This is a genomic window from Streptomyces sp. NPDC006798, from assembly GCF_040635975.1.
In the GTDB taxonomy this organism is placed as follows: Bacteria; Actinomycetota; Actinomycetes; order Streptomycetales; family Streptomycetaceae; genus Streptomyces.
In genome coordinates this window covers 1-88,974 of sequence record NZ_JBEYIS010000033.1, presented here as the reverse complement: position 1 = coordinate 88,974, position 88,974 = coordinate 1, and the positions used below count along the sequence as shown (strand labels likewise).

Sequence of the window (88,974 nt, the reverse complement as noted above, 5' to 3'; positions counted from 1 at the left end):
GCCGCCCGCGACATCATCGACGCGCCGGGCCCGCCCACCGGACGGCGGTGTCCGAATGGGCACCCCGGGCCGTCGCGGCGTCCGATGCCGGGCGCCGCGTTCGGCGGAGAGTCGGGACGGAGCGTATCGCCGGGGTCGCGTTCCGGAGTCGAAACAGGCCCGCCGCGCTATTGCGGCATCAGGCGTACGACATTCCCATTCGCTCGGCCAGCGGCGCCGGGCGGCGTACGATACCCGCCTCGTAAGCGAAGATGACGGCCTGTACGCGATCCCGGAGTCCCAGCTTTCCCAGGATGTTCTGGACATGGGACTTGACGGTGGATTCGGCGACTCCGAGACCCACCGCTATTTCCGGATTCGACAGCCCCTGGATCATGAGTTCGAAGACCCGGCGTTCGCGTTTGGTCAGCGACCGGACCTGATCCGGGGTCTCCTGGGACGCCCCTTTGAGGGAGACCGACGCGGTGGCCAGATTGCGCGCCAGGTCGGTCCTGATCGGCATGTACCCGGCAGCCGTCAGCCGGACCGCGGCGATCAGGTCGCCGGGGCTCACGCTCCGCCCCAGCAGGGTGCACCGGCCGATCCGCAGCAGGCCGATGGCCTGCTCGTCGGGGGACGGCACCAGCACGATCAGATGGACCGGACGGGCGTCGCTGGACTGGGCGGCCAGCCGCTCGGCGAGTACCACGGTCTCCCGGGAGAGCGTCCGCTCACTGCACAGGATGACATCGGGCTTGACCGATACGGCTAACTGCTGGGCCTCTCCGGGAGATTCGGCATCGCCGACGACGGTAATTCCCGGATCCTTCCCCAGAACCGCATGCAGACCAGCCCGATCGAGCTGGTCCTCGGATATCAGAAGAACTCCGATCTCCCTTCGACTCACTATCCAGAACCCTTTCGCACGCCCGTCACCAGCACACTTAAACTGCTCCCCCCGGGCTTTGATGAACCGTCACATTTCAGCCATATGGCGGAACACACCGAATCTTCACAGGGTGTAGGCGTATAACAAATCGAATCATTACGGGCTTTGCCCCCACCCCGGCCCCGCGGACGCGCCGATCCCGTCTTTCTCCGGGCCGGGGCAATTTCAGGGCGTTCCGTGCGCTCCGGCCCATGGGCGGTACGCCTCATTCCGGCACCGGGGCGCCGATCGCCGCCGGGCCGCTCGGCGGGAGCGGGTTCAGCGGGCGCCCGCCGCCAGCAGAGCCGCGGCGGCCGTCTCGACCTCGGCCTCGGTGGTCCAGCGCCCCAGCGACAGCCGGACCGATTCCAGCGCCCGCCCGCCGGGCAGCCCCATGGCGGTGAGCACCGGCGACGGGGCCCGGACCCCGCTGTGGCAGGCCGACCCCGTGGCGGCCGCGATCCCGGGCGCGCCCGCCAGCAGGACATCGCCGCCGATGCCCTCGATCCCGATGTTCAGGGTGTTCGGCAGGCGGCGCGCATCGGCCGGGCCGTGCAGCCGGACCCGGCCCGGCAGCCCCTCGTCCAGCCGTCGGCGCAGCCGGTCGCGCAGGGCCGCGAGCCGGGCCGGGGCGCCGTCGGCCGCCTCCCGGACGCAGAGGTCGGCCGCGGCCCCGAGGGCCACCGCGAGGGCGACGCTCTCGGTGCCCGCCCGCAGCCCGTGCTCCTGACCGCCGCCCCGGACGACGGGCTCCAGCGCCACGCCCTCCCGGACGACGAGCGCGGCCACGCCCTTGGGCGCGTACATCTTGTGTCCGACCACGGTGAGCAGATCCACCCCCAGGGCCCGGACGTCGAGCGGGATCCGGCCCGCGGCCTGGGCGGCGTCGCAGTGGAACAGCGCGCCCCGCGCGCGGGCGGCGGCCGCCAGCTCGGGGACCGGCTGGAGCGCGCCGGTCTCGTTGTTGGCCGCCATCACCGAGACCAGCACCGTCTCGTCGGTGAGCGCGGCGGCCAGGGCCGCCGGGTCGACGAGGCCGTCCCCGTCCACCGGCAGTACGGTGATCCGCGCCCCGTACCACCGGCGCAGGTCTTCGCAGCTCTCCCGGACCGAGGGATGTTCGGTGGCCTGGGTGATCACATGCGGGCGGGGGCGGCCCGAGGCGAGTACGGCGCCGCGCAGGGCGAGCAGATTGGCCTCCGAGCCCGAGCCGGTGAAGACGATCTCGCCGGGCCGGGCGCCGACCAGGGCCGCCACCCGGGCCCGGGCGCCGTCGAGGGCGCCCCGGGCCCGGGTGCCGTAGCCGTGACCGCTGGACGGATTGCCGAAGTGGGCGGTCAGATGGGGCACCATCGCGGCGACGACCCGGGGGTCGACGGGCGTGGTCGCGTTGTAGTCCAGATAGACCGGACCGCCGGCGAGCGCCGGATGGGGCGGGGTGGTCACGCGGTGGCTCCTGCGGTGGCGGGTGGCGGGCCGGGCCGTACGGGTGGCACGGCGGCCCCGGTTCCGTACGGTGGCGCCCCGTCCGTCAGCGCCGTCCCGGCGGTGGAAGGCGCCGCGAAGGGGTTCGACCGGCGCCGGGCGCTACCGGGTGAGCCTCGCGGCCAGCAGATGGGCGTCCAGCAGGGCCGTGTCGGAGGTGCGATGGGCCCGCGCGTACCCCGCGAACATGCTCTTGGTAAGCGCCAGCGCCTCGGCGGAGCGGCGGGCGAGCGGACCCGTCCAGTCGTCCACGGCGTCGTCGAGACCGTCCCGCGGCACCACCTTGTGCAGCAGGCCGATCCGCTGGGCCGTCCACGCGTCGAAGTTCTCGCAGGTCAGCATCAGTTCGCGGATCCGGGACGCGCCGGCTTCCGCGATCAGCCGACCCAGGGCACCGCCCCACGCGGGCGCCAGACCCACCGCGACCTCCGGCATCCGGAAGCGGCAGTCGTCCGCGCCGACCCGCAGATCGCAGAAGGAGGCGACGGCGAGCCCGGCGCCGACGACACCGCCGTGGAGACGGGCGACGGTGACCACATGGGTGCTCTCCAGCGCCTGGCAGAGGCGGCGGGCGGTGTCGACGGCACGCCGCAGGGACGCTCCCGTGGGATCGGCCTCCAGGATCGTCCGGTACTCGTCCCGGTCCGCCCCCAGGCAGAAGTCGCGGCCCGACGAGGAGAGTACGAGGGCCCGCACCTCCGGGCGGTCGTGGAGATGGTCGATCAGCGTACTCAGCTCGCCGATCGCGGCGATCCCGAGGCTGTTGCCGCCGTTGGGGTTCAGATCGACCCGCAGGACCGGGCCGTCCTCCCGGATCCCCAGCGGTCCGGGCACGGCGTCCCCGGGCGGCACGGACGAGGGCCGGAGCGAGCCGGCCGCGAATATATGACGGGTGGTCATGCGAGAGCGACATCCAGGTTCAACAGGCGGCGGAACGCCACCCGGGGCGCCCACGACGGGCGGCGCACCAGGGTGAGGCGGGGCAGCCGCGCGGTCAGGTGACGGAGCAGGGTCTGGGCTTCGAGACGGGCCAGCGGCGCTCCCATGCAGTAGTGGATGCCCCCGCTGAAGGCGAGATGACCGGGCTTGCGCAGCGGGTCGAAACGCTCGGGATCGTCGTGGCGGGCGGGGTCCCGGTGCGCGGCGGCGACCATGAGGTGCACCATCTCGTCCTCGCGTACCTCGATCCCGTCGATCATCTGGTCCCGCGCGGCGACCCGGCTGATGACCTGGGTCGGCGGGTCGTAGCGCAGCGACTCCTCCACGAAACCGGCGACCAGGTCGGGGGCGGCGGCGAGCCGCGACCACCACTCGGGGCGCTCCAGGAGCAGCAGGACGGTGGTGGCGAGCATGGTGGAGGTCGTCTCCAGAGCCGCCAGCAGGACGAACAGGACGAGGAAGTAGACCGCTTCGTCGGCTTTGTCGCGGTCCGCCTCAAGGGTGTCCCAGGTAGCTATCCAGCGGGACACGGGGTCGTCGCCGGGGCACCGCCGGCGCTCGCGCACCAGTTCGGTGAAGTAGGCGCGGAGTTCGGCGGTGGCCGCGTCGGAGAGGGCCAGCTGGCTCGCGGACGGCAGCAGCTCCTGGGTGAAGACCTGATCGTGGGTCAGCTCCCGCAGCCGGGGAAGATCGCCGGACGGGAGGCCGAGCCAGCCGCCGATGGTGGCCACCGGAAGCTCCTCGCAGACCAGGTCCGCGAAGTCGGCCTCGCCGTACCGCACCCGTTCGGCGACACCGTCGAGGAGCCGGTCGGTCAATGGTCCGACCATCCGGCCGATCCGCTCGATGGCGTTACGGTCGAACGAACCGGCCGCCCGGCGGACCCGGGTGTGATCGGGCGGGTTGAGGGCGGGCAGGGTCTTGCTCATCTCCGTCGAGGAGGGCGAGCCCCAGCGGGTCCCGCCCCCTCGGCGGCCACGCCATTTCCGGTCCGGTTCGAGCCAGTCGCGGTCACGGAGTATCCGGTCGCACAGGTCGTAGCCGGTGACCACATGACCACCCCACGGCGCCGGGAGAACCGGCCCCATCGACCGTAGCTCCTCGTAGATCGGGAAAGGGGCGCTCTGCCCCTTCGCAGTTCGGAGCCGGGAGAAGAGCGGTGCGGCGGTACGGCTGTCTACCGGGGCAGGGGTCGCGACCCTCACAGTGGCGGATCCTTTCTTCAGCTTCAGCCGCCATGTGTACCCCAGAAACAATTAAGCTATCCGCGACCGCCGGATCACCCGAAGTAACCTACGTCACTCCGTTCACTCACGTCACTCCCCCCTCGTCCATGCCAGGAATCGACTGAAGAGTCCCCCCTTGGCCTGGGACCGGGCCGCGGGCGCCGGGGTCCCGGGGTGGGACGGGGCGACGGCCCGCTGGGCCGAGGGCCGGGTGTATTCGGCCGGCTTCGGGGCGACGCTCTGGGGGGTGAAGCGGATCGGCAGATTCACCAGGGTGCGGCTCCACGGGGTGGGCGCCCAGTTCAGGTCCTTGAACGGAACGCGCACCTCGACGTCGGGAAGCCGGTTCAGCAGCGTCTCCACCGCCGCGACCGCGATCATGAACGCCGGGTCCTTCGCGGGGCAGGCGTGCGGCCCGGCGCCGAAGGCCAGATGGGCCTTGCCGCTGAGCTGCTCCCGGTGCGCGGTCAGCCGGGGGTCGGTGTTGGCCGCGGCGAAGGAGATCACGATCGGGTCGTTGGCCCGGATCGTGCGGTCCCCGAGTTCCACGTCGTGGGTCGGGTAGTGGGCCGCGTAGTTGGCGATCGGGGCGTAGTTCCAGAGCGCCTGGGAGACCGCGTCCTCCACCGGGAGCCCGGTCTGCCACTCCTCCGCCAGGTAGAGGGCGGTACTGGTGCCGATGGCGGCCGTCAGGGGGGCCGTACCGCCGGACAGCAGGGTCACCAGCTGGTGCAGCACCTCCTCGTCGGTCAGCCGGGCGGAGTGCTCCATCAGCCGGGTCGTCAGGTCGCTGCCGGGGTTGCGCCGCTTGAGGGCGATCAGCTCGCCGAGCGCCCCGCCGAGCACCTGGTCGGCGTTGGGGGTGCCGTCGAAGATCCCGGAGATCCCGGCGATGACCCGGTCGCCGATCTCCGGCGGGCAGCCGAACAGGTCGCTGAAGACCAGCAGGGGCAGCGGCTGGGCGTAGTCCGCCATCAGCTCGGCCTGCCCCTGGGGCACACCGCTGAACTGGCCGATCAGATAGTCCGCGGACTGCTGCGTCTGCCGGACCAGCTGCAGTTCGTTGACGGTGGCCAGACTGTCCGTCACGGCCTGGCGCAACCGGGCGTGGGCGGCCCCGTCGCTGAACAGGGCGTTGGGCCGGTAGCCCATCATGGGCAGGGCGGGGCTGTCCTCGGGCACCCGTCCCTCGTTGAGCGCGTTCCAGCGGCGGGAGTCGCGGACGAAGGACGCCGGGTTCTGCAGGATGTAGAGCGCCGCGTCGTAGCTGGTGACCAGTTCGACCTCGACACCGGGGGCGATGTCGACGGGGGCGCTCGGGCCGCGGGAGCGCAGGGTCGCGTAGGTGCCCTCGGGGTCGGAGCCGAACGCCGGCCCGTAGAGCGGCGTATTGCCGTGTGCGGGGCAGCCCGCGGGTATCCCGCTGCCGTCGGGGAGCTGCTGCATGGGGGAGTCTCCTAGCCGAGAAGCGATAGAAGGTGGTTCACCAGGGTGATGAGCGCCTGGGCGGACGAGCGCTCATCCCGTACGTCGCAGGCCACGACGGGGGTGTCGGCGCTGAGGTTCAGCGCCTCCCGGACCTCGTCGAGCGGATAGACCGGCGACGTCTGGAAGTGGTTGACGCCGATGGCGTAGGTCAGTCCGAAGCTCTCGACGAGGTCGAGGATGGGGAAGGACTCGGAGAGGCGCTCGGGGTCGACGAGGACGAGGGCGCCCAGGGCTCCGCGGGACAGCTCCTCCCACATCTCCTTGAAGCGCTCCTGGCCGGGGGTGCCGAAGAGGTACAGCACCACCTGGTCGCTGAGGGTGAGCCGGCCGAAGTCCATGGCGACGGTGGTCGTCGTCTTGTCCGGAGTGCCGGAGAGATCGTCGAAGCCCTCGCTCGCCTCGGTGATCTCCTCCTCGGTCTGCAGGGGCTCGATCTCGGAGATGCTGCCGATACAGGTGGTCTTGCCGACTCCGAAGTGGCCCACCACGAGAATCTTCACCGCGGTGGAGACGCCTGGGTCCAGGTACACGAGTCACGCTCCGAATCGGGTTTTCAGGCCATCGAGCACGGCGCTGAGCAGTTCTCTGTCGACACGTTCGGCACGCGGGACGGGCTTTCGCACCACGATCAGGGCGTTCTCCTCCAGCTGCGCCAGCAGGATCCGGACGACGCCCAGCGGGAGGTGGGTGTGGCCCGCCACCTCGGCGACGGAGAGAAAGCCGTCGGCCACCAGGTCGAGGACGACGCGCGCCTCGGGGGAAAGGGTCCGGGCGGCGGCCGTGTCGGTCTGGGCGCAGACCAGGGTGGTCCGTTCGTACTCGTGGTCCGGTGGCAGCACCCATCCGTTGGTGATCACGAAGAGGGGTACGAGATCGGACGTCAGTTCCAGCTCGTGCTCAGGTTCCTCATGCATCGGCGCTCCCCGCCCGTGCCGGACCTTGTGTCAGCCTCGGTACCACGCCGTGCAGACGGGTACTGAACTCCTCGATATCGGCGTCGCGCTCCGCCGCGGCCGCCAGAAACGTTCCGTCGCCCGCGGCGATCAGGAAGATCCAGCCGTGCTCGAACTCGATCACCGTCTGGCGCCACCGGGTGTCGCCGGGTCCGCCGGTGAACGGCGAGGTGGCCCGGCTGTAGGCGTGGATGCCGGTCATGGCGGCGGAGATGGTGTCGGCCAGATCGCGGCTGAGCCCGGAGGTCGCGCCGCGCGGCAGTCCGTCGCCGCCCAGCAGGACCGCGTGCCGGGCACCGGCCACCTCGGCGACGACCTGGTCGAGCTCGGGCAGGACGAAGCCCGGTGCCCCGGCCGACGCCGGGCGGCTGCGGGGGTCGTCCGCGGTCTTGGCGCGGCCCGCGTCCACCCTCGGCGGCGAGGTGAGGTTGTCCCCCAGCCGGGCCACCAGACGGTGCATCCGGAAGGAGATCTGCTGCATATCCACCTCGGGTGCGGCGGCGGCGGCCAGATAGGCCCCCTGTCCGGCCCCGATGAGGAAGATCCAGCCATGGGAGAACTCGATGATCGTCTGGCTCCACCGCCGGTCCGCCTCGTCCCCGGCGAAGTGGGCGATGGCCCGGCTGAGCGACTGCATCCCCGCCATGGCGGCGGAGATGGTGCGGACGTCCTTGGCGGAGAGGTCCTCGGTGGCGCCGCGCGGAAGTCCGTCGGCCGAGAGCAGGACCGCGTGCCGTGCCTTGGGCACATTGCGCACGATGTCCTCGAGCATCCACGACAGATCTGCGGTCATGTGTCTTCTGCCCCTTCGAACGGCGGGGAGTCGAGGTTGCGGCCGGATATGCTGCCGCGCTGGAAGGCGCCGAGGCCGCGGCCGGTGGCGCGGGCGTCGTCGTCGGCGTTCCTGGACGCAGGCCGGACGCCCTCACGAGCGGCGCCGAGGCCGTTGCGCGGGGCCTGCCGGGCGCCGCGCTTGGGCAGTCCGTGGACGGTGCGCCCGGAGTGCTGGCCCCGGCCCTCCGCCTCGCGGATGTCCCGTACGGGGGCCTCGTTCACCGGCTGCTGCGGTACTTCCTCCATGGTCCACAGCTCCTCGGGCAGCAGGACGACGGCGCGGACGCCGCCGTACCGGGAGACGCCCGTGACGTCCACATGGAATCCGTGCTGGCGGGAGAGCAGGCCGATCACGGGGAAACCGAACTTGGGCTGGTTGCCCAGCTGGGAGAGGCGGGGCCGGACGTCGCCGGCGAGCAGGGCGGTGGCCTTCTGCCGCTCCTCGTCGTTCATGCTCACACCGGCGTCGTCGATGACGATGCACAGGTTGTTCTGGACGTGCTGGAAGGTGACCTCGATCGGGGCGTCGCTCTGCGAGAAGCTGGCAGCGTTGTCGAGGAGCTCGGCGACGGCGAGCGCGACCGGGGAGACCGCCGAGGACTTCAGGGCGAAGCCGGTCTGCTGCATGATCTCGACCCGGCTGAAGTTGCGGATCTGGCCCTGGGCGCTGCGCACGACGTCGTAGACGCTCGCGGGGCGGCTGCGGCGGCCGATCGGCGCACCGCACATCACCGCGATGCCCTGGGCCTTCCGGGCCATCTGGGCATTGGCGTGGTTGACCTCCAGGAGGTCCGACAGAACGGAGTGGCCACCGTATTTCCGCTGAATCTCCTCGAGGAGCGCCATCTGTTCCGCGGCCAGGCTCTGGAGGAAGCGGGCGGCGCCCTTCAATACGGCCTTGGTACTGTCTTCGGAGGACTCCTCCGCTTCCTTGACCGTGGCCTCCTGCTCGTCCCGCATTCGCCGCAACTCGGCCTGGGTCACGGTGAGCTGACTTTCCGTCAACCGCAGTCGGTGCCCCAGTTCGGCCTCGACCTCGCGTCTTTTCGCCCCCAGGGCCCTATTGCGGCCGACCAGCAATACGACCGCGGCGACGGCTGTCGCCGCCACGGCAACCAGGCACCATATGAGTGCGTCTTGATTCACGGCATACCTTTCCCGGCGCATGACCTGAACACATCGACGGATACACCTCGAGAGGGTCCGCAACCCGGCCGCTTTCCCCCACGCCAACTATGTGGCGACGTGCCTGAGTTGTGAGATTCATGATCGCGGATTCGGGAATGCTATCACCGCGGCTTCACCGCTGGGACCTGCACTTTTACCACCTGATGGTGATCAATGCGGATCACACCGAAGTCTTGCCCATAGCAGGCAAGTCGCTACGGCCGGACGGAAGCCGGTGGTGCGCCACCCGGCGGGCGGACCGGAGCGGCCGAGACCCGCGTGGCGCCGGTGGCGGGGTGATACCCGTGATACCCGGTGAGGCTGCCGGAAGCCCGTGCTCCGCCCGGCCCTGCGGGCCGCCGCGCCCGCCCTCTTATGGCGCGTTCGACTGCCTCTGTACCCCTACCCCCTTGGGTATGGTGGCGGGACGTCAGCTGTCGCGGCGCACCCCCTCATCCCGCGGAAGACGCACGGTCCCCGCGCGCCGCGCCCGTTCGCCGGACCGGAGCGGCACCGTCCGGCGGTTCCCGGTCGCCCCCTGCCGCCGTCGCGGACGAGGAGAACCCCGTGAACCTCAGCCCACGTCAGGCACAAATCCTCTCGCTCATCGCGGAGGGCTGTTGTGACAAGGAGATCGCCAAACGGCTCGGCGTATCCGCCCGGACCGTCGATTCCCATCTCCAGCGCCTCTATTTACGGTACGAGGTCCACACCCGGGCCTCGATGGTGGCGAAGTGGCTGCTGGAGGGCGGCAGCCCCGTCGCGGTGATGGAGCGTTGACCCCGCAGGACCGCCCCGTGCCCGCCGCCCCGCCGATCACCGCCGCCGATGTCGCCTCCGCCCGGCTGCACTTCGGCTTCCCCGCCGTCGTCGCCGACGGCCCGGGCCGGGGTGTGTGGTGGCAGGAGCGCCGCCCCCGTGAGAAGGGCCGTACGGCGCTCGTCCGCCGGGCCCCCGACACCGGTCCGGGAGACCACTCCCCGGCCGTCGAGCCCCTCGCCCCGCACTGGGACGCCGCCACCCGGGTCCACGAGTACGGCGGACGCTCGTACTCCGTACTGCCCGACGGCTCCGTACTCTTCGTCCACCGCTCCGATCAGCGGATCCACCGAGCGGACCCGGACGGCACCGTCCGCCCGCTGACCCCCGCCCCCTCCCCCGGCGGCCCCGGGGTCCGCTACGCCGATCTCACCCCCGGCCCCGGCGCCGAGGTGTGGTGCGTCCGCGAGGTCGAGGGCGAGGACGTCTCGGTCCGCTCCCTGGCCGCCGTCCCCCTGGACGGCACCGCCGCCGACGACCCGGCGGCCGTCCGCACCCTGGCCTCCGGCGCGGACTTCTACGCCTGCCCCGCCGTCTCCCCCGACGGCGGCACCCTGGCCTATCTCGCCTGGGACCACCCCGGGATGCCCTGGGACGGCACCGAACTGCGGCTGGCCCGGATCGGCCCGGACGGCGCCCTCACCGGTACGAGGGTCCTGCGCGGCGGCCCCGCCGAGTCCGTACTGGCGCCGGTCTGGCGGGACGACGGCTCGCTCTACGCGATCTCCGACGCCTCCGGCTGGTGGAATCTCTGGCTGCTGGCCGCCGACGGCTCCGCCGCGCGGTCCCTGTTCCCCGCCGACGAGGAGTTCGCCGAGCCGCCGTGGCAGCTGGGCGACCGCCCGTACGGCGTCCTCGCCGACGGCCGGCTGGCGGTACTGCACGGCCGCGGACCACTGCGGCTCGGGGTGCTCGACCCGGACGCGGGCACCCTCCGGGACGTCGAGCTGCCGTACGACTGCTGGTCCGGCGGGATCGCGGTGGCCGGGACGACGGTCGCCGGGATCGCGGACGGTCCCCGGCTCCCCCGCTCGGTGCTCGCCGTCGACATCGCCTCCGGCGCCTACCGGGTGCTGGCCCGGCAGGCCGAGCGGCTGCCGCCCGCGGCGCTGCTCCCCGAGCCGTCCGAGCTGGTGGTGCGCGGCGCGTCGGGGGCACCGGTATCGGCCTATGTCTACGCCCCGACCGGGCCCCTGCCGCCGCCCCCGGACGGAGCGCCGCCGGCCGCGGCCGCCAGGCCGCCCTGGGTGCTGTGGGTACACGGCGGGCCCACCGGCTTCGCCGGGCCGGGACTCGATCTCGGCAAGGCGTACTTCACCAGCCGGGGCATCGGTGTGGTGGACGTCAACTACACGGGGTCCAGCGGATTCGGCCGCCGCCATCGCGACCGGCTGCGGGGCCGCTGGGGCGCGGCCGATGTGGAGGACGTGGTCGCGGTCGCCCGCGAGCTGGTCGGCGCCGGACTCGCGGACCCGGGCCGGATCGCGGTCCGGGGCGGCAGTGCGGGCGGCTGGACGGTGCTGGCCGCGATCACCGCGTACGACGTCTTCGGGGCGGGTGTCTCCTACTTCGGGGTGTCGTCGCTGCGGACCCTCGGCGCGGAGACCCATGCCTTCGAGTCCCGGTACGCCTATGAGCTCGTCGGCTCCTACGACCCCGCCGAGTACGCGGACCGGGAGCCGCTGGGGCGGGCGGACCGGATCCGGTGCCCGGTGCTGCTGATCCAGGGTCTCGAGGATCCGGTGGTGCCGCCCGCCCAGTCGCTGCGGTTCGCCGAGGCCCTGGCGGGCCGCGGGCTGCCGTACGCCTATCTCCCCTTCCCCGGGGAGTCGCACGGCTTCCGCGACCGGGCGAACATCGCGGCCTGCTACGAGGCGGAACTCTCCTTCTACGGGCAGGTCTTCGGCTTCGTCCCGGCCGATGTGCCCCGGCTGCCGCTGGTGAACGGGGACTGAGCGGGCCGGTCGTCGGCGCGGGGTCAGTGGACGAGGACCGCCGCGCCGACGACATCGGCCGCCGGGGGGCGCCCGGCGCCCAGGGCGTCGAGCGGCCTGCCGAAGAGCCCGCGCGGGGAGATCGGCGCCAGGGACGGCCCGGAGACCTCCCGGTCGCCGAGGCCGTCGAGTACGGCCCCGACCGCCCGGGCCCGCTCGCCGGGGGTGCCGGCGCTCCGCACGGCGGCCAGGGCCCGGGCCGCCGCGTCGTCGGGTCCGGTGCCCCGCTGGACGCGTACGGTGACCTGGGCCGGGTCGCCGGGGGCGGTGACGAAGTGGTGGATCTCGTACGTCTCCCCGGCCCGGAGGAAGAGCAGCCGGTGCTCGCGGCCGACGATCTCCCGGGGCAGTCCGTACAGGGCGCCCGCGACGGCGCGGCGCAGGCCCGTCACGGTGAAGAGTTCCCAGCCGGGTTCGCGGGCCGGGCCCCGGCCGAAGCCCGCCGGGACATAGCGTTCCCCGTCCCGCCGGGCGGCGAGCACATAGGCGTCGAGCCGGCCGTCCTCCGGGTAGTGGCGCAGCGGATGGCCGAAAGCGCCCCGGGCCGTGGGGGGCGCCGGGGTGGTGCCCAGCTCGGTGAAACCGTCGATCGCGGTGAGGGCGGCCACGGTCTCCTCGGCCGGGGCGCCGTCGAGGACCAGCCGGGCGAGGCGTCCGGGCAGTTCCTCCGGTACGGCTCCGGTCCTGGCGAGGGTACGGGCCCGGGGGCCGCCGGGCGCGTCCCGCTCCAGGACCACGACATCGCCCCGGTGGGGTCCGGCGAGCAGCAGGGCGCAGCAGGGGGCGGCGACCAGGTCGGCGGGGACCGCGAAGAGGCGGCGTGCGACCTCCTCCCACCGGCCCGACCAGCCGTGGAAGGCGAGGTGCTGATGGGTCGTCGGGTCCGGGGCGGGCCCGGTGGCCGGCGGTTCAGGAGCCGGCATGTTCGGCGCCCTTTCCCGACGGCAGGTCTCCGGTGGCGGCCGGCCGCGCGGGCCGGGGCCGTTCGACGAGGGCGACGACGGCCGCGAGGGCGGCGACCGCGCCGACGATCGCGCCGGATCCGGTGGCGGTGTGCTCGACGACATAGCCGGTGAGGGCGGATCCGGCGGCGAAGCCGATCCAGTTGGCCGAGACCAGCAGGCCGAAGGCGCGGGCCCGGGTCTCGGGGGTGGCCCGGTCCGAGACGAGGGCGGCCTCGATGCCGTCGGCGGGCCCGTTGGCGAAGCCGATGACGAACAGCAGGACGAGGCTGAGGGCGAGTCCGGGTTCGGGGCCGAGAGTGGCGATGGCGAGCCCGTATCCGGCCAGGGCGATGACCAGATGGGTGGTCTGGGAGCCGGGCAGCCGGAGTCCGCCGTAGAGCAGGCTGCCGAGGACGCCGCCGCAGGCGGTGACGGCGAGCAGCAGTCCGGCGCTGGTGCCGATGCCGTCGGCGTGGGCGACGGAGGTGACCTGGACGGCGCCGATCGCGACCGCGCCGAGGGCGATGGCCGTCAGGATCCTCAGCTGGCCCGGTGGCCAGACGAACCGGTCGCGGTCGGGGTGGCTCGGCCGCTCGGCCCGCTCGCGGTCGGCGGCGGCCACCGCGGCGGCCCCGGCCAGCCAGAGCGCCCCGGCCGTGGAGATCACGGCGGTCGCCAGTACGGCGGCGAGCGGGGAGAAGAGGAGAACCGCACCGGCCACGATCAGCGGCCCGAGGATGAAGACGCTCTCGGTGAGCAGTCCGGAGAGCGCCAGCAGGGTCTTGCGTTCCTGTTCTCCGGTCACATAGCCGGTGAAGACGGAGTTGGAGACGGCGCCGGACGGCGGGGTGCAGGCGCCGACGACGAAAGCGGCGGCGGCCAGCAGGGCGGGGTGCGGTTCACCGGCGGCGACCAGCAGGAAGACGGTGAAGGCCAGCGCCTGGAGGACGGTGGCGACCACCAGGGATCTCCGCAGCCCCCGGGCGTCGGTGACATGGCCCCAGACGGGGGCGGTGAAGGTGAGGGCGACGGCGTAGGCGCCCGACACCAGTCCGGCGCCCGCGAAGCCGCCGATCACGTCCTCGGCCGCGAGCAGCAGCGCCAGGCTCACCATTCCGGCGAGCAGCCGGCAGGCGAAGAGGGCGATCACCACCCGGGGGATGCCGGGGACGCGGAGCGCGGCTCCGTACAGACTGAGTGCTCCCATACGCGGTCTCCTCGCGTCCACGCGCGGTCGAGTGCCTCATCGTGGTGGGCCGCCGGGCCGTGGTCAACACGGCCGAACCGGCCGTTCGGGTGAGAGCGGCGGGGGGCCCTCGGGAGGGGTGTGTTCACCGGTGAGGTGTTCCCCGTAGGGGGTTTTCCGGAGATCGACGGGGCCGGTGAGGCGTGTCTACCGTGGCCGTATCCGCCCGCCGCCACCATGGCGCGCAGCAGGTCCGGGCGTACCCCTCCGGAAGGAGCCGAGTCTCTTGTCCGAAAAGCTGCTCACTCAGCCCGAGTCCACCACCGAGGTCAGGGCCGCCGCCTGTACGCCGGCCGCGTGGGACTGTCAGACCCACGCGTTCTACGGCGCGCCGGAGAAGGTGGCCGAGAATCTGGCGAGCCTGCCCGACTCCCTGGTCCAGCGCCGTGTGTACATCCTGATGATCCAGGGCGAGGGGCGCGCCGAGGCCCGTGTCTTCGAGCGCTTCAGCTTCGAGGACCCGGAGGGCACGGTCGCCAGCTGGCAGGACGACAACCTGGGCGACCTGGTCACCCAGCTGACGGATGTCGTCGTCGCCAACAAGGGTGTGCACTGCCCCGGCGAGCAGGTCCGGGCGACGCTCGACCAGTCCCATGACTTCGCGGTCGGCAGCCCGGAGCCCGCCCCGAAGACGGCGGCCGAGGCGTTCCGTCCGGTGGTCGAGGGCTTCAAGGACCACACGTTCATCCAGGCCACGCTGCTGGTGCTCTGCTGATCCGACCGCCGGGTCGATCGGAATACGGTACGCCCGCGCCGTCCGGCGCGGGCGTACCGCCGTTCCGGGCCGGGGAGGAGTCCCGGCCGGGAACGAGCCGGGTCAATCGCCGGTGCCGGTACCGGGGTCGAGGGTCCAGAGCCGGCTGTCCCAGCCGATGTCGCGGCAGCTCCGTACGGTGAGTCCGGCGCGGCGGACCAGTTCGGTGACCGCGTCGGCGTCCCGTACGCCCGAGCCGAAGGCGCACTTGAGCCGCAGATGGTGGACGACGGCGCCGATGTCGTCCGGGTCGGGCGCCGGGACCCGCTCCACCAGGAGGAGAGGGCCGCCGGAGGCGGCCGCGCGGCCCGCCTCGATCAGGGTCTGGACCGCGTCGTCGTCCGGCAGTTGTTCGAGCCTGCGGGAGAGCAGCAGGGGCCCGGAGGCGGCGGGCGGGCCCTGGGTCGTCGGAATCAGTTCGACGGCCGGGAGGACATCGGTGTCGAGGATCCGCTCCTGGAGGACCCGGAGTTCGGACGGCGGGGCCGCGATCCTGGCCCGCAGCCCGGGGAACGCCTTCACCAGGGCGTTGACGACGGTGGCCGAGCCGGGTCCGGCGGCGGTGAGCCGGGTACCGGCGGACCAGCCGAAGGCGGTGACGACACCGGGGGCGATCCAGCGGGCCTCGTCCTCGACGACCTCACGGGTGCCCGCCGCCAGCCGGGGTTCCCGGGCCAGGGCCTCGGTGAGGGTCGCGCCGTCCCGGGTGCGGTAGCCCGCGGTACCGGTGCGCAGGGTGTGCAGCAGTCCGCTGACCGAGGTGTCGAGGGCGGCCTGGGCGCCCTCGAGGTGGTACTCGTCGGCGGAGTGGTCGTCCTCGACGAGTTGGCGGCCGATCGTGGTGAGCCGGTAGCCGTCGGGGCCGCCGGTGAGGAGGTCGATCGAGACGAGGTAGGCCAGGAGCGCGGCGAGGGTGGAGCGGTCGGCCCCGGTGCGCTCCGTCAGACCGTCGAGGTCGTGTACGCCGCGGTCGACCAGGTCGAAGAGGCCGAGGGTGACGGCGGCCCGGATGGTGTAGCCGGGGGTGAGGTCGGTGAGGGCGTGCAGCCGCTCGTGGGCGTCGTCCTCTTCTTCCTCGGTGATGGTGTCGGCTGCGGTGTCGGCGCCGAGGGCGGCGGGGAGTTCGACGGGGGCGGCCGTGGCGGGCCGCCGCCAGTAGCCGGTGATGTGGGTGTGTTCGCGCGGTACGCCGCGTTCGGTCAGCAGATGGCGGCGGATCCCCTTGAGAGTGACGGCCTCGCCCGCGACCCAGGCGAAGACGGTGCCGGGCAGCCAGTCGGCGTTCCGGACGGCGCTTTCCAGCAGGTCGGTGGTTCCGGCGGGGGCGCCGTCGCGGGAGAGCCAGACGATCTCGGCGTCGGCCCGGGTCGGCAGCTCCTGGCGGTGGGAGTCGTCGCCGATCTCCACGAAGACCCGGGCGACCGCGGACTCGGGCATCTCGGCGAGCCAGCGCCCGATGGCGGGCAACGCGGTCTCGTCGCCCACGACCAGCAGCCAGTCGGCGCCCTCGGGGGCGCCCTGGGACATCTTGGGCCCGGCGATATGGGCGAGGTCACCGGGTTTCACGGTCTCGGCCCAGGCCGAGGCGATTCCGCCGGGGTGGCGGACGAAGTCGAAGTCGATCTCCCCGGCCTCGGGGTCGAACCGGACCGGGGTGTAGTCCTTGGAGACCGGCCGCTCGTCCTCGGGCCAGTCGAGGCTGCTGGTCTTCTGGCCGGGCAGTACCAGCCGCCCGTCCTGCCCGGGGAAGAAGAACTTCACATGGTCGTCGAAGCCCTCGGTGCGCATCGCGGGCAGGTCGAGCCCGTCGCGGTGGAAGGCCGCGAGCTGGGCGCCGCCGAGGGTGACGCGTCGCATCCCCGGGGTGATGTTCTCGGCGCGCAGGACCGTCAGCTCCCGCAGGACGATGGGGAAGACGGCGGCCGAACGGGGATCGCGGACAGACATAGGGCTCCTCGGGTGGTACGGGTCCGGGGGCGCGGGCCGGGCCCGCGCCCCCTGGTGACGGCCCGCCCGCCGGTGGCCGGCGGGCGGGCGCGGGGTCAGCGGCCGGCGACGGCCCCGGCCAGGATGGGGGTCAGCTTCTCGACGACCCAGGGCGCGCTCAGCGCGTCGGGGTAGGCCATGGTCACGGAGAGGGAGTTCTTGGCGGGGATGACCGCGAAGTTCTTCCGCTTCACCACGTCGAGGGAGCGGAAGAGCTTGTTGCCCTCCAGTTCGGCGGCGGAGAGCAGACCCTCGTCACCGAAGGGGTACGTCAGCAGCAGGACATCGGCCTCCAGTTCGTCGAGGTTCTCCAGGCTGACCGCGTTCTTCTTGGCCGTGTACGCCTTCGCCTTCCCGGTCTTGCGCAGTCCGAGCCGTTCCAGGACCCCGGGGTCCTGCTCGGCGTGGGACATGAAGGTGATCTGCTCGGGGTGGACGACGGCGTAGGTGTACGTCTTGCCCTTGAACTGCGGGTTGGCCGCGGCGGCGTCGGTGACGGCCTTCTCGTTGGCGGTGATGATCTCCTCGGCCTTCTCCTTCACCCCGAGCGCCTCGGCGGCCGTACGCAGCCGCTCCTGCCAGGTGAGACTGTCGGCGTGCGCCTTGTCGGTGTAGGTGACGACGGGGGCGATCGGGGAGAGCTTGGCGTAGTCGGTCGCCATCGACCAGGTGTTCATGCCGAGGATGACGTCCGGCTCCTCGGCCATGACGGCCTCGTAGTCGGTGCCGTCGGCGTCGTCGTACGTCTTGAGCTTCCCGGCGCCCAGCTTGTCGATGCCGCGCTGCTTGTACTCGGGGACGGGATTGCCGTCCTCCGTGTCCGGGGTGATCACCGGGACGATGCCGAGGGCGAGCGCGATGCTGGTGTCGCCGTCGGAGACGGTGGCCACCCGGACCGGCTTCTTGGTGACCTTCGTCGTTCCCCAGGCGTTCTTCTGGGTGACCGGGAACGCGCCGGCGGCGGCACCGGTGGGCTTGTCGCCGGACGATCCGGAGTCGTCCGAGTCGGCGGAGCCGCCGCAGCCGGTGACGAGGGCGAGGCCGACGGCCGCGGCCAGCAGCGCCCGGACCGTGCCACGGCGTCCGGTGGTTCGTGCGAGGCGGTTCATGGTCTTTTCTCCTGCGTGGGACGGTGCCGGCCGAGCGGGAAGATCTGCGGCCGGTCGGCTTGGGGATGGGTGACGACGACACAGTCGAGGCCGAAGACCTCGGAGACGGTCCGTTCGTCGAGTACCTCGGACGGCGAGCCCCGGCGTACGACCCGGCCGTCGCGGAGGGCGACGATCGTGGAGGCGTACAGGGCAGCCTGGTTGAGGTCGTGGGAGACGAGCACAATGGTCTTGCCGGTCTCCTCGTTGAGCTCGGCCAGCAGGTCCATCACCTCGATCTGGTGCGCGATGTCCAGATAGGTGGTGGGCTCGTCGAGAAGGAGGGTCGAGGTGTCCTGGGCGAGCGCGAGGGCGATCCAGACGCGCTGGCGCTGGCCGCCGGAGAGCTGGTCGACGGGCCGGTCGAGCAGTTCGGCGGTGCCCGTCGCGTGCAGGGCCTCGGCGACGATCCGGTCGTCCTCGGCGGTGCCGCGCCGGCCGAATCCGCGGTGCGGGTGGCGGCCCCGCCGGACCAGGTCGCCGACGGTGATGCTCTCCGGCGCGATCGGGGACTGCGGCAGCACACCGAGCCTGCGGGCCACCTCGCGGGTGGGCAGGGCATGGATGTCGGCGCCTTCCAGGAGTACGGATCCGGCCGCGATCGGCAGCAGCCGGGCGATCGACTTCAGCAGGGTCGACTTGCCGCAGGCGTTGGGGCCGACGAGGGCGGTGATCTTCCCCTTCTCGATCCGCAGCGACAGTCCGTCGATGACCCGGGCGTCGCCGTATCCGGCGCTGATGTCGAGGGCCTCGACGGCGTGCGCCGGCGCGGAGGTGGTGGCGGTCTGTGGGTTCACTGGGTGGCTCCCGGTCCGCGCCGAAGAATCAGCCAGACGAAGTAGGGCGCTCCGAGCAGCGCGGTGAGGACCCCGGTGGGTACCGGGCTGATGACGGGGGCGTGCCGGGCGAGGACGTCGGCGGCGAGGACGACGACGGCGCCGATGGGCGGGGCGAGCGCGATGGCCCGCTCCTCGCCGACCAGCCGCTGGGCGATCGGTCCGCTGATCAGGGAGACGAAGCCGATGGGGCCCACGACGCTGGTGGCGAGGGCCGCCGCGGCGGCGCCGACCAGCAGGACGCCGACCCGGGTCCTGGCGACCTTGGCGCCCAGGCCGGTGGCGAGCTGGTCCCCGAGGGTCAGTCCGCCCAGCGGCCGGTGCAGCAGGACGGCGGCACCGGCGCAGACGGCGAGCCCGACGGCGAGAGTGCTGACGCCCTCCCAGTCGGCGGCGGCGACGCTGCCGATCATCCACCGGGCGGCGATAGCCATGCTCTGCTCGTCGGCGAGGGTGAACAGGTAGTTGGTGTACGCGGTGCAGACCCCGCTCAGTCCGATGCCGACGAGGACCAGTCGATAGGTGTCGACACCGCCGCGATAGCTCAGGAGATAGACCGCGGCGAGCAGGACGACGGATCCGGTGACGGCGGCGACCGGCGCGCCCAGCGCGAAGGCGCCGGGGGCGTACAGCAGAACGGTGGTGGCTCCCGCCGCGGCGCCCGCCGAGATACCGACGATGTCCGGCGTGGCCAGGGGGTTGCGGATGAGTCGCTGGTAGATCGCTCCGGCGAGGCCGAAGAGCGCTCCGGCGAGCAGGGCGGCCAGGGCGCGCGGCACCCGCAGCTGGAAGATCATGTAGTCGGCGAGTCCGGTCCGAAGGCCGAAGGCCGCGGGCAGGACGTCGGCGGGGTCGACCCGGCCGATGCCGCCGAGCAGCACGGACGCGGTGAGCAGGGCGCCCAGCAGGACCGCGAGTACGGTCGCGACGACGGCGGCCCGGCGGTTGCGCCGTCTGCGCCCGGCCCGCAGCAGGGCGGCGGTCCGGTCGGCGGTGAGGGCCGGTTCGGGCCGCTTGGTGAGTACGGTCGCCATCACATTCGCACCAGGTTCCGGCGGCGGGCCAGCCAGACGAAGAAGGGGGTGCCGACGGCTGCCGTCATCACACCGACCTGGATCTCGCCGTGGTCGATGACGAGCCGTCCCGCGATGTCGGCGCCGGTGAGGAGTACCGCGCCGACAGCCATGGAGAGCGGCAGCGACCAGCGGTGGTCGGGTCCGATCAGCATCCGGGCGCAGTGGGCCGCGACCAGTCCGACGAAGGCGACGGGGCCGACGGCGGCGGTGGCGGCGGCGCAGAGCAGGACCGCCACGGCGGCGGAGGCGAGCCTGGCCCGTTCGACCCGGACGCCGAGTCCGCGGGCGGTGTCGTCGCCCAGGCTCAGGATGTTGAGGGTCCGGCCGAGGAAGAGGGCCAGGACCAGGGCGACGCCGACGAAGGGCAGTACGTCGTCGAGGATCTTGCCCCGCCCGGTGAGCTGGCCGATGGACCAGAACCGCAGATGGGCGTAGACGGCGGGGTCGCGAATGACCATCAGGGTGATCAGGGACGACATCACGGCACCGAGGGCGACTCCGGCGAGGACGAGTCCGATCGTCGAACTGCCCGCGTTGGTACGGGTGCCGATGAGATACACCAGGACGGCGACGACTCCGGAGCCGACGAGGGCCAGCCAGAAGTAGCCCTGGACCCCGGTGACACCGAGGAACATGATGCCGAGGACGACGAACATGGCCGCGCCCTGCTCGATCCCGAGGATCCCGGGGTCGGCGAGCGGATTCATGGTCAGGGCCTGCATCACCAGCCCGGAGGCGCCGAGCGCGGCGCCGACCAGCAGCCCCAGCAGGGTCCTGGGGATGCGTTCGGTCCACAGGACCTGGGCGTTGTAGGACTGGTCGCCGTGGTCGAACAGGATCCGGACGATCTCGGTCGCGGAGATGTCCCGGGCTCCGAGTCCGATCCCGGCGATCAGGGTGGCCGCGACCGCGGCTACGGCGAGTGCGGTGACGGCGGCGCCTCGGGAGAGGCGGGTCCTTGCCGGTGGCGGATGCGCTGTCACCGGCGGGGACGGGGATCTCATGGGTGGCTCGGCTCCTCGTTCTGCGAATCGAAGGTTAGGCTACCCTTACTTCGCGCACGGCGATCCAAGCCGGAGGCGGATGACTCACACTCAGGGGTCGGTCGAAGGGCCCCGCGATCTGGGGGGCCGGAATGACGCAGGGCATCACCGCACGGGCGGTACGGGGGCCACGGACCGGGCAGCGGTCACCCGCCGCGCGGCGGCGGGACCCCGGGCCGGTGGACGACGAGTTCATCACCGTGGGCGGGCACCCCACCCATGTCCACGACTATCACCAGTTCCTCCATGTCCCGGTGGGGCGAATCGTCGTCACGGTCACGGTCACGGCGCTCGGTACGGAGTACGAGGTGACGCCGTCGACGGGGTTGTGGCTGCCCGCGGGCCTTCCGCACAGCGCCCGGTTCGACCCGGACGCGCTGGTGGTGAGCGAGACCTTCGACAGCGGCCGGTACCGGCTGCCCTACCGGGGCGCGACGGCGGTGGCCGTGAGCACGGCCCGGCGGCGGGCGCTGCTGGCCCGGATGCGGGAGCACGGCTCGGCACCCGATGACGACGCGCTCTTCGCCGAGCTGACGACGGGCCCCGCGGACCGGCTGCCGCTGCCGTGCCCCACCAGCGACCCGGCGCGGGCGGTGGCGGACGGGCTGCTGCGGCGCCCCGACGATCCGCGGACGGCCGACGAGTGGGCCCGGGCGCTCTACACCAGTTCGACGACGCTGCGGAGGGCGTTCCGTTCGGAGACCGGGATCGCGTTCTCGGAGTGGCGTACCCGGCTCCGGCTGAACCGGTCGCTGGAGCTGCTGGCGGAGGGGCAGTTGGTGGGTACGGTCGCGTCCCGGGTCGGTTTCGTCAGCACCAACGGCTACATCCTGGCGTTCCGCAAGCACTTCGGCCGCACGCCCGGCGCGTACGCCCGCACATCGGGCGAGCGGACGGCTGCGTAGCCGGGGGGGTACGACCCGAATCCGCGTCCGCCTCGGGTGAAGTCCCCCGGCCCGGGGCGGCTTCCGGCCAGGCACCGGTGTCCGGCGGGCGGATGAACCGGCCTTCGGCGTACGGACCACCGCGCCCCGCCTTCGGCGGCCCGGCCCCTCAGCCGTCGGGGCGACCGCCGTCCCGGTGGCGGACGGCGGTCCGGCCGGGCCCGTACCGCCATCCGCCACCGGGACGGTGCCGCCCGCCGCGCCGTTGGACACCGCGCCCGCGCGGCGGCCGGGCCGGCCGGGTCGGGAGCCGGTCGCCCCCGTGGTCACCGAAGGGTGCCCAGGTAACGGAAAAGTGCGTTCTTCCGCCGCATCCGGCGCTCTCCTATGGTGACCAGGTATCCATCAGTGACCAGAAGGCGGCACACCCCGCCTCCAGGGATGTGTCATGCCTATTTCAAGGAGCGCCATGGCTGTCACCCTCGTCAACCCGGACGGGCTGCCCACCGTCGACGTCTACCGGCAGGTGGCGATCACCTCCGGTACCCGGCTGGTCCTCGTCGCCGGACAGGTCGCCCATGACGCCGACGGGAAGACGGTCGGCCGGGACGATCTGACCGCCCAGGTCGAGCGGGCCTATCTCAATGTCGGGATCGCCCTCGCGGCGGCGGGCGGCTCCTTCGCGGACGTCGCCCGGCTCACCTTCTACGTCGTCGGCTGGAGCGTCGACCGGATGCCCGAACTCCTGGCCGGGATCGACCGGGCGGCCGAGGCTCTGGGCGAGCGCCCGTACCCGCCCGCCTCCCTGATCGGCGTCCAGGCGCTCGCGACCCCCGAACTGCTGGTCGAGATCGAGGCGACCGCCGTTCTCGACTGACCGGCACCCGACGCCCCGGCCGGTCCCGGCGCCCCCCGGGCCCGGCCGGGGCGTACCGTCAGCGCCCCGGACGCGGAGCGCGGCCGGAGCCCTGGGAGAACACCGCCCGGAACGCGCCCGGGACCCGATGGCGGCGGCGGAAGGCCGCGCGTGCCCGGGCCGGGTCAGCCGGTTACGGGTCGGCGAACCGGGACCGCCACCGGCTACCCCGTGTTACCGTTGGGCCCGCGACGGCGTTCCGGCCGACCGCGCGGGACCGAGAGGGAGGTGAGTCGATGACTGTCATCGAGGCCGCTGTCATGAACAGCGCCCGGACCAGCATCCTCATCCCCCGGGCCGCGGTCTGATCCCACGCCTCCCCGCTCCCCCGTGCTCCGGTACGGGTCCGCGGCGCGGTGACGTCGTGTGCGGACTCACCCGGCCCCTTTCCCAAGGGTCTTCACGTTGTCTGATTCCTCTGCCGCCTCGTCGGCTTCCTCGTCGTCGCCGTCCGGCGACGCCGATCCCGTGACCGAGGCGTTCTTCGCCCTGCACCACGAACTGCCCCGGCAGGGGCCCGGCTCCGACGCCACCACCCGGCGGCTGCTGGAGCTGGCCGGGCCGCTGCCCGGCCGTCCCCGGATCCTCGACGCGGGCTGCGGCCCCGGCCGTTCGGCGCTGCTCCTGGCCGAGGCCACCGGCGGCCGGGTCGTCGCGGTCGATCTGCACCGTCCCTTCCTGCGCGAGCTGGCGGGGGAGGCCGCCCGGCGCGGCATGGCCGACCGGATCACCACCGTCCACCGGTCGATGGTGGAACTCCCCTTCCCGGACGGCTCGTTCGATCTGATCTGGGCCGAGGGCTCGGCCTACACCGTCGGCTTCGACACCGCCCTGCGCGCCTGGCGGCGGCTGCTCGCCCCCGGGGGCGTACTCGTCGTCACCGAGGCCGAGTGGACCGTACCCGACCCCGCCCCCGGCGCCCGCGCCTTCTGGGACCCGGTCTATCCGCTGCGCGACCGGGCGGCGAACGTCCGCGCCGCCCGCGCGGCCGGCTACCGGAACACCGCCCGGATCCAGCTGCCCGAGTCCGACTGGTGGGACGAGTACTACACACCCCTCGCCCGGCGCGCCGCCGCCGCCGATCCGGAGCTGCCCGGTATGACCGAGGCCCTCGCCGCGACGCGCGGGGAGATCGCCGTACGCCGGGCCCACGGCACCGACTACCACTACGCGAGCTATGTCCTGCGCCCCGAACCCGAGAACGGAACACCCGCCATGACCGACTGGACCACCCGTCCGGAGACCGCCGGTGACATCGCCGCCGTACGCGAGATCAATCTCGCCGCCTTCCCCACCCCGGCCGAGGCCGATCTGGTGGACGCGCTGCGGGCCGACCCCGGGGCGTGGATCGACGGGCTCTCGCTGCTGGCGACCGGCCCCGACGGCCGGGCCGCGGGCTTCGCCCTGCTGACCCGCTGCCTGGTCGGTACCGAACCCGCCCTCGCCCTCGCGCCCTGCGCGGTCCTCCCCGACTTCCAGCGGCAGGGCGCCGGGGGCGCCGCGATCCGGGCCGCCCTGGACGCCGCGCGCGCCCTCGGCGAGCAGACCGTGGTCGTACTCGGCCACCCCGGCTACTACCCCCGGTTCGGCTTCGTCCCCGCCTCCCGGTTCGGGATCACCGCCCCGTTCGACGTACCGGACGAGGCGTTCATGGCGCTGACGCTCGAATCCGGCCGCCCCGCGCCGACCGGCACCGTCGGCTATCCGGCCGCCTTCGGCATCTGATCCGCCGGACGCGGCCGGGAGCGGTACGACGACGGCCGGGCCCGGGGTGTACGCCCCGGGCCCGGCCCCTTACGGCGCTCGGCGCTCGGCCGCCCGGGCGGCGGAACCCCGGCGTGCGGGCGTACTCCGCCGCCGCGATGATTTCCGGCGGCCGGGCGGGTCCATCCTCCTGAGGGGCCCGTCCGGACGTCGGGCGGGTCCGGAGACCGCGCGGCGGCCACCGCGCCCGGAACCAGGAGCGAATGCCATGCCCCGGATCATCCCGAACCTCTGGTTCGACACCCAGGGGAAGGAAGCGGCGGAGTTCTACTGTTCGGTCTTCCCCCGCTCCCGTATCACCCGGGTCACCCACTACGGGGAGGCCGGACCCCGTGCCGCGGGCACCGTACTCACCGTGGACTTCGAACTCGACGGCGAGCGGTTCACCGCCATCAACGGCGGACCCGAGTTCACCTTCGACGAGGCCGTCTCCCTGCTGATCGAGTGCGAGGACCAGGCGGAGGTGGACTACTTCTGGGCGGCGCTGACCGCCGACGGCGGCCAGGAGGGGCCGTGCGGCTGGCTGAAGGACAAGTACGGGCTCTCCTGGCAGGTGGTGCCGCGCGGGATGGACGAACTGCTCGACGATCCCGACCCGGCCAGGCGGGACCGCGGCATGCGGGCGATGCTCGCCATGGGCAAGCTCGACCTGGCGGCGCTCCTGGCCGCGGCGGACGGCCGGGACTGAGCCCGCCCGCTCCGGCGGCCCGCGCGCCGGACAGCGGATACCGGCCACCGGGCGCCGGTGCGTAGACCGGGTGAGTACGGGTACTCAGGCGGCGTCCCGCGCGAGACCCGAGAGTGGACCGCGTACCGCGACGACAGGAGCCCCCAGCCGTGCCCGCAGCCCGACCGATCCGCCGCCGGATCGCCACCACCGCCCTGGCGGCCGTCTCGACGGCCGTCGCCCTCACCGTCCTGACCGGCTGCGGCTCCCTGTTCGACGAGGCGGTCTGCGGCGGCGGCGAGTACCCGGTCCTGGCCGTCGGCGACCACGGCTCGGCCTGCGTCCCGGACGGCGAGGAACCGGACGAGGGCTGGGCCCGCTACCCCGAGGGGAAGGTCCCCCGCCACGTCGACGACCGGTGGGACGTCTACTGGCGGACCCGGACGCTCGACGAGAACGGCGACGTCGTGGAGCTGCCGTCACTGTGACCCGGACGGCTCCCGGGCCCGTCGGCACACCTCCGTGGGACGCCGGGCCGGTCCGGCCCCCTCAGCCGCCGCGTCCGAGGGCGGAGATGTCGACGGTTCCCCCGCCGTCCCGCGCGGCGAACCCGGCGATCAGCCGGTACGCGGCGTCGGCCGCCGGGAGCGGCGTACCGGCCGCGGAGACCGCGAGAGCCAGGTCCTTGGCGAGCGCCGCGACCGTGAAGTCGGCCGCCGCGTAGGCGTCGGGGTCGTCCCGGTCCAGCCGGGGCCGCTTGGCCGCGACCAGCGGGCCCGTGACTCCGCCCTGGAGGACGTCGAGGACGTCCGCGCGGGCCACGCCCAGCGCCTCGCCGAGCCGGACCGCGTCGTGCAGCGCCGCGACGGCCGCGCCGAGCCCCAGATTGGCGACGAGTTTCAGGGCGGACGCCGCCCCGACCGGCCCGGCGTGGCGGCGTGTCCCGGCGTGGGACCAGGCCGTGAGCACGGGCTCGGCGTCCCGTACGTCGGCCTCGGCGCCGCCGGTGAGTACGGTCAGGGTCCCCGCCCGCGCGGCCGGGACCGAGCCGATGACGGGCGCCTCCGCATACCGCAGTCCGGCCCCGGTCACCCGGGCGGCCAGTTCGCGTGACTCGTCGGGCGCGAGGGTGGTCGCGTTGATCACCAGGGCACCGGGCCGGGCGCCCTCGGCGACTCCGTCCGGACCGAGAAGAACCGCTTCGGCGGCCGGTCCGTCGAAGACCGCGACCACGATCGCGTCGGCTCCGGCCGCCGCTGCCGCCGGGGTGGCGGCCGGTACGGCGAGGATGCCCGGGGCGCGGGGCGTACGGTTCCACACCGCCGGCACGTCTCCGGCGGCGGCGAGGGCCGCCGCGAAGGCGGCCCCCATCCGGCCCAGCCCGCAGACGGCGGTCCTCATCCGTCCGACCGCCCGGTCAGGGCCAGCGCCTCGACCTCCATCAGGACGTCCGGCCGGAACAGTCCGGCGACCCGGACCGCCGAGCTGGCCGGTGGGCGGGCGGTGTCCACATGGGCGTCTCGGGCCGCGCGCAGGGCGGGCAGCTGGCCGATGTCGGTGACGAAGTAGGTGAGTTTGACGACGTCGTCGAAGGTCGCCCCGGCCGCCGCGAGACAGCGGCCCAGATTCTCGAAGATCCGGCGGGCCTGGGCGTCCGGGTCGTCAGCGCCGACGAGTTCGCCGTTCTCGTCCAGGGCGACCTGGCCGGAGATCACGACCAGCCGTCCGGTGCCGGTGACGACCTGGGAGTAGCCGTTGCCGGGGGCGACGCCCTCAGGGGCCGCTATATGGGTGAGTTCGGTGCTGTTCACACCGTGATCCTCGGTCAACTCCGGCCATCGCACCAGCGCATATCATGCAGGGGAGCCATGCGGTTCACGCATGGTTCGTTAGGGTGGCGGCCATGGACGTCGTCAGCCTGGCCTCGTTCCGGGAGGTGTGCGCCCGGGGGTCGATCAGCGCCGCCGCGCAGCGGCTCGGCTATACCCAGTCCGCCGTCTCCCGGCAGATCGCGGCGCTGGAGGCGCGGTTCGAAGCGCCCCTGCTCGAACGGCACGCCCGCGGGGTGCGGACCACCCCCGCGGGTGAGGCGCTGCTGCGGCACGCCACCGCGATCCTGCGCCGGGTGGAGCGCGCCGAGCAGGACGTCGCCGCGTCCCGGGAGGCGCCGGTGACCACGGTCAGAGTGGGGGCCGTGCCGAGCGCGGCGGCGGGGCTGCTGCCCCGGGCGCTCGGTCTGTTCGCGGCTCGTGAGCCCCGGGCGCGGGCGGTCTTCACCGAGGACGTCACGCCCCGGCTGCTGCCGGGGTTGCTGGACGGCGAGTCGGACGTGGTGGTGGTCACGGACTATCCGCCGGGGATCCCGGCCCGGCCCGATCTGAGCCTGACCCATCTGCTGGACGATCCGCTGGTGTGCGTACTGCCTGCGGGTCACCGGCTGGCGGGGCGGGCCGAGCTGGATCTCGTGGAGTTGCGGGACGAGATCTGGGTGGAGGACTACGACGGCTCGGCCTCGGCGCTCACCCTGGCCTGCGCGAGGGCCGGGTTCACACCCGCGATCGGGGTCGAGTGCGGCAGCTGGCTGGGCAAGCAGGCGTTCGTCGCGGCCGGTCAGGGGGTGATGCTGGCGCCCCGGCTGCTGGTGCCCGCCCTCCGGCCGGGCCTGGCCGCGAGCGCGCTGACCCGGGCGCCGTACCGCCGGGTCTATGCCGCCGTACGCCGCCTCCCCCGCCCGGCGGCGGGTACGGACACCTTCGTGGCGGCGCTGGCGGAGGCGGCGGCGGAGCTGTGACGGCCGGTCACGATCCGGGCCGTACGGGGCAGTCGCCACCCCGTGCGGCCCGGCGCCGGCTGATCCCGGGACGGGTACCGGCGGGGTCGGCGCGCCTTGCGGTGGAGGGCGCGGAGGAGGCCCGGACCGGTCAGGGCCACCCGGGGCAGGGCGGGGAGTCCGGCGTCACGGGCGCGTCCGGCGCGGCGCCGGCGGGCGGATTTCCGATGGTGATCCCGAATCCGCGGACGGTGCCGTAGAGCCCGGCACGGGTGCCGGCCCGCCCTTCGTCGCCGGGCCGGACCACGGTGTCATCGTGCCCGCCAGGGGTGGCGGTGCGACGGGAACGGGCGGGACGAGTCCGCGCGCGGCCCGCCGGTCCTTCTCCGGACACCGGGAGCCACGCCGGGGGGCGGGGCGCGGACCCGGGCGGGCGCTCGGTACGGCGCGGACGGCGGCGGCCGGGGACGCGGTGGACACGAGCCGCCGGGTCCGCGATGTCAGTGGCCGTCCGCGGCCTCCGCGAGGATCGCCTCCGCCGCCGCGGCCCAGGGCTTGCTGCGGGTCAGGGCCTCGCGCAGCTCCGCCACCCGCCGGAAGGCGTTCTCACGGTCCCTCAGGACCCGTTCGACGGCCCGCGCCCAGGTCTCGGTGTCGGCGTCGTGGTCGCCGGTGACGGGGACCACGAACCGTCCGGCCGTCTGCGGCTCCACCGTCTCGCGCAGCAGTTCGCCGAGGCCGCTCTCGCCGCTGACCAGGACGGGGACGCCACGGGCGATCGCCTCCACGCCGACCAGTCCGAACCCTTCGGTACGGGAGGGCATCAGGACCAGGCTCGCCGCGTCCAGATCGTGGGCGATCGCCTCCTCCTCGGCCGTGTACTCGCGGACGGTCACATTCATCATCGTCGATCCGGACCAGGCGCTGATCTCGGCCTGCTGGTCCTCCGAGGTGCCGGGCGGGGCGCCCCGGACCACCAGCCGGACCCGCCCCGACTGGTCGTCGCGAACCCAGCGGTCGACCCGGCCGCAGGCGGCCGCGGCCAGCCGGACGCCCTTGAGTTCGGCGTCGTCGGTCCGGCCGAGGAGCAGGACCCGCCAGGTCGAGCCGCCGGGCGGGGTGCGGGGCCCGTCGGCCCGGGTTCCGCCGTCGAAGCCGGGGTCGAGCCGGAGCGGGGGCCGGGGGACGGTGGTGAACTCGGCCTGGTACTGGTCGTGCAGCCGGGGGCCGACGGCGACGACCCGGTGGGCACCGCTGCCCAGTTGGCGTTCGATACCGGTCCGTTCGGCCGCGCGGCGGCCCGCGTCGACGTCACGGCCCCGCTTGTGCCATTCGATCTCGTCCGGTGCCATATGGACGATGTGCAGCCGCCGGGCGTTGGGAAAGAAGTCCAGGGTGAGCCGCTGGGCGGCGGGGCCGGTGATCCGGCCGTGGCCGACGATCAGGTCGGGGACGGTGCCTTCCGGCAGTTCGGGGCGGGCCGCGAGCCGCAGATCGTCGGAGCCGCCCGGGACCCGGCGGGCCGGGAGGAGGACGACACCCGCCTGGTCGGCCTGCTCGCGCTCGGCGGGGGTGACGTCGAGGACGACGCAGTAGACCTCGGCGCCGGAGGCCCGCAGGGCCCGGCAGAGCTCGCGGTTGAAGGTGCTGAGGCCGCCGTGCGACGAGGACCACTCGGTCGCCACGGCGAGGACGACGGGCGTCGCGGGTACCGGTTCGGGGGTGGTGCCGTCGGCCGCCGGGACGGCCGGGGGACCGGCCAAGGGGGCGGACGAACCGCCGCCCGGCGGGAGTCCCAGCACCTCCTGGGCGGAGCAGACCGCTTCGTACAGATCGACCTCCCGCTCCTCGCGCAGGCGCCGGGGGGCGGCGGGGTCGGGCCGCAGCAGATACTCCATCATCTGTCCGGTGACGCTCAGGGCCTCCAGTTCGGCGGCGGCGCGGGCCAGCAGGTCCCCCGCCCGGCCCGGGTCGCCGTCCAGCAGCCGGGCCATGGCCCAGTTGTAGGTGCTCAGGGCCCGGTCGATGGGGTGGGAGGCCAGGTCGTGGGCGCGTCCGCCCCAGGTCAGCGCCTCGGGCACATCGCCCGCGACCAGGGAGAGATAGAGCACGCTGTTGGCCTGCTCCCAGTCCGGGATCAGCTCGAAGGCGAGCCGGAAGTGGCGGAGGGCGCCGTCGCGGTCGGCGGCGGCGTAGCGGTCGTACGCGGTGGACACATGGTTGTCCGCCAGGTCGCGGCGGAGCCGTCCGGTGGCCCGGGCCAGCCACTGGTCGGCGGGCCTGCTGCGGAGCGGGATCCGGACCCGGTCGGCGGTGAGCTGGCCGCCCGCGCCCTCGATCCGCGCCAGGGCCTCGGCGTACTCGGGCCGCTCGGTCAGCTCGACGTCCTCGTGGTCTGCGGCGTACAGCCACCGCTCGACGGTGAGCTCGCCGAAGCCGCACCGTACGGAGGTCAGATCGAGGGCGCGGGGCTCCCCGGCGCGCAGGATCGCGGAGTGCGCCATATCGACGGTGGGGGTGGCGTCGGGGCCCTGGTCCGGCAGGTTCTCCAGGGCGGCGAAGTTGCGTTCCACGTCGTCCGCGGACATCGCGGGGCAGCAGGTCGGCAGGATCCGCAGCGGGCCCGGGTCGGAGAAGGAGTGCAGCAGTTTCAGGATCCGGTTGACGAGCAGGGCGCGCAGCCCGCCGCGTGAGGTGATCTGCGCGTGCTGGGGGTGCGGGGAGGCCGGGAGGCGTCCGGCGGTCCAGGCGCGGGCGTAGATCTCGTCGAGGAGTTCGGTCTCCACGGCGAAGTCGATGACCTCGGTGTCGGCCAGGATGCCGTCGGCCACCAGCCGGGCCCGGCAGCTGTCGTAGACGGACCGGGTGATCTGCGGCGGGCCGCCGAGGACATGGGCGAACCAGACGTCGTCGGCGGTGCCGTCGCCGAGGGCGGAGGTGAGGATGTTGAAGGCGACGAGCTGTTGGGTGTCCATCGCCCGGACGGCGCGGATCAGGGGCCGTTCCATCAGGTCGCGGCCGGTCTCCAGCTGGGACCTGATGGCCTCGACGACCTCGGCCGTCAGCTGGAGGGAGTCGGTCAGGCCGCGCTGCCAGCGGGCGAAGATCTCATGGCAGTAGAGCTGGATCTCGTACGGATTGCCACCGGTGAGATGCATCAGTTCGGCGGCCATCGGCGCGGGCGCCAGGGCGGTGGGCAGTCCGATCGCCCGCAGCGGGCGGACCACGCAGTCGTAGACCTCCTCGTGGGTGGTGAACCGCCGGACCTCGATCTCCTTGAACTGCCGGAGGATCTGGGCGTGGACGTCGCGGATCTGGTCGATCAGACCGGATGTCCCGGCCAGGACGAGGACGAGTCCGTCGACCCGGCTGGTGAGGAAGCGCAGGGCGGAGAGGACGCGGGCGTCGGCCGCCATCACCTGGGCCTCGTCGACGAGGAGGACCAGGGGGTGGCCGAGGAGTCCGACGATCCGGGCGAGATCGGCGCGGAGCGCGGCCTCCGGTACGGGTCCGGTGGGTCCGGCGAGGGCGACGGCCTCCGGGAACTGCCAGGGGTCGCCGGGCTCGGGGACGGCCCCGTGCATCACCCGCCGGACCGCGGGCAGGTCGAACGGCGCGGTGCCGTCCGGTGCCGTGAGTGCGTCGGCGACGGCGACGGCGGTCTCCTCGTAGAGCTTGCGGAAGAAGGCGACGGGTTCGCCGTCGCCGTCGAGGAGTTCGATCCGTACGGTGGTGCGGCCGTCCTCGCGGGCCATCCGGTCGATGGCGTTGAGCAGGCTCGTCTTGCCCGCGGCGCGCTGCCCGTGCAGCACCACGCAGACCGAGGGTCTGCCGACCCCGGCCTGGGCCAGCTGGTAGCGGACGGTCGCCGTCTCCGCGCCCCGCCCGGCGAAGTGCGCGGCGTCGCGCACCGGGTTGCGGAAGTCGTACGGATTGCTCAGCCGGCTGATGTCCACGGGCCCCCTCACGTCGGAGCCCCGATCGTACGGTCCCCCGGCGGGGCCGTTCCAACCGCCCGGCCCGGCGTGGGGCGGGCCGGGCGACGGACGGTCAGAGTGTGAGGGCGGTCAGCTTCTTGCCGCCGCTCAGGGCGTAGACGACACCGTCGGCGACCAGGGGGTCGTCCACCTCGCCGCCGAGGTCGGCCTGCCACAGCGGGGCGCCGGACGCTTCGTCGAATCCGCGCAGCCGGGAGTCGCCGCCGGTGACGACGACCCCGTTCACCACGGCGACCCGGCCCACGCCGCCCACGTCCGCCCGCCAGCGTTTCGTGCCGGTGCGGGCGTCGACGGCGTGCAGCCCGTCGGGGGCGCCGAAGTAGGCGGTGTTCCCGGCGACGGTGACCGGGCCCGCGACCCCGGGGCTCTTCATCCGGTACGTCCACCGGTAGGTGCCGTCGGCCGCGGCGAAGGCCATCAGTCCGACGTCCCAGGTACTGACGATCAGGGTGTCGCCGTGGACGGCCGGATGGGCGTGGGTGCCGTCGTACGTGCCGCCGCTCCACAGCGTTCGGCCGGTGCGGGCGCCGACGGCCCGGACGAACGCGGGTTTGTCCGTGCTCTCCCCCTCCGTGACGAAGATCCGGCCGCGGGCGGCGGCGCAGGGGAAGGCGGAGGCCGGGCCGAAGCGGTAGGACCACCGTTTCGTTCCGGTCGCCGCGTTGAGCCCGTACAGCACGCCGTTGAAGCAGTTGACGAAGACCCCGCCGTCGCTGACGGCGGCCTCCGAATTGACACCCGCTTCGGCTGTGAAGGTCCATTTGCGGCGGGCGGTCGTGCCGTCGATGGCGTGCAGGGCGCGGCCGAGCTGTGCCCCGATGTAGACGACGCCGTCGGCGGCCACGGGACGGGGCAGCACGCTGTTGCCGCCGGTCTCGAAGATGCCGATCGGGCTGCCGGTCGACGCGGCGGTGGGGACCAGCCGGCCGAGGGCACCCGCGACCCAGAGGGTCCCGCCGACCAGGACCGGCGCGTGGTGGGCGCCCTCGTCGTAGCTGGTGTCCCATTTGTACGTCGGCGTCCGGCGCCCGGGCCCCCGGCGGGGGTTCGGCCGTCCGGCCGGGGCGGGGCGTCCGGCCGCGCTCGCCGGCGCGGAGCGGGACGCCGATGCCGGTACCGAGCCGGACGGGGAAGGGGAGGCCGAAGTGGAGGGGGAGGCGGACGGGCGCGCCGACCGGGTCGGGCCGGTGCCCGGGGCGGGTCCGGCCGCGGCCCCGTTCCCGGCGGTCCGTCTCCCGCCGGCCAGCAGCCGCCAGGAGACTCCGCCCGCGCCGCCGAGGGCGAGGGCACCGGCCGCCGCGATCAGGGCCCGCCGCGCGGTGGGCGAGCCGCGCCCGGCCGGGGTCCGGGGCGCCACGAGGGCCGTGAGCGCGCCGTCGGCGGCGCCGGGCGGGACGGCCGTGTTGTGGGCCAGGGCGATCCGGGCGCCGAAGTTGCGGTTGCGCTGCTGCGGGGCGGGCCGGCCGCGGGCGGTGAGTCTGCGGTGGGTCTCCCGGTAGACGGTCTCCATGTCGAGCTGTGCCGGGCCGTCCTCGACTCCGGTGGCGAGTACGGTGATCAGTTCGCCGGTGAAGGCGGTGTACGGCTCACCGGGCGGGGCGAGGGCCTTCACGGTCTCGGCGGTGGCCGTCAGCAGGAACGTCCCCTCGATCAGGGCGTGGTCGGCGATCCGGCTGCCGAGCGGTGCCGAGGCCATCTCGCCCGACATCGCCAGACCGCTGTAGCAGCAGTCGAGGACGACGACCTTGCGGCGGGCGGTGACCCGGGCGTCGAGGACGGCCCGGCGGACGTACTCGTACCGCAGCCCCGTGTCGGGCCGGTCGGGGCGGGTGCCGGGCAGGGTGAGGACGAGTTCGTTGTTGTGCCGGTCGATCAGCCCGTGGCCCGCGTAGTAGACGAGGAGCGTGTCGGTGGCCGCCCCGGCGGCCTCCTCCAGGGCGTCGATGACGGTCCGGGCGTCGGCGGGCTGCGGCAGCAGGGTGCGATGGGCCGCCGGGAGCCCCCAGACCCGGGGGTGGCCGAGGACTTCGGAGAGCGCGGCCGTACTGCGTTCCACGGCGGGGAGCCGGGGCAGATGGCGGTAGTCGTGGGTGCCGACGAGGACGGCCCGGGAGGCGGCCGGATCGGAGACGGCGGCCGTCGTCACGGTCGGTCCGGCCTTCCGTCCGCGCCGTCGGGCGTATCCGGCACATCGGGGGCGCCGGATGCGCCGGGCGCGGCCGTGGCGTCGTCCCGGGCGGAGGTGTCCGGCTCCCCGCCGCCGGTTCCGGCGGTCAGGGCGCGGGTGATCCGTTCGACGGTCTCCGGGGAACCGTCGTGGACCTCGACCACCACGCCGTCGCGTTCGATCCGGACCCCGGGGGATCGTTCGCCCCGGGTGGCCCGCCAGTTGGCGACGGCGACCACCAGGGCGCTCAGGGCCAGCGTATGACCGAGGACGGCGCTGACGACCTCGAAGGCGCCGCCCATCTCGCCGCGCCCGGGCGGCGCGGGCCGGAGGGTCAGCCGGGCGGTGGTCTTCAGGTCCGGGTCCAAGGAGAGCCAGCGGAAGAGTTCCAGCGGATCCCCGGCTCCGCCGTGCCCGTCGTCGACCGTGACCGATACCCGCATCAGCGTCCCCCGCTTCCGTGTACCCCGAAAGTCCCCGCCCGAGCCCCGGCATCGTATCCCCGGAGGTCCGGGCGGGGAGCGGGAAACGGCGGGTTGCCGGGGCCGTCCGCCGGGCCGGTCAGGCTTCGATGGTGACGTCGACGGGGTTCATCCCGCCGTCGTGCCGGACGACCGCCCAGTAGCCGTCCATCAGATGGGTGCCGCTCATGTCCTCGTAGTGGAGTTCGAGTTCGACGGCGCTGGTGATCGCGAGAGTCGTGGGGGCCGTGTCGCGGAGGAACGCGGCCCGCTCCCCGGGCGGTTCGTCGCCCGTCGCGCCCCACTCCCACAGAAAGCCGGTGGACCGGTCCCGGACGGTGTCGAAGCCGGCGAGCAGGGCCCGGAGCCGGGGCAGGAGGGCGGCGAACCCCTCACGGTCGAGGGCCGGTTCGGCGGAGATCTCGCGGTAGCCGGAGTCCAGGGTGATGTGCAGGTCCCGGCCCGCGGCGCGGACGGTGACCTCGCGCGCGTCGGGGAGCCGGTCGAGGGCGGCGAACCCGGGGTCGTCCGGTACGGGCGCGCCGGGGTTCTGCGGGGTCGGGGCGGTGGACACGGCGGCTCCTTCGGCGGGCGGGCCGCGGGGCGCGGCCGACGACGGCATTCTGTCCCGCCACCCCGCCCCGCCTCACCAGGGGGTTCCGGCTGCCTCGCGAGCGCCCTCGCGGCGCGCGACCGGCACCCCCACCCAGCCGTGTCCCGACACCGGGCGCCGGGCCCGGCCGGGCGCGACCGGCCCCCACCGGCCGTTCGCCCCCTTCGGCGGGGCTTCCGACCGGAACCGCGGGCCGAGGCCCCGGCTCCGGCGACCCGGCCCGTCGTGGCGCGCGGTTCCGCCCCCTTCAGCCGGCGGCACGGGAGCCTCCGGCACCGCCCGAAGCCTCCCGTTCGGCGCTCCCGTGACGGGTCGCCTCGGCACCGGCGTCCCCCCATGGCGGGGACCGCGCGAGGGGCCGTACACCGGGTGAGGCGCGCGGTCGCGGGGCGCGGACAGATCAGAAGCCGACGCGGACGGCCTGGTCGACCCGGGCCACCGACTCCTGGGCGAACCGGCTGTTGCAGAGGCGGCGGATCTCCTCGATGTCCGTATCGGCGGCCCCGGCGGCGCACCGGGGGGAGAGCAGGATCACCTCGTACGAGCGCTCGGACTCGATCACGCCGAACCGGTCGCGGTACTGGCCCCGGCCCTCCTGCGCGGCCAGTCCGGCGGGGAGGCGGCCGGTGATCGTGGTGTCGAGGAAGGCCCGGAACTCGCCCGGGGTGACCTCGGGGCCGCCATCGGGGCGGGCGGTGCCGAAGAAGGGCTGGGTCTCGACGTACCGCGTCTGGGGCGCGCGGGCGACGGGTACGGCTGCGGAGGCCGTGGCGACCGTACCGCCGAGGGAGAGTACGGCGCCGACCGCGAGGGTGGCCGAGGTGGAGACGGGACCGGTGGGGCCGATGAGCCCGATGAGTTTCATGCCCCGCCGACGCGGCGGCGACCGGGGTCACGGGGCGTGAGCCGTACGGCGTCCGGCTGGACGGCCGAGCCGCGACGCGACGCGACCGGCCCCGGGGCCGCAACGCGGTCGCAACGTCACGGTCGGTTCACTGGGCGGCTCACCCGGCGAGCACGGTCTCCCGTCCGTGACCCGCCCGCCCGCCGGCGGACGTCGCCGGGAACGGTGCGGGCCGGTGGCCGCCCACCACCTCCGGGGTGGCCGCCGGGTGGGGCCGGGGTCCCGGAGCGGAGTCGGCGCCGCTCCGGGACCCCGGCCCTCGCTCCGTCACGGGTGGAGGCTGCCGACGACCTCGGCGGTGGCCGCGACGCCCTCGTGGATGGTCGGGGCCATGCTGGTGCCCGCGACGAAGAAGCCGAGCAGGGCGCAGACGAGCGCGTGGGAGAACTTCAGTCCGCCGCTCCGCAGGAAGACCACCGCCAGAACGATCAGAAGCAGCAGTACCGACATCGAGACCACCATCGCCGACTCCTCCACCTTGCCAACTTTTGCGCAAATTGCGGCTTTCGCCGGTCAGTCTGGCGCAGCGGGGGATCCGTTCGGCTCTCCGGCGTGTCCGCCGGACGGGTGGTTGGTGTCCGGGACCGGTTCAGCCGCCGTCCGGCACCCCGCCCGGCCCGGTGTCCCGGCCGGCCTCCCGGGTACGCAGAAACCGTTCGAGGCCCGGCAGGTCGTCGGTGTTGATGTGGTCGACGCCCAGGTCGGCCAGGGCCGTCCACAGGGCGTCGCGGGCCGGGCCGGGTTCGTCGGGTGTGGCCCAGAAGCGGATCCGGCGGCCCTCCCGGTGGGCGGTGTCCACCAGGGCGCGCAGCCGGGCGCGTTCGGCCGCCGGGAAGGGGCCGGTACCCCGCCAGTCGAAGGCGAGGGTCCAGTTGGCGGAGATCAGCGGGGCGAAGGAGGCGGGGGCCGTCGTGCCGAGGTCGTCGAGCCTGCCGTCGTAGAAGGCGTGGCGGCGCCGCTGGGCGGCCATCGGACCGCGGGCGGCCCGGTCGCCGGAGATCACGGCGGTGACCGGGCCGGGCCGGACCCGGCCGTGCGACCAGCGGCTGAACATCGGGTGGTACGTGCGGAGCAGGCGGTCGAGCGCGCGATAGCAGGCCGCCCCGTCGTGCTTGATGTCGATCAGCAGTTGGAAGGGCCGGCGGTGGCCGGGGAAGACCGTGCCGTGGTGGGCCCTGATCCGCTCGGCCAGGGGGTCGAGGTAGAGGGACCGCAGGGTGCGGGCGGGGTCGAGTTCGGCCGGGGTGTGGGCGACCAGCAACTCGCCGTCCACCAGGAAGACATCCGCCTCGGCGCTGGTGAATCCATGGGCGAGGGCGTCGTGGAGGGGCCGGGGGTGCAGATAGTCGTTGTGGGCGTGGGCCCGCCGCAGCGGTCGGACGCCGGGCCCGGGGCGGTGCCGGGCGGGCCCGCCCCCGGCCGCGCGGGCGGCGGGTACGGCGAGGGCCGTGGTGAGGGCGGCGGTGACGGTGGTGGTGAGGGCACGGCGACGGGTGGTCGGCACGGGGGCCTCCGGTACGGCGGGACGGGAGGGACATCCGAGTATCGGCGCGTTCCGGGGCCGCGCGGGAGGGCGCGGGCGGATGTCCGGCGACCCGGTGTCCGGTGTCGTCCGGCCGTCTGCCGGGAGTCCACTGTCCCGTCGGACGCCGGGGGCGGTGGGCCGTACACGCGGCGCCGGGCGGGAGGTACGACCGGCCCACGGCTCCGGACCCGCCGCTCCCCCACCCTCCGTATCGCCGTCAGCCGTCGGCCGGGGGCGCTCCCGGCGCCACCTCGTCCCAGTGGACGGTCCGGTCGCACCACCGGTCCAGCAGCACCTTGTCGTGTCCGACGGCGAGCAGTCCGGCGCCGCTCTCCCGGCGGTACTCCTCGACGACGGCGACCAGCGCGGCCGTGGTCGACGCGTCCAGCATCGCCGTCATCTCGTCGCAGACCAGCCAGCGGGGCCGGAGCGCCAGCGCGCGGGCCAGACAGGCCCGCTGCAACTGGCCGTCGCTGACCTCGTGCGGACGGCGCCGCAGCAGATCGCCGGTGAGGCCGACGGCGGCGGCCAGTTCCCCGGTGCGGTCCGCCGCCTCGGCCCGGCGGCCGGTGGCCCGCAGCGGTTCGGCGATCAGATCGCGCAGGGTGAGCCGGGGGTCGGCGGAGAGCCGGGGCTGCTGGAAGACGACGCCGATCGCGGTCCGCAGGGCGCGCGGCGCGCCGTGCCGCCAGCCGGGGACGGCGGTGCCGTCCACCACGACCCCACCGGACCAGGGGCGGTGCAGGAGGGCCGCCACCCGGGCGAGGGTGGACTTGCCGCAGCCGCTGGGGCCGAGCAGTCCGGCGGACTCGCCGGGGGCCAGGGTGAGGGACGCGTCGCGGACGACCGGCGCGCCCCGTTCGTATCCGGCGGTGACCGAGCGGATCTCAAGCACGGCGGACCTCCTCGGCGGCCGGGACGGCCGGATGGTGGCAGGCGAGCCCGTCGGTGAAGGCGGGCCGGGTGCCGCAGCGGTCGTCGGCCAGGGCGCAGCGGGGGGCGAAGGCGCAGCCCGCGGGGAGGTCGCCCAGTTCGGGCGGGAGTCCGGGGACGGCGGTGAAGGCGCGTTCGGGCAGGGCGTTCAGCAGGCCCCGGGCGTACGGGTGCCGGGGGCCCGGTTCGCCGAAGAAGGTCCGGGCCGCCGTGAGTTCGACGATCCGGCCCGCGTACATCACGGCGATCCGGTCCGCGATCCGTTCGGCGGCCGCGAGATCGTGGGTGATCATCAGCAGGGCGCGGCCCTCGTCGGTGTGGCGGCGCAGTTCGTCTGCGGTCCGGTTCACCAGGTCGCGGTCGAGTCCGGTGGTGGGTTCGTCGGCGAGCAGCAGCGGGGCGTCGCCGATCAGGGCGAGGGCGGTGGCGGCGCGCTGGGCGAGTCCGCCGGAGAGTTCGTGCGGATAGCGGTCGAGGTGGTCGGCGGGGAAGGCGGCGCGCGCGGCGGCGGCGACGGACTCGGCGCGGGCCGCCTTGCGGGTGGCCCCGGTGAGTTCCCGCAGGGTCTCCTCCAGTTGGGCGCCGACGGTCCTGACGGGGGTCAGATGGGCCGCCGGTGACTGCGGTACGAGGCCGACGAGCCGGCCGCGTACGGTCCGGGCCAGGGTGCGTTCGTCGGCGCCGAGGAGTTCGGTCCCGGCGACGGTCGCGGTCCCGGCGGTCTCGGCGTTGCCGGGCAGCAGCCCGAGCAGGGCGGAGGCGAGGACGGACTTGCCGCAGCCGCTCTCGCCGACGAGGGCCAGGCACTCCCCCGCCGCCAGGTCGAAGTTCGCGCCGGTGACGGCGGCGACATGGCGGGCGCCGCGCATCCGGAACCGTACGGAGAGTTCGCGTACGGCGAGAACGGGGCCGGGGCGCCCGGTCTCCGGACGTGTCCGGGGTATGCCGGTGCTCGCGGACGGCTCGGTCACAGCGTCAGCTCCGATCGGCGGCGGGGGTTGATCCGCTCCCGCCAGGCGCCCGCGAGTCCGGCCACCGCGAGGGTGGGGACGATCAGGAAGAGGCCGGGGAAGAGGGTCGGCCACCAGTCACCGGCCAGCAGGGAGCCGCGGGCCGTCTGGATCAGGTTGCCCAGGCTCGCCTGGTGGCTGGGGAGTCCCAGGCCGAGGAAGGAGAGCGCCGATTCGTGCCACATGGCGTGCGGCACCATCAGGACGGCCGCGAGCCCGGCCTGGGGCAGGACCGCGGGGATCAGATGGCGGCTGGTGACCCGCCATCGGGAGGCGCCGCCGGAGATCGCCGCGTCGACGAAGGGGCGGGAGCGGAGCGACAGCACCTCGGAGCGGACGATCCGGGCCGTGGAGAGCCAGTGGGTGATCGCGACGGAGGCGATCACCGGCCAGACGCCGGGCCGGAACATGGCGACGACGAAGATGCCGAGCAGGAGATGCGGTACGGACGAGAAGGTGTCGACGAGCCGCATCACGAGCCGGTCGACCCAGCCGCCGAAGGCCGCGGCGGCGGCGCCGACCAGGGTGCCGACGACGGTGGCGACCAGGGCCGCCACCACCCCGACGAGGAGGGAGATCCGCAGGCCGTAGATACAGCGCAGGAGCAGATCGCGGCCGACGTCGTCGGTGCCGAAGGGGTGGGCGAGGGACGGCGGCTGAAGCTTCCGCGAGAGGTCGACGGCCTGTTCGTCGAGCTGGACGACGGGCGGCACGATCAGTACGGCCAGGACGACGGCGGCGACGATCACCGCCGAGACGGTGACCCGGACGGCGCGGGTGGAGCGGCGGGCGTGTCCCCGGGACCGCCAGACCAGGTCAGCCATCGAAGCCCACTCTCGGGTCGGCGAGTCCGTACAGCAGATCGGAGAGGAGGTTGCCGAGCAGGACGGCGGCGGTGGCCAGCACGGTGAGCGCGGCCAGCAGCGGGAAGTCGACGGCGGTGGCGGCCTCGACGGTGGCGGCGGCGATCCCGGGCCAGCTGAAGACGGTCTCGACCAGCAGGGCGCCGGTGATCAGCTCGGGTACCCGGGAGCCGATCAGGGTGAGCATCGGCAGCATCCCGGAGCGCAGGCCGTGCTGGAGGAGCACGGTCCGTTCGCCGATGCCGCGGGCGCGGGCGCCGCGTACCGGATCTTCTTCGAGGGCGTCGCCGACGCCCTCGCGGACGTAGAGGAAGAACCACGGCATCTGGGAGAGGCCGAGGACGGCGGCGGGCAGTACGAGATGGGTGGCGACCTGGTCGAAGGTGACGGTGTCGCTGCCGGTGTCGGTGAGGCCGCCCGCGGGCAGGACGCCGAGCTGGAGGGCGAAGACCCAGATGACGAGGAGTCCGAGCCAGAACGCGGGGGCCGCTTCGAGGGTGTAGGCGGCGGAGCTGACCGTACGGTCCAGCCAGCCGCCGCGGACCCGGGCGGCGAGTACGCCGAGGACGGTGCCGAGGACGAGGGCGAGGGCGAAGGCGGTGACGGCGAGCAGTACGGACCAGCCGACGCGTTCCCCGATGGCGTCGGCGACCGGCTGGCGCAGTACGGCGGATTCGCCGAGGTCGCCGCGGAGGACGCCGGTGAGCCAGTTCCACCAGCGGCTGACCAGGGGTTCGTCCACGCCGAGGTTGGCCCTGATCCGGTCCAGGTTCTCCTGGGTCGCGGTGAGGCCCGCGGTGCCGGTGTAGGCCTTGACCGGGTCGAACGGGGAGGCCGCGGCGGCCGCGAAGACGCCGAAGGTGACCAGGAGGAGGACCGGGATCGCGAAGAGGGCCCGGCGGCCCGCCATCCGGAGCATCGGGCCCCACGGCGTCCGGCGGCGCCCCGGGTGGGGCGCCGCCTTCGGCCCGGTGGCCCCGGTCAGGGCTCCGGTCACTTCTTCGGGGTCCAGTCCTCGACGTTCCACCAGGGGCCGGAGGCCAGTCCGTGCTCATGGCCCTCGACCTGGGTGCTCGGGCCGTCCCAGGAGTCGTTCACGACATAGAGGTGGTCGATGTGGGTGAGGAAGGTGTAGCCGGGGTTCTTCACCAGCTCGCGCTGGACGGTCTCGTAGGCGGCCTTCCGCTCGGCCTTGTCGCCGCTCTGGCGGCCCTTGACGAGGGCCTGGTCGACGGCCGGGTTGTCGTACCAGCCCATGTTGTTGAAGCCGTCCCCGGCGACGGTCGAGGTCAGCAGGAGGTACTGGTCGAAGTCGGGGTCGCCCGGGGCGCCGCCGCCCGCGAGGACCGCGTCCTGCTTCATCCGCGGCTCGATCACCTCCCACGGCCCGGACTGGGTCTTGACGGAGATCCCGGCCTTCTTGGCGTCGGAGGCGTAGGCGAGGGCGTGGTCCTGGCGGAGCTTGTCACCGGCGGGGTACCAGAGGGTGAACTCGGCGCGGACGCCGTCCTTCGTCCGGACTCCGTCGCCGCCCGCGCGCCAGCCGCCGTCGTCGAGGATCTGCCGGGCCCGGTCGAGGTCGTGGGCGCGCTCGGTGCCCTGGGCGAACCACTCGCTGTCGGTCGGTACGGGCCCGTAGGCGGGCTTGCCCGCGCCTTCGAGGATCTTGTCGACCATGGTCTGCCGGTCGACGGCGACGTCGAGGGCGCGGCGGACGGCGAGGTCGCCGGTGACGTCGCCGCCGGTCGGCAGGGTCACCGTGCGGTAGTCGTAGGTGGTGGCGGTGTGGGTCTTCTTCGACTTGTCGTTCTTGAAGCCCGCGGCCAGGTTGGGCGGCAGGATGGCGCCGTCGAGGTCACCGGCGCGCAGCCGGGTGGCGCGGACGTCGTCGTCCTTGATGACGGCCATGGTGAACTTCTTCACCTCGGGCGCGCCGCCCCAGTAGGAGGGGTTGGCCTTGAAGCTGAGCTTCTCGCCCTTGGACCAGGCGCTGAGGATGTACGGTCCGGTGCCGACGGGCCGGGTGGTGAAGGGCCCGGTGTTGACGTCCTGGCCCTGGAGGGCGTGCCGGGGCACGATCGGGTGGACGGTGCGGTGCGCGAACGGCGCGTAGGGGTACTTCAGGGTGAAGACGACGGTGTCGTCGCCTTCGGCCCTGACGTCCTTGATCGCGTCCAGTTCGGACTTGGAGGCGTTGTTGGTCTTCGGGTCGAGGATCGTCCGGTAGGTGAAGACGACGTCCTCGGCGGTGAAGGGCTTGCCGTCGCTGAAGGTGACGCCCTCGCGCAGGGTGTAGGTGTACGTCAGCCCGTCGGCGCCGACCTTCGGCAGGGCGGTGGCCAGGGCGGGCTTCAGCCGCATGTCGGTGCCCATGGCGAGCAGCCCGTCGAAGATCTTGGAGTTGCCGTCCTTGCCGAAGCCGAGGAGGGGGCTGAGGCTCTCGGGCTCGGTGGAGATGCCGACGACGGCCGAGCCGCCGCCGCCGGAACCACCGCTGTCGGGGTTGGAGCAGGCCGCGGCGCCCGCGGTGAGCGCGGCGGTCAGGGCGACCGCCGCCGTCTTCCGTATGCGACGGCCGAAGCGGCCCCGGCGGCCCGATGCAGCGGACACGCTACCCACACCCCTCATGAAGATCCTTGGTTCTTGCGAATGCCATGCAATTAAACCGTACGGCTCTTCTCCGGGGCAGCGGACCCTCGTCTTCCGTCCGCCTTCTACGCAGGTCAGGGCATGGGGAGCGAGACCAGGGCGGCCAGTTCCGCCCGATGGCGCCCGGGGGAACCCAGAGCGATCTGCCCGGACTTGGCGCGCTTGAGATAGAGGTGCGCGGGATGTTCCCAGGTCATGGCGATCCCGCCGTGGAGTTGGACACACTCCTCGGCGGCCCGGACCGCGGCGTCGGAGACGTACGCCCCGGCGACGGCGACCGCGACGGCGGTGTCGGGGGCGCCGGTCGCGAGGGCGTCGGCGGCGTTCCTGGCCGCGGCGCGGGCCGAGACCAGATCGAGCCAGAGCCGGGCCATCCGGTGCTTGAGCGCCTGGAAGGAGCCGACGGGGCGGTTGAACTGACGGCGCTCGCGGGTGTGGCGGACGGTCCGCTCCAGACACCATTCGGCGACCCCGAGCTGTTCGGAGGCGAGCAGTCCGGCCCCGGCGAGCAGTCCGCGCCGGACGGCCCGGCCGGTCTCGGCGGGCCCGGCGAGCCGGGTCCCGCCGGTGGCGCGGCTCACGGTGGCGAGCGGCCGGGTGAGGTCGAGGGTGGTCAGCGGCTCGATCAGGGCGTCGGCGGCGTCGACCGCGTACAGCCCGTCGGTCCTGGGCACGAGCAGGACGTCGGCGGCGAGCGCGTCGGCGACACCGCTGATCCGGCCGTCGGCGGGCGGGGGCGGCGGGGCGTAGGGATCGGCGGCCAGCGGTACGGCGAGTACGGCGACGGTCCGCCCGGTGGCGACGGCGGCCAGCAGCCCGGCGACCTCGGCCCGGCCGGTGTCGAGAGCGAGCAGGGTCTCGGTGGCGATGACGGAGGAGGTGAGGACCGGGGCGGGGGTGACGGCCCGGCCCAGTTCCTCCAGGACGACGGCGGCCTCGCGGTGGCCCGCGCCCTGCCCGCCGAGGGCTTCGGGGACGAGCAGCCCGGCGATACCGATATCGGTGGCGAGCGCCCGCCACACCCCGGCGTCGTACGGATCGCCCGTCTCGGCGCGGGCCGTCAGCCCGGCCGGGTCGGCGCGGTCGTCGAGGAGGGCGCGGACGGAGGCGCGCAAGGCGGTCTCGGTGTCGGAGTAGCGGAGGTCGGGGGCGGTTTCGGCGGCCGGGGGCCGGGCGGTCTCGGGGGTCACCGGGCCAGGTCCTTCCAGGGGACGTCCTTGTCGTCGCGGGGTTCGGCGGGCAGGCCGAGGACACGTTCGGCGACGATGTTGAGCAGGACCTCGTCGGTGCCGCCCTCGATGGAGTTGCCGCGGGCGCGCAGATAGCGGTAGCCGCAGTCCCGGCCGGTGAAGTCGACCCGGTCGGGGCGGCGGAGCGTCCAGTCGTCGTAGAGCAGTCCCTCGCCGCCCCGCAGTTCGACCTCGAATCCGCTGATCCGCTGGTTGAGCCGGGCGAAGGCGAGTTTGACGGCACTGCCCTCGGGGCCGGGGTGTCCGGCGGCGAGATCCTGGCGGACCCGTTCGGCGGTGAGCCGGGCGACCTCGGCCTCCACCCAGAGCCCCAGAAGCCGCTGGTGCAGTTCATGGGTGCGCAGCTCGGGGCGGTCGCGCCAGACGGCGGCGGCCTTGGCGATCATGCCGCCCTCGCGGGGCAGCCGGGCGCCGCCGATGGAGACGCGCTCGTTCATCAGGGTCGTACGGGCCACCGGCCAGCCGTCCCCGACGGCACCGACGCGATGGGCGTCCGGGATCCGTACCCCGTCGAGGAGGACCTCGTTGAACTCGGCCTCACCGGTGAGCTGCCGCAGGGGGCGGATCTCGACCCCGGAGGCGGTCAGATCGCAGACGAAGCAGGTGAGGCCCCGGTGTTTGGGGACGGCCGGATCGGTCCGGGCCAGCAGGATCCCCCAGCGGGCGAGATGGGCGCTGGAGGTCCAGACCTTGCGGCCGTCGACGGTCCAGGCGTCGCCGTCCCGGACGGCGCGGGTGGCGAGCCCGGCGAGATCGGATCCCGCGCCCGGCTCGCTGAACAGCTGGCACCACACCTCCTCACCGGTCCACAGCGGGCGCAGAAAGCGGCGCCGCTGGGTCTCGGTGCCGTGGGCGAGCAGGGTGGGGGCGGCCATACCGAGGCCGATCAGAATGCGGTGGGGGTCGTTGGAGGGAGCCCCGGCGGTACCGAGTTCGGCGTCCACGACGGGCTGGAGGGCGCGGGCGGCGCCGAGGCCGCCGAGCCCTTCGGGGTAGTGCACCCAGGCGAGTCCGGCGTCGAACCGGGCGCGCAGGAAGTCGGCGGACGGAGTGGTGGCGGGCGGTACGGCGGCGATCAGGTCCCGGGCCCTGGCGCGCAGCGCGTCGGCGCCGGGTGGCTGGGTGGCCCCGCCGGAGGTGTCCGTGGTCATCGTGAGGCGCCTCCCGCCGTCCGGGACCCGGTCGCCCCGCCCGGTTCGTCGGGCCGGTCCGCTCGCCGGCTCCGCATCCGGGCCTCCCCTGCCGTCGGTGGTGGCGCCTCAGAGAATCAAGCGAGTCAACCGAATCAGCCGCATGCTAAGCGGTCGCTTGCCCCGAAGGAAGGCCGCGGGCGGGGCGCGCCGGGGCGTGTCACGCCGCGGGAAGCACGCGGGCGCCGGAGCGATGCCCGGCACGCTGCCGCACGGCGCGGGGCGGGAGCCTATTCGTGGATCCTGCCGGGCTCACGGGGTCCGGCGGTCGGGCGGTGCGGGTGGGGGTCCGCCATCCTCCGCCTTGCGATCCACGGCACCGGCCCCCGCTCACCGATCCGGCCCGATCCGGCCCGATCCACAGGACACGCCCTCATCGGCGTCCCGGCGAGCCGCGCGGGGGCGGGCGCGGACGTGCATCCGTTCCCCCTGGGGGCCGAAGAGGCTCAGCACCTCCACCGGCGCGTCGCCGGAGGCGCCGAACCAGTGCGGAACGCGGGTGTCGAACTCGGCCGCCTCGCCCGGGCCCAGCACCAGATCGTGCTCGCCGAGGACCAGCCGCAGCCGCCCGGAGAGCACGTACAGCCACTCGTATCCCTCATGGGCACGCGGATCGGGCTCGGCGGCCGCCGGTTCCAGCACCACCTTGTACGCCTGGAGCCCGCCCGGCCTGCGGGTGAGCGGCAGCATCGTCCGCCCCTCCCGCACGATCGGCTTCGTCCGCACCCGGGGGTCCTCCACGGCGGGCGCGCCGACCAGGTCGTCCAGCGGCATCCGGTGGGCGCGGGCCAGCGGCAGCAGCAGTTCGAGACTGGGGCGCCGCTGCCCCGACTCCAGCCGGGAGAGGGTGGAGACGGAGATCCCGGTGACCTCCGACAGGGCCTCCAAAGTGGCGCCCCGCTCCCGCCGGATCCGGCGCAGCCGGGGCCCGACCCCGTCCAGTACGGCCCCGATCCGCCCCGCCTCCGCCGGGTCCCCGGCGCCCTCGTCCACCGGCGCGCTCCGGGCGTTCCTCCGCTGCTCCCCACTCATGGATCCATTGCAGAACCGGCAAGCCGTTTTGTCAAACCGTGCCCATGCCGGTCGGGGCCGGAGCACCGACTCCCGTACCGGGGCGGCCGGTTGCGGCGGCCCCGCCCGGATCGGGCGCCGTACGGGAGGGCAGGCTGTACGCGGCGGCGGGCTCGCGGCGCCACCGGTACGGCAACGGCCGGACGGGGACGAGAAGCGGAGTGGGCGGACGCATGGACGGATGCGACTTGCTGGTGGTCGGGTCGGCCAACGCCGATCTGGTGGTCGGGGTCGAGCGGCGACCGGGCCCGGGCGAGACGGTCCTCGGCTCCCCGCTCGCCGTCCACCCGGGCGGCAAGGGCGCCAACCAGGCGGTCGCCGCGGCCCGGCTTGGGGCGCGGACTGCGCTGCTGGCCCGGGTCGGCGACGACGACCACGGGCGGCTGCTGCTGGCCGCGCAGCGGGCCGCCGGGGTCGACACCTCGGCCGTTCTCGTCGGCGGCGCCGCGACGGGTGTCGCCCTGATCACCGTCGACTCGTCCGGCGACAACGGCATCGTGGTCTCGCCGGGCGCGAACGCCCTGCTCTCCCCCGCCGATGTCCGGGCGGCGGCCGGGGCGGTCCGCGCGGCCCGGGTGGTCTCGGCCCAGCTGGAGATCCCGCTGGAGACGGTGGTGGAGACGGTCCGCGTCCTCGGCCCGGGCGGCCGGTTCGTCCTCAATCCGTCGCCGCCCCCCGCCGGGAGGCTGCCCGCGGAGGTCCTCGCGGCCTGCGATCCGCTGATCGTCAACGAGCACGAGGCCCGTGCGCTGCTCGGCGGCGACCCGGGCGGCGAGCCCCGCGACCGGGCGCTGGGGCTGCTGTCGCTGGGCCCGCGTTCGGTGGTCGTCACCCTCGGCGCCCTGGGCGCGATGGTGGCGGGCGCCGCGGTCTGCGCACGGATCCGGAGCCCGCGGGTCACGGCCGTCGACACCACGGGCGCGGGCGACGCCTTCACGGCGGCCCTGGCCTGGCGGCTGGGTCTGGGCGAATCCCTGGAGTCCGCGGCCGTCTACGCCTGCCGCGTGGGCGCGGCGGCCGTCACCGCGCGGGGCGCGCAGTCGTCGTACCCGACGCCCGGGGAGCTGCCCCCGGCGGCCGACCGCTGACGCCCCGGGCCGGTTCGACCCGACGGCCAACGGTCCGGTACGCGCCGGTTGTCGGACCCTCGCCCTGGGATGCGGCGATGGCAGTCGATCTCTTCGCGGGAATTCCCGTCAGCGTCTGTCCCCGGGCCCTGGAGTGGTACGAGCGGTTGCTCGGCGCGCCGCCCGCCTTCCTCCCGAACGACACGGAAGCCGTGTGGGAACTGGCGGAGCACCGGTGTCTCTTCATCGAGCACCGGCCCGGCCGGGCCGGTGGCGCCCTGCACACCGTCTTCGTCGGGGGCTTCGACGAGCGGGTGGCGGCGGTCGCCGCCCGGGGACTGGAGCCCGATCAGCGCGAGACGTACGCCAACGGGGTACGCAAGGCGGTCTACCGCGACCCCGACGGCAATGAGGTCTCCTTCGGCGGCGCCCCGGTCTGAGCGGCGGCCGTACGGGCCGGTGTCGCGGCCCCGGGCCCGGCGGCCGTACTCATCCCGGGGTCTGAGTATCCGGACCCATATCGCGCCGCGTGGGCGCGTTCTACGCTCCGGGCATGCAGAATCAGCCACCGCCCTACGCCGCCGGGCCGTCCGGCCCCGGGAATAGCCGCCGTCGCCCCGGCCCGGTGCTGTGGACCGCTGGTGTGCTGGCCCTCACGGGTCTGCTCGCCGTCGGCGGGCTCTGGTGGAACGGGACGGCCTACCCGAGTACGGATCCGGACCGGGTCGCCGAGGGCCTGAAGGCGCAGGCGCAGGTGGTCTACGACGATCTGGCGCTGCCGGGCCGCCCGGCGGTCAGTGCCGACGTCGCCACCAGCACCTGCCCCTACCGGGGGCTGCGGGGTCTGTTCCACACCGGGACCCGGCCCGATGTCGCCGGGTTCTGGCTGCACTGGAAGTTCGACGACATGGATCCGGCGACGGCCCGCGCGGGCCAGGACCGGGTCCGGGCCCGGCTGGAGCGGCAGGGCTGGCGGCTGGTCAGTGAGAACATCGCCTCCGAGCAGGGCTTCCGCTATACCGCCCCGAACGGCAAGGACAAGATCGACGTCAACTGGTACCGGCCGACCCGGATCCTCGCGGTGACGCTGCACGCGCCGTGCGGAGTCCTCCCGAAGGGCTTCGACAAGTCCGACTGGCCCGTGGCGCGCTGGACCGCGCGCTGACCGGCGGGCCGTACCGCGTCCGTACGCGATCCGGCCCGCCGCCGCTCCGGCGCTAGGCCGTGTCGTCGAAATGGCGCCGTCCGTCCGCAGGGCGGGGCCCGCGGCGTCCGGTGCGTGCGAATTCGCGACGGCGGTGGGGGTCCCCGGCGAAGCCAGGGGGCGGTCTCCCCCGTACGGAACGCACTCGGGAAACCCCGACAACGCCGGGGGCACCTCCCGCGCCCGAAGGACTACGGGGGAGAGCGCGCGTACCGGGCGTCGCGAGCCAGGCGGGACTTTGCCGACACGGCCTAGGCCTCCGCCTCCCGTGCCCCGGCCGCGTCGTCCGGCCCGCCCGCCGCGGACCCCGGCACGGCATTCCCCGGGTCCTCGGACGCGGCGGGCTTCCGGTCGCGGGGCCCGGCGACGAACAGGACCACCGCCGCCGCGACCACCCCCGTCAGGGCGTACAGAAACGCCGTACGGAAGCCCTCGACACCGCCGGCGTCCGTGGCGACCCCCACCAGGACGGCGAGCCCGAGGGAGCCGCCGAGTTGGTCGACCGAGCGCTGGACGCCGGAGGCGGTCCCGGCGTCGTCCTCGGTGACCCCGTGCAGGGCCGCGTGCTGGAGGGCGATCAGTCCGATGCCCATCCCGGCGGCGACCCCGACCATCCCCGGCAGCACGTCGACGACGTAGGTGCCCCGGTCCGGGAGCCGGGCCAGCCAGCCGAGACCGGCCGCAGTGAGCCCCAGTCCCAGCAGCGCCGTCCGGTTCACCCCGACCGTCCCGATCAGCCGTGAGACCTGGGAGATCGCGAGGAACAGGGCGCCGCAGAACGGCAGAAAGGCCAGCCCGGCCGCCAGCGGGCCGAAGCCGAGCACCTGCTGCAGATAGAGCGTCAGCAGAAAGAACGCGGTCGAGAGCGCCGCGCTGAGCAGCACCGTGACGCCGTTGGCGACGGCCCGGACCCGATGGGTGAGGAAGCCGAGCGGAACCAGCGGATGCCGGGTCCCGGCCTCCACCGCGACGAAGGCGACCACGAGCGCGATGCCCGCCGCGATCGCCCAGGGCGCCGATTCCACGATGCCGAAGACGAGACAGAGCGGCCCGGCCGTCAGCAGCGCGGCGCCCGGCAGATCGAGCGGCGCGCTCCGGCCCCGGGGCGCGTCGGCCGGGATCAGCCTCGGCGCGAGCAGCAGCACGGCGACCGTGATCGGGACATTGATCCCGAAGATCCAGCGCCAGTGGAGGAGTTCGGTGATCACTCCGGAGAGCAGCACACCGGCGACGAGACCGCCGACCGAGATGGCGCCCCAGATTCCGAGGGCCCTGGCCCGTTCGGCGGGCTCGGGGAAGGCCAGGGCGATCAGCGACATCGCGGCGGGCGAGGCCAGCGCCTCACCGGCGCCCTGGGCGAACCGGGCCCCGATCAGGGTCGGCAGATCGGGCGCCGCCCCGGCGACGAGCGAGGCGACGGCGAACAGACCGGCCCCGAGCAGGAACATCCGGCGGCGGCCCAGCAGATCGGTGACCCGGCCACCGAGCAGCAGCAGTCCGCCGCCGACGAGGGTATAGCCGGTGACGACCCAGGTGAGGGAGTCGGCGGAGGCGTCGAACCGGGCGCCGATGGTCGGCAGCGCCACATTCACCACGGTGACGTCGAGGGCGATGAGGAACTGGAGGAGGGAGAGCAGGGCGAGCGTCGGCATCCGTCGGTCGACGGCACGGGGCGCTCCCCCGTTTCCGGGGAGAACATTCATGAGGTGGGTGCTCCAGGCAAAGGAAGGTCACGACCAGAGGTCGTCGGGACGCTTCTGTACCGGTACGGCGAACCGGCCCCACCGGTGACACCGGTACGGCTCGGCTGTGGCCGTGGCGCGATACGCCCGGACTAGTCAGTTACTGCGACACCCATGGGAAAGACTCTAGGGCTTCCTTCCGGATCTTGCCGGGGTTTACGGACCGACCTCGGAACTCCCCCTGGGAAAAGGCCGATTACCCGCCCGTAGGAACCCCGGGGTGGCGTTCAATGGTCCCCGGCCGACCCACGCACTGATGTGCGAGACAACCCGGCCTCGCGTGGACGGGCAGGCGGGAACGGTACACAGGGTCGGGACATCACTCCGGACGGCGTAGGACGCGCCGGCCCGGAGTGACGGCCGCTCCGGTCCTCCCCGGCCACGGCGATCCGTCGATCGACCGTACCGAGAGGAATCGGCATGAAGAGGCGAGGCATGACCCGGATATGGCTCGGTGCCGCCCTGGCGACCGTGATGTCGCTGGTGACGGCGCCGGGAGCGGCGCACGGCGACTCGGGGGGCGGCGGCCGCTGCTCCGGCGGCTACGCCGCCCTCACCTTCGACGACGGGCCGACGGCCGACACCCCGGCCTATCTGGAGGCGCTGCGGGACGCCGGTGACGTCCGCGCGACCTTCTTCGTCCTGGGTTCGCGGGCCGCCGAGCGGCCGGAGCTGACCCGGCGGATCGCCGAGGACGGGCATCAGATCGGCAACCACACCTACACCCACCCGAATCTCGTCGCCCTCGACCCCGCCGCGGCCTTCGCCGAACTGCGGGACACCAGCCGGGTCGTACGGCAGCAGACCGGCCGGGCGCCGAGGCTGTTCAGACCCCCGTTCGGGAGTACGGACACCCGGACCCGGCAGGACGCGGCCAGGCTGGGGATGACCGAGGTGATCTGGACGGCCGATACGGCCGACTGGAGCGGGATCTCGGCCGACGCGATCGCGGCGAACGCGCTGACGGTCCGTCCCGGCGGCATCATCCTGCTCCACGACGGGCTGCGGACGACGCTCGACGCCATCCCGAAGATCGTGGCGGGGCTGGCCGGGCGGAAGATGTGCGCGGGCCGGATCGTGTACTCGAAGGAGCCGGTCCAGGCCTGGCCGGGGCTGACGTACCACGCGAAGGCCGCGCGCTGGTAGCTGCCGCGACGGGCCGCGCCCGCTCCGGCGGGGCGGCCTCCCGCCGCCGGGGCGCGGACGCGGGCCCCGGGCCGCCGGTCAGCGCGGGAAGAGTTCGAAGGCGACCGCGGGGCGGCCGCCGAACCGGCGGCCGGTGGCCTCGGCGTTCTCCGTGAGGAAGCCCCGGCAGTACGCCTCGGGGTCCTGGTCGGTGAGGACCTCGATATAGGTACGGTGCTCCAGCAGCGACGCCACGGAGCGTTCGAGTCCGGCGGTGGCGTCGGCCGCGTGGGTGGGGCTCGTCGATCCGGCGACGGCGACCCAGCGGACCCCGTCCCACGGTTCGAGCCCCTGCTCCTCGACGAGTTCGGGGAAGATCCAGCGGTTGCCCGCGTCGGCCGCCGCGTCCAGGGTGGCCCGGCCGACCGCCCGGTGGTCGGGGGTGTTCCAGGCCGTACCGCCCCAGGTGTCCCGGTGGTTGAGGGTGATGACCAGTTCGGGGCGGTGGCGGCGGATGGCGGCGGCGATGTCGCGGCGGAGCGCCGTACCGTACTCGATCACGCCGTCGCGGTGGTCGAGGAACTCCACCGTGCTCACACCGACCACCGCCGCGCTCGCCCGCTGTTCGCGCTCCCGCAGGGGGCCGCACTCGGCGGGCGCGACGGTGTCGATGCCCGCCTCGCCCCGGCTGGCGAGCAGATAGGCGATTTCCTTGCCGTCGTCGGTCCATCCGGCGACCGCGGCGGAGCAGCCGTACTCCAGGTCGTCGGGGTGGGCGACGACGGCCAGGGCGCGCCGCCAGTCGTCGGGCATCGGGGCGAGCTGGTCCGTCCGGTCCGTGGCGTCGGTCATGATCGCAGGATACGTCGCGGACCCGGATCACGACGGGTTCACGGCCGGTTCACGGCGGACGGACGGCGGGCGGGCGGCGGACGTGCGAGGGACTCGCGGCGGAGTCAGATCTCGCCGCGGACCAGGCCGATGAGCCGGTCGAGCACCCGGGGACCCATCCGCAGCCCGTCGTGCTCGTACTCGTCGGTCACCCAGGTACGGAGCCCCCGGACGGCCCGGGCGGTCTCCAGGGAGTGGGCGGTGTCCACATACATGTCGTCGTGGTAGACGACGGCGGCGACGGGCACCTCGTTGGCGGCGAGCCGGGCCGGGTCGTAGAGGGCGGGCCAGTCGGCCCGGTGGGCGAGCAGTTCGGCGGCGTCCCGCAGGGGCCGCAGGGCCGGATCGGTCTCGAAGTGCCAGGGGTGGATGGTCTCACCCGTGAAGAGGACGGGGTCGTCGCCCTCGAGGGCGGCGAGGGCGTCGAAGCGGGGGAACTCCGTCCGGACCCGCTCGGCGGCCCAGCCGGTGGGGCGGCCGCCCGCGCCGCCGTAGCACGCCTCGTGGAGCAGGGCGTAGAGGGGATGTCCGGCGAAGGAGAGGGCGGCGAGGGCCGACTCCTGGAAGGCGTCGGAGAGTTCCTGGCGGTCCCCGGCCCGGATGAAGGCGTCGGCCAGCAGATAGTGCAGCCGGTGGCTGCCGTCGGCGGTGCCGAGCATCAGCCCGAGGGACTGGAAGGCCTCGGGGGTGAGGTGGTAGCCGCCGGGCAGCACGGTGCGGTGTTCGGCGAGATGGGCGGCGATCCGGCGGGCCCGCGCCACGTCCTGCGGATAGCGGTCGTAGTGGGCATCGGCCTTCCGCGCGATCCGGGGGTAGGCGGCCCGGTAGACGTCGTCCGCGTGCAGCCCGAGGCTCGGCAGTCCGCCGGTGATCAGGACTTCCCGGAGCCCTTCGGGCGCGGTGCTCAGATAGTGGGTGGCGCAGAACCCGCCGAAGCTCTGACCGAGTACGGTCCAGGGCGCGCCGCCGGTGAGCCGGGGCCGGACGGCCTCGCAGTCCCGGACGATGCTGTCGGCCCGGAACTTCGCGAGGTGGTCGGCCTGGGCGGCGGGGTCGGCGAAGGCGGCCAGCGACTGCCGGTTCAGCGGACTGGAGGCGCCGGTGCCCCGCTGGTCGAGCAGGAGGACCCGGTACTCCCGCAGGGCCCGGTCCAGCCACGCCTGCCGGCCGACCAGCCGCCGGGCACCGAAGCCGGGGCCGCCCTCCAGATACAGGAGCCACGGCAGATCGTCGTCGGCCCGGCCGACGGCGACGATCTCCCGGCCGAAGAGTTCCAGCTGTCCGCCGTCGGGGTCGTCGTGGTCGAGGGGGACGGTGAAGCGGTGGTCGGTGACGACGACGCCGGGCTGGTGATAGCTGGTCACTGATTCTCCTGCCGTGTGATTGCTCCGTACATGGATATGCCCGCCCATAGGACCACACGGCGGCAGCGGAGGCGGCCGGGGGTGGGGGGACCGCGGGCTCAGGGGCAGACCGGGCGGTGATGATGGCCGGGGAGATAGGACGACCGTTCGGCGGGGGTGAGGTCCCGGCGCAGGGCGCGGCAGATCTTCCGGATCGCTTCGTCCGGCCCGGGCAGGGACACGTTTCGCAGCCACACGGTCGTGTCGTCTTCGGCGGTCGCGGCCCGGTCGTCAGGGGCGAGCGGCAGGGACGGTTCTTCCTCGGCGTGACCGGGCAGGGTCGCTCGGACGGTCCGCGTACCCAGGTCCCACAGTCGCACCGTCAGATCCCTGTCGGCGGTGGCCAGGGTGCGGCCGTCGGGGCTGAACGCCGCCATGAGCACGCTCTCGTCGGCCGAAGGCCGTAGCGCGCCACTGACGGCGTCCCACTTCGGTGAAGTCGTGTCTCGGCTTCCGGCGACCAGGGTACGACCGTCCGGACTGAACGCCACCGACACCACCACACCGACGGGGCTGGTGAGCGTCGCGTATGTCTCACCCGTGTCCGCGTCCCGCAAGTGCACGGCCCCGCCGCCACCCGTCGTGGCGAGAGTACGGCCGTCCGGGCTGAAGGCCATGGAGCCCACCGTCGGGCCCGGGCCCCTCAGAGTGGCCCGAGTCGTTCCCGTCGAGGCGTCCCACAACTGTACGTTCCCGTCGCGGCTCGCGGAGGCAAGGGTCCGGCCGTCCGGACTGAACGCCACCGACACCACCACGTCGGTATGTCCCGTAAAACTGGTCCGAAGCCTTCGCGTGGCCACATCCCACAGCCAGGCCGAGTACCGGCCGCCGAAGGCGAGGGTGCGGCCGTCGGGACTGAAATCCACGGCACCCGCGCCATCTGCCCGGCCGGACAGCGTGTCCCGGAGTCTTCCCGTCATGGCGTCCCAGAGCTTCACCGTCCGGTCATGGCTTCCGGTGGCAAGGGTCCGGCCGTCCGGACTGAACGCGACCGACGCCACTTCGCCGGTATGACCGGTCAGCGTGCGGCGCGACTCTCCCGTGCCGACGTCCCAGAGCCGCGCGGTGGCGTCACGGCTTCCCGTCGCGACGGTCCGCCCGTCGGGACTGAACGCGATGGAGACCACGTCGGAGGTATGGCCGCTCAGGGCCTCTCCGCTCACCATGTTCCACAGGCGCACCCCGCTGTCACTACCGGTGGCCAACGTACGGCCGTCCGGACTGAACGCCACCGTGACCACCGTGTCGGTGTGGCCGACGAGCGTGCTGCGCAACTCGCCCGTGCCCGCGTCCCTCAGCTGCGCGGTCCCGTCGGTACTGCCCGCGGTGACGAGGCTGTTGCCATCGGGGCTGAACGCCACCAGGAATGTCTCCCCGGCGCCGGGGAGCGTGGTACGGGGCTCGCTCGTGGCCGGATCCCTGAGCCGCACTCCTCCGTCGCCGTCCGCGGTGGCCAAGGTGCGGCCATCCGGGCTGAACGCCACCGACACCACGCTCCCGGTGTCGGCGGCGACCACGTTCCCCGTGGCGGTGTTCCACAGGCTTACCGCGTTGCCGGTGCCCACGGCGAGAGTACGGCCGTCCGGACTGAACGCCACTGAGGCCACCGCGCGGGCGCCCTCGGGGACAAGGGCGCGGGAGCTGCCTGTGGCCACGTCCCACAACCGTGCCGCGCCGTCCATGCTTCCGCTGGCGAGGATACGGCCGTCGGGGCTGAAGGCCACCGACGTCACCGCATCGGTGTGGCCGTTGAGCACGCGAGGCTTTCCCGTGGCCAGGTCCAGGAGGCGCACCGACTTGTCGTCACTCGCGGTGGCGAGAGCGAGGCCGTCGGGGCTGAACGCCAGAGACGCCACCACGGCGGTATGTCCGGAGGACATGGTGCGGACAACGCCTGTGCCCACATCCCGTAGTTGCAGGGTCCCGTCGCCCTCGTCGACGGTGGCGAGGGTGCGGCTGTCCGCACTGAACGCCACGACGACTCTCCCGCCCGGGCGGGTGGCGATCACCCGGCGGAGAGGATGGTCGGCGGCCGTGTTCAGTGCGGCGGTGGCTTCGGCGGTCGGGCTGGCCCGGTAGGCGTGGACGGCCAGCAACGAGGCGACGTCGGGGTCCCTCTCCATCAGGGCCGCGGACTGCGCGGCGGCCTGTCGTGACTGGGCCGTCTGCTGTGCGGCGACGGCCCTCTGCTGGGATTCGCGGGCGATCTGCCGCTGCCAGAGGGCGACCCCGGCGGCGAGCAGCGCCAGCACGAGCACGCAGGCCAGGAGGGCGCTGAGGCGTCGGGTCCGGCGCGTCGCGGCCTGCCTGCGTCGTTGGCTGGCGACGAGGAAGGCTTCTTCCGGAGGGGTGAGTTCCGCCGGTCCGCCCGGGGCGGGGAAGGCTTCGAGGGCCTCGGTCAGGCGGATACCCCGGTAGAGGGCTCCGGAGTCCCGGCCGAGTTCCTGCCAGTTCCGGGCGGCCTGGCTCAGTCTGCGGTGAACGCGCAGCCGGTGGCGGTCGTCGTCGATCCACGTACGGAGGCGGGGCCAGGCGGTGATCAGGGCTTCGTGGGCGAGGTCGACGGTGTCGTCGTCGAGGGTGAGGAGGCGGGCGCGGGCCAGTCGTTCCACGACGAGCGTGATCTCGGCGGGGTCGCCGAAGCCGAGTTCCGCCCGGGTGACCGGGTGCCGGGTGTCGGGTGCGCCGTCGCCGGGGGTGATCAGCCGCAGCAGTACGAGACGGGCCAGCCGCTGTCGTTCGTCGGAGAGGTCGGCGAGGACGTGCTCGGCGGTGCGGGCGATCGCCCCGTGGAGGCCGCCCGCCGCCTCGTAGGCGGCGGTGGTCAGTGTCCGGCCCCGGCGGCGTCGCCAGGTCTCCCGCAGGGTGTGCGACAGCAGCGGCAGCCCGCCCGGCTCGTCTTCCACCTCGGCGACCAGCCGCGCGGTCACCTCCCGTTCGACGATCAGCCCGGCCCCATGGGCCGGTCCGACGATCGCCTCCCGTAGCTCGGCGGGTGTCATCGGCCCGACCAGGAGCGACGCGTCGGTGAGGGCGTCGGCCAGGGAACGGTGTTCGGCGCAGTGGCCGTAGAAGTCGGCGCGAACGGCGATGATCACCCGGAGCCGGCTGTCCGGGTCCCGGGCGGCGACGAGCCGGTCGATGAAGGCGGTCCGCTCGGCGGGGTCGGCGCAGAGGGTGAAGAGCTCTTCGAACTGGTCGACCAGGAGCAGGGTGTCGCCCCGACGGTTCCCGTCCGCCCCGGGTTCCTTCGGCACCAGCGCATCGGCGTGGGTACGGAGGGGACGGTCGCCCGGGGTGAGGATGCGGATGGCGGCCAGATTCTCGCCACCGGCCCGGAGTGCGGGCACGAGTCCGGCCCGGAGCAGGGACGATTTTCCGCTGCCGGACGGCCCGAACACGGCGGCGAAGCGGTTTCCGGCGGCGAGCCCGCGCGCCTTGGCGATCAGCTCGTCGCGTCCGTGGAACCGTTCGTGATCACCGACCTCGAAGCGGGCCAGCCCCTGGTACGGGGAGTCGGTGCCGTCTTCCGGCGCGAGCTCTTCCGCGATGGCGTCGGCCGCCTCGCGCCAGCGCCGCTCCCACTCGCGGAGATCACCGCCGCACGCCCCCGCGTAGGCCAGGGTGACCTCCAGCGACGGCAGTTGCTCTCCGGCGGCGGCCCGGGAAAGCGTGCTCACCGAGTAGGGGACGTGGCGTGCCATGGCCCGATAGGTGACACCGCCCGCCTCCACGCGGAGCTTGCGCAATTCGTAGGCGAATCGCTGCACCGGTCCGGCCGTGGGATCGACGGGTAACTCTCGACGCCCCATGGCGCTCACTCCCCCCAGGTGTCACCGTCGTGGATGTTACGAGTCTCCGCGGGGGGCTCACAAGCGCGCTTCCGATCGCCGCCACGGCCCGAGCCTCCGCTCGTCTCACAGGAGCGGAGGCTCGGCCTCATATGCGCGCGGTTCCCCGGCGACGAGATCCTACGGCCGGCCGCCGGTTCCCGCCGCCGTGAAGTCGTCCGGGGTCCTGATCCGGTCGCGGATCCACTTCCCGGCCTCCTTCAGCCGGGACGTTCCGGTCCAGGGGCCGTCGGCGGCACAGGTACCGGGCTTGAAGACGGCTCCGGAGCGGTGGTCGTCGGAGTAGTTCCAGTTGATCCAGCTGATCTTCTTCCGGTCCAGCAGATCGAGGTAGCGGCGGGCCGCCGCGAAGTCGTCGGCACCCTCCCCCGCGTAGTTCTGAGTGCCGAACTCGGTGACGAAGAGGGGGATCCGGTCGGCGGCCCGGGAGAGCGCGGCGTAGTACGGGTCCCGGTGGGACGCCGCGTAGAAGTGGAAGGTGTACATGATGTTCTCCGCGTTCACCGGGTTCGCGACGATCTCGGACTCGTCGGCGCTCTCGGAGACACCGAGGGACGACCAGGCGCGGGTGCCGATGAGGATCGGGGTGTGCGGGTCCTGGCGGCGGATGACCGGGATCAGTTGTTCGGCATAGCTCTTGATCCGGGGCCAGGAGACGCCGCTGGGCTCGTTGGCGATCTCGTAGAGCAGGTTCTCGTTCCCGGCGTGGCGGCGGGCGATCTCGGTGAAGAAGGTCCTGGCGCGGGCGAGGTTGTGGTGCGGGTCGCCGGGGGTGAGCATGTGCCAGTCGACGACGGCGTACATCCCGCGTTCGGTGGCCTCGTCGATCGCGGAGCTGACGAGGTCGGTGAAGCGGCGCGGATCGGTCTCGTAGCCGCCTTCCTGGATGTACATGGAGATCCGCAGGACGTCGGCTTTCCAGTCGCGGGCCAGGGCGTCGAGGGAGCCCGGGGAGACACAGCGGGCGTACCACTGGAGGCCGTGGGTGGACATGCCGCGGAGCTGGACGGGCCTGCGGTGCTCGTTGCAGAGTCCGGTGCCGCAGACCTTCAGCCGGCCGTTGGCCTCGACGGGGCTGCCGGCCGGGGCGGCGGTGTCGGCGACGGTGGTTCCCTCCGGTGCGGTCGCGGCGGTACGGGCCGGGGCCGGTGCGGCGGGGGCGGCGGCCGTGACGGCGAGGAGCAGTGCGGCGACGGCCGCCCCGAGCCCGGCGAACCGGCTCCGTAAGAGGCGTAAGAGGTGTGAGAGGCGGGTGGGGTGTGAGGGTGTCATGGCGTCTCCCCTGGACGGCGTTCGTGGGGGGGTCCCGGGACGGTTAGGAAACTTTCCTAACCGGATGGAAGCAGCCGTCTCCTTAATTCGCAAGGCTCATGACAAAAGCTCCCCGTACGGTGGCCGCCCGTGTGCGCGGCGTCCGGCCCGCTCCTAGCGTGGGGGCATGATCCGGTTCGAGCAGGTCGGCAAGGTCTACCCGGACGGGACGACCGCCGTCGAGGGTCTGTCGTTCGAGGTGGCCGAGGGCGAGCTGGTGACCCTGGTCGGCCCTTCGGGGTGCGGCAAGACGACCACGATGATGATGGTGAACCGGCTGATCGAGCCGACGTCGGGCCGGATCAGCGTCGGCGGCGAGGACGTCTCGGCCGTCGACCCGGTGAAGCTGCGCCGCCGGATCGGCTATGTCATCCAGGGCGCCGGGCTCTTCCCGCACCGTACGGTCCTCGACAACACCGCCACCGTCCCCGCCCTGCTGGGCTGGCGGAAGGCCAGGGCCCGCGCCCGGGCGGCCGAACTGCTCGAACTGGTCGGCCTCGACCCGACGACGTACGGCTCCCGCTATCCGGCCCAGCTCTCCGGCGGGCAGCGGCAGCGGGTGGGGGTGGCGAGGGCGCTGGCCGCCGATCCGCCGGTCCTTCTGATGGACGAGCCCTTCGGCGCGGTCGACCCGGTCGTCCGCGAGCGGCTCCAGAACGAGTTCCTGGCCCTCCAGTCGTCCGTCCGCAAGACGGTTCTCCTGGTCACCCATGACATCGAGGAGGCGGTCCGGATGGGTGACCGGATCGCCGTGTACGGCCAGGGGCATATCGAGCAGTACGACACCCCGGCCGCCGTCCTCGGCACCCCGGCGACCGACTACGTGGCCCGGTTCGTCGGCGCGGACCGGGGTCTCAAACGGCTCTCGGTCACCCGGATCGAGGCCGCCGACCTGGAGCAGCCGCCGGTCGCCCGGGTCGACGAGGCCGCCGGTGGGGCCGCCGCCCGGCTGCGGGACGAGGGCGCCCGCTGGGCCGTCGTCCTCGACACCGGCGGCGGACTCCACGGCTGGGTCGCCGCCGACGCCCTGGCCATCGCGGGCCGGGAGGGCACGGTCGGCGAGCTGGCCCGCCGGATGGAAGCCTGGGTTCCGCTGGGCGCGCCGCTGAAGAAGGCGTTCGGTGAGATGCTCCAGCACGACGCGGGCTGGATCGCGGTCCTCGACGGCGACCGGTTCGCCGGGGTGCTGACCCCGGCCAAGCTCCATGAGGCGCTGCGCCGCTCGGTGGACGCGGACGCGCAGGGCGTGGCCCGGGACGAGGTGGAGTTCGACTCGGTCTCCGACGCTTGAGGCCGGACCCGCCGAGCCCGCCGGACCGGCCGGGCCCGCCGGGCTTTCGGAGCCCGGCACGGTCCACGGTACGGACGGTCCGGGCCGCCGGGCCGGGATTCGCGGCACACTCCCCCGCATGGTGACCATACGGAACGCCAGGGACGAGGACTGGTCGCTGTGGAGCGCGCTGCGGCATTCGGCGCTGGCCGACGCCCGTACGCCTTCATGACACGGGCCGCCGACTGGCACCGGGGCGAGGAGGACCGCTGGCGGACGATGCCGGCGGCGCCGGGTTCGTGCGATCTGATCGCCGAACGGGCCGGTGAGCCCGCGGGGATGGCCCGGATCGTGCCGGGCGACGAGGCCGGCTGCTACGAGATCCGCTCGGTCCGGGTGGCCCCGGCCGCCCGGGGCCTCGGGGTCGGCGACCGGCTGCTCGCGGCCTGCGAGGAGCGGGCCGGGCGGCTCGGCGCGCGGTCGCTGCGGCTGCTGGTCGTGCCCGGGAATCCGGCGGCGATCGCGCTCTATCTGCGGAACGGTTTCACCACCTCCCCCGAACCGGGTCTTCCGCTGCCGGACGGGGTGACCCGGCAGAAGGTGATGCGCAAGCCGCTGCCGACGCCCTGACGGGACATCGGCCGCGCCTGGTCCGGAAGGCCGGGCCCGGGCGCCGATGACGGCCGTCGTCACCGGCGCCCGGGCCCGGGGTCACCGCCCGGGCGTGAAGACGGGCAGGGTGAGGGCCGAGTGGGCGGGCCGTCCGGCGGCGGGCGCGGTACGGAGCGCCCGCAGCATCTCGTTACGGCGCCGCAGGCCCCCGGCGGTGGTGGGGAAGAGCACGGCGTCGCCGTCCCCGATCAGGTCCTGGTTGGCGGTGACGAAGGGCCGGGTGCGGCGTTCGTAGGCGGCGAAGGCTTCGGCGGGGTCCGCCGCTCCGGCCAGGCAGCCGGCCAGCATGTAGGCGCCGACGAGGGCGAGACTGGTGCCCTGTCCGGTGAGGAACGAGGGCGCGTAGGCGGCGTCGCCGACCAGGGCGACCCGGCCGCTGGACCAGCGGGGCAGCCGGATCTGGGCGACCGTGTCGGCGAAGAGGTCGCCGGCTTCGCCCATGGCGCCGATCAGGCCCGGGACCTCCCATCCGGCACCGGCGAAGACCTCGGCCACCGGGTCGAGCCAGGCCGCCGGATCGCGGAAGGCGTCGAACGGCGGCCTGGGTCGGGCGAAGTTGAGAAAAGCATGAACGTCGCCGTCGTCGGCCACGGCGTAGAGGGCGGCGGCCCGGCCCGGGGAGTTCCACATCACGATCTCGTGGGAGAGACCGAAGGTGTTGGGCAGGGTGAATCCGGCGAAGCAGTAGCCGAGATACCGGTGGAACCGCTCCTCGGGGCCGAACACCAGCTCCCGGGTCCTGGAATGGAGCCCGTCGGCGCCGATGACCAGGTCGAAGGTGCGTCCGCCGCCCCGGCGGAAGGTGATGTCCACCCCGTGGGCGGACTGGTCGAGGGTGTCGATCGTGTCGTCGAACCGGAGATCCGCGTCGTCACGGACGGCCGCGTACAGGGCTTCGGCCAGGTCCCCGCGCCGTATCTCCAGATCTCGTCCCGCGACCCCGCCGCCGAGCGCGTACGGATCGACGGCGGCGACGACCTCGCCGTCCCCGTCGAGGAAGGTGAACCGGCGCGAGTCGATATGCGCCTCGCGCAGCCGTGGCAGGAGCCCCATCCGCCGGACGACCTCCAAGGCGGTGCCGCGTACGTCGACGGGGTAGCCGCCGCCGCGCGGCGCGCCCGCCTTCTCCACCACGGTGACCGCGTGGCCGTACCGGGTCAGCCAGTACGCGAGGGCCGGGCCGGTGATCCCGGCTCCCGAGATCAGGATCTTACGCCGGGGCCCGGGACGGCTCCCGGCCGTCGTTCCGGTCGCGGTTCGGGGGGTTTCGGCGCGGGTCATTTCCCGGCTCCTTTGCTCAGGTCGCGGAGGGCGAACAGGGAGAGCGCCGTGACGGCTCCGGCGACGAGGAAGCCGGTGACATAGGCCGATCCGGCCGCGTCGTCCGTTCCGGCCGGGGTCCCGGCGGTGAGCAGGGCACCGCTGAGCTGGACGCCCGCGGCGAAGCCGATCACCCGGGTCACCAGGACGAGTCCGGTGGCGGTACCGGTGGCGTCCCGGTCGACGGCGGTGGCGGTCCGCACGACCATCGCCGTCACACAGACACCACTGGCCAGGGCGATCAGGGCCTTGGCGACGACGAGATGCCAGATCTCGGAGTGGACGAAGGCCAGGGCGATCAGCGCGCCCGTCATCACGGCGACTCCGGCGGCGACCACCGCGGTACCGCCGAACCGCCGGGCCGCGGCCCCGCCGAGCGGGCCACTGGCCGCCGCCGCTACGGCGCCGGGCAGCAGATACCGTCCGATGTCGGTGGAGTCGGCCCCGAAGCCGGGGCCTTCGGCGGACGCCGCGAGCAGTTGCGGTACGAGATGGGTGGCGACCGCGGTCCCCACACAGACGGCGAAGGTGATCGCGTAGGCGCTCCGGATCGCGGGCTTCGCCAGCAGCGCCAGATCGACCATCGGCGCCGGTGAGCGGCGTTCGACCCGGATCCACGCGGCGACGAGGACCACCAGCAGCACCACGACGGCGACGAGCGGCAGCGGCAGTTCGGCGGCCTCCGGCGCGATCGCGAGTCCGGCCATGAAGGTCAGCAGTACGCCGCTGAGCAGGACCAGGCCGGGCCAGTCGATCCCGGCGCCGTCCGAGCGGGCCGGTGGGTCGTCCGGCAGCAGCATCCGGACCAGCAGGGTCGCCACGGCGATCGCGATCGTCGGCACGGCGAACATCCAGTGCCGGGAGAGCTGTTCCGCGAGGGGCCCGGCGATCAGGGTGCCCAGCATGCCGCCGCCGACGAAGAGCCCGCTGACCACCCCGATGGCCACCTGGGACTCCCCCGCCGGGAGATACGTACGCACCAGGATGAAGGAGAGCGGCATGGCGCCGACCATCGCGCCCTGGAGGATCTGGCCGATGAGCAGTACCGGCAGATCGGGCGCCGCGGCGGAGACCAGGCCACCGGCCACCACGACCGCCATCAGCCGGAGCATCACCCGCCTGCCGCCGTAGCGGTCGCCGAGGTTGCCCGCGATCGGGGTCACCAGGGCGCCGGTGACGAGCATGGTGATGCCGAGCAGGGCGCCTTGGGCGGGGGTCATCGATAACTCCCGCTGGAGCAGCGGAAGCGTCGGTGTCACCACCGACTCCAGCGTCCCCGTGGCGGCGGCCAGCAGGCCGAGGGCCGCGACGGCGGGCTTGCCGACCCGGACCGGGGCGCGCTCGATCGTGGTCATGGACGTCCTTTCCTCAATTGTCCGACGGCAGTGGACGGTTGGCGGGAGCGGATCTCTCTCCCCCACCTCGAAAGTAAACTACACCGTGCAGTGTAGAAAGGTTAGGATACGGCCATGCCGATCACGAAGACCCTGCGTGAGGGGTCCGCGCCCAAACGGGCCGCCATCCTCGCCGCGGCCCGGGACCTCTTCCTCGCCGATGGATTCGACCGGACCAGCGTCGACGCGGTCGCCGCCCGGGCCGAGGTGTCGAAGCGCACGGTCTACGACTACTTCGGCGACAAGCGGAACCTGCTCCGGGCGGTGGTCGACACCGTCGGACAGTCGCTGATCGCCACGATCCGGCGGATCCTCGACGACACCCTCACCGACCGCCCCGAAGCCGCCGAACTGGAGGACGTCCTGGTCGCGTTCTCCATGCGGATCGCCACCGACATGCTGGGGTCGGCGGAGTACGCCACACTCCAGCGGCTGGTCCGGGCCGAGTCCGGACGACCGCCGGAGGGCGGCGGGAACGCCATGGCCGACACCCCCGACGAGGCACTCGCCGAACGGTTCGCCGCCTTCGGCGCGGCCGGGCTGCTCGAGGTCCCCGACCCCCGGCTCGCGGCCGACCAGTTCATCGCGCTCACCTTCGGGACGGCACTGCACCGGTACGGCTCCGCCAACGCCGCGGAGGACGCCCGGGTCCGGCCGCTGGTGGTCGAGGGCGTACGGACCTTCCTCCGGGCGTACCGGACGGTGTAGGCACCAGCGTCACCAGGACCGGGGCCGGCGCGGGCGCCGGTCGGTGCCGCGGCTTCCGTCGCGGTGGTTCGGAGGGTGTTCGGGCGATCCGGTCACCGGATTGGGCTACGGTGCTGCTGTGCTGATCAAGGGTGGGGACACGACCGCGCCGGGGACCGCGCTGCTCATCGCGGCGGCGCCGGTCGGGAAGGGGCGTCTGATCGACGCCGGGTCGGTGCTGCCCGCGCTCGCCGCCGTTCCGCCGAGCGCGTTGACGGGGACCGACGCGGCCACGGTGGTCGAGCTGGCGGACCCGCTGGACCCGCAGACCGTGCTGACCCGGGTCCGGGCCGCCGCGACCACCGAGGGTCCGCTGTTCCTGTACGTCACCGGCCAGCTCCAGCTCGACCGGCGGCAGCGGCTGCCGCACCTGGCACTCGCCAGGACCACCCCGACGACCCTGCGCTATACGGCCCTGCCCTGGCACTGGCTGGCCTCCGAGCTGACGATCCGCAGGCCGGGGACGACGACCGTCGTCGTCGACCTCGTCACCGCGCCCGACGTCTGGCAGCGGCTCTCCGATGAGGGCCCCCGGCTGCTCGCACTCGGTTCCGCGATCCGGCTCTACGGGAAGGTGGCGCCGCCGCCGGGCCGCCGGGAGGCGGCCGTACCGGGGTATCTCGGGGCGTGCGCGGCGATCTGGCGCAGCGGCGCCCGGCCCGGTCTCGCGGCGCTGCACGAGCAGGCGGCCCAGCAGTCCGGGCCGGCCGGGGCCCTGCTGCTGACGCCCGCGCCGGACTTCGGTCCGCTGCCCGGCGCGGGGCCCGTGCCGCCTCCCGCGGCCGTACCGTCTCCGGCCCCGGCGGGCCCGGTTCGGGGTCCGGGTCCGGGAGCGGGAGCGGGAGCGGCCCAGGATCCGCCGGGGACGGCCGGGAGTTCGGCGCCGGGCACGGTCCAGGATTCGGCGGCGGGTACGGTCCAGGACCCGCATCCGGCGATCCTCGCCGCCGCGCAGTCCGGGCGGCACGCCGAGGCGGCGGCCGTCGCCGCCGCGTGGGAGCGCCGCGAACTCCAGGTCTACGGACCCGGTTCACGGCAGGCGATCCACTGGCTGGAGGTCCGGGCGGATCTGGCCCGGCTCGCCGGGGACCCGGCGCTCAGCTGTGAGCTGTGGATGTCGGCGGCGGACGCCCGGCTGACCGCCCGGCAGACCGCCGACGACCCGGACGTGGAAGGCGCGGTCGACCGGGCGCACCACCAGTGGGAGCAGATCCGGGACGTGGACCGGGCCCGGGGGGCGGCGCCCCGGCTGGTGGCCCTGCGGCGGCGGGTTCCGGGTCGTCAGCGGGGCGCGCTGCGGGTCCTCCAGCGGCGGCTCGAACAGCTCCATACCCGTCCGCCGGTCGCCGGGAGCCCGGGGACCGGCTGAGCGGTACGTCTCCGCCTCACAGCAGCCCCTCGCGCTCCAGGTAGGCCCGGGCCACGTCCTTTGGCAGCCGGCGCCAGCTGTCGACCTGTTCGTTCATCGACGCCAGATCCTCCGTGGTCAGCACACTGTTGAGCGCCGAGAGGGCGCGGACGGCGCCGGGGCCGCCCGCCCGGGCCCGGTTGACCACGGGCACGATGTAGTCCGCGTTCTGGAGGTGCCGGTCGTCGGCGAGCAGGACCAGGCCGAACTCGTCGAGGGTGGCGTCGGTGGTGGTGGTGAGGACCATCTGGTCCCGGCCGCTCTGGACGGCCTGTTTCGCCTGGGTGGTGCCCACGCCCTTGGGGTCGACCGCGACGACGTCGATGCCGTATGTCTTCCGGAGCCCGGGTTCGCAGTACGGGCGCTCGACGCATTCGTCGCCCGCCGCCAGCCGGACCGGGAGCTTCGCCCGGCCGAGATCGCTCAGGGTCCTCAGCCCGTGTTCGGCGGCGTACGCCCGGGTCACGGCGAAGGCGTTCTGGTCGACGGCCCGGCCGGGGTCGAGCACGGTGAGGCCGCGGGGTTTCGCGAGCCGGCGGAGCGCGGTCATCGTCGTCGTGAGGTCGGGTGAGCCGACCGGCGCCGCCCCGGGCCCGTTGGCCTTGGCGTTCAGCCAGTCGGCGAAGGTGGCCGCGTACTCGGGGACCACGTCGATCCGGCCGGTCTCCAGCGCCGGTTCGTAGATCTCCCGGTTGGTGACGGAGAGGATCTCCGTACGGTATCCGGCCCGCCGGAGCAGCAGGGCGTACATCTGGGCGAGGAGATCGCTCTCGGTGAAGCCCGCGGATCCGATGGTCAGATCGCGGCTGTCGCCGGGCGGGGCGGTGACATCGCCCCGGTGTTCCAGCGACGGGCCGGTGGAGCAGGCCGATCCGGCGGCGAGGAGCAGCGCGACGGCGGCGAGCAGCGCCCGGATCCGCCGGGCGGGTACGGCCCGGCGGATCCGGACGCGGATTCGGGCGCGGCGGCGCATCAGCCGGCCGTCCGGCGGACGCCCGCGGGCACGAGGCGTTCGGCGAGCACGCAGACGCCTTCGACCAGCAGGGCGAGTACGGCGACCAGGACCGCACCCGCGACGACCTGGGGGGTGGACGCCAGATTGAATCCGGCGGTGATGATCCGGCCGAGCCCGCCGCCGCCCGCCAGCGCGGCGATGGTCGCGGTGGCCACCAGCTGGACGGCGGCGATCCGTACCCCGGTGAGTATCAGGGGCAGCGCGAGGGGTACCTCGACCCCGCGCAGCAGTTGGCGGCCCGTCATGCCCATACCGCGGGCGGCCCGGACGACGTCCCGGTCGACGCCGCGCATGCCGACGTAGGCGTTGGTGAGCAGCGGGGGCAGGGCGAAGAGGACGAGGGCGATGATCGTGGGCCATTCGCCGTAGCCGCCGATCGGGCTGAGCAGCAGCAGGACGAGGACGGCGAAGGTGGGTACGGCCCGGCCGGCGTTGGAGATGTTGACGGCGAGCGCGCCGCCGCGCCCGAGGTGGCCGAGGACGAGGGCGACGGGCAGGGCGATCAGACAGCTGAGGACGAGACAGACGACGGTGAGCAGAAGGTGTTCGGTCAGCCGTTGGGCGATCCCGCCCTCGCCCGACCAGTGGGCGGGGTCGGTCAGCCAGTTCCACGCCTGGGAGAGGGTGTTCACCCGGCGGCCCCCTTCCGTTCCCGGTCCCAGGGGGTGGCCAGTCGCTGGAGCAGGAGGAGCAGGAGGTCGGCGGCGACGGCGATCACCACACAGAGCACGGAGGCGGTCAGGACCTGGGCCTTGAAGTAGGTGTTCATCCCGGCGTAGATGAGGTTGCCGAGGCCCCCGTAGCCGACGATGGCGCCGATGGTGACCAGGGAGACGGCGGAGACGGTGGCGATCCGCAGCCCGGCCGCGGCGGCGGGCAGGGCGAGCGGCAGTTCGACCGCGAGCAGCAGCCGGACCGGTCCGTAGCCCATTCCCCGGGCGGCCTGCCGGGTCTCCTCGGGGACGGAGCGGAGACCGGCGAGGAGATTGCGGACCAGCAGGGTGAGGGAGTAGAGGACGAGTCCGGCGATCACGAGGGAGGCGGAGAGTCCGTAGACGGGCAGCAGCAGGGAGAACATCGCCAGCGACGGAATGGTGTAGAGGACCGTGGTCACGGCCAGGACCGGTCCTGCGGCCCAGCGCCAGCGGCGGGCGGCGACCGCGAGGGGGACGGCGAGGAGCAGGGCGAGGGCGACGGAGACCGCGGTGAGCTGGAGGTGCTGGAGGACGGCGTCGTACAGGATCTCCCGGCGGGTGGAGAGATAGGCGCCGCAGATCCATTCGTTGCGGGCGAGGCAGTCGTCCGGCGGGGTGCCGCTCGCGGTCATCTGTTCATTGGAGCCCGGGCCCGGGACGGGCGCGCGCGGTCTCGGCCGAACGGGCGACCCGGGGGCCGTTCGCGCACCCGGACTCCGCGCCCTGGACGGCTGACGGCGTTAGCCACCGGCACCGGAGCCGTTGATGGACCTCCGCACACCCGGCACGACAGCCCCGCCCGTCTTTCCTCTTCCTCGCGGTGGCGGCGAACATCCGACGGGCACCGCGCGGCGGGCCCGGTTCGAGGCCCGGTTCGCCCGGTTCGGGGTCCGGGACGCGGGCCGGGGCGCGCTCGCCCTCTTCCTGGCCGCCTTCACCGTCTTCGAGGCACAGAAGTACGGACTCTCCACCGCCCTCGCGGCCCCGCCGCTCTTCGCCGCGCCCGATCTGGTGTCCCGGGCGGCCGGAGGGCGCGGGCGGGTCGTCCGGATCGCGTTCAGCCCCTGGCCGCCACTGGCCGTCCTGGCGGGCTGGACCCTCGGCCCCCCGGTCCGGCCGCCGCTGTTCGCCGCCGCCCTCGCCTGGCAGCTCCGGACCGTACCGCACCGGCCTGCGCGTCACGGCTGGCCTCCCCCCGGCCGGGCGGGCCGCCCAGATCGTCGCGGCGGCCCGGGAGATCCTGGAGAGGGACGGGGCGGCGGCGATGTCCACGCGGGCGATCGCCGACCGGGTCGGGATCCGCGCCCCGTCCCTCTACAAGCACTTCCCCGACAAGGCCGCCGTCGAGAACGCGCTGGTGGTCCTGGGAATGACGGAGACCGCCGACCGGCTGGCCGCGGTGGAGGCCATCGAGCCGGGGCTGCTGCCGCTGGCCCGCGCGTACCGCGGACACGCCTTGGCCCATCCGCATATGTACCGGCTGCCGGCCGCCCGGCCGCTGCCGCGGCACGCGCTGCCCGAGGGGCTGGAGGAGCGTACGGCCGCCCCGCTCCACCGGGCCGTCGGCGGGGACCCGGAGATCGCCCGCGCCACCTGGGCCTTCGCCCATGGCATGGTGATGCTCGAACTCGACGGCCGGTTCCCGCCGGGCGCGGATCTCGATCCGGCCTGGGTACAGGGGTGTACCGCGTTCGAGGCGGCGGCCCCGGCCCGTCACCGCTCCGCCGACACCCCCGCGGAGCACCTCCACTGACCCCGGGGCACCATTCGCCCCGTCTCTCCCGGCCAATCAGCCTGTATCAGCCACCCACTGTCGGCCGACCGGTGCGGCGGCATTAGGTTGTGGCCGGAGAGATCACTTGAGTACCGCAGGACAGCCGGGAGGTTCACGCCATGACAGCCGACAAGCCGGACAGCGGAACGGGCCAGTCGCGGCATCCGGAGTTCGACACCGGATCGCCGCACTCCGCCCGGGTCTGGAACTACTGGCTGGGCGGCAAGGACAACTACCCCGTCGACCAGGCGGTCGGCGAGGAGTTCCGGCAGTCCTTCCCCGGGATCGTCGAGCTGGCCCGGGACTCCCGCGCCTTCCTGGCCCGCACGGTCACCCATCTCGCGACCGAGGTGGGGATCCGCCAGTTCCTGGACATCGGGACCGGTCTGCCGACCGCCGACAACACCCATCAGATCGCCCAGCGGGCCGCGCCCTCGTCCCGGATCGTCTACGTCGACAACGATCCGCTGGTCCTGGCACACGCCAGGGCGCTGCTGGTGAGCACCCCCGAGGGCGCCACCGACTACATCGACGCGGACCTCCACGATCCGGCGACCGTCATCGGCAAGGCCCGGGACATCCTCGATCTGAGCCGTCCGGTGGCGCTGACGCTGATGCAGGTGATCGGCCATGTCTCCACGTACGAGGAGGCCCGCTCGATCGTGGGCCGGGTGATGGACGCCCTCCCGTCGGGGAGCTATCTGGTCTTCAACGACAGCGTGAACACCCACCGGGGCAACTCGGAGGCCACCCGCGCGTACAACGAAAGCGGTGCCGCGCCCTACTTCCTGCGCTCCCCCGAGGAGATCGCCGGATTCTTCGAGGACCTGGAGCTGCTGGAGCCGGGTGTCGTCCCCCTGGCCCAGTGGCGCCCGGTCCCGGGCGCCCGGACGGACGGCGAGGTCATCGCCCTGGGCGGGGTGGGCCGCAAGCCGTAGCCCGTCACCCGCCCGCCGCACGACCGGTCCGGCGAGACGGCCTTCCCGGCCGCCGCCGGGCCCTGGTCGCGGGCCCCGGCCGGCCCGGTGCGGTCGTACTCAGAGCTGACGCTTGAAGCCCACATGGGAGGCGACGAAACCCAGCCTCTCGTAAAAGCGGTGGGCGTCGGCGCGAGTGACGTCCGACGTCAGCTGGACCAGGCCGCACCCCTGCCGGCGGGACTCCTCGACGGCCCATTCGATCAGCAGGGTCCCGAGCCCGCTCCCGCGTTCCGCGCCGTGTACCCGGACTCCCTCGATGATCGATCGCGTGGTCCCTCGGCGCGACAGCCCCGGCACCACGGTGAGCTGGAGGGTACCCACCACCGTCCCGTCACGCTCCGCCACGACCACGAACTGGTTCGGATCGGCCGCCAGCCGCTCGAACGCCACCCGATAGGGCGTCAGATCACCGGGGGACTCCCGGGTGGCGCCCAGCGCGTCATCGGCGAGCATGGCGACAATGGCGCCCACGTCCCCGGCGGCGGCCGGGCGGATCTCGAAATCGGTCATGTTCCGACCCTAAGGGCTGCCCCCGAACCCCATGCGGTCGATCAGCGGCAGCCGGTACACCGGGGCCACCCGCTCTGGTCTGGGCCAACTCGCCGGGATCCAGCGGAAGCGCCCCCGGCAGCCCGGGAGTCCGGGGTTCCACGGTCCCGCCCGGGCGGACGGCCCGGGGCCGGTCGGGTGCCGGGTCGCGGCAGCCGTGGTCCCGGGCCACGAGCGGTGGACCGGAGAAGTGCCGCCGGGGCGGGCCCACGCCCCGGCGGCGGACCGCCGACGGGAGACAGTGCGTCGACGGAGTCGGAAGTCAGTGAGCCGGGGCCTCGGTGAAGGCCAGCCGGGCCGCGCGGCGCCAGCGATTGGCCGGCTGCCGTGGGTGCAGAGCCGCGATCGCGGCACAGTACTTGGTGAAGACCGCGGGCCGTACGCCGCGCGCGTGCAGGAAGCGGTCCGCTTCGGTGAGTCCGCCGGTGGTCTTCGTCTCCACCAGGACGAGTCCCGGATCGCACCGCACCGCCCGGTCCGCGCGCACGTCGTGGCAGCGCAGGCCGGTGTCGCAGGTGATCCGTTCACCGTCGGAGACCAGGGTGGCCCGCCGGTAGTCCGTGACGATCGACGGCGACAGCGTCGCGGGGGCCGCCATGCGGTAGGCGCTGCGCAGTCGGTCGGCGAGGAAGGTGCGGCAGGGGTCGTCGAGTGGGGTGTCGGCGCCGGTGAGGGGGCGGCGGTGCTTCACGGTCTCGCCCCGGCCGCTCTTGAGCTTGATCTCGAACTGCCGCAGCCCGGAGTCCTGGTAGACCCGTTCACGGATCTTGAAGCGTCTGCGGCGGCCCTGCCGGTGCTCGTGGAAGCACCGCCAGTCCGGGGTGTCGTAGTAGACGGAGTGGTAGCGGAACCAACGGAGCCCGTCGATGGTGAGGATCCGGAAGGGGCCGCCCGTCCTGGCCGGGTCGGTGAGATGGGCCACGAGGCCGGTGAAGACGGTGTCGGGGACGAGATAGGCCTGGTCGAACCGGGCCATCAGCTCCGCCCGGGCCTGGACTTCGGCCAGGGAGACGGGTGCGGCCGACAGGACCGACTCGGCGACGGCGTCCAACTGGGGCAGTACGAGCTGACCGGGGACGGCGAGCACCGGGGCGCCTGCGGCAGAGCTCACACCGACTCCAGTTCGGGCCGGTCCCCGGACCGGCCCGATTCGGTGGCGGTCCCGGCGGACCGGCCGCCTCCCGCGGGCGTCTTCGGTGTCCGGTAGCGGACGTCGACCACGGTCAGGTCGCGGACGAAGTCGACCTCCAGCACGGTCCAGTTGAGGGGTTCGCCGAGCCGCAGATCGAGATCGTTCCGCAGATCGTCGGGATTCCCGTAGACCGCGTCGAGGGTCACCACGGCCCGGCGGGACCGGGCGAAGAGTCGCGGATGGTCGGCCGCGTACACCACGACCAGCAACAGCAGGGTCAGCGCCCCGGCTTCCCGGAGTTCGAGTTGCGGCAGTCCGCAGACAAGTCCGATCACCAGGGTCGTGAAATAATAGGCGACCTCTTCGTGCTGGATGGAATCCGACCGCAACCGGATTATCGACAGTACCCCGAACAGGCCGAATCCCAGGGCCGCGCCACCGCCGCTGCTGATCTGGGCGAGCGCGGCGACCACGGTGAACAGGGCGGCGTTGAGGGCTAGATAGGCGGGGAGCAGATCGCGGCGCCGGTGCCGCGGATAGTAGACGGCGAAGGTGAGTATGCCGACCGCCGATAGATCCAGGGCTAAGTGCGCGGCGAGTTGTCTCAGGGACTCCATGAGCGACCTCCGGAACGGAAACGTGAAGTAGGGCCAAGATTCCGGAAATCGTAGACGAACACCACGCAAAGAAACGGGAAAGGGAATTTCCGTTTCCGCAAAAGAGGGCATGAGAATCCGTTCACAAGAAAATGAGACGGCTCTCATGAGATAGCTCACGGGGCACCCATGAGCGGGCCGCGCCGGGGTCGAGCGGAACGCGGCACACCCCTCGGGCGCGGTTTCAGTCCGCGGCCCGCAGCACCTCGCCGAGATCGTGGGCGATGTCATGGAGGAGATGGCGGGTGAAGAACTCGACCGTCAGCCGCTCACCGGGCAGCCGGGGGTCCTCGCGGTCCCAGTCGGCGGGGTCGAGTACGGCGAGCCGCCGCGCCAGGGCCTCGGCGGCGGCGGCCAGTTCCCCGGCGACCCGGCCCGGATCCTCGTCGCGGTAGAGCCCGGTCAGCCGCGCCGGATCGTCCGCGCCCTCCGGCTCCGGCCCCGGCCCGGCGGGCGCCGTACCGAGTGACGTCTCCAGCCGCCGCCGGAACAGCAGACACATATCGCGGACGTGGCAGCCGTGTTCGAGGGGCGACCAGGCGAGGACCCCCACCCGGCCGGTGGGGGTATCCGGGTCGGCGAGTACGCGCCGCCAGCGGAGCGCGTACTCGCGCAGTACATCCGGGGCGGTGGCGCGGTCGAAGGGCCGGTCGCCGAAGTCGCAGCGGCGGCAGTGCGGAAGCGGGAGGGACGGAGAGACCGGGACGGGCCGCGTCAGCGGTGTCGCGCTCATCGAACCACGGGTTCCTTCCTCATGGCCACCGTCCGCGCCGGTCGCCGGAGATGCAGTCCGCCGCGGTCGTCCGTCCCGGTGCCGGCACCACTGGGTGTACGGGACATCGGACAGCATCCGAGTGTAGATCCCGCATTGGTTCGATGCAATCCTGGATATTGCACTCGGCGCAATCACATGATTGGATGCGCGCACACATACAGGCCGGGGGTTCCTCCGGGGAGGAGGGGCGTTGACGGACTATCAGAGCGTCGCGGACACGGTGACCGAGGAGATCCGCTCGGGCGGGCTGCGGCCGGGCGACCGGCTGCCGCCGCTGCGGGAGTTCGCCCGGCTGCGGGGGATCGCGCCCTCCACCGCGGGCCGGGTCTACCGGGAACTCGCCCGCCGGGGGCTGACCTCGGGCGAAGTCGGCCGGGGCACCTTCGTCCGGGCCGCCCCTGATCCGCTCGCCCCCTCCCCCGCGCTCACCGAGGGCGGTCGCAGCCCGGTCGACATGGGGCTCAACTATCCGGTGGTGCCGGAGCAGTCGGAGCTGCTGGCCCGGGCGATGGGGCCGCTGCTACGGCCCGGGGCCCTGGATCAGGCCCTCGCGCCGATCGGTCCGGCCGGTACCCCGGCGGCCCGGGAGGCCGCCGCCGATCTGCTGGCCCGCGGCGGCTGGCGCCCCGACCCGGAGCGGGTGCTGTTCACCGGGAACGGCCGGCAGGCGGTCGCCGCGACCCTGGCAGCGCTGGTCTCCCCGGGTGGCCGGGTCGGGGTCGAGGAAGTCACCTACCCGGCGGTCAAATCGCTGGTGACCCGGCTGGGGGCGACGGTCGTTCCGCTCGCCGTCGACGAGGACGGGCTGGTGCCCGAGGCGCTGGAACGGGCCCGGCGCGGCGGCCCGCTGGACGCGGTCTACGTCCAGCCGACGCTGCACAATCCGCTCTCCGTGACGATGTCCCCGGCGCGCCGGGCGGCCCTCGCCGAGGTGCTGCTACGGCTGGGGATCACCGCCGTCGAGGACACCGTCTGGGCGTTCCTCCGGGACGACGTACCACCGCTGGCCGCCCTCGCGCCCGAACGGACCGTCCTGGTGGACAGCCTCTCCAAGCGGATCGCCCCGGGGCTCAATCTGGGTTATGCGGTGGTCCCGCCCGCCCTGCACGCCGCGGTCGCGGTCGCGGTCCGCTCCGGCGGCAGCCAGCCCATGGGCTTCGCGCTGGAGGCCGCGTCGCGCTGGCAGCGGGACGGCACCGTACGGACCCTCGTCCGGGCCAAGCAGCGGCAGGCCGCCGCCCGTCAGCTCACCGCCCGGCGGCTGCTGGCGGACTTCACCATCCGTACCGAACCGATCTCGTACCACTGCTGGTGGGAGCTGCCGGGCGGCTGGCGCTCCGATACCTTCGTCGCCGCCGCGGCCCGCCGGGGCATCGGAGTCGTCCCGGCCGCGGCCTTCGCGGTGGCCCGCCACCGGGAGACCGACGCGGTCCGGATCGGGCTGGCGTCACCTCCGGAACCGGTGCTGGAACGGGCCCTGACCATCCTGGCCCAGCTCGCCCGCTCCGCCCCCGACGACCTGGTCGGGGATTAGACGCTTCCGGATCCTGCCGGGGCTCCCCTGCGGCGGGAGTCCCGGCGGACCGGGGTGCACGGCGCGCCGGTGGCGCCGTACACCCCGGCGGGAATCAGATGCCCGCCGACGCCATTTCGATGATCGAGCGGTAGTAGGCGGCGGTCGAGACCACGCACGCCTTGTACTGGCGGTCTCCCCGGACGGCGAGGAAGTAGTCCCTGATGTTCTTCCAGTACGAGACCAGATAGCCCACGCCCGGGCGGAAGCCCGGCGGCTTGGGCACCAGGGCGTAGGCGGCGGAGCACTGGATGATGCGGTCGGTCGCCTGCGACAGCACGTCGGCGACGTCCGCGTTCATGTTCCAGCCCGCGGCCAGTTCGGGGGTCCAGATCGCCCCGGCGATCTCCCGCAGCTTCTCCTGCTCCTCCGGGGTGGGCTGGCTCTGGATCGCGACCGGGGCCGCCTGGGAGGCGGGCGCCGGGGCGGGTGCGGCCTGTGCCGTGCCGGTGCCCCCGGCGACGAGCAGCGCGCCGGAGACGGCGAGCGCGACCGCGGCGACCATCGCCGGTCTGCGGGTACGGGTGTTCATCGACGGACCCCTCCTGTCGCCCGCCGGATCGGCGGGCCTCCGTGTGCTCCGTGTCTGCTCCGGGTGATCGGATGCGCGATGCACGCTGACAGCCGGTCCCGGTGCCGTCAACGGCGCCTCGTCGGCCGTCCGGGGCACCGTCCGCTATCCGGGCGGGATCGGAGAACGGTGGACACACCCAACTCGGAGCACTACCCTCCGACTTGGTCTAGACCTAATGGGCCGATGGTCAGCCCCGCACGCACTGCTCCCGGCGGGACCGGGGCACCCGGCAGTGCGCCGGAGCGCCACCGGGCCGCATGCGGCACCCCACTGCCCCCTCCATCCCCCCACTCATGGAGCACAGCATGCGAAGAAGAATTCTCCCGTCCCTGCTCGGCATGGGCATGGCGGGCCTGCTGACCTTCGCCGTACCCGGCAGCGCCCAGAGCCACGGCTATGCCGACTCCCCGGTCAGCCGGCAGAAGCTCTGCCAGACCGGCGCCGTGCAGAACTGCGGCCAGATCGAATGGGAGCCGGAGAGCGTCGAAGGCATCAAGGGCTTCCCGCAGGGCGGCGCGCCCGACGGCAAGATCTGCGCCGGAGGCATCGGCCGATTCTCCGAGCTGGACGATCCGCGCGGCGGCAACTGGCCGGCGACCCAGCTGACGGCGGGCCAGGAGCACACCTTCCTGTGGCGTATCAAGGTCCGGCACGCGACGAGCGACTTCCGTTACTACATCACCAAGGACGGCTACGACCCCACCAAGCCCCTCACCCGGGCCGACCTGGAGCCGCAGCCGTTCCTGACCGTGCCGTTCGGCGGGGTCAGGCCGCCGTCGACGGTGACCCACACCGGTGTGCTGCCGCAGAAGTCCGGCCGTCACATCATCCTCGGCGTCTGGACCATCGCGGACACCGACGGCGCCTTCTACAACTGCTCCGACGTGAAGTTCTGATCGGCGGTACCGCGTCACGACGGTGATCGGGGCGACCGTCGCGCGGTACCCTGCGGCCCGGCCGGGGACTTGTCCCGGCCGGGGCCGTACGGACCGCGGCGGTCCGGGAACATGGGCCCGGACCGCCGCACCGGCCGCCGTCCCCTTGGGCGGTGGCACGTCCGGCCGGGCAGGGCACCGTCATCCGGTGGCGTACGGACGCGTGCGGTCAGGCGCGTCCGGCGGGTGGCGGGACGTACGGGCGCGGCGGTTCAGCCGCCGTCCAGCCAGCCCCGGGCCCGGAGTTCCGCGACGAACCGGCCGTACGAGTCGTCCAGCGCCGCGCGCTCGCCCCGTACCGGCTCCGCCTCGTCGTCGGCGCCGGGGCCCGCCATGGCGGCGGCGCTCGACGTCAGGTCCTCGTGGAGCGTGCCGGAGGCCGCGAGCAGGGCCGCGCCGAAGGCCGTCTCGGCCCGCCGGGCCACCCTGACCGGCCGGTCGAGCACGGTGGCCCGGATCCGGGTCCACACCCGGCTGCGGCTGCCCCCGCCCGCCGCGTACAGCGGCCCCGAGACCGGGACGCCCAGGCCCGCCAGCCGCTCCAGGGCCAGCCGTTCGAGGAAGGCGACGCCCTCCAGCGCCGCCCGGTGGGCGTCCGTGTCGTCCTCGGGCGCTCCCAGCTCGAACCCCCGGGCACCGGCGGCGACGAACGGGAACCGCTCCCCCTCGCGCCGCAGCGGATAGCGGACGTACGAGGCGGGTCCCCGCCCGGCGGCGGCCAGGTCGAGCGCGCCGAGCCGCTCCGGGGAGAGCCCGGAGAGGGCCTCGCCGCCGGTACTGGACGCACCGCCCGGCAGCCACCAGCCGTCCGGATGGCGGTGGCTGTACAGGGCGCCCGCCGGATCGCGGACCAGCTCCGCGCAGACACCCTTGAGCACATAGGTGGTCCCGAGGACACCGACGAACTGGCCGGGCGCGACCGCCCCGGTGGCGAGTTGTCCGGCGCAGCCGTCGGTCATCCCGAGCCGTACGGAACAGCCGGCGGGCAGCCCGGTGGCCCCGGCCGCCTCCGGCGACACGGTCCCGGCCTCCGTGGTGGGCGCCGCAACGGCGGGCAGCAGTCCGACGGGGAAGCCGAGCGCGTCGAGAACGTCAGCGGCCCACTCGCCCGCCCGGGGGTCGTACCCCGTCTTCAGGGCGTGGCTCCAGTCCGCCCGTACCGCCTCCCCGGTGAGGGCGCGGCCCACCACGTCGGGGGTATGCAGGATCCCCCGCAGCCGGGGGCCGTGGGCGCGCAGGCACCAGACGGCGCGGCCGAGGGCGGCGGTGGGGCCGACGGTCAGACCGAGGGCGTCCCAGCGGGCCGCGCCGGCCCGCTGGGCCTCGGCGTTGAGTGCGGCGGCGCGACGGTCGTCGTACATCAGGGCCGGGCCGGTGAACCGGCCGCCGGGGCCCGTGGGGACGATGGTGCCGGAGGTGGCGGCGACGGCGACGGCGACGGTCTCCCGGCCGCCGCCGGGCAGCGAGCCGGTGACCCGGCGCAGCGCCGACCGGACGGCGGGCCACCAGCTGTCCGCGTCCTGCTCGCTGGTGCCGCCGGGGCCGCGGACCGGATCGGGCAGACGCTCACGCGCCTCGGCCCGGGCATCCCCCCGGGCGTCCACCGCGAGGGCGCGGACGGACGCGGTGGCGATGTCGATCCCGATGACCACGGGGCGGCTGCTCATCCGGGACCGGTCCTCTCACGGGCGGCGGGCCGGGCAGGGCCCGCCGATGGCTGTTCTCGCCGATGGTTCTCGCCCGGGTGAAATTAACACGGGCCATGGTGAAATCAACACGCCTTCCCACAGCGGTGACGGACCGGCGGGCGCAGCGAACGGGCGAGGGCGGACCGGCGGGGTCGGACCGCCCGGGGCGGTCAGCGCGCGACGGGCGCCACGGTGACGGAAGTGGCCTCGCGGAGCCGGGCCAGGACGTCGGGGGCGACCCCGTCGTCGACGACGAGTTCGTCGAGATCGCCCACCGGTCCGACCCGGTGCAGCGCCGTACGGGCGAGTTTGGTGTGGTCCATCAGCATCGCCGTCCGGGCGCCGGAGCGCAGCATCGCCCGCTTGACCAGCACCACGTCCTGTTCCTGGTGGTAGGCGAGCCGGGCGTCGAGAGCGGAGGAGGAGACCACGACCAGATCGACCGAGAGCGCCTCCACGGCCTCGACGCAGGGCACTCCGAGATATGAGTCATGGGTACGGGAGTACTCGCCGCCCAGGGCGATCAGCCGGACGCCTTCGCGTTCGGCGAAGACGTCCACCACCCGGCGGGCGTTGGTGACCACGGTCAGGGGAGCCAGCCCGGCCAGCAGCCGGGCCAGGGCGAGAACCGTGGTCGAATCGTCCAGCATCACCGACATCCCCGGCTCCACCAGGGCGGCGGCGGCCCGGGCGACGGCCTCCTTCTCGGCCGTGTTCACCCCGAGCCGGTAGTCGAGGCTGGATTCGAAGACCGTGGACGGCAGGGCCGAGGCGCCGCCCCGGAACCGCCGCAGCACGCCCCGGCGTTCGAGGTCGTCCAGATCGCGGTGGACGGTCATCAGGCTCACTCCGGTGAGCCGGGCGAGATCGGCGCCGGTGGCGGTGCCGTGCTGGACGACGTGATCGGCTATGAGCCGTCTGCGCTGGTCGCCGGAGTTCTTGGTCATGGAGGTCAGTCTCGCGTACGGTCCGCGGACTCGGGGGCGGCCGTCCGGGTCCGCGGTCCACCGCCGTCGGTACCGGTATCAGTGCCGACGGCCGTAGCAGTAGCGGTGGCGGTGGGGGTGTTGAGGCTGTAGAGCGCGGCCGGGCCCGTCTCACCCGCCGTGAACCGGATCTCGGTCACGGCCGCGTTGTCGAGCCGGGGGAAGAGCAGCCGGTAGCGCCCCAGGGGCAGCCCCAGCAGCGCGCAGAGGGCGATCCTCAGCAGGGTGCTGTGGGCGACGACCAGGACCGTCCCGCCGGGGTGACGTACCGCCAGCTCGCGCAGGGCGCCGGTGGCCCGGGCCGCGACCGCCGCCAGCGGCTCGGCGCCCGGGAAGAGACCGGAGTCGGCGTCCTCGCGGAAGCGCCGTACCGCCTCCGGGTCCTCGGCGGCCATCTCCGCGACCGTCCGGCCCTCGCCCCAGCCGAAGTCCATCTCCCGGAGCCCCGGGACGACCTCCAGCGGCAGGCCGAGGGCGGTGGCGGCGGGCTCGGCGGTGTGCCGGGCGCGGCCGAGCGGGGAGGCGACGACGGCGCTCACCCCGGCGCCGGTGGCCCAGCGCGCCAGGGCGGCCCCCTGCTCCCGGCCCTCGGGAGTGAGGGCGATATCGGAGATCCCGGCATAGCGGTTCTCGGCGTGCCACTCGGTCTCGCCGTGCCGGACGAGCAGAAGGCGCGCGGTGTGCGAGGTCATCGGGGCGGTCCTTTCCGGAGACGGACGGGATCGGGCGCGGCGGGCGCGGCGGGGTGACTCGGGGCTCGTCGGAGGAGTCGGAGGAGTCTGGGTGAAGGACCGCAAAGGGGACGGGTCGTCATTGCCGCTTCACATCACCGCTGTTAAATTTAACAGACACTTCTCGCCCGGTTTCCCGATCCTGCCGGGTCGGCCGCCCCGACCGGTGCCACCCTGCCCGCCGCCCCGTCCGCTTCCGCAGGTCTCCCCCGCGGGGCCCTCCCCCGGAGTCCCGCAGAAGGAACGGTCCTTATGCGCATCCTCGCCGCCGGTGACCATTTCGTCCGCCCCGAGCTGATCCGGACCGCCCTCTCCCGGGAGCTGCCCGGGTCCGGCGGGGACGCCCCCGAACTGGTCGAGCTGACCCTGCCCTGGCCCTACGAGCCGTTCGGCCCGGTCGGCGGGGTACGGGAGGCGAGCGGCACGGAAGAGGAGCTGATCGGGGCGCTGGCCGGGGTGTCGGTCTGTGTCACGCAGATGGCGCCGTTCACGGAGCGGGTGTTCGCCGCCTCGTCCGGGCTGCGGCTGGTCGCGGTCTCGCGGGGCGGCCCGGTCAATGTGGATCTCGCCGCCGCCACCCGGCACGGGGTGGCGGTCAGTTTCGCCCCCGGCCGTAACGCCCCGGCGGCGGCCGAGTTCGCGATCGGGCTGATGCTGGCCGCGATGCGCCGGATCAGCGCATCCGACGCGGCCCTCCAGCGGGGCGTCTGGCGCGGTGATCTCTACGCGTACGACGAGGGCGGCACCGAACTCGACGGTGCCACCGTGGGGCTGGTCGGCTACGGCGCCATCGGGCGGATCGTCGCCCGGGTCCTGCTGGCGTTCGGCGCCCGGGTGCTCGTGGCCGATCCGTACACGGACCCGGCGAAGGCGGCGGCCGACGGCGTGGAGCCGGTCGAGTTGGACATCCTGCTGCGGCGCAGTTCGGTGGTGAGCCTGCACGCCCGGCTCACCGAGGAGACCCGGCACCTGATCGACGCCCGGCGGCTGGCCCTGCTGCCGGCCGGCGCGGTGCTGGTGAACTCGGCGCGCGGCGGGCTGCTCGACCACGGGCCGCTGCCCGACATGCTGCGGACCGGCCGACTGGGCGCGCTCGCTCTCGATGTGTACGACGTCGAACCGGTGCCGGACGACTGGCCGCTGCGCGACGCCCCCCATGTGATCACCACCCCCCATCTGGCGGGCGCCACCCGGCAGACGGCGCACCGGGCCGCGACGATCACCGCGGCCGAGGTGGGCCGGTTCACCCGGGGCGAGCCGCTCGCCCATCCGGCCAACCCCGAGGTGTTCGCGGCGGACCGGCCGTGACCGCCGCCCGGGGGCGCGGCGGCGCCCGGACGGAGATCGGGACGGGCCGGGCAGCGGCGGCGGAGGCCCGGTCATGACCTCGGTCCTCGGGGTGGACGTCGGTACTTCGGTCACCAAGGCGGTCCTTTTCGACGAGGCGGGCTCCGAGATCGCTTCGGCCGCGCGGCGCTCCCGGCTGGAGCGGCTGTCCGGCGGCCGGGTGGAGCAGGATCCGGACGATGTCGTGGCGAGTGTGGGTGCGGTGGTCCGCGAGGTGGTCGCCTCGGCCGGGCGGGCGCCGGACGCCCTGGCGCTCACCGGTCAGGGCGACGGGTTGTGGCTCCGGGACGAGGACGGCCGGGCGGTCCGGCCGGCGATCTCCTGGATGGACGCACGGGCTTCGGACCTGGTAACCCGCTGGCTCGCGGACGGCACCATCCGGCGGGCCTACGGATACACCGGCTCGGGGATGTTCCCGGGCTGCCACGGGCCGCTGCTGAACTGGCTCCAGGAGTACGAGCCTTCGGCGCTGGACCGGGCGGCCGTCGCCGGGTACTGCGTGGACGCGGTCGCCCAGCGGCTGACCGGCCGGGTCTGTCTGGACGCCTCCGACGCGACACTGCCGTTCCTCGATCCACGGACCCGGAGCTACGCGCCGGGGGCGCTGGCCGCCTGCGGGGTCGCGGATCAGGTCCGGCTGCTGCCGCAGCCCGCGGCACCGGGTACGGTCCTCGGCCTCGACGCCACCGGGGCCGGGCTGCTGGGGCTCCCCGAGGGGCTGCCGGTGGTGGCCGGGCCGTACGACCTTCCGGCCTGTGCGATCGGGAGCGGGGTACGGGAGCCGGGCGACGGGCTGCTGATCCTCGGGACGACCCTGGCCAGTCAGGTACTGACGGACCGGGTGGAGCTGGATCCGGCGGCCGAGCCCGCCGGGATGTGGCTCTGCACGCCCGTGCCGGGGCGCTGGCTGCGGGCCATGCCCGCGATGGTCGGTACGGCGGCCCTGGAGTGGGTGCTCGGTCTGGTCGGCGCCGGTACGGACGATGTGGACGGGCTGCTGGCGGCGAGCCCGCCGGGGGCGCGGGGCGTGACGGCCCTGCCCTTCCTCTCGGAGGCGGGCGAGCGGGCCCCGTTCGTGGAGCCCGCCGCGCACGGGCGGCTCGACGGGCTGAGTCTGGCGACCGGCCCGGCGGATGTGGTGCGGGCCGTCTGCGAGGCCGTGGCCTATGCCGCCCGGCACTGTCTGGAGACCGCGGGGCTCACCGGGACGCTGGCGCTCTGCGGCGGCGGCACCCGGTCGGTGCTCTGGGCCCAGCTGATCGCCGATGTCCTCGGTGTCCCGGTCCGTATTCCCGAGGCCGAGCAGGTCGGGGCGGCCGGCGTGGCGGCCGTGGCCCGGATGTCGCTCGGTACGGATCCCGGGCCCGGGGCGCTGCCGGGGCACCGGACCGTGGATCCCCGGCCCGCTGCCGGGGCGCGGTACGAGGCGGGGTACGCGCGCTACCGCGACGAGCTGGCGATCGTCCGGGCACGCTGGGGCGGGCCGGACTTCACCGTGCATCACCGCTGACCGGGCAACTGCGGTCCCGGGCCGGGTCCGGGTCCGGGTCCGGGTCCCGGTCCCGGTCCCGGACCGCCGACCGATATCCCGGTGGGCCCGTCCCGGCTGCGGTCGTCGGCGGACATCGCGGCGGCTCGGTCCCGGCCGGGGTCGCTTCGGTCGCTTCCCCGATGGCGGGGTCACTCCATTCGGTCGATCGCCGGTGGACTCGCTCTGCTGAATCTCGGCTCCGCCGGCCGGTTCGCGGTCGCCGGCGGGGTACGGCTTCCGGCGATGGTCCCGGATGCCGTGGTCCGGCGTTCCCGGGGCCCCGCGGGCGGGCCGGGTCCGGTCCGGCGCGCCCGCCACCCGTTCCCGGAAGGACCCCATGCGACCGCGACTCCCCTCACGGCCCGCGTTGACGGCCCTGCTGGCCGCCGCGACCGTCATCGCCCTGTCGGCGGGGCACGGTACGGCCCTCGCCCGTCCGCCCGCCGAACCGACGCCGCCCGCCGAGCCGGTCCCGGCCGCCGACGCGCCACCGCCGCCGCCCGCTGTGATCGACGGCGGGGTCTGGCGGTCCGGCCATCTCCAGGGGACGGCTCTCGACCGGACCCGTGGCGTCATGTACTTCTCCTTCACCAATCTGCTGGTGATGACGGATCTGTCCGGCCGGCCGCTCGGTTCGGTGACGAACATCCCCGGCCATCTGGGCGATCTGGACGTCGATCCGGTCGACGGCCGGCTGTACGGTTCGCTGGAGTACAAGGCGGCCGACGCCTTCTATATCGCCGTCTTCGATCCGGACCGGATCACCCGGGCTGGTCTGGACGCTCTGACGTCGGGGGCGATGACCACGGTTCATCTGGGGCAGATCGCCGAGGACTACACCGCGGACATGAACGGGGACGGCGTCTTCGACGGCGATACCGGTGACACCCCCGACCACCGGTACGGCACCAGCGGTATCGACGGTCTCTCCTTCGGCCCGGTACTCGGCGGCGGTGGGGGCAACCGGCTGACCGTGACCTACGGCGTCTACGGCAACACGGCCCGGCAGGACAATGACCATCAGGTGCTCCTTCAGTACGACATCCGCGACTGGGGCCGGTACGAGCGGCCCCTCTCGACGGCGGATCCGCATCGCAGCGGTCCCGCCGCCTACGACGGCCGGTACTTCGTCCACACCGGCAATACCGCCTTCGGGGTGCAGAACCTGGCCTGGGATCCGGCGACCGGGGACTGGCTGATGGCCGTCTACCGGGGGAAGAAGCCGGACTTCCCCAACTACACGTTCTATGTGATCGACGGCTCGGCGCCGGTCCGGGTCGCACCGGTCCGTGGTCAGCCGGTGCCGCAGCTGGGGCGGCATCTGACGCTGCGGCGGGGTGCGCTGGTGGATCCGGTGACCGGGATCTCCGGCTATCTGGCGGGCGGTCAGTACGGCCTCGTCCCCATCGGCGACGGTACCCACTATGTCGCCGAGACGGGGACGGTGACTTCGGACGGCGTCACACTGCAGAAGGGACGTGTGGTGCTGCGCCGCTGGACGGGTGGGGTGAATCCGTTCGGTCCGGTGACTCCGGCCGCCACTGCCGGTCCGGGGATCCGGAAGGCGCCGCGGGCCGTGCACGGTCCGCGGGCTCAGCCGGTTCCGCGGGGCGGGGCGCGGCGCTGACCGGCGGTATGTGCCGGAGCAGGACTCCGACGAGTACGGCTGTGGCGAGGGCGAATCCGGCACTGAGCAGGGCCGCCCACTGGAGGCCGTGGGTGAAGGACTCCCGGGCCGAGGCGATCAGGGTGTCCCCGCCGCCCGGTATCCGGTCGGCGAGCGCGAGGGCGGCGCCGAGGGTGTCGCGGGCTCCGTCGGGGGCGCCGTCGGGCATCCCGGACCGGTAGACGGCGGCCGGCGCTGCCGGTGACGGCGATGCCCGGGGCGAGCCCGAGGTCGTAGGCCGTCTGGCCGGTGGCCGCGGCGGCACCCGCCTTCTCCGGGGGTGCCGAGCCCACGGCGAGAGTCGTTCCCAGGACACTGATCGGTGCGATCCCGAACATGATCACGGCGAGAGCGGGGGAGACCGGGACCACTCCCTCGGCGACGGCGAGGGTGGCATAGCCGCCGAGGGCGACCGTGAGTCCGGCGACGACGATCGGGGCGGGCCGGAGCCGTTGTACCAGAAGGGGCGTCAGCTGGGAGCCCAGGACCGGGCCCGCTGCGCCCGGCAGCAGCCACAGACCGGCCTCCAGGGGGACCTTCCCGCAACGCCCTGGAGGTACTGCGGAACCAGGTACTCCACACCGTTGAGGGCCGTCATGCCCAGCAGCAGGGCGAGCAGGGCCCGGTGAAGGCCCGGTTCCGGAAGAGCCGCAGATCGAGCAGGGGGTGTTCGAGCCGGTGCTGGCGGCGGACGAACGCCGTCGCGAAGGCCGCTCCGGCGGCCAGGGCGAGGGCCGTTCCGGCGTCCGGCCCGTGGGCCGCCACGGTCTTGACGGCGTAGATCAGCGGCAGGAGGGCGAGCAGGAAGAGGACGACGCTCGCCAGGTCCAGCCGTCCGGCGTCCGGATCGCGGCACTCGGGCAGCAGCGCGCGGGCGAGCAGCAGCACGGGCAGCATCACCGGGACGCCGATGTCGCGTTCGTCCGGGGTGGTGGGCTGACGCCGGAACAGGCGCTGCTGGAGGCGGGGGTGGTGGTGTGACCGGGGAACGTCCCGGGCCCGGCGGTGCGGGGCGGCGCCGCCGAGCCCAGAAGGTGCCTTCGCGTCGGTCAGCGGGTGGTGGTGGCGCGCTGGGTGTTGATCGACGGGTCCTTCTTCGCGGTGGGCGTGGTGGTGGCGGTCGGCGGCCGGGTCGGGGGCGTCTTCTCCTCGATCACGGGCTCGGCGGTGTCTTCCAGGAACACGCCGCCGACGGCTACGGCCGGGCGTGGGCCGTACGGATGCCGGAGGCGGGGGACCGGGGGTCGGGGCCGGTGGAGCCGGTGTCGTCGACTCCGGTGACGGCGACGAACCCGGTGACGGCCACCGGCGGGTGGGGCGCGTCGACGGCGCCGAGGATCCGCAGGCCCGAGCCCTGGAGGGCCGGGTGGGAGCGGTATTCGCCCCGTGATGGCGTGACGCTCGGGGCGGAACGGTACGACCCGGTACGGCCGTGGCCCGGTGCGAGGCCCGCCCGGCCGACGGCACCGGTCGCGTACGGCCCGGGGCGGAGACGGGAGCCGCTTCCGGCCGCGTACCCCTGCCCCTGCCCCCGCGCGTTCGACGGTTCGGCTGCGATCAAGCGGGGATCAGGGGGAGATCAGACGGACCGGAATACGGGTGCGGTGGTTCCGCCCCTCTGCGAGGCTCGGCCGCATGTCCCGATTCGAAGATCTCATCGCCGAGGGCGTGGGCGTGCCGACGGAGGGCTGGGACTTCTCCTGGTTCACCGGGCGGGCCACCGAACAGCGACCGTCGTGGGGGTACTCGTCCCTGCTCGCGGACCGGATGGCGAGAGCCGGGGCGGCCCTCGATCTCCAGACCGGCGGGGGCGAGGTGCTGGCATCCGTACCCGCCGTGCCGCCGGTCCTGGTGGCGACGGAGTCCTGGGCGCCCCATCTGGAGTTGGCCCGGCACCGGCTCGGCCCGCTCGGCGCGGAGGTCGTGCGGGCCGGTGACGCGGACGATCTGCCCTTCCCCGGGGAGAGCTTCGACCTGGTGGCCGCCCGTCATCCGGTGCTGACCCGCTGGGACGAGATCCATCGTGTCCTCCGGCCCGGCGGCGGCTTTCTGTCACAGCAGGTGGGCTCGGGCAGCGTACGGGAGCTGACGGAGTTCCTGATGGGCCCGAGCGCGATGAACGAGGCGCTGGCCGAGTCGGCCCGACGCCCGCTCCCCCGGTCCGCGACCGCCTCGGGCGCGAGCCCGGTGGCGCTGGCGGCCGGGGCGGAGTCGGCCGGGTTCGAGGTGGTGGAGCTGCGGTCGGAGGGGCTGCGGATGGAGTTCCACGACATCGCGGCGGTCGTCCACTTCCTGCGGAAGGTCGTCTGGACCGTACCGGGCTTCACGGTCGGCGCCTATCGCGCCCGGCTGGCCGAACTGCACGAATTCATGGAGCGCCACGGCCCCTTCGTGGCCCATGCCCAGCGGGTGCTGATCGAGACCCGGCGGAGGTGACCGGGCCGTGGCCGCCGTCCGGGTGAGGGCGAATCGATTCCGCTTGCGCCGTACGGGTGCTGCCCGGATGCGGACGCGTCCGTCGGGCAGAGATGGCCACGGCAACCTTCCCACCGGCAGAAAGTCCTTTGATGCGCCTTCGCTCCACCTGTGCCGCCCTCGGCGCCGCCCTGCTGCTCGCCGCCGTACCCGCCTCCGCCTCGGCCGCCACCGGCCAGTTCCGCTACGACTATGTGACCGTAGAGGGGTATGAGGCGACCGGCTTCCTCAACGACCCGCCGGGCGGGGAGTGTCTGGATCTGCCCGGTGTGGGTCCGGAGAACCCCCGGCCCGGCGACTCGCCGAAGAACCGTACGGATGCCTGGGCGACGGTCTTCGCCGGGTCCGGCTGTACCGGGGACTCCTTCCGGCTCCGCCCCCACACCGGCGGGGCCTCGGAGCGGCTGAAGGTGCGGTCGGTCGTCTTCGGCTGAGACTCCGGCGGACGAGGCCCGCCGACCACTCCCCCGTGGGCGGTCGGCGGGCCGTTCCATGAGTGCGCCGGGTGGGCCGCGGGCGCCGCCCGGGCCCCGGTCAGCGCCCGGAACCGGGCTTCCCCAGCAGCACGGCGGCGACCCGCTGAGCCATCTGGGCGGAGTCAGACCGCCGGGTCGGGTGGTAGGTGAGGACCATCCGGGTCCTCAGGTCCCGGGTGGCGAAGATCCGGGTCCGGTAGCCGTGCTGCTCCCCGGTCTTGCCCCAGAGGTCCACCCCGTTCACCGGGACCCGCTGGAACCCTCTGCCGTACCGGGCGGGGCTGCCGTCGGTCATCGGGACGGACGGCACCCGGTAGAGCTGGTCGGCCGCGTGCGGCGGCAGCAGTTCGCCGGAGAACAGGGCGGTGTGGAAGCGCAGCAGGTCGGCATGGCTGGAGACGATGTCACCATCGCCCCGGGACGATTCCACCCGCTGGACGGTGATATCGCGCAGGGAGTCGTCGGTCATCCGCAGAAAGCCCCGGATGTGCGGTCCGCGGAGCCGGGGCTCGGCGCCGGGGACGCAGGTCCGGCGCAGTCCGAGGGGGCGGGCGATCCGGGTCGCGACGGCTTCGGCGTACGTCTGCCCGGTCAGCTCCTCGATCAGCAGGCTCAGCAGCAGATAGTTGACGCCCCGGTACTCCTGGACCCGGCCGGTGCCGGACGGCGCGCGGTGGGTGACGGTGGCGAGCAGTTCCTCCGGGGTCCAGCGGTCCATCCGGTGCCGCCAGACGGCTTCGGGGGTGCTCTCGTCCGGGAGCCCCACATGGGGCGGGATGCCGCTGGTGTGGTCGAGCAGTTGGCCCGCGGTGATCCGGCCGAAGGTGTCCGGCAGCAGTCCGGCGGGCAGATGACGGCCGATGGGGCCGTCCAGGTCGATCCGTCCCGCGGCCCACTCCTGGAGCACGACGGCGGCGATGAACACCTTGGTCACACTGCCGACGCGGAGCGCGTCCCCGGGGTGCGGGGGACGCCCAGCGGCGGGGTGGGCGTATCCGGCGGAGCCGTACCAGGAGTCACCGCCCGCGCCGTCGTCCACGGTGAGCTGGGCGCAGGTGGCGTGCGGGGTGCTCAGATCGGAGATCGCGGCCCGTAAAGCGCGGTCGCGGTCGGTTTCGGGCGGCCGGACGACGGGTCGGCGAGTGGTCGTCGCGGCCGCCGGGCCCGCGGTCGCGCCGATGAGGCCGAGGGCGGCGGGTACGGCGGCGGCGCCGAGGACGAGCCGTCGCGAAGGGGGTCGTGTCATGCCGTCAGCCTGGCCGGTGGGGATGTCCCGGCCATCGGGGTTCCCCCGGGCCCGACCCTGGTAACGACCCCGAACCGCCCCCGAATCCGGGGCCCCGGTCCGGAACGGACACCGCCGACGGCGCCGAAGCCGCAACCGCTGTCACGGCCACGCCACGCCACGACCGTGACCGTAGCCGTGACAACGCGAACGGCCCCCGGGGGTACGGGACTCGTGGTCTGGACGAGATCGCCACCGCCTCCGCCCGGCGGGTCAGCGCCGTACGGGACTTCGGCGGCTTCGGCT

81 protein-coding genes are annotated in these 88,974 nt (G+C 73.7%); 26 read left to right on the top strand and 55 right to left on the bottom strand.

All coding sequences use genetic code 11. From position 1 onward, the window contains the following. Positions 1–178 precede the first annotated feature (178 nt). The 9 genes from ABZ714_RS22470 to ABZ714_RS22430 form a co-directional block, all read right to left on the bottom strand. Entirely contained in the window at positions 179–886 is a 708-nt protein-coding gene (locus ABZ714_RS22470; protein WP_358827069.1) for a response regulator transcription factor, read from the bottom strand. Positions 887–1,186: 300 nt separating this feature from the next. Continuing rightward, the gene (locus tag ABZ714_RS22465) at positions 1,187–2,353 is read right to left on the bottom strand and encodes a cysteine desulfurase family protein (protein ID WP_358827068.1); all 1,167 of its coding nucleotides are present in this window, start codon (positions 2,351–2,353) and stop codon (positions 1,187–1,189) included. 141 nt (positions 2,354–2,494) lie between these two features. Next, entirely contained in the window at positions 2,495–3,292 is a 798-nt protein-coding gene (locus tag ABZ714_RS22460; protein WP_358827067.1) for an enoyl-CoA hydratase/isomerase family protein, read from the bottom strand. Further along, positions 3,289–4,419, bottom strand: a complete 1,131-nt coding sequence (locus ABZ714_RS22455) for a cytochrome P450 (protein ID WP_358827066.1) — start codon at positions 4,417–4,419, stop codon at positions 3,289–3,291. The genes ABZ714_RS22460 and ABZ714_RS22455 overlap by 4 nt, the downstream gene beginning before the upstream one ends. A 228-nt stretch (positions 4,420–4,647) precedes the next feature. Beyond that, positions 4,648–6,003 carry a cytochrome P450 gene (locus tag ABZ714_RS22450; protein WP_358827065.1) on the bottom strand — a complete coding sequence of 452 codons (1,356 nt, stop codon included), beginning with the start codon at positions 6,001–6,003 and terminating at the stop codon, positions 4,648–4,650. A gap of 11 nt (positions 6,004–6,014) precedes the next feature. Beyond that, complete coding sequence (locus ABZ714_RS22445) at positions 6,015–6,575, bottom strand: ATP/GTP-binding protein (protein WP_358827064.1); 561 nt, start codon at positions 6,573–6,575, stop codon at positions 6,015–6,017. A 3-nt stretch (positions 6,576–6,578) separates the two neighbouring features. Then, positions 6,579–6,959: a DUF742 domain-containing protein gene (locus ABZ714_RS22440; protein ID WP_358827063.1), complete on the bottom strand. Its 381-nt coding sequence runs from the start codon at positions 6,957–6,959 to the stop codon at positions 6,579–6,581. Beyond that, entirely contained in the window at positions 6,952–7,791 is an 840-nt protein-coding gene (locus ABZ714_RS22435; protein WP_358827062.1) for a roadblock/LC7 domain-containing protein, read from the bottom strand. Before ABZ714_RS22435 ends, ABZ714_RS22440 begins: the two co-directional genes overlap by 8 nt. Beyond that, positions 7,788–8,942 (bottom strand): ATP-binding protein, encoded by a 1,155-nt coding sequence (locus ABZ714_RS22430; protein WP_358827061.1) that lies wholly within the window; start codon positions 8,940–8,942, stop codon positions 7,788–7,790. The genes ABZ714_RS22435 and ABZ714_RS22430 overlap by 4 nt, the downstream gene beginning before the upstream one ends. Before the next feature lie 624 nt (positions 8,943–9,566). On the opposite strand from ABZ714_RS22430, the gene ABZ714_RS22425 reads away from it, so the two are divergent. After that, positions 9,567–9,779 (top strand): helix-turn-helix transcriptional regulator, encoded by a 213-nt coding sequence (locus tag ABZ714_RS22425; protein WP_358827060.1) that lies wholly within the window; start codon positions 9,567–9,569, stop codon positions 9,777–9,779. Beyond that, the gene (locus ABZ714_RS22420) at positions 9,776–11,773 is read left to right on the top strand and encodes a prolyl oligopeptidase family serine peptidase (protein ID WP_358827059.1); all 1,998 of its coding nucleotides are present in this window, start codon (positions 9,776–9,778) and stop codon (positions 11,771–11,773) included. The genes ABZ714_RS22425 and ABZ714_RS22420 overlap by 4 nt, the downstream gene beginning before the upstream one ends. 23 nt (positions 11,774–11,796) lie before the next feature. Here the strand turns inward: ABZ714_RS22420 and ABZ714_RS22415 are convergent, their stop codons facing one another. After that, complete coding sequence (locus tag ABZ714_RS22415; RefSeq protein WP_358827058.1) at positions 11,797–12,735, bottom strand: hypothetical protein; 939 nt, start codon at positions 12,733–12,735, stop codon at positions 11,797–11,799. Then, positions 12,722–13,963, bottom strand: a complete 1,242-nt coding sequence (locus ABZ714_RS22410) for an MFS transporter (RefSeq protein WP_358827057.1) — start codon at positions 13,961–13,963, stop codon at positions 12,722–12,724. The genes ABZ714_RS22415 and ABZ714_RS22410 overlap by 14 nt, the downstream gene beginning before the upstream one ends. 265 nt (positions 13,964–14,228) lie before the next feature. Here ABZ714_RS22410 and ABZ714_RS22405 point away from each other — a divergent pair, with 265 nt between their 5' ends. Continuing rightward, positions 14,229–14,717: a hypothetical protein gene (locus tag ABZ714_RS22405; protein WP_358827056.1), complete on the top strand. Its 489-nt coding sequence runs from the start codon at positions 14,229–14,231 to the stop codon at positions 14,715–14,717. 102 nt (positions 14,718–14,819) lie between these two features. Here ABZ714_RS22405 and ABZ714_RS22400 read toward each other — a convergent pair whose 3' ends face one another. From ABZ714_RS22400 to ABZ714_RS22380, 5 genes are all read right to left on the bottom strand, one after another. Continuing rightward, a complete protein-coding gene (locus ABZ714_RS22400) occupies positions 14,820–16,703 on the bottom strand; it encodes an SIP domain-containing protein (protein WP_358827055.1) in 1,884 nt (627 codons plus the stop codon). Between the two features lie 95 nt (positions 16,704–16,798). Beyond that, positions 16,799–17,851, bottom strand: a complete 1,053-nt coding sequence (locus ABZ714_RS22395) for an ABC transporter substrate-binding protein (protein WP_358827054.1) — start codon at positions 17,849–17,851, stop codon at positions 16,799–16,801. Continuing rightward, entirely contained in the window at positions 17,848–18,687 is an 840-nt protein-coding gene (locus tag ABZ714_RS22390; RefSeq protein ID WP_358827053.1) for an ABC transporter ATP-binding protein, read from the bottom strand. The genes ABZ714_RS22395 and ABZ714_RS22390 overlap by 4 nt, the downstream gene beginning before the upstream one ends. Beyond that, positions 18,684–19,760 carry an iron ABC transporter permease gene (locus ABZ714_RS22385; RefSeq protein WP_358827052.1) on the bottom strand — a complete coding sequence of 359 codons (1,077 nt, stop codon included), beginning with the start codon at positions 19,758–19,760 and terminating at the stop codon, positions 18,684–18,686. The genes ABZ714_RS22390 and ABZ714_RS22385 overlap by 4 nt, the downstream gene beginning before the upstream one ends. Then, positions 19,760–20,806 carry an iron ABC transporter permease gene (locus ABZ714_RS22380; protein ID WP_358827051.1) on the bottom strand — a complete coding sequence of 349 codons (1,047 nt, stop codon included), beginning with the start codon at positions 20,804–20,806 and terminating at the stop codon, positions 19,760–19,762. The genes ABZ714_RS22385 and ABZ714_RS22380 overlap by 1 nt, the downstream gene beginning before the upstream one ends. A gap of 218 nt (positions 20,807–21,024) precedes the next feature. On the opposite strand from ABZ714_RS22380, the gene ABZ714_RS22375 reads away from it, so the two are divergent. The 5 genes from ABZ714_RS22375 to ABZ714_RS22355 all read left to right on the top strand — a co-directional run bounded on the left by ABZ714_RS22375 (position 21,025) and on the right by ABZ714_RS22355 (position 25,564). Further along, positions 21,025–21,750: an AraC family transcriptional regulator gene (locus ABZ714_RS22375; RefSeq protein ID WP_358827050.1), complete on the top strand. Its 726-nt coding sequence runs from the start codon at positions 21,025–21,027 to the stop codon at positions 21,748–21,750. Between the two features lie 448 nt (positions 21,751–22,198). Next, complete coding sequence (locus ABZ714_RS22370; protein WP_358827049.1) at positions 22,199–22,606, top strand: RidA family protein; 408 nt, start codon at positions 22,199–22,201, stop codon at positions 22,604–22,606. Between the two features lie 507 nt (positions 22,607–23,113). Then, the gene (locus ABZ714_RS22365) at positions 23,114–24,370 is read left to right on the top strand and encodes a bifunctional class I SAM-dependent methyltransferase/N-acetyltransferase (protein WP_358827074.1); all 1,257 of its coding nucleotides are present in this window, start codon (positions 23,114–23,116) and stop codon (positions 24,368–24,370) included. A gap of 247 nt (positions 24,371–24,617) precedes the next feature. Continuing rightward, the gene (locus ABZ714_RS22360; protein ID WP_358827048.1) at positions 24,618–25,097 is read left to right on the top strand and encodes a VOC family protein; all 480 of its coding nucleotides are present in this window, start codon (positions 24,618–24,620) and stop codon (positions 25,095–25,097) included. Positions 25,098–25,276: 179 nt separating this feature from the next. After that, a complete protein-coding gene (locus ABZ714_RS22355) occupies positions 25,277–25,564 on the top strand; it encodes a hypothetical protein (RefSeq protein ID WP_358827073.1) in 288 nt (95 codons plus the stop codon). Positions 25,565–25,625: 61 nt separating this feature from the next. On the opposite strand, the gene ABZ714_RS22350 is transcribed toward ABZ714_RS22355, so the two are convergent. Then, positions 25,626–26,477 (bottom strand): NAD(P)-binding domain-containing protein, encoded by an 852-nt coding sequence (locus ABZ714_RS22350; RefSeq protein ID WP_358827047.1) that lies wholly within the window; start codon positions 26,475–26,477, stop codon positions 25,626–25,628. Beyond that, a complete protein-coding gene (locus ABZ714_RS22345; RefSeq protein ID WP_358827046.1) occupies positions 26,474–26,887 on the bottom strand; it encodes a RidA family protein in 414 nt (137 codons plus the stop codon). The genes ABZ714_RS22350 and ABZ714_RS22345 overlap by 4 nt, the downstream gene beginning before the upstream one ends. 92 nt (positions 26,888–26,979) lie before the next feature. Between ABZ714_RS22345 and ABZ714_RS22340 the strand changes: the two genes are divergently transcribed. After that, positions 26,980–27,867 carry a LysR substrate-binding domain-containing protein gene (locus tag ABZ714_RS22340; RefSeq protein WP_358827045.1) on the top strand — a complete coding sequence of 296 codons (888 nt, stop codon included), beginning with the start codon at positions 26,980–26,982 and terminating at the stop codon, positions 27,865–27,867. A gap of 479 nt (positions 27,868–28,346) precedes the next feature. Here ABZ714_RS22340 and ABZ714_RS22335 read toward each other — a convergent pair whose 3' ends face one another. From ABZ714_RS22335 to ABZ714_RS22265, 15 genes are all read right to left on the bottom strand, one after another. Next, the gene (locus tag ABZ714_RS22335) at positions 28,347–31,802 is read right to left on the bottom strand and encodes a glycosyltransferase (protein WP_358827044.1); all 3,456 of its coding nucleotides are present in this window, start codon (positions 31,800–31,802) and stop codon (positions 28,347–28,349) included. A 94-nt stretch (positions 31,803–31,896) separates the two neighbouring features. Further along, positions 31,897–33,990, bottom strand: coding sequence for a PQQ-binding-like beta-propeller repeat protein (locus ABZ714_RS22330; RefSeq protein WP_358827043.1), 2,094 nt, complete (start codon positions 33,988–33,990; stop codon positions 31,897–31,899). Further along, entirely contained in the window at positions 33,987–34,454 is a 468-nt protein-coding gene (locus ABZ714_RS22325; protein WP_358827042.1) for a hypothetical protein, read from the bottom strand. The genes ABZ714_RS22330 and ABZ714_RS22325 overlap by 4 nt, the downstream gene beginning before the upstream one ends. Before the next feature lie 118 nt (positions 34,455–34,572). After that, a complete protein-coding gene (locus ABZ714_RS22320; protein ID WP_358827041.1) occupies positions 34,573–35,046 on the bottom strand; it encodes a hypothetical protein in 474 nt (157 codons plus the stop codon). A 439-nt stretch (positions 35,047–35,485) separates the two neighbouring features. Continuing rightward, entirely contained in the window at positions 35,486–35,950 is a 465-nt protein-coding gene (locus tag ABZ714_RS22315; RefSeq protein WP_358827040.1) for a DUF3574 domain-containing protein, read from the bottom strand. A 306-nt stretch (positions 35,951–36,256) separates the two neighbouring features. Further along, entirely contained in the window at positions 36,257–36,451 is a 195-nt protein-coding gene (locus tag ABZ714_RS22310; protein ID WP_358827039.1) for a hypothetical protein, read from the bottom strand. A gap of 127 nt (positions 36,452–36,578) precedes the next feature. Further along, a complete protein-coding gene (locus ABZ714_RS22305; RefSeq protein WP_358827038.1) occupies positions 36,579–37,493 on the bottom strand; it encodes a phosphatidylinositol-specific phospholipase C/glycerophosphodiester phosphodiesterase family protein in 915 nt (304 codons plus the stop codon). Positions 37,494–37,731: 238 nt separating this feature from the next. Next, positions 37,732–38,409, bottom strand: a complete 678-nt coding sequence (locus ABZ714_RS22300) for an ATP-binding cassette domain-containing protein (RefSeq protein ID WP_358827037.1) — start codon at positions 38,407–38,409, stop codon at positions 37,732–37,734. Continuing rightward, entirely contained in the window at positions 38,402–39,316 is a 915-nt protein-coding gene (locus ABZ714_RS22295) for an ABC transporter ATP-binding protein (RefSeq protein WP_358827072.1), read from the bottom strand. Before ABZ714_RS22295 ends, ABZ714_RS22300 begins: the two co-directional genes overlap by 8 nt. A gap of 98 nt (positions 39,317–39,414) precedes the next feature. Beyond that, on the bottom strand, positions 39,415–40,281 hold the full coding sequence (locus ABZ714_RS22290) for an ABC transporter permease (RefSeq protein ID WP_358827036.1): 867 nt from the start codon (positions 40,279–40,281) through the stop codon (positions 39,415–39,417). Continuing rightward, entirely contained in the window at positions 40,274–41,239 is a 966-nt protein-coding gene (locus ABZ714_RS22285; RefSeq protein ID WP_358827071.1) for an ABC transporter permease, read from the bottom strand. The genes ABZ714_RS22290 and ABZ714_RS22285 overlap by 8 nt, the downstream gene beginning before the upstream one ends. A gap of 74 nt (positions 41,240–41,313) precedes the next feature. After that, complete coding sequence (locus tag ABZ714_RS22280) at positions 41,314–42,948, bottom strand: ABC transporter substrate-binding protein (RefSeq protein ID WP_358827035.1); 1,635 nt, start codon at positions 42,946–42,948, stop codon at positions 41,314–41,316. A gap of 95 nt (positions 42,949–43,043) precedes the next feature. Next, positions 43,044–44,159 carry an acyl-CoA dehydrogenase family protein gene (locus ABZ714_RS22275; RefSeq protein ID WP_358827034.1) on the bottom strand — a complete coding sequence of 372 codons (1,116 nt, stop codon included), beginning with the start codon at positions 44,157–44,159 and terminating at the stop codon, positions 43,044–43,046. Beyond that, on the bottom strand, positions 44,156–45,370 hold the full coding sequence (locus tag ABZ714_RS22270; RefSeq protein WP_358827033.1) for an acyl-CoA dehydrogenase family protein: 1,215 nt from the start codon (positions 45,368–45,370) through the stop codon (positions 44,156–44,158). Before ABZ714_RS22270 ends, ABZ714_RS22275 begins: the two co-directional genes overlap by 4 nt. A gap of 369 nt (positions 45,371–45,739) precedes the next feature. Then, on the bottom strand, positions 45,740–46,441 hold the full coding sequence (locus tag ABZ714_RS22265; protein ID WP_358827032.1) for an XRE family transcriptional regulator: 702 nt from the start codon (positions 46,439–46,441) through the stop codon (positions 45,740–45,742). Positions 46,442–46,653: 212 nt separating this feature from the next. Between ABZ714_RS22265 and ABZ714_RS22260 the strand changes: the two genes are divergently transcribed. From ABZ714_RS22260 to ABZ714_RS22250, 3 genes are all read left to right on the top strand, one after another. Further along, positions 46,654–47,568: a ribokinase gene (locus ABZ714_RS22260; RefSeq protein WP_358827031.1), complete on the top strand. Its 915-nt coding sequence runs from the start codon at positions 46,654–46,656 to the stop codon at positions 47,566–47,568. A 77-nt stretch (positions 47,569–47,645) separates the two neighbouring features. Next, entirely contained in the window at positions 47,646–47,987 is a 342-nt protein-coding gene (locus ABZ714_RS22255; RefSeq protein WP_358827030.1) for a VOC family protein, read from the top strand. Between the two features lie 113 nt (positions 47,988–48,100). Further along, positions 48,101–48,712, top strand: a complete 612-nt coding sequence (locus ABZ714_RS22250) for a hypothetical protein (RefSeq protein ID WP_358827029.1) — start codon at positions 48,101–48,103, stop codon at positions 48,710–48,712. Positions 48,713–49,002: 290 nt separating this feature from the next. Here ABZ714_RS22250 and ABZ714_RS22245 read toward each other — a convergent pair whose 3' ends face one another. After that, positions 49,003–50,403, bottom strand: a complete 1,401-nt coding sequence (locus ABZ714_RS22245; RefSeq protein WP_358827028.1) for an MFS transporter — start codon at positions 50,401–50,403, stop codon at positions 49,003–49,005. A 510-nt stretch (positions 50,404–50,913) separates the two neighbouring features. On the opposite strand from ABZ714_RS22245, the gene ABZ714_RS22240 reads away from it, so the two are divergent. Further along, positions 50,914–51,639 carry a polysaccharide deacetylase family protein gene (locus tag ABZ714_RS22240; protein ID WP_358827027.1) on the top strand — a complete coding sequence of 242 codons (726 nt, stop codon included), beginning with the start codon at positions 50,914–50,916 and terminating at the stop codon, positions 51,637–51,639. Positions 51,640–51,717: 78 nt separating this feature from the next. Here ABZ714_RS22240 and ABZ714_RS22235 read toward each other — a convergent pair whose 3' ends face one another. From ABZ714_RS22235 to ABZ714_RS22220, 4 genes are all read right to left on the bottom strand, one after another. Beyond that, positions 51,718–52,470, bottom strand: coding sequence for a PIG-L deacetylase family protein (locus ABZ714_RS22235; RefSeq protein ID WP_358827026.1), 753 nt, complete (start codon positions 52,468–52,470; stop codon positions 51,718–51,720). 104 nt (positions 52,471–52,574) lie between these two features. Further along, positions 52,575–53,873, bottom strand: coding sequence for an alpha/beta fold hydrolase (locus ABZ714_RS22230; RefSeq protein ID WP_358827025.1), 1,299 nt, complete (start codon positions 53,871–53,873; stop codon positions 52,575–52,577). A 98-nt stretch (positions 53,874–53,971) separates the two neighbouring features. After that, positions 53,972–57,724, bottom strand: coding sequence for a hypothetical protein (locus ABZ714_RS22225; protein ID WP_358827024.1), 3,753 nt, complete (start codon positions 57,722–57,724; stop codon positions 53,972–53,974). A gap of 159 nt (positions 57,725–57,883) precedes the next feature. Continuing rightward, on the bottom strand, positions 57,884–59,035 hold the full coding sequence (locus ABZ714_RS22220; protein WP_358827023.1) for a glycoside hydrolase family 5 protein: 1,152 nt from the start codon (positions 59,033–59,035) through the stop codon (positions 57,884–57,886). 166 nt (positions 59,036–59,201) lie between these two features. Between ABZ714_RS22220 and ABZ714_RS22215 the strand changes: the two genes are divergently transcribed. Beyond that, positions 59,202–60,365 (top strand): ATP-binding cassette domain-containing protein, encoded by a 1,164-nt coding sequence (locus tag ABZ714_RS22215; protein WP_358827022.1) that lies wholly within the window; start codon positions 59,202–59,204, stop codon positions 60,363–60,365. Between the two features lie 207 nt (positions 60,366–60,572). Beyond that, positions 60,573–60,974: a GNAT family N-acetyltransferase gene (locus tag ABZ714_RS22210; RefSeq protein ID WP_358827021.1), complete on the top strand. Its 402-nt coding sequence runs from the start codon at positions 60,573–60,575 to the stop codon at positions 60,972–60,974. Positions 60,975–61,055: 81 nt separating this feature from the next. Here the strand turns inward: ABZ714_RS22210 and ABZ714_RS22205 are convergent, their stop codons facing one another. Together ABZ714_RS22205 and ABZ714_RS22200 are read right to left on the bottom strand one after the other, a co-directional pair. Continuing rightward, entirely contained in the window at positions 61,056–62,297 is a 1,242-nt protein-coding gene (locus tag ABZ714_RS22205) for an FAD-dependent monooxygenase (protein ID WP_358827020.1), read from the bottom strand. Further along, positions 62,294–63,691, bottom strand: a complete 1,398-nt coding sequence (locus tag ABZ714_RS22200) for an MFS transporter (protein ID WP_358827019.1) — start codon at positions 63,689–63,691, stop codon at positions 62,294–62,296. Before ABZ714_RS22200 ends, ABZ714_RS22205 begins: the two co-directional genes overlap by 4 nt. Positions 63,692–63,805: 114 nt before the next feature. Between ABZ714_RS22200 and ABZ714_RS22195 the strand changes: the two genes are divergently transcribed. Further along, positions 63,806–64,438 carry a TetR/AcrR family transcriptional regulator gene (locus ABZ714_RS22195; protein ID WP_358827018.1) on the top strand — a complete coding sequence of 211 codons (633 nt, stop codon included), beginning with the start codon at positions 63,806–63,808 and terminating at the stop codon, positions 64,436–64,438. Between the two features lie 118 nt (positions 64,439–64,556). Beyond that, complete coding sequence (locus tag ABZ714_RS22190; protein WP_358827017.1) at positions 64,557–65,846, top strand: hypothetical protein; 1,290 nt, start codon at positions 64,557–64,559, stop codon at positions 65,844–65,846. Between the two features lie 16 nt (positions 65,847–65,862). On the opposite strand, the gene ABZ714_RS22185 is transcribed toward ABZ714_RS22190, so the two are convergent. The 3 genes from ABZ714_RS22185 to ABZ714_RS22175 are packed head-to-tail and all read right to left on the bottom strand — an operon-like array spanning position 65,863 to position 68,227. Continuing rightward, positions 65,863–66,858, bottom strand: a complete 996-nt coding sequence (locus tag ABZ714_RS22185; protein WP_358827016.1) for an ABC transporter substrate-binding protein — start codon at positions 66,856–66,858, stop codon at positions 65,863–65,865. After that, on the bottom strand, positions 66,858–67,532 hold the full coding sequence (locus ABZ714_RS22180) for an ABC transporter permease subunit (protein ID WP_358827015.1): 675 nt from the start codon (positions 67,530–67,532) through the stop codon (positions 66,858–66,860). Before ABZ714_RS22180 ends, ABZ714_RS22185 begins: the two co-directional genes overlap by 1 nt. Beyond that, positions 67,529–68,227 carry an ABC transporter permease gene (locus ABZ714_RS22175; protein WP_358827014.1) on the bottom strand — a complete coding sequence of 233 codons (699 nt, stop codon included), beginning with the start codon at positions 68,225–68,227 and terminating at the stop codon, positions 67,529–67,531. The genes ABZ714_RS22180 and ABZ714_RS22175 overlap by 4 nt, the downstream gene beginning before the upstream one ends. Before the next feature lie 539 nt (positions 68,228–68,766). On the opposite strand from ABZ714_RS22175, the gene ABZ714_RS22170 reads away from it, so the two are divergent. Then, positions 68,767–69,348 (top strand): TetR/AcrR family transcriptional regulator, encoded by a 582-nt coding sequence (locus ABZ714_RS22170; protein ID WP_358827070.1) that lies wholly within the window; start codon positions 68,767–68,769, stop codon positions 69,346–69,348. Between the two features lie 140 nt (positions 69,349–69,488). After that, complete coding sequence (locus ABZ714_RS22165; RefSeq protein ID WP_358827013.1) at positions 69,489–70,307, top strand: SAM-dependent methyltransferase; 819 nt, start codon at positions 69,489–69,491, stop codon at positions 70,305–70,307. Positions 70,308–70,406: 99 nt separating this feature from the next. Here ABZ714_RS22165 and ABZ714_RS22160 read toward each other — a convergent pair whose 3' ends face one another. From ABZ714_RS22160 to ABZ714_RS22145, 4 genes are all read right to left on the bottom strand, one after another. After that, positions 70,407–70,859, bottom strand: coding sequence for a GNAT family N-acetyltransferase (locus tag ABZ714_RS22160; protein ID WP_358827012.1), 453 nt, complete (start codon positions 70,857–70,859; stop codon positions 70,407–70,409). A gap of 301 nt (positions 70,860–71,160) precedes the next feature. After that, positions 71,161–72,009 (bottom strand): polyphosphate polymerase domain-containing protein, encoded by an 849-nt coding sequence (locus ABZ714_RS22155; RefSeq protein WP_358827011.1) that lies wholly within the window; start codon positions 72,007–72,009, stop codon positions 71,161–71,163. Further along, on the bottom strand, positions 72,006–72,647 hold the full coding sequence (locus ABZ714_RS22150; RefSeq protein ID WP_358827010.1) for a DUF4956 domain-containing protein: 642 nt from the start codon (positions 72,645–72,647) through the stop codon (positions 72,006–72,008). Before ABZ714_RS22150 ends, ABZ714_RS22155 begins: the two co-directional genes overlap by 4 nt. A gap of 223 nt (positions 72,648–72,870) precedes the next feature. After that, complete coding sequence (locus ABZ714_RS22145; RefSeq protein WP_358827009.1) at positions 72,871–73,419, bottom strand: DinB family protein; 549 nt, start codon at positions 73,417–73,419, stop codon at positions 72,871–72,873. A gap of 232 nt (positions 73,420–73,651) precedes the next feature. Between ABZ714_RS22145 and ABZ714_RS22140 the strand changes: the two genes are divergently transcribed. Then, positions 73,652–74,995: a PLP-dependent aminotransferase family protein gene (locus tag ABZ714_RS22140; RefSeq protein ID WP_358827008.1), complete on the top strand. Its 1,344-nt coding sequence runs from the start codon at positions 73,652–73,654 to the stop codon at positions 74,993–74,995. Positions 74,996–75,089: 94 nt separating this feature from the next. Here ABZ714_RS22140 and ABZ714_RS22135 read toward each other — a convergent pair whose 3' ends face one another. Next, the gene (locus ABZ714_RS22135; protein ID WP_358827007.1) at positions 75,090–75,566 is read right to left on the bottom strand and encodes a hypothetical protein; all 477 of its coding nucleotides are present in this window, start codon (positions 75,564–75,566) and stop codon (positions 75,090–75,092) included. 347 nt (positions 75,567–75,913) lie between these two features. Between ABZ714_RS22135 and ABZ714_RS22130 the strand changes: the two genes are divergently transcribed. Further along, positions 75,914–76,504, top strand: a complete 591-nt coding sequence (locus ABZ714_RS22130; RefSeq protein ID WP_358827006.1) for a lytic polysaccharide monooxygenase auxiliary activity family 9 protein — start codon at positions 75,914–75,916, stop codon at positions 76,502–76,504. A 251-nt stretch (positions 76,505–76,755) separates the two neighbouring features. On the opposite strand, the gene ABZ714_RS22125 is transcribed toward ABZ714_RS22130, so the two are convergent. The 3 genes from ABZ714_RS22125 to ABZ714_RS22115 form a co-directional block, all read right to left on the bottom strand. Next, positions 76,756–78,210: an FGGY-family carbohydrate kinase gene (locus tag ABZ714_RS22125; RefSeq protein WP_358827005.1), complete on the bottom strand. Its 1,455-nt coding sequence runs from the start codon at positions 78,208–78,210 to the stop codon at positions 76,756–76,758. Between the two features lie 191 nt (positions 78,211–78,401). Next, entirely contained in the window at positions 78,402–79,178 is a 777-nt protein-coding gene (locus ABZ714_RS22120) for a DeoR/GlpR family DNA-binding transcription regulator (protein WP_358827004.1), read from the bottom strand. A gap of 5 nt (positions 79,179–79,183) precedes the next feature. Continuing rightward, positions 79,184–79,909 carry a histidine phosphatase family protein gene (locus ABZ714_RS22115; protein ID WP_358827003.1) on the bottom strand — a complete coding sequence of 242 codons (726 nt, stop codon included), beginning with the start codon at positions 79,907–79,909 and terminating at the stop codon, positions 79,184–79,186. Positions 79,910–80,200: 291 nt separating this feature from the next. Here ABZ714_RS22115 and ABZ714_RS22110 point away from each other — a divergent pair, with 291 nt between their 5' ends. The 3 genes from ABZ714_RS22110 (at position 80,201) to ABZ714_RS22100 (ending at position 84,453) form a co-directional block, all read left to right on the top strand. After that, positions 80,201–81,256, top strand: a complete 1,056-nt coding sequence (locus ABZ714_RS22110) for a 2-hydroxyacid dehydrogenase (protein WP_358827002.1) — start codon at positions 80,201–80,203, stop codon at positions 81,254–81,256. 73 nt (positions 81,257–81,329) lie between these two features. Beyond that, entirely contained in the window at positions 81,330–82,805 is a 1,476-nt protein-coding gene (locus tag ABZ714_RS22105) for an FGGY-family carbohydrate kinase (RefSeq protein ID WP_358827001.1), read from the top strand. Between the two features lie 358 nt (positions 82,806–83,163). Continuing rightward, positions 83,164–84,453, top strand: a complete 1,290-nt coding sequence (locus tag ABZ714_RS22100; protein WP_358827000.1) for a hypothetical protein — start codon at positions 83,164–83,166, stop codon at positions 84,451–84,453. 633 nt (positions 84,454–85,086) lie between these two features. Here ABZ714_RS22100 and ABZ714_RS22095 read toward each other — a convergent pair. The 3 genes from ABZ714_RS22095 to ABZ714_RS22085 all read right to left on the bottom strand — a co-directional run bounded on the left by ABZ714_RS22095 (position 85,087) and on the right by ABZ714_RS22085 (position 86,053). Then, the gene (locus tag ABZ714_RS22095) at positions 85,087–85,392 is read right to left on the bottom strand and encodes a hypothetical protein (RefSeq protein WP_358826999.1); all 306 of its coding nucleotides are present in this window, start codon (positions 85,390–85,392) and stop codon (positions 85,087–85,089) included. A gap of 149 nt (positions 85,393–85,541) precedes the next feature. Further along, the gene (locus tag ABZ714_RS22090; RefSeq protein WP_358826998.1) at positions 85,542–85,676 is read right to left on the bottom strand and encodes a hypothetical protein; all 135 of its coding nucleotides are present in this window, start codon (positions 85,674–85,676) and stop codon (positions 85,542–85,544) included. 11 nt (positions 85,677–85,687) lie between these two features. Then, a complete protein-coding gene (locus ABZ714_RS22085) occupies positions 85,688–86,053 on the bottom strand; it encodes a hypothetical protein (protein ID WP_358826997.1) in 366 nt (121 codons plus the stop codon). A gap of 74 nt (positions 86,054–86,127) precedes the next feature. Between ABZ714_RS22085 and ABZ714_RS22080 the strand changes: the two genes are divergently transcribed. Both ABZ714_RS22080 and ABZ714_RS22075 read left to right on the top strand, forming a co-directional pair. After that, a complete protein-coding gene (locus tag ABZ714_RS22080) occupies positions 86,128–86,928 on the top strand; it encodes a class I SAM-dependent methyltransferase (protein ID WP_358826996.1) in 801 nt (266 codons plus the stop codon). Between the two features lie 131 nt (positions 86,929–87,059). Beyond that, the gene (locus ABZ714_RS22075) at positions 87,060–87,401 is read left to right on the top strand and encodes a hypothetical protein (RefSeq protein ID WP_358826995.1); all 342 of its coding nucleotides are present in this window, start codon (positions 87,060–87,062) and stop codon (positions 87,399–87,401) included. Positions 87,402–87,501: 100 nt separating this feature from the next. Here the strand turns inward: ABZ714_RS22075 and ABZ714_RS22070 are convergent, their stop codons facing one another. Next, entirely contained in the window at positions 87,502–88,689 is a 1,188-nt protein-coding gene (locus ABZ714_RS22070; RefSeq protein WP_358826994.1) for a serine hydrolase domain-containing protein, read from the bottom strand. Between the last annotated feature and the right edge of the window lie 285 nt (positions 88,690–88,974).

What these genes read in the sequence shown, in the direction of transcription:
- ABZ714_RS22160 (WP_358827012.1), bottom strand. Translation starts at nt 70,859, where the DNA reads ATGACCGATTTCGAGATCCGCCCGGCCGCCGCCGGGGACGTGGGCGCC.
- ABZ714_RS22450 (WP_358827065.1), bottom strand. Translation starts at nt 6,003, where the DNA reads ATGCAGCAGCTCCCCGACGGCAGCGGGATACCCGCGGGCTGCCCCGCA.
- ABZ714_RS22295 (WP_358827072.1), bottom strand. Translation starts at nt 39,316, where the DNA reads ATGCGCGGCGCCCGCCATGTCGCCGCCGTCACCGGCGCGAACTTCGAC.
- ABZ714_RS22240 (WP_358827027.1), top strand. Translation starts at nt 50,914, where the DNA reads ATGAAGAGGCGAGGCATGACCCGGATATGGCTCGGTGCCGCCCTGGCG.
- ABZ714_RS22255 (WP_358827030.1), top strand. Translation starts at nt 47,646, where the DNA reads ATGGCAGTCGATCTCTTCGCGGGAATTCCCGTCAGCGTCTGTCCCCGG.
- ABZ714_RS22120 (WP_358827004.1), bottom strand. Translation starts at nt 79,178, where the DNA reads ATGACCAAGAACTCCGGCGACCAGCGCAGACGGCTCATAGCCGATCAC.
- ABZ714_RS22145 (WP_358827009.1), bottom strand. Translation starts at nt 73,419, where the DNA reads ATGAGCGCGACACCGCTGACGCGGCCCGTCCCGGTCTCTCCGTCCCTC.
- ABZ714_RS22350 (WP_358827047.1), bottom strand. Translation starts at nt 26,477, where the DNA reads ATGAGGACCGCCGTCTGCGGGCTGGGCCGGATGGGGGCCGCCTTCGCG.
- ABZ714_RS22115 (WP_358827003.1), bottom strand. Translation starts at nt 79,909, where the DNA reads ATGACCTCGCACACCGCGCGCCTTCTGCTCGTCCGGCACGGCGAGACC.
- ABZ714_RS22340 (WP_358827045.1), top strand. Translation starts at nt 26,980, where the DNA reads ATGGACGTCGTCAGCCTGGCCTCGTTCCGGGAGGTGTGCGCCCGGGGG.
- ABZ714_RS22360 (WP_358827048.1), top strand. Translation starts at nt 24,618, where the DNA reads ATGCCCCGGATCATCCCGAACCTCTGGTTCGACACCCAGGGGAAGGAA.
- ABZ714_RS22125 (WP_358827005.1), bottom strand. Translation starts at nt 78,210, where the DNA reads ATGAGCAGCCGCCCCGTGGTCATCGGGATCGACATCGCCACCGCGTCC.
- ABZ714_RS22325 (WP_358827042.1), bottom strand. Translation starts at nt 34,454, where the DNA reads ATGCGGGTATCGGTCACGGTCGACGACGGGCACGGCGGAGCCGGGGAT.
- ABZ714_RS22080 (WP_358826996.1), top strand. Translation starts at nt 86,128, where the DNA reads ATGTCCCGATTCGAAGATCTCATCGCCGAGGGCGTGGGCGTGCCGACG.
- ABZ714_RS22075 (WP_358826995.1), top strand. Translation starts at nt 87,060, where the DNA reads ATGCGCCTTCGCTCCACCTGTGCCGCCCTCGGCGCCGCCCTGCTGCTC.
- ABZ714_RS22100 (WP_358827000.1), top strand. Translation starts at nt 83,164, where the DNA reads ATGCGACCGCGACTCCCCTCACGGCCCGCGTTGACGGCCCTGCTGGCC.
- ABZ714_RS22105 (WP_358827001.1), top strand. Translation starts at nt 81,330, where the DNA reads ATGACCTCGGTCCTCGGGGTGGACGTCGGTACTTCGGTCACCAAGGCG.
- ABZ714_RS22290 (WP_358827036.1), bottom strand. Translation starts at nt 40,281, where the DNA reads ATGGCTGACCTGGTCTGGCGGTCCCGGGGACACGCCCGCCGCTCCACC.
- ABZ714_RS22250 (WP_358827029.1), top strand. Translation starts at nt 48,101, where the DNA reads ATGCAGAATCAGCCACCGCCCTACGCCGCCGGGCCGTCCGGCCCCGGG.
- ABZ714_RS22210 (WP_358827021.1), top strand. Translation starts at nt 60,573, where the DNA reads ATGACACGGGCCGCCGACTGGCACCGGGGCGAGGAGGACCGCTGGCGG.
- ABZ714_RS22110 (WP_358827002.1), top strand. Translation starts at nt 80,201, where the DNA reads ATGCGCATCCTCGCCGCCGGTGACCATTTCGTCCGCCCCGAGCTGATC.
- ABZ714_RS22460 (WP_358827067.1), bottom strand. Translation starts at nt 3,292, where the DNA reads ATGACCACCCGTCATATATTCGCGGCCGGCTCGCTCCGGCCCTCGTCC.
- ABZ714_RS22195 (WP_358827018.1), top strand. Translation starts at nt 63,806, where the DNA reads ATGCCGATCACGAAGACCCTGCGTGAGGGGTCCGCGCCCAAACGGGCC.
- ABZ714_RS22315 (WP_358827040.1), bottom strand. Translation starts at nt 35,950, where the DNA reads ATGAAACTCATCGGGCTCATCGGCCCCACCGGTCCCGTCTCCACCTCG.
- ABZ714_RS22215 (WP_358827022.1), top strand. Translation starts at nt 59,202, where the DNA reads ATGATCCGGTTCGAGCAGGTCGGCAAGGTCTACCCGGACGGGACGACC.
- ABZ714_RS22200 (WP_358827019.1), bottom strand. Translation starts at nt 63,691, where the DNA reads ATGACCACGATCGAGCGCGCCCCGGTCCGGGTCGGCAAGCCCGCCGTC.
- ABZ714_RS22270 (WP_358827033.1), bottom strand. Translation starts at nt 45,370, where the DNA reads ATGACCACGGACACCTCCGGCGGGGCCACCCAGCCACCCGGCGCCGAC.
- ABZ714_RS22135 (WP_358827007.1), bottom strand. Translation starts at nt 75,566, where the DNA reads ATGAACACCCGTACCCGCAGACCGGCGATGGTCGCCGCGGTCGCGCTC.
- ABZ714_RS22280 (WP_358827035.1), bottom strand. Translation starts at nt 42,948, where the DNA reads ATGAGGGGTGTGGGTAGCGTGTCCGCTGCATCGGGCCGCCGGGGCCGC.
- ABZ714_RS22175 (WP_358827014.1), bottom strand. Translation starts at nt 68,227, where the DNA reads ATGACCGCGAGCGGCACCCCGCCGGACGACTGCCTCGCCCGCAACGAA.
- ABZ714_RS22260 (WP_358827031.1), top strand. Translation starts at nt 46,654, where the DNA reads ATGGACGGATGCGACTTGCTGGTGGTCGGGTCGGCCAACGCCGATCTG.
- ABZ714_RS22395 (WP_358827054.1), bottom strand. Translation starts at nt 17,851, where the DNA reads ATGAACCGCCTCGCACGAACCACCGGACGCCGTGGCACGGTCCGGGCG.
- ABZ714_RS22070 (WP_358826994.1), bottom strand. Translation starts at nt 88,689, where the DNA reads ATGACACGACCCCCTTCGCGACGGCTCGTCCTCGGCGCCGCCGCCGTA.
- ABZ714_RS22235 (WP_358827026.1), bottom strand. Translation starts at nt 52,470, where the DNA reads ATGACCGACGCCACGGACCGGACGGACCAGCTCGCCCCGATGCCCGAC.
- ABZ714_RS22455 (WP_358827066.1), bottom strand. Translation starts at nt 4,419, where the DNA reads ATGGGGCCGGTTCTCCCGGCGCCGTGGGGTGGTCATGTGGTCACCGGC.
- ABZ714_RS22415 (WP_358827058.1), bottom strand. Translation starts at nt 12,735, where the DNA reads ATGCCGGCTCCTGAACCGCCGGCCACCGGGCCCGCCCCGGACCCGACG.
- ABZ714_RS22245 (WP_358827028.1), bottom strand. Translation starts at nt 50,403, where the DNA reads ATGCCGACGCTCGCCCTGCTCTCCCTCCTCCAGTTCCTCATCGCCCTC.
- ABZ714_RS22165 (WP_358827013.1), top strand. Translation starts at nt 69,489, where the DNA reads ATGACAGCCGACAAGCCGGACAGCGGAACGGGCCAGTCGCGGCATCCG.
- ABZ714_RS22205 (WP_358827020.1), bottom strand. Translation starts at nt 62,297, where the DNA reads ATGACCCGCGCCGAAACCCCCCGAACCGCGACCGGAACGACGGCCGGG.
- ABZ714_RS22185 (WP_358827016.1), bottom strand. Translation starts at nt 66,858, where the DNA reads ATGCGCCGCCGCGCCCGAATCCGCGTCCGGATCCGCCGGGCCGTACCC.
- ABZ714_RS22400 (WP_358827055.1), bottom strand. Translation starts at nt 16,703, where the DNA reads ATGTCTGTCCGCGATCCCCGTTCGGCCGCCGTCTTCCCCATCGTCCTG.
- ABZ714_RS22435 (WP_358827062.1), bottom strand. Translation starts at nt 7,791, where the DNA reads ATGACCGCAGATCTGTCGTGGATGCTCGAGGACATCGTGCGCAATGTG.
- ABZ714_RS22285 (WP_358827071.1), bottom strand. Translation starts at nt 41,239, where the DNA reads ATGCTCCGGATGGCGGGCCGCCGGGCCCTCTTCGCGATCCCGGTCCTC.
- ABZ714_RS22410 (WP_358827057.1), bottom strand. Translation starts at nt 13,963, where the DNA reads ATGGGAGCACTCAGTCTGTACGGAGCCGCGCTCCGCGTCCCCGGCATC.
- ABZ714_RS22385 (WP_358827052.1), bottom strand. Translation starts at nt 19,760, where the DNA reads ATGGCGACCGTACTCACCAAGCGGCCCGAACCGGCCCTCACCGCCGAC.
- ABZ714_RS22150 (WP_358827010.1), bottom strand. Translation starts at nt 72,647, where the DNA reads ATGGAGTCCCTGAGACAACTCGCCGCGCACTTAGCCCTGGATCTATCG.
- ABZ714_RS22225 (WP_358827024.1), bottom strand. Translation starts at nt 57,724, where the DNA reads ATGGGGCGTCGAGAGTTACCCGTCGATCCCACGGCCGGACCGGTGCAG.
- ABZ714_RS22265 (WP_358827032.1), bottom strand. Translation starts at nt 46,441, where the DNA reads ATGAGTGGGGAGCAGCGGAGGAACGCCCGGAGCGCGCCGGTGGACGAG.
- ABZ714_RS22220 (WP_358827023.1), bottom strand. Translation starts at nt 59,035, where the DNA reads ATGACACCCTCACACCCCACCCGCCTCTCACACCTCTTACGCCTCTTA.
- ABZ714_RS22310 (WP_358827039.1), bottom strand. Translation starts at nt 36,451, where the DNA reads ATGGTGGTCTCGATGTCGGTACTGCTGCTTCTGATCGTTCTGGCGGTG.
- ABZ714_RS22440 (WP_358827063.1), bottom strand. Translation starts at nt 6,959, where the DNA reads ATGCATGAGGAACCTGAGCACGAGCTGGAACTGACGTCCGATCTCGTA.
- ABZ714_RS22370 (WP_358827049.1), top strand. Translation starts at nt 22,199, where the DNA reads ATGGCTGTCACCCTCGTCAACCCGGACGGGCTGCCCACCGTCGACGTC.
- ABZ714_RS22130 (WP_358827006.1), top strand. Translation starts at nt 75,914, where the DNA reads ATGCGAAGAAGAATTCTCCCGTCCCTGCTCGGCATGGGCATGGCGGGC.
- ABZ714_RS22380 (WP_358827051.1), bottom strand. Translation starts at nt 20,806, where the DNA reads ATGAGATCCCCGTCCCCGCCGGTGACAGCGCATCCGCCACCGGCAAGG.